This is a genomic window from Pseudomonas sp. Irchel s3b6, assembly GCF_900187415.1.
GTDB lineage: Bacteria > Pseudomonadota > Gammaproteobacteria > Pseudomonadales > Pseudomonadaceae > Aquipseudomonas.
On sequence record NZ_FYDM01000005.1, the window covers coordinates 107,857 to 221,122 of the forward strand.

Below are 113,266 nucleotides of genomic sequence, written 5' to 3' on the forward strand. Positions count from 1 at the left end.
AGCTGTATATAAATACAGTAGTCGTAAAAGACAACTAATGTGAAGGCATGTGAGGTGGTAAATGGCCGTCGAAGTGGTATACCGCAGCAGCCGAGATCTGGAGCGCTTGTTCATGGATAAAGCCGAAGCTGACCGTCATGACAAAATGCTCGAACTGGCCGAATTGCTGGCTGAAGTGTTGCAAAAAGCCGTTCCGTCCCTGACCGAACAGCAGGTCGAAGAAGCCGGGATCTACATGGCGAAAAACCGCGATGTGTTTGCCAAGGCGTTCAAGAGCCAGCCGGATGCACTGTCCGAGTTGCTGAGCATGCCGGCTGAAGTAGCTGAAGTAGCCGAAGCGACTGAAGCAGCGGAGCCGGTCAAGCCCGCGAAAGCCGCCAAGCCCGCCAAGTAAGCAACACCCGAATTGAATAGGCCCTGAGTCAAATGGCTCAGGGCCTTTTTCATGCCAACGACAACGCTCGCCTCTCAGGCCGTTAATTGGCGAGAGATGTCTGCTCTTTTGGACTTGTTCCCGGTTCTGTCCATAGCTTGGAGACTGTCGAGTAATGCAGCATGAATACCAACAGGCCCGTACCCCCGCATATCCACCATAAGGTAAAGCCACCATAGGCTCCGTATAACCATGCCCCCACACCAGGACCATAAAGCGAGTGACCTAACCATGCGGCGCTGAATATACCCAGGTATTTGCCGCGTTGACGCCCTTGAGAGCGGTTCATTACCGACAGTGTCCAGACAGGCGTCAACAGCAACTCGGCAGCGGTAATCACCAACATGGTCAATACCGCCCAGATGATATGGCTGCCCATATTCAGAATAAGGAAAGCCCCACCGAGTAGCAAAATACCCAGGCGTGAGGCGATGACGATTCCATGTCGTTCGATCCATCGGCTCACGGGCAACTGCAATACCACTACCAGCAGCGCATTCATGGAAAACAGATAGGCGATCCAATGAGGACCGGCATCAGCGTGCTCACGCAAGAAAATCCCGAATGTGCCATACATCTGATCGAATATGCCCAAGGCCAGCAATTGACCAAGAATGAAGACAAGAAAAAAACCGTCTCTCCAAGGCGAACCCACTGCAAAATCCCCTGTGTCTTTCTGCGTCGCCGCAATGCTCGCAAGCTGCCAGAGTCCTACGGCATGTTTCAGGGCATAGCCGAGCAATAAAAAGCTGCCAAATAAATTCAGCAATCCTTGAAACAGAAACACGTAGCCGTATCCAAAGCCGACCAGTGTTCCGGCCAGCAGACCTGCGAGGGCGACTCCCAGATTGAATACCACTCGATGCAAACCCTGCACGCGCGCTTGTAGCTCTTGCGGACTCCCCTCCATCACCAGGCGCAAGTTGGCTGGACGAAACGCACCGTCAAAAATGCCTACCAAGGGCACCACGATCAGTAACAGTGCAAAGGGTGGGGTCAATGCCAGCGTAACGGCAAAAACACCGCTCAACAGCAAAGAGATCCCGGTCGCCCATTGTGAGTCCAGACGCTCCGATAACGCGCCACCGACATAAGCCCCGAGGATACATCCGCCGCCATAAGCAGCCATGAGCCAAGCGATAGTAGAAAAGTCATACCCATATACCTCGAGGAAGTACAACGGCATAAACAATTTGACGATACCCCCAGCGCTATTCAGCAGCGTCGCCAACAGTTGGAGTTGTACCGATCGAGGCAAAGTTCGAATCATCTTTTTCAATCAGTTAATTAGAGAATAGAGTAGCAATATGTACGGTGTCTTCATGCCTGCTTTTGGACAATCGTACTTTTGCCGTTCTGGCCAGTGACACGGCCAACATCATGGCTTGCTCTGCCGACTCATGAGAGACGATGATCGAACCGATGACCCCTTGATTAGACGCTGCCGGCTCGTACCACTTATTGATTTCGCCAAGAACCTGAACACTCTCCACCCTTGGGCGGCTTCTCATTTCATGTTCATTTTCAAGCCCTAGAAAAAAGCCAGCCTCAGGCATCGTCACACGATGGATCGCAACGCCTCTGTTGACAGAAGGATTCCATTCGATGGATTTGCCTTGAGCCAGCTCAACGATCGCATGAGCCGGGTTTTCACCCGTGGCGAGCTCAATCATGTGGCTCCCCATCTGATCGCCTACCAAACGAGGATTAACTTCCAGAATCTTGACCTCCCCACCAACAATTTTGCAGTCGACGTTAACAGCGCCGACAGCAAAGCCCAGCTGTTTCAAAACCGGAGATATATGCCGAAACAACAACATCGTTTCATCGTCAGAGGATGGGAAACTGGCGCCTATTTTTATAAAGTTTGTTCCATCACCCTTGGTAATTATTTTCCTGAAAGCGCCCATCACAATGAACTTTTTATTGAGCGGCTTCAGGAGATCAAGACAAAACTCCTCTCCACCGACCAAGGCTTCCAGCAACGTACCGTTTTCGAAATCCTGCCCTGAGGCATCTCGCCCCCAGCCTTGACGAGCCTGCAGATAGCTGTCGAGGTCCGCTTGCCCATTGATTTTTTTCACATATAAACTGTCATTGCCATTGACCGGTTTTGCAATAAAAGGGAAACCAACTTCTTGAGCAAATTCCTGAGCCTCTTCCAAGCGACTCACCAGGCGATAGGCGGGATTAAGTGACGGTGCGATACGATTGATGGCTTCGCGCATCTGGAATTTGTTTCTGAATCGCCGCACAACCGAGGGCTCATTGGTCGGCACCCCATAGCGCATGGCCAGTTCTGCAGTTTGTACAACGAAAAAATCGCTAGTCGTAATAATTGCTCTTATTTTCGATTGTTCCGTCAACGCACCAACCGCTTCGACCATTAAGGCAAGGTCGGACGTATCCACCTTCACAATGGCCTGACAATGTTGAGAGATGGCCTGCGGGTAGGCATCCGGTTCGCGGCACAGCAAAATAACGTCATAACCTTGCTGCCGAGCATAACGGCACGCGACTTCACCCGCGCCGGTTTGACTTGCTTCGACAAATATCACACTTCCTGTCATTGCAATCTCCAAACTACTTGGTAGCTAAAAACGTATTGAGAATGGCATCCCAATAACGTTTTGATACGAGCTCACGCAATAGTACACCCAAGGCAAACAACCGGGCGACGTCGGCGCCTTTATCCCTTATTTCAGAAAGCATGATGTTATCAAGCCAACCTTCCGCGTGTTTGACGTCAAGCTCCGAATGATCATAATGATAAGCCAATACATGCTCAGACAAACCCAGTCGCGCGCCACCCTTGGCAATGCTGGAGAACCGTTTTGGCGTCAACGCTTCCAGAAAGCCAAGGTAGCCGGCACAGTAATGGTACAGGCTTCTGAAATGTGCCAGGTACAACATATAGTTACCGCACGCCACGGCTTGCCAAGCAATAGTGCTCTGACGAACTGTGTTGATTTCCAAGGCAGACACCAAACGACCAAACATAGTCAAATGAAACTTGCCAGGATCGCTGCTTCCCAACTCATCCTGGAAATTATCGAAAAACTCAAGTTTCGGGCTGCCTCGAACGCCGACTTGTGCAAGTGCGATAACATCGTCGAAGGAGACATGCACCCCGGCTTCAGTCTGGATAAAGCTTCGGTACTCGGCCAATGACGCATCATGTTCAATATATTCAAACAGTGGGTGAGGAGAATGTTTGTATTGTGCGCATTTTACTTGAAACCACTCTTTGAATTCTCCCTCCGTCGCGGGTAGCTTTTCATCACACAGCGACGCCAGATCACTCTGTAGCTGTGTCTGCATGATACGTTGCTGTATTTTAAACATCAGCGGCGACATCTCGAGCCCATCATCGAGCAAAAGATAACGCCGACGAAGTAACTCGTTAGCCAAAAAATGGACCGAGGCTAAACTTTCCTCGTGCTTTTCGACGAATGCTGAAGTCAACTCACCCTCCAGCAAATCCAACAAGACTTTTTCATCACTTTCAATAGCCGAAGCATCACCGGCCACATACGTTGCCAAGCGTTGCTGTAAATCATCCAGCAGTTTGTTGTTATAACCCCCAGAAAAACCAGCAACCCGGTTAGCCGTTAACTCAACGCTTTCAAAAACTGACATATCCCTGTCTCCAGATAAGGCTCAAATCACTTGGCTATCAAAATCGCTCAAGTAATCGCTCAAGGTGATCACTACCGTACTCACCAGCTTCTGCATTTGTTGAGTACTTTCCTCACCGATGGAAAAACGCAGGAACGGAGGCATATTGTCTGCCATCGCAGCTGCGGCTGACACCCGAGTAATGGCAAATCCAAAACTGACGCCCTTGGTTATAGGGATATGGTTTTCTCGACAACGTTGCAGTAACAGACCAATAAAACCATCAAGACAAGCTCGATTATTTAGACCGGGGGCCTTCATCGAAATGGCAACTACACCTCCTCCATGTTGCCAACCCAGTTCACGCCAGCGCCATGGGTATGCCAGATCAATTCGAGCCATAAGATAGTCGTTATCTTGCAGGCCTTGAGTAAATATCTGAGCGTTTCGGCTCAATAACCGCATTCTGCTCAAATACATCTGTCGGTCATACTCTGGAAATTTCGTCACCGCAGACTGGTACATCACTCCACCGGTATTTCTGCGATGAGTCGCCAAACTGGCGATATGCTTCTTGGTACTGACCACAACGCCCGCCATCTGCATGTCCAGACCGAACTGTAGATATTTGCTGCCACTCTCGTAATAGAGAACGGCCGGGTGGTTTTCGGCAGAAAACATGTCGAAGATTTCAATACCGCCAGAGACCATCGTACCGTCTATCACTAGCCATTTATGCCGCCAGTCGTGTACCGCCATTTTGTTGGCCAGGGCTTTCAAATCCAGGATGTTCATGTCTCCAAGATTGGCCAATGGATCGAGGAATATAACGCTGGCATCCGAGCTGCCGACCAGTTCCACCAGCGCATCAAGCTCCCATGAACTGGAGCGAATCAATTCTATGTGCTGCAGACGCTCCAGCTGCTCCAATGCCTCGAAGTAGATGTAGGGAGAGGTAACTACCTTGGCGCCCGGCTGAAAAACGCTTCCTAACAGAAAGCTTTCAATCACCGTATAGGCGGCCTGACCTGAGGACACCAACAACAAGTCGTTTTTATTACTGTTGAATCCCAGGCTCTGCAAAAGATTGATTTCTACTTCTCGCAGAAGCATGGAGCCGTACCGATCATAGTTTACCGCCGAGCCACTGTTTTCCTGTGGATCGAAGAACATGACGCAACCGCTTTGATCGTTACTGGCGCTGCACCACGCCAGGCTGTTTCGCAAAAAGGAGTACTCTTGAATCATCAGGCGATAGCGATGGCTGGCCGAGGATTGGGATAACCCCTGACCCTTGACTTCATTTAAACGGGCCAACGTAGTGTGGGAACGGCCCAACACATAGTTGATACTGTCCTGCTCAAGTGAAAGCCCCTCGATCATCGCAAATTCTTGATGTCGTTCAACATCGGTAATCAGCCTTTCGAACTTGATCGTCAACTGATTGAGCAAATCGAACCAAAAGTCCTTGCTCTCTGTAACGAGCGCCTCCCGTACAACCTCATAATGTATTGGCAGATTCCTCTGAGTCTCGGCGATCAATTTGGCGGACTGGTGGCCAAGCAACGTGGCAGACGCGCCATCTTTTTCATGGGTTGCCACACACTTCATCAGCGCGGAAGTTGATATATTGCCTCCACTGATGATCACCAACGTGTTGCCTTTAACGACTTGACCTTGCGGATCAGCAAGCAGCGGCGCCAAAGAGATGGCACCGGCGCCCTCGGACAAAACACCTTCATTGTGCAGCAACGCCACAATGGCCCGTTCAATATCCTGCTCCGCAACCGCGATATTCAAAGAAATCAAAGGCAAAATAAAGTCTCGCAATGCAATATCATCTTCACAGTGCTGCACAGCCAAGCCATCAGCGATTGTCGGATAGACTCCTTTCTTCAAGGCGTCTACCGATACGTTGTCCAAGTCCCGGTTGAATATCTTTGGATGCACGGTCAATACACGTGTATGCGGACTTCGGGCTTTGAATACCGCACCTACCCCTGCCAGGAGTCCGCCACCACCGAGAGGAATAATAACGTTATCGAACTCGATAACTGCCTCTTCCAATATCTCGACTCCCAGGCTCCCCTGCCCCTTTATTACATCAGCATTCGAAAATGGAGATATAAATGCACCTCCTTGTTTCTCCGCCTGCTTCCTGGAGATCTCGGAAGCCTCGAACAGATCTTTTCCCGCGGCCTCGACGTGCGCCCCGCTATCAACCAGTCTTCTCAGTTTCAACTCTGATGCGTTGACGGGAACATAGACCGTACAAGCCCGTCCCAAATGCTGGGCCACATAGGAAACTGCCAACCCATGATTGCCGGCAGACGCGGTAAACAGAGGAATATTTGGAGATAACTTCCTGATGGCGTTGTAAGTACCGCGTATCTTGAATGAGTTGGTCAGCTGATTACATTCAAGTTTTGCCCAAACAACACGCGTCGCAGTACTGAGCCAAGAAAGCCTTATCAACGGAGTATGTAAAGCGAGCTCTCTTATAAAAAGTGCATCCTGCTCTACTTCATTGGAGAACTGTTGATATTTATCGCTCGACCGCGCACATATCAGATCATCCATAGCTCATTTCCTTGCAAAGATACACTTAGATACGCCTACTTACTGTCGACTAAAAAACAGTCTCATACAAAACCCGTACGGGACAATACATTTCTACCGCTCACCATTCAGGAATGGTCTTGGACTACGGCAAATATGGCATATTCTTACAGTCTCGACCTACTGTGCAGACTCGATTAATGCAGCGCTAGCGAGTGAAAGTATCGCGATATCAAACAGTGATGATTATTGAGAACCAGCCATATCCCAGACCATTAGCCGCACTACTTTAAACATTATGCAAGGGACAGCATTGATCCTGGGAGACAAACCCGCAAACACGTCTACATTAAAAAGCCACTACCCAAAGCGCAGGGATTCGCTTATCCTTTCGCTGTATATAAATACAGTAGTCGTAAAAGACAACTAATGTGAAGGCATGTGAGGTGGTAAATGGCCGTCGAAGTGGTATACCGCAGCAGCCGAGATCTGGAGCGCTTGTTCATGGATAAAGCCGAAGCTGACCGTCATGACAAAATGCTCGAACTGGCCGAATTGCTGGCTGAAGTATTGCAAAAAGCCGTTCCGTCCCTGACCGAACAGCAGGTCGAAGAAGCCGGGATCTACATGGCGAAAAACCGCGATGTGTTTGCCAAGGCGTTCAAGAGCCAGCCGGATGCCCTGTCCGAATTGCTGAACGTGCCCGCTCCGGCAGTGGAATCGGTTGAGCCTGCCGAACCTGTCGAACCGCCCGCCAAACCGGCCAAGGCCGCCAAAGCCGCGAAGTAAGCAACATCCGAATTGAAAAGGCCCTGGATCACAAGATTCAGGGCCTTTTTCATGCCCGTTTTTGCAGGGCACCGGGGGCAATGGTTAAAACACGAAACTGGTTTCCGGCATTGCCATCAAGGAGTCCGCGCCCGCCAGAATGGCCTCGCGGTGCGCACTGGCCCGGGGTAGAACCCGATCCGTATAGAACGAGGCACTGTGCAGCTTGGCCTGGTAGAACCCGGCCTCGTCAGTGCCCGAAGCCAAGGCCGCCTCGGCCCGGGCCGCCGCCTGCAGCCAGAACCCGGCAATCAGCACATAGGCCGAATACTGCAGGAAGTCCACGGAGCAGGCTCCGATCTCCTGCACATTGCGATTGCTCGCCTCCAGGACATGGGTCGTCAGTTCCCGCCACTCCTGCAGGCGAGCCTGCAGCGGTATCACCAACTGACTCAACCGGCCCTCAAGCGACTGGCGGGTGCACCACTGGCTCAGTTCGTCTTGCAGGAGGCCGAGTTCCTTGCCGCCATCACCCAGCAGTTTTCGGCGAATGAAATCCAGTGCCTGGATGCCGTTAGTCCCTTCATAAATCTGCGTGATGCGGCTGTCGCGCATCAACTGCTCCATGCCCCATTCACGGATAAACCCGTGACCGCCGTAAATCTGCACACCGAGGCTGGCGACTTCCTGGCCCATGTCGGTAAAGAACGACTTCACGATCGGGATCAGTAATGCCGCGCGCTTACTCGCGCTCCCGCGAGCCTCCTGATCCGGGTGAGCATGTTCCAGATCCAGTTGTTGCGCCGTGTAGGCCGACACCATCCGGCAGCCTTCGATCAAAGTTTTCTGGGTCAGCAACATCCGTCGAACATCGGGGTGAACGATGATCGGGTCTGCGGCCTTTTCCGGCGCGGCAGCCCCCTGCAACGCCCGGGATTGCAGCCGTTCTCGGGCATAGCGCACAGAACCCTGGAATGAACATTCGGCAACGCCCAGCCCTTGCAGGCCGACTTGATAGCGCGCGTCGTTCATCATCGTGAACATACAGGCCAATCCCTGGTTCGCCGAGCCGATGATCCAGCCCGTGGCGCCATCAAAGTTCATCACACAGGTCGAGGCGCCCTTGATCCCCATTTTGTGTTCGATGGCACCGCAGCTCAGGCTGTTTTTTCGCCCAGGACGGCCATCGGCATCGGCGATGAATTTGGGCACCAGCAGCAGGCTGATCCCTTTGACGCCGGGCGGGGCATCCGGCAGGCGGGCCAACACCAGGTGCACAATATTCTCGGAAAGGTCCTGCTCACCCCCGCTGATGAAAATCTTGCTGCCGGTGACGGCATAACTACCGTCCGCTTGCGCGATGGCGCGGGTACGCAACAGTGAAAGGTCAGTGCCGGCCTGGGGCTCTGTCAGGCACATGGTCCCGGTCCAGGTGCCGTGCACCATTTTTTCCAGGTAGCTGTTTTTCAGCACCTCATCACCGTGTTTGTACAGCGCCAGCACAGCGCCTTCCGTCAGCCCCGAATACACCCGGAACGACAAGCTGGCGGCCATCAGCATCTCGTGGAAGCTGGCCGACACCATTTGCGGGAATGCCTGGCCACCGTACTCGGCAGGCCCGGTCATGCTGGCCCAGCCGTTATCGACATATTGTTGGTAGGCTTGCGCAAACCCCTTGGGGGTTGTGACCTGCCCATTGACGAGGGTCACGCCTTCTTCGTCGCTATTACGGTTCAGCGGCGCGACCACTTCTGCGGCATAGCGAGCCGCTTCGTCCAGGACGCCGTCAATCAATGAGCGATCAAGACCGTGCCCCAGCAGCTCACAATGGGCACTGACATCAAACAGTTCATGGAGCACGAAACGCATGTCACGCAAAGGTGCTTGGAAGCTCATACACGGCCCTTCTACATCGGCAAGGATTGGTTTCTCCCACCTTGCCGATGAAGTTGCGGACCACCGCAAGCCAAGCCTGACAAAAAATGCTCACTTGATCTGCCATGCAGAAAAAAGACCCCACCTACAGCCTGGGCGCTTAGCGATACAGCAAGCGCTCCGCCAACTCGTCCGCCACCCGTGCCGGTGAGCGTTTTTCCGCCTGGGCGTGGGCAAAGACTTCCGTGAGGCGCGAGCTGATTTTCGAGAGGTGGGCGGTGATCGTCGGCAACTCCTCGCCCTGGTGTTTCAGTGCGACATAAATCAGCCCACCGGAATTGATCACGTAGTCCGGCGCATACAGGATGCCGCGATTCTCCAGTTGGTCCGCCACCTGCAAATTGGTCAGTTGGTTATTGGCCGATCCCGCCACCGCCGCACAGCGCAACTGCGCCACGCTGTGGCTGTTGAGCACTCCGCCCAAGCCGCACGGTGCGAGGATGTCACAAGGCGTGCTGAGCAAGGCATCGTTGGCAATCGGATGGGCCCCCAACAGCTCCATTGCCAGCTGGACTTTTCCCGCATCGATGTCGCTCACCAGCAGTTCGGCGCCCGCCGCGTGCAGCTGCTCGGCAAGGGCAAAGCCGACATTGCCCAGCCCCTGGATCGCCACCCGCAGGCCCTCCAGATTGTCGCTGCCCAGTCGGGCCATGGCGGTGGCACGAATACCGGTGAACACCCCCATGGCCGAATGCGGCGAGGGGTCGCCCGAGGCCGTGGTGCTAGTGACATGCTGGGTTTGCTGGGCAATGCAGTCCATGTCGGCCACCGAGGTGCCGCTGTCGATGGCGGTGATGTAGCGGCCGTCGAGCTGTTCGACGCAACGGCCGAAGGCCTCGAACAGGGCCGCACGGTTCTCGACATGGGGTTGGCGCATGATCACCGCCACACCGCCCCCCAGCGGCAACCCGGCCAGGGCGGCCTTGTAACTCATGCCTTGCGCCAGGCGCACGGCATCGATCACGGCGCTTTCATCGTCGGGATAGGCAAGATAGCGGCAACCGCCCAGAGCGGGCCCCAAACGGCTGCAATGAATGGCGATCACGGCCTTTAACCCAGTGGCCGGGTCAACGCTCAGGTGCAGCGATTCAAGGCGAGTGCTTTGCATGAGAGCGAACATCGTAGGGCTCCCGAATCACTTCCAGTAGTCGCCAGTATAGGCTTGCGGCTAAAAATTGCTGAAGCGCACCGGAATAAGCAGGGTGAGCCATAGAGGCTTTGGGACATATCCCGCGACACCCTGTGCAAGGCACTGGACGAATGCCCGCGACGGGGCTAAAACGAGGCATTCGCCGGAGATTTCGATGAAACCGCGCCAAGCTTTTTTCGCCTGTCTGCAACGCTCGCCACCGGCGCTTTTTGAAGCGGCGCTGTGGATCGCGGCCGAACATGATCCCGAGGTGAAACCCGAGTGGCTGCTGGAGCAGTTCAAGGACGTCGAGCAACGGGTCAGCGCCGGTTTACCAATGTTGCCGGTCAGCGAACTGGGCCAGCCGTTGTTACGGCGGCTCAACGACATGGGCTATCAACAGGACGAATCCTCCCCGCTGCGCCCACAGGCGGCATTGCTGAACAAAGTGCTGGAGCGGCGGCGTGGGCAACCACTGGCGTTGGGCTTGGTTGCCCTGGAGCTGGCTCGGCGGCTGGAGATCCCGATGGTTGGCGTCAACTTCCCCGGGCATTTTCTGTTGCGAGTGCCTGGCGCCGACCATCTGCTTGATCCATGCGGTGGTAGACGCCTGTACCCCAACGATTGCCGCGAGCTACTACAACGTCAGTTCGGCCCGAACATGCCGCTCAACGCCGAGCATCTGCTGACCTGCGAACCGGTACAGATGCTCCAGCGCCTGTCACGCAACCTGCGTCAGTTGCACTTGAGCAATGACGACAACCTTAACGCCCTGATCGACGCCGAGCGGGTGCTGGAACTGGGTAATGCCAGTGCCAGCGACTACCTGGCCCGCGCCAGCCTGTATCAACGTCTGGACTGCCCCAACGCCGAACGCTATGACCTGGAGCACGCCCTGCTGCTGTGCGAAGACCCGATCCAGCGCATTCGCCTGACCGAGCGGCTGGGGCATCTGCCGCCCAACGCTATCGTGCACTGATGCCCGCGATCCTGGCACCCCAGTGTTACTGACAGAGCGCGTTATCGTTCATCGTGAGCAAGCTCGCCCCCAATAGGACTCGGAGCTGTATCCACGGGTGAACGCACCTGAATGATCAACAGCGCGGCAATCACTGCCGGAATCGCACAGAAGAAGAAAATCTGCTCCACGGGAACATGCATCGCCAGCAACATGCTGCCAAACAGCGGGCCAAGAATCGACCCGAAACGCCCGACGCCCAATGCCCAACCGGTGCCAGTGGCTCGAACGTGTGCCGGATAGAAGTTACTGGCAAAGGCATTGAGGGTCAGTTGACCACCAATGATGCAGAAACCCGCCGCGAACACGAAAGCCACCAGGTAGCGTGGATTGTCATGGTTCAGGCCCAGCAGGATGGTGCACACCGCGGCTGCCGCCAGCACACCCGACAACAGACGCACTTTGCGCTTGAGACGGTCGGCGATCCAGGCCATGCAGATTGCACCGACCGTGCCGGCGAACAGGAACATCGACGTCACCAGATTAGCGTCCTTGAGCGTCAGGCCGCTTTCCAGCAGCAATGACGGCAACCAGCTGATCATGAAATACAGCAGGATCAAGCTGACAAAGAATGTCGACCAGATCAGCAACGTAGGCCGTGCGTAACCGTTGCGAAAGAGCTCCACCACTGTCAGTTTGCTGCCCTGCTCCTGCTCATTCTGTTGCACCGAAGCCGCCGGAGGCTGCCAGTTCGGCAGCATGCGGGCGGTGACTTTGCGCAGTCGCGCATAAGGCGGCTGATCACGCAGCAAGCGCGGCAGGGATTCAGGGAGAAACCAGAACAGGAAAGGGAACAGCAGCAAAGGCGCGACACCTCCCGCCAGGAACACCGCCTGCCAACCGAAACTGTCGATGAAACCGGCCGCCACAAAGCCACCCGCAGCGCCGCCAAACGAAAAGCCGCATGCTGCAAGCGTGACCATCAGCGTGCGCAGGCGGGGGGGTGAGTACTCGGACATCAGCGCCATGGCACTGGGCATCGCCCCGCCCATGCCTATGCCGCAAATGAACCGTGCAACCATCAAGGTGTTCAAAGAGTCGACGAAGACCATCAACACCGTGAGGCTGGCGTAGATCAACACACAGCACAGCAGAATTCGCCGCACACCGAAGCGGTCAGCCAAGGGGGTGACCGCCAGCGAGCCCAGGGTAAGACCCAGCAGGTTGGCACTGAACACCGGGCCGAACGCCGCTTTTTCCAGCCCCCAATCCTGCGCGAGCGCAGGCACTACATAACCCAGGACCTGTGCGTCGTAGCCGTCAGTCACCAGCAACAACGCGAGAAGCAACAAGAGCAACCACTGATAACGCGACACCGGACGGGCGTCGAGCGCCGACCGAAAGCTGGCAATCTGATTATGCATCGCAAGGTACCTTTATTATTTTTTGGTTATGCCGGGGGGGATTCCACATCTCTTGCAGGAGCGGGCTTGCCCGCGATGAATGATGAAGTGGTGCAAGCAACACACCGCGCTGTTCCTGTGGGGACGAACTGGGCACCGCCCGGCCCGCCCCCACAGGGCTGGCATTACGCCGGGGTATCGGGTTGATTCGCCGGATGAGCCTTGATGAAGGCCGGGTGTTGCGCCGCCAGGGCCGCCACTCGACGAATCCGGGGGAAAGCCTCAAGGGCGATGTTGAAACGCTCCGCCGCATACAGCTGTGGAATCAGGTAGACATCCGCCACCCCCGGTGCACTGCTGAAACAGTAACCCTCATCGCCGATCAACTGCTCGACCACCGCCAGTCCCTGAGTGATCCAGTGACCGATCCACTGCACCACCTGCGGCTCGTCATGCCCCAGCTGGCGCAGTTGATTGAGCACACTGACGTTGTGCAGCGGATGAATATCGCAACCGATCAACGCCGCCACCGAGCGTTCGTGCGCGCGCTTGGCCAGGTCGCTGGACAGCAGCGGCACCTGGGGGTAACGCTCCTCCAGGTACTCGATGATCGCCGGTGACTGGATCAGCAATTCGCCTTCGTCCGTGCGCAAGGCCGGCACCCGGCCTTGCGGGTTGATCTGCAAGTAGGCCGGCTGCCGGTGTTCGCCCCCTTGCGGCGCGATCAGGTTGACCGGCAGTGCCTGGTAATCCAGCCCTTTGAGCGCCAGGGCAATGCGCACCCGAAAGGATGAGGTCGAACGGTAGTAAGTAAAGAGTTCCATGGCCTGAACCTCTTAGCGTGCCGGCAGGATCTTGCCACGGCATTCGCCGAAGCCGATGGACGCGAAACCGTCACGGCTGCAACGGGCGCGCAGGATGATTTCGTCGCCGTCTTCAAGGAACTTGCGCACCTCGCCGGACGCCAGCTCGATCGGTTTTTTACCACCCTCGGTGATTTCCAGCAGGCTGCCGAACTGACCGTTTTCCGGGCCCGACAAGGTACCCGAGCCGAACAGGTCGCCGGCCTGCAACTGGCAGCCGTTGACGCTGTGGTGCGCAACCATTTGGGCGACGGTCCAGTACATGTGCTGGGTGTTGCTCAAGGTCAGGCGATGGGCCGGCAGATGCTGTTCACGCATGGTTTCGGTGAGCAGCAGCACTTCCAGCTCGATATCAAAGCCCCCTGCGGCCTGATCGCGCTTGTCGAACAGGTACGGCAGTGGCTGCGGATCACCTTCCGGGCGCGCCGGCTGGGCACAGCGGAATGGCTCCAGCGCTTCGGCGGTCACCACCCACGGCGAGATGCTGGTGATGAAGCTTTTCGACAGGAACGGGCCCAATGGCTGGTATTCCCAGGCCTGGATATCCCGGGCCGACCAGTCATTGAGCAGGCAGAAGCCGGCGATGTGTTCGGCGGCGTCACCGATGGCAATCGAATCACCCATCTCGTTACCCTGGCCGATCCAGATCCCCAGCTCCAGTTCGTAGTCCAGGCGTGCGCACGGGCCGAAAGTCGGCTCGGTCTGGCCGGCGGGCAGGGTCTGCCCTTTCGGGCGACGGACGTCGGTGCCGGAAGGACGGATGGTCGAGGCGCGGCCGTGATAACCGATCGGCACATACTTGTAGTTCGGCAGCAGCGGGTTGTCCGGACGGAACAGTTTACCAACGTTCTGTGCGTGCTCGATGCCGACATAAAAGTCGGTGTAGTCATTGATTTTCGCCGGCAGGTGCATCTGGCAATCGGCCGCCAGTGGCAGCAGTTTCGCGCCCTGGGCTTCGATCTTGCCGTGCAGGGTGCTGCCTTCGGCAAACAGTTCCAGCAGGCGCTCACGCAGGGCAACCCGCGCACCGCGACCGAGGTCGAAGAATGCGTTCAACTGGCCGCCACGGGTGGCTTCGACGGCCGTGCGTGCAGCACCGTCAAACAGGCCCGCCTCGAGTGCCGCTTCCAGGTCAAAAATGTGCTCACCGATGGCCACGCCGCTGCGCGGCGCCGAACCCTGAGTGCTGAACACGCCCAGTGGCAGGTTCTGCAACGGGAAATCAGCGTGGCCATTGGCGGAGGCAACCCAGCTACGAGTGGGGGTGGTCTGGGTCATGGGTTATCTCCGATTCGGGTTGAAAGTGACGGGCAGCGAAGCCCAGCAAGCATCATAGGTGTTTTGCAGTTGCGGGCAGTCGAGTGCGAAACGGCTTGGACGCAATACCTGGCTGGTCTCGAACATGAACGCCATGGTGTTGTCGATCTTGCTCGGTGTCAGATCGACATTGATCGCCTTGGTGCAGGTCTCGCCATCCGGTCCGTGAGCGCTCATGCAACTGTGCAACGACGCGCCGCCAGGCAGAAAGCCTTCAGCCTTGGCGTCGTAGGCCCCCTGGATCAGGCCCATGAATTCGTTCATCAGGTTGCGATGGAACCAAGGCGGACGGAAGGTGTTCTCGGCGACCATCCAGCGTGGCGGGAAGATCACGAAGTCGAGGTTGGCCAGGCCATGAACGCTGGTGGGCGACGTCAGAACGGTGAAGATCGATGGGTCCGGATGGTCGAAGCTCACGGTGCCGATGGTGTTGAAACGACGCAGGTCGTATTTGTACGGGACGTTGTTACCGTGCCAGGCCACGACGTTGAGCGGCGAATGGTCCAGCTCGCACCCCCACAGTTCACCGAGGAATTTCTGTACCAGGGTGGTCGGCTGCCTGAGATCTTCGTAGTGCGCGACCGGGGTCAGGAAGTCCCGAGGGTTGGCCAGGCCGTTGCTGCCAATCGGCCCCAGGTCCGGCAGACGCAGCGGCGCGCCATGGTTCTCGGCCAGGTAGCCACGTGCTTGCGGGTCGAGCAGTTCGATACGGAATTTCAGGCCACGCGGCAGTACCGCTATTTCCAGCGGCTCCAGTTCCAGCACGCCCAGCTCGGTGACAATACGCAAACGGCCCAGCTCCGGCACCAGCAACCATTCGCCATCGGCATTGAAGAACACCCGCTCCATGGAGCGATTGGCGCGGTAATGGTAAATGCTGATGCCAGACGGCTTTTCCGAACCCGAGTTGGCGGCCATGCTCACCAGGCCGTCGATGAAATCAGTCGGCTCGGTGGGGATGTCCAACGGGTTCCAGCGCAGGCGGTTGGGCGTCACTTCGCCCAGCGGACCACCGGCCAGTTGCCGCTCCAGCTTGACGAACGCCGGGTGGTTGGCCGACGGCTGAATACGGTACATCCAAGTGCGCCGCGCTTCGCTGCGAACCATGGTGAATGCGGTGCCGGAGAACAGTTCGGTGTAGAGGCCGTAAGGGGCTTTTTGCGGAGAGTTCTGGCCGACAGGCAATGCGCCTGGCAGCGCTTCACTGCTGAATTCGTTGCCGAAGCCTGACTGATAAGCCAGCGCCGGCGCCGTTGAATCGAGGTTCATGGAGCCTCCTGAACAGGGAGTAGGCCGTGGCCATGGCTCCTTCTCAGAGTCTCGGCACGCCCAGGTTATTTTTATCGTAATTCGATTACGCATAACGTAATTTGATTGGTATTGACCGTCAAGCTATAAAGACGCCCATTCATCTCCAGATATGACTGAACCATGGAAAAGCCGCGCGCAACCAGCGACAGCAACGGTAAACAGAAAGTCCGCTCGGCCGAGGTCGGCACCGATATCCTCAAGGCATTGGCCGAGTTGTCGCCGTCGACGTCGTTGTCGCGCCTGGCCGAACATGTGCAGATGCCGGCAAGCAAGGTTCACCGCTATCTGCAGGCGCTGATCGCCAGCGGTTTTGCCGAGCAGAACACGACGACCAACCACTACGGTCTGGGCCGAGAAGCCTTGCGCGTTGGCCTGGCGGCCCTGAACAGTATGGACGTGCTGAAAGTCGCCGCCCTGCCTCTCAGCGAGTTACGCGACGAGCTGAATGAAACCTGTTTCCTGGCGGTGTGGGGCAATCAGGGGGCAACCGTGGTGCACATCGAGCCTGCGGTGCGTGCAGTGACGGTGGTGACCCAGTTGGGCTCGGTGTTGCCGCTGCTCAGTTCGTCCACCGGCCTGGTGTTCGGCGCGTACTTGCCGCATCGGGAAACCGCCGAGTTGCGAGAGCAGGAAGTCCAGGCCGCAGAGGCTCACCCCTTGGCCGATGAACAGGCCTACCGCACCTTGTGCGAACAAATTCGCCAACGCGGCCTGCACCATGTGCATGGTTTGCTGATGCCAGGCGTCGATGCGCTCTCGGCACCGGTGTTCAATGCAGTTGGGCAGATTGCCGCCGTGCTGACCATCGTCGGCCCGACGTCCTTGTTCCACGCCGACGAAAACGGTCCGGCGGCGCAGCGCCTGTTGGCGGCAACCCGGGCCGTGAGCTGGCGCATGGGGCATGAACCAGCCACTGCCTGGACCTGAGCACTGCACTGCGGGGAAAAAACATCGACTTGGCCTTGGCCGCCGCCTGGGTTCGACGTTCAGCCGTACGCTTTCCGAGAATGAGCCCCCTTGAGAGACAGGGACTTTGCGCCAGCCACGGACGGGCTGGATGACGGGGTATCAGCCACGCTCACGATACAAGCGAACCAGGGTCAAGATCGTGACTGTTGCCAAAGACGTAACAGTGCATGTCCCGAATAGCTATTTTTCCGATGCGAAGATAAACTTATTATTGTCTGGCTTTCACGACAAACACCCTGACTATGCAAAGGCACTCAAGTGTGGATCGTCCACTTGCCCTGCCAAAAAGTTCAGATGAGTTGAAACCTCCCCTTCAATTCATCGCCCGCTGTTCACTGACGTAGATTTGTAGCTCCTTGATCTAACGTCTTACCTTGGCCGCTGCGCTTGCAGCGGCCTTTTTTATGTGTCAGGTTTTTACTCGCTACGAACTTGCACTACAAAACCAACGATACAAAGCCAGACAACACTGGCGCCCTCTCCTACACGAGCATCAGATAAGCGCCACACAACTACCAACACCTCGCTGATAGGCTGATTTTAACTGGCGGTAAACGCCAACCAAAATACGTCTATCGCAGAGTTATCAATCATGTTCCCCATCAATACCCAATACCGTTCAACCAAAGGTTACAACAGTCGAATTCGCTTTCTGATTCTTCACTACACTGCCGGTAACTTCTCAAGTTCGATCGCAGCACTGACCGGTCCCAACGTCAGCGCTCATTACCTGATCCCCGACGTGACCGACCCCTCCTACGCCAAGGCCGGGTTCACGGATCAGCGGGTTTTCAGTCTTGTCGATGAACAGCAACGGGCATGGCACGCCGGAGTCAGCCAGTGGGACAATCGCAGCAATCTCAATGACACCTCGATCGCTATCGAGGTGGTCAACCTGGCGAGTGACAACCAGGGACGATTCGACTTTCCGCCTTACCACCCTCTGCAAGTCGCCGCGATTGAGCAACTGGCACTGGACATACTCAAGCGCTACCCGGACATCAGTGCGCGTAATGTCCTGGGCCACTCTGACATCTCCATTGGCCGCAAGAGCGACCCTGGCCCGGCTTTTCCATGGCATGCGCTGTACTTGAAGGGTATTGGTGCCTGGTTTGACAATGGCTGCCGCGATAGCTATCTACGGCAATACAAGGAATCGGGCGTGCCGGATCGAGCAGCGCTGCTCAAACTGTTCAAGACCTACGGCTATGACACCTCGGGGGCTTCGAGTGAGTCCGGATACAGGCAACTGGTGCGGGCGTTTCAGCTGCACTTTCGTCCCGAGAGTTACGACGGGGTAATGGATGTGCAGACGGCGGCGAATTTGGCGGCACTGGTAAATAAATACGTCCCTTAAAGACCGTACGCTACACCTTGTATATTTTATCTTCCTATTCAGCCGCTGCATTTACAGCGGCTTTTTTATGCTTCGCTCTCAGACTCCAGAAAAAAAGCCGGAAACTTCCTATGTGCAACAGGGAGAACACACCACCAAAAACCAGATACTTGCTAACAACAGAATACCTACAGCATTCAACTTAAAATAATAGAGAATTTTCGCACACATTTCTCGGCTCCAGCCCCTCCAATACTCCGTTAGCATTCCAAACAAACCAGAGCGTTGAACTTAGAAAAAACGCCATCTTACGATAACCGTGCTTCAGCCTCGCCCGATACAAACACCAAGAGAGAATTACAAATATGAGTTATCAACAAGGACAAGTAACTCTGCCTGCAATTTATGTCGGTCGACAACCTTCCGCCGGGAAAGATGAAATCGGTGGAGGTTTTGGCAACAATCTCGGCAAAGGTTTTTCACCAGCACCCGGTGCTATGGAGCCTATTTTCCAACACCTGACACAGCAGACTGTCACCAAACTGGATACCACAGTCGAAGCATTAAACAATGAATACTGGGTAAACATCCAGACACTGCCGCAAGCGATTGAAGATGAACTCGCCGCCGTACGTGCTGAAGGGGCGAACCATCCCTTACCGCCAGTGGAGGCTATTCAACGGGAGTTGCACGTTCGTAACACCCTGCTCTTGCGTAAGACTGCCGAGTTTCATATCCAGACCGCTCTCGCTAACGCTTTTTATGGTGCGGATCCGATCAACCGAAGCACTATGGATTTCTTCGCCAGAGCGAGAAGATTCGCCCCCGTACAAACTCCCGATGGAAAAGCTGTCGAGCAATGGACTCGCTCCTATAAAGCCGCGTGGTCCGCACGACTTCTGAACGAAAAAATCCAGCTTTTGAATCAACAGCATGCTGGGGTACAAAACTTTCTTGCTGCCGTGCAAAACGACGAACACACACGTCAGGTTGCGCAACAAGAAGCTCAGCGTGTGGCTGCAGAATTAGCGCGTCTGGCAGCAGAAGCAGAAGCTCGCCGAATTGTTGCCGAACAAGAACGCATTGCTGCATTGGCACAGGAGCAACGCCTGGCCAACGAACAAGCACAGCTTGCCGCCTTGGCAGAAGCTCAGCGATTGGCCAATGAGCAAGCCAAGGCTGCTGCCGAAGCTGCAGCGCAGCATGCCGCTGCCGAGCAGGCTCGCCTTGAGGCACTGGCTGAAGTTCAACGTCAAGCTGAGCAGCAGCGTCTTGAAAGGGAACAACAAGAGGCGCAAAAGCGCGCACAAGAAAAAGCCAACAGACAGCCCCCCACGCTCACCCACTCCGGTTCAATGGCTGCAATCGGTCCGGTTTTTACCGCGACGGCCGGAAGCGTCGTCACCAATCCCGCCACATCGTTAGCCCTGAAGAACACACTGCGCACGGCGGTATCCGCCGCTATCGCAGCCCTAGCCACCTCGGCAACCCCGATCGTCGTTGGGTTCGCGGCACTGCTTACGCCTTCGAAGCTGAACAACGGTGACCTTTATACAGTGAGTGTTCCACTGTCGGAACTCGCCCCGGAAATGCCCGACAATCTATACGAGCTCGCAGCCGTTCAGGGAGAAGTCAATCTGAAGGTGACGCTGGCTTCGCGCGCGGCTGGCAATCAAACACAGGTCGTTGTCGCCACCACAGACGGTGTTTCGGTACCAGCCACCGTACCTGTCCGGCTCGCACGGTTTGACTCACAAAGGAACGTCTACGTTTCCACCAGTGCAGGTCCGCACACCATCACGACGACCTGGACGCCAGTAGTCGAACTCCCCCCTATATTGACCGAACTTCCAGTCAGCGAAATAGCTGTGCCGATTTATGCGGGCGCTACCGTCACGCCTGGTGAAGGACGAATCGATGCATTTCCACAACTGGATCAGTATAGCTTTGGTGGGTTCATCACTGTCTTCCCGATCGACTCCGGGATCCCTCCGATCTACACGATGTTCAGGGACAGACGGGACGAACCTGGCGTTGCCAGCGGATACGGACAAGCGGTTTCAGGGGCATGGCTAGGGGCAGCATCACAAGGAGAAGGAGCGGCGATCCCGCCACAGATTGCGGATAAACTGCGAGGACGGGAGTTTTCAAACTTTAACGCGTTTAGAAAAGCTTTTTGGAAGACAGTGGCTGCGGATCAACAACTGAGTGCAGAGCTCAGCCATATTAGTAAAATTGAGACATTACAGGGTCTAGCTGCGAGAGCGCCACAAGCAGGTCATGTCGGTAAGCGCCAAAAATTTGAGCTCCACCATGTGATACCCATCAATGAAGGAGGCGCCGTCTTCGATGCAGATAATCTTCGTATTTTGACACCAAAACAACATATTGAGACTCACTCTTACAAAGGAGAAAAGTAAAAATGATCCTAAAAAATAAATTAGAAGAATACACAGAGTCCGAGTATACGAGTCTCATATGTCGCTTATTTGATGGAAGTTACTCCACCGAAGAAGAGCTAGATTCAATTGTTGACAACATTGTAATCACGTCTGAACATCCAAACGGCTCCGACATTTTGTATTACCCAGCAGAAGGTGTTGAAGATAGCCCTGCTGGTGTACTGAAAACCATCAAAACCTGGCGAGCAGCCAATGGCAAACCTGGCTTCAAGGCCGAGGATTAATCAGCAACATCGAGCGTAAGCAACTGTTCTTACGCTCAACTCCTTCTCGCCTTTCATGGCTAGGGGCAGCATCACAAGGAGAAGGAGTGGCGATCCCGTCACAGATTGCGGATAAACTGCGAGGACGGGAGTTTTCAAGCTTCAATGCGTTTAGAAGAGCTTTTTGGGAGGCGATGGGCAACGATGCCTCTTTGAGTAGTCAATTTACAAAAATTAGGCAAATGGACATGAAGCGCAAACTTTCACCCATGACGCCGCCAGAAGACCAAGTAGGCCTGCGAAAGAAATATGAAATTCATCATATCAAGCCCATCAGCGAAGGAGGCGGGGTTTACAGTTTAGATAACCTTAGGGTAATGACACCAAAACTACACATCAAATCCCACTCCAAAAATAAGGGAGGAGTAAAATGAATCTTCGAAATGAGTTTTCAGAATACACTGAGAAAGAATACCTAAACCTTATTAAGAGATTATTCGAAGGACACTACTCATCTGAATATGAACATGATGCGATTGTAGAAAATATTGTCCTTACCTCAGAGCACCCCGACGGAACAGGTGTCCTGTATGACCCTCGGGAAGGTATAGAGGACAGCCCCTCTGGCGTGTTGAACGCTATAAAAACCTGGCGAGCTGCCAACGGTAAACCCGGCTTCAAAGTCAAAAACTAGTCAGTAAAATCGAGCGCAGCCGTCATCCTTGCGCTCGATTCCTCTTCCCCCTTACAGCGAATATTTCTGCAAATTCCCCATCATTTCCTTCAACGCTTCAATGTTGTCCTTCGGATGCACCGCGCCTTCGAAGTCGCAGATCTGCTGCCAATGCGCCGCTACCTCCTCTGGCGAGAAACCCTCGCGCGGGTCAAACCCGGCACCGAGGCTGCGCTCCCAGCGCACTTTGCCCATCCAGCCGCCACCCACCTCGAACAGGCCGGAGGTTTCCTGGCAGTTTTCACTGGCCAGGTACACCACCAGCGGGCTGACCAGTTCCGGTTTCAGCTGCTCGAATACGTGTGGCGGGATCAGGCCTTCGGTCATGCGCGTGCCACCGGTCGGGGCGATGGCATTGACCAGAATGTTGTTTTTGCGGCCCTCGATGGCCAGGGTGCGGGTCAGGCCATAGAGGCCGAGCTTGGCCATGCCGTAGTTGGACTGGCCGAAGTTGCCGTAGATGCCCGACGTCGACGCGGTGAAGATCACCCGACCGTAGTTTTGCTCGCGCATGTGCGGCCAGGCGGCACGGGTGACTTTGTAGGCACCCTCGACGTGGACGCGGTAAACCAGGTCCCAGTCGCTATCGTCCAGTTTATGGAACGTCTTGTCCCGCAGGATCCCGGCATTGTTCACCACCACATCGATCCGGCCAAAGGTGTCGAGTGCGTGCTGAACGATTCTCTCGCCGTCGGTCACCGAGTCATGGTTGGCGATTGCGGTGCCGCCGGCCTCGCGAATCTCGGCTACCACGCGGTCAGCCGCGCTGGCGTTGGCCCCCTCGCCTTGCGCCGAGCCGCCAAGATCGTTGACCAGCACGTTGGCCCCCTGCCTGGCGAACAGCAACGCATGGGCCCGTCCCAGGCCGCCGCCCGCCCCCGTCACGATCACGACTTTATCTTCGAAGCGCACAGACTCATTCATTACCCAACTCCAGCAGGCCCAAGGACAGTGAGCCCGAGTGTCAGCCACACGGCATGCACTCACAATCAAGTGGGCTGGAGCTGAATGGTGGACGATAAGGCAGGGGGATGATCGAACGGTGTGCCAGGCGATCAGGGGATCAGGAACAGGCGACTTTCAACGCCAGGGAATTCAGATGCTCACGAAAGGCCAGGTAGTGCTTGAGCACCTGCACCGGCGCTTCAATCTGCGGGTAATGACCAATGCCTTGCAGCAACACGGTGTCCGGATTGGCAATCAGCGCCCGGTAGCGTTCGACCATGTGTCCGCCCGACACCGGGTCGGCTTCACCGTCAATCACCCGTAGCGCAACCTCTCCCGTCTGCATGGCGCGTACCCAGCGATTGCGCAGTGCACGGCGTTGCGGCACATAGGCGATCAGCTTATGCAGGATACGCGGCCCATTGTTGCTGTTGATCAAACTCCAGAAATCGTCCAGCTCGCTTTCACTGAGGCGGGACCGGGGACCGAAGATCTGCCGAAAACTCTTGACCAGGGTATCTCGCGTAAAGGCCCGCCCGATCATCCAGCCCAAGGGGCTGAGCAACAATTTCTGCATGAGCACCGGCCGATGAGTCTCGGGAAACAGCCCGCCGTTGAGGAACACGCAACTGGCAATCTCAGCTCGATCCTCTTCGTGCCGGGCCAGTAACTCCTGCGCCACGCTGTCCCCATAATCGTGGGCCAGTAGATGCACGGGTTGATCGATGCCTAAATGAATCAGTAGTGCCTGCTGCAGGTCTGTCTGCTCCAGCAGACAGTATTCATGGCCGAGGGGTTTCGCCGAGTCGCCAAAACCGAGCATGTCACAAGCAATCACCCGATAGCGCTGGGCCAAGGGCTGCCACAGGTAGTGCCAATCCCAACTGGCGGTGGGAAAGCCGTGGATCAGCAGCAAGGGTTCACCCTGTCCGGCCACCCAATAGCGGATGGTCTGGCCACGGAACACAAAGCTCTGGCTACGTTTGCGCCAGACGCATAACGGGATTTCGGCGAGAGACATTTAGAGTCTGTAGCCCGGGTATTGTTGATCGAGTTTGCGCAGCAACGCAGGCCAGGCCAGCGCGCCGCCCATTCCTTGAGCACTTTTGGTCACGCCGGCAATCATCGCGCGGGCGCCGGCGAGAATCTGCGGTTCGATGGCAATCAACTCGGCCCCGCCATTCTGCGCAAGCACCTGGATATCGCAGGCACGCTGAAAGGTGAACATCATCAAAAACGTATCGGCGATCGTGCTGCCACAGGTCAGCAGGCCGTGGTTGTGCAGCATCAGGAAATGGTTTTGTCCAAGGTCCGCTTGCAGTCGCGTCTTCTCCTCATGGTTGAGCGCGACACCTTCATAGGCGTGATACGCCAGGCTGGAGAGGACAAACAACGATTGCTGACTGATCGGCAGCACGCCTTGCTTTTGCGCAGAAACCGCTACGCCTGCCGCGGTGTGGGTATGCAGCACGCACGCCACGTCGTGACGCACTTCGTGCACCGCGCTATGGATGGTGTAGCCGGCGGGGTTGATCTCGTACGGACTGTCCATCTGCTTGTTGCCGGCCTGATCGACCTTGACCAGGCTCGAAGCGGTGATTTCGTGGAACATCATCCCGAACGGATTGATCAGGAAATCTTCGGTGCCCGGTACCTTGGCCGAAATGTGGGTGAAGATCAGATCATCCCAGCCATGCAGGGCCACTAGCCGATAACAGGCGGCCAGATCCACTCGCGTCTGCCACTCGGTGGCGCTGACCTGATCTTTGACATTCGGGGTTGATGCTGCGGGGGCTGCGCTCACGGCAAGACCTCAGTTCTTATTATTCTCAACATGTGAAAACAGTCTAGTCAGCTATCGGCATTCGGGTAGTTGCATTGGCAGCCAGCTTAATGACCTAACGAGTCAGTACATTTTCCAGTCGACTGGGTCGTGATCCATGTCACGACACCCACTTGAGCAGGGCCCCCGGCGAACGGCGTCTGGTCGCGCTGCCCTGCATAGTCGCGCGAGCGTCCGGTCAACCGCGCAGTGCGCTGATCAGCTCACTCAGCCAAGGTTCGGCATCCGTTTCGGGGGTCACACTTTCACTGGCGTCCAGGCGCAACATGGGCAGCACTTCACGCCCCCCGAGTTCGCCGAACAGCTCGCGCATCTGTTCACCGCCACCGCAGAAGGTATCACCGTAACTGGCATCGCCCAGACCGATCACCGCGCCCGGCAAACCGCGCCAGGCCGCTGGCAACGTATCGCGAATCATCGAGTACAAAGGTTGCAGGTTGTCTGGCAGCTCGCCCATGCCGGTGGTCGAGGTCACCGCCAGAAACGCTTCAGGACCAAATGCCTGAATATCCGCCAAGGTCGCGCGCGGGTTATGCCAGGTCTCGAACCCCGCCGCATTGAGTAGCTTGGCCGCATGTCGGGCGACTTCTTCAGCCGTGCCGTACACCGAGCCGGAAAGGATGGCGACTTTCATCAATCTGATCCTGAATCTGAGTGAAAACCGGAATACTAACAGCTGACACAAAAAAACTACGATTGACTCTCAATCAGCGATGATAGCCAGTGGACAGTTTCCCAGCCTGTCATAGAATGCAACGCACACTCAACGCAGAAAGGACTCTTCGATGATCAATGCTCAATTGCTGCAATTGGTGATCAACGCTTCAAACGATGGAATCGTGATTGCCGAAAGGGAAGGCGAAGACAACATCCTGATCTACGTGAATCCGGCCTTCGAAAAGCTTACCGGTTACAGCGCTGAAGAAATCCTCTATCAGGACTGTCGTTTTCTCCAGTCTGGAGATCGCGATCAGTGCGCCTTGGGCAGTATCCGTGAAACGCTGAAAAACGGCGGCTCCTGTCGCGAGGTCCTGCGCAACTACCGCAAGGATGGCACACCGTTCTGGAATGAACTGTCGCTTTCAACGGTGTACAACGAAAGCGACAAGCAGACATATTTCGTCGGTGTACAAAAAAACGTCACGACCCAAGTCAAGGCCCAACTGCGGGTCGAACAACTGGAAGCCGAGTTGAGCACATTGAAAGCCCAATTGCGGGCGCTCAATACGACCAACGGTCAAAACAAGTGAACGAATCAATGGTCACTAACTACAATCACCAATGACTTTGTAATTATATCTTTCGAGTAAACCATGCACCGCGATGCCCTTCTGACTCAGGATGAACTCGATTTCATCCAGATGATGCAACACAACCCGCAGCTCAACGTGCGTGATGCGACGTCGAGCCTGCTGGTGAATGGGGGCGCCCAAATTCGCGACCTGCTGACTCGCCTGGCAGCGCACGAGCAAGTGACCATCCAGGCACAGTTTGAAAACCAGCAGATGACCTTCCCCCTGCACTTGGTCGAAGACGAGTTTCATGCGCTGCATTTGCGCCTGGGCGTACCGAGTATCTATGAGGACGGCCCCATGGTTCGCCCGTGGCGCCTGGTGCTTGAAGAGCCGGTTGCGCTGGAAAACGCCAAAGGCCAGCCGGGCGCGCTGTGGGTGCATGAAGTGTCGTTCAAGGGGATCTTGCTGGAAGTGCGCAACCGCACCAAGCCACCAAAAAGCTTCGCGCTGTGGTTCAGCCCTTCAGGTTATGAGCGTATCGCCCTGCGCGGCACCTTCGAGCGGGAAACCGAACACGGTTACTACGCCTATCGGCTCAACCAGGGCGACAAGGACGAAACCGAACGGTTGCGTCAGTACATCCTTCAGCAACACCGCCTGACCCACCCTGCCCTGCACACCTGAGCATCAGGTATCGAGCGTTCCCACCAGGAACCGCTGCAGACGCTGTTGCATCAGCCCGCCTTCGCTACCCAGGCAACCAATGGACGACCCGGCCAGGCTGTCCTGTGCCAGGTCCGACGCATCGCCGGCCAATAGCAGACGGCAATCCAGGCTCATTGCCAGGCGATTCAGACGACGAGCAAAGTCCGGTGTCGGCGCCCGATTGGAAACCAGCACCAGTGCCTGGGGCTGGATTTTTTCACAGACCAGGGTCAGTTCATCGAAGGGTTTGCCCAACGCCAGCACCCTGACGCCCATGCGCTCGCAGCTCAGGTACAACGCTGCCAACAGCAACTCAACCTCATGGCAATGCCCTTCGATTGCAGCCACAGCAACCCGCACCGGCCGCGAACCGCGCAACATAACCAGACGCTGGAGCAGCCTGGAGCGCAGGAACTCGTCGAGCATCACCCACTCGCTGGTTTGTCCGAAGACGTCTTTCTGTTGCAGTGACTGCCTCCAGAGAGGCATGAAGATGTCCTGAAACACCACAATCAGTGAGTAGGTGGAAAAGACCTGACCGTAGATACGCCCCAGTTCGACATCATCGAAATGACTCAGCGCAGCCTTGATCTGGGTTTGCCACTGGGCATAATCGGCCTGGACCAGTTCATCCGGGATGAACTTCGACACAACCCGGGTTGCACGATTTTGGGTCAGAATCCGCCCTACCTTGCTGACCGCCACACCCCGGCCGATCCAGCCAAGAATGCTGCGAATCTGCTCGATATCGGTCATTGAGTACAGTCGATGCCCGCTTTCGGTGCGAGTCGGCTGAATCAAGCCATAGCGCCGCTCCCAGGCACGCAGGGTTACCGGGTTGACACCTGTCAGGCGCGCCACTTCACGAATAGGGAACAATTGCTCCTGACTGACGGCAAGAGCAGCCAATAAAGGCTCGGGAGGCTCTGTATCTACCATGGGCGCGCAGACATCCTTGTCAAGTTGAGTCTTACCTTATCTCTCAGTGCCCTCGACATTCAAGCCTGTGGCATTCGACGACTATCGTTGGTGTTTTCCGCACAATCAGGAATAATTCTTGCACATTTGTAAGCGCAGCCCTCTACCCCCGGTGCTGCGTTTTGCACACCTCCTACCCGGAGTCGCGTGCGCGTCATTATGGAGATACAAAATGTCTACCTCACCGGTCACCCTGATGGTGGCGCGTCGCGTTGCCAATGGGCGCTATCAGGACCTGATCGCCTGGTTGCGCGAAGGCGAACAACTGGCCACCGACTTCCCCGGCTATCTGGGCTCTGGCGTGCTCGCTCCGCCGCCCGACGATGACGAATTCCAGATCATCTTCCGCTTTGCCGACGAGAAAACCCTGCACGCCTGGGAACATTCCGTCTCGCGCACCACGTGGCTGGGGCGCGGCAGCGACCTGTTTGCCCACCCATCCGAGCATCGCGTCAGTGGCATCGACGGTTGGTTCGGTGCCATCGGGCAACGTCCCCCGCGCTGGAAACAGGCCGTGGCGATCTGGCTGGCGTTTTTCCCGGTCTCGCTGCTGTTCAACGTTGTCCTCGGCCCATTGCTCAACGACATGAGCATGCTGCCCCGCGTGCTCGTCAGCACCCTGGCCCTGACTCCGCTGATGGTCTACCTCTTCATTCCATTGTCGACCCGCCTGCTGGCCGGCTGGTTGAACAGCACGCCTGTGCGGTCGTTGCCCACCGAGCCCTCCACGCAGAATCGCTGATCCCCCACCGATGCGCTTGGCATAGGTTTGCAAGGCTCGTCGCTGGTATAGTTTTGCCATACCCGCCATGCGAGCCGCCCATGCCCCCCTCCCTTGCCCCGATCCTCATCACCGGCGCCAGCCAGCGTGTCGGGCTGCATTGCGCCAAACGGCTGCTCGAAGACGGTCAACCGGTGATCGTCAGCTACCGCAGTGAACGCCCCGGCGTGCAAACCCTGCGCGACCTGGGGGCGATCACGCTGTTCGCGGACTTCTCCAGCGAATCCGGGATCCTGGCCTTTATCAGCGAACTGAAACAGCACACCCACTGTTTGCGCGCCATCGTGCATAACGCCTCCGCCTGGCTGGCGGAAACGCCTGACACCGAAGCGAGCGCATTTACCCGGATGTTCAGCGTGCACATGCTGGCGCCTTATCTGATCAACCTGCACTGTGCCGACTTGCTGGAGCGTTCCACCCCGGCGGACATCGTGCACATCAGCGACGATGTCACGCGCAAGGGCAGCAGCAAGCACATCGCCTACTGCGCCAGCAAAGCGGGGCTCGACAGCCTGACCCTTTCGTTCGCGGCAAAATACGCCCCGAAGATCAAGGTCAACGGCATCGCCCCCGCCCTGCTAATGTTCAACCCCGACGACGATGCTGCCTACCGCGCCAAGGCACTGGCCAAGTCCGCGCTGGGCATCGAGCCCGGTGCCGAAGTGATCTACCAGAGCCTGCGCTATTTGCTGGACAACCCTTATGTCACCGGCACGACCCTGACCGTCAACGGCGGACGGCACGTCAAGTAAGCCGCCCCGCGAGGATGTTCCATGACGTTATTGCCCCAGCACTACCGTGAGATCCTGATCGGCCTGGGTGAAGACCCCGACCGTGAAGGCCTGCTCGACACCCCGCTGCGCGCGGCCAAGGCCATGCAATACCTGTGTCACGGTTATGCGCAAAGTGTCGAAGAGATCGTCAACGGTGCGCTGTTCGCCTCTGACAATGATGAAATGATCATCGTCGACAACATCGAGCTCTACTCACTCTGCGAACATCACCTGCTGCCCTTCATCGGCAAGGCCCATGTCGCTTATATTCCTACCGGCAAAGTGCTGGGCCTGTCGAAGATCGCGCGCATCGTCGACATGTTCGCCCGGCGCTTGCAGATCCAGGAAAACCTCACCCGGGAAATCGCCGAGGCGGTGCAGCGTGTGACCGGCGCCGCCGGTGTTGCGGTGGTGATCGAGGCCCAGCACATGTGCATGATGATGCGCGGCGTCGAGAAACAGAATTCGATCATGAATACCTCGGTGATGCTCGGCGCCTTTCGCGAGTCGAGCACCACCCGCCAAGAATTCCTGCAATTGATTGGACGGAGCAAGTAGCAATGCCACAACTTCAACCAGGAATGGCCCGCATCCGGGTCAAGGACCTGTGTCTGCGGACCTTCATCGGGATCAATGAGGATGAAATCCTCAACAAGCAGGACATCCTGATCAACCTGACGATCCTGTATGCCGCCCAAGACGCGGTACGCGATAACGACATCGATCACGCGCTCAACTACCGCACCATCACCAAAGCGATCATCGCCCACGTGGAAGGTAACCGGTTTGCGCTGCTCGAACGCCTGACCCAGGAGTTGCTGGACCTGGTCATGGCCAACCAGAGCGTGCTCTACGCCGAGGTCGAAGTCGACAAACCCCACGCCCTGCGCTTTGCCGAGTCGGTGTCGATCACCCTCGCGGCAAGCCGCTGAGCTTTGAGCTACAAGCCGTAAGCTTTAAGCTAGAAGCCAACGTAATCCATATCTTGCAGCTTGAAGCTTGCCGCTTGAAGCTGTCTCAGAGAGACCTATGACCGACCAACAACGCCTGGAACTTGAAGCCGCCGCTTTCCGCCGGCTGGTTGCCCACCTGGACAGCCGCAAGGACGTGCAGAACATCGACCTGATGAACCTCTCGGGATTCTGCCGCAACTGCCTGTCCAAGTGGTACAAGGCCGCCGCTGACGAACGCCAGATCGAGGTCAGCCTCGACGATGCCCGTGAAGTGGTCTACGGCATGCCCTATGCCGAGTGGAAAGCCCAATACCAGCAAGAAGCCAGCGCCGAGCAACAAGCGGCGTTCGCCAAAGGAAAAACCCATGACTGACCTGAACACCCTGCGCGCCAGCCTGAACAGCGGCGAACACGCTTTCGCCGATACCCTGGCGTTCATTGCCGAAGGCTACGACTACCAGCCACAGGCCTTCAACAACGGTGGCGTGGAAAACGCCGCCGGGCAGAACGAAGGTTCGTGCAAGACCCTGGGCCTGGCCCTGCTGGAAGGCTTGAGCGATAAAGAGGCACTGCTGGCATTTGGCGAACACTACCGCTCGGTGGTGGCGACGCCTGAAGGCAGTGATCACGGCAACATCCGGGCACTGATTGCCCATGGCCTGGCGGGTGTGAAGTTCACGCAGCAGCCACTGGCGCGCCGCTGATTCTCCCTATGGAAGCGGGCTTTCCCGCTCCCATAGCAAGCGCTTCATTGCCCGTGCAATCGCGGGCATGAAAAAACCGGCCTTGGCCGGTTTTTTTCATTTCAACGCTCGCGCAATCAAGCGTTCTGCAGATCGTCCAGGTAACGCTCTGCGTCCAGTGCAGCCATGCAGCCGGCGCCCGCCGAGGTGATCGCCTGACGGTAAACGTGGTCAGCCACGTCGCCGGCGGCGAAGATACCTTCGAGACTGGTAGCAGTCGCATTGCCTTCACGACCGCCCTGCACCACCAGATAACCGTCCTTGAGGGTCAACTGGCCTTCGAACAGCGATGTGTTCGGGGTATGGCCGATGGCGATGAACACACCGTCGACTTTCACTTCGTCGAAGCTGCCGTCGTTGTTTTTCAGGCGGGCACCGGTCACGCCCATGTTGTCGCCCAGCACTTCGTCCAGGGTCGCGTTCAGCTTCAGCTCGATCTTGCCTTCGGCAACCCGGGCATTGAGCTTGTCGATCAGGATCTTCTCGGCGCGGAAGGTTTCGCGGCGGTGGATCAGGGTCACCTTGCTGGCGATGTTGGCCAGGTACAGGGCTTCTTCAACAGCGGTGTTGCCGCCGCCGACCACGACCACTGGCTTGTTGCGGTAGAAGAAACCGTCGCAGGTCGCGCAGGCCGAAACGCCTTTGCCCATGAAGGTCTCTTCCGACGGCAGGCCCAGGTAGCGAGCGCTGGCGCCGGTGGCGATGATCAGGGCGTCACAGGTGTAAGTAGCGCTGTCGCCGGTCAGGGTGTACGGCTTGGCAGCAAAGTCGACGGCATTGATGTGATCGAAAACGATTTCGGTCTCAAAACGCTCGGCGTGCTCTTTCATCCGCTCCATCAGCGCCGGGCCGGTCAGGCCGTGAACGTCGCCCGGCCAGTTGTCGACTTCGGTGGTGGTGGTCAACTGACCACCCGCCTGCATGCCAGTGATCAGCAACGGCTTGAGGTTAGCGCGGGCAGCATAGACCGCAGCGCTGTAACCGGCAGGGCCGGAACCGAGAATAATCACTCGCGAATGACGTACATCAGACATGACTCACTCCTATCGACCGGCCGGTACTACCTGGCGCGGATGCCGGATTGCCGGCTGGAATAAAAAAGGACCGTGCCGACGCTTGGGGAAGCGCCATAGTGGGACAGCCCTGAAAAATAATGGGTGCAGCGTATCGAGGAGGCGAAGATTAAGGAAATACGGTTTAACAATCCAGCTCATAGGCGGTCTCTATATGCTGGAGCTGCATCTATAGGCGCCTTTGTTACAGTTAATGTCGATACCGTTACCGTGCTTTCGCCTGCCGGGCAAAGCCGGTAAGGTCGGCGCGTTTCTCATTGCTCGGAGCACACTATGCCCGCCCCCGTTCTGTCCGGCCCGCAATACCTGCGCGAAGGCCTCAAGCTGATCCTGAGTCCTGGCCTGCGCTTGTTTGTGCTGTTGCCACTGGCCATCAACCTGGTGCTGTTCGTCGGATTGATCTACCTGGCCAGCCATCAGTTCAGTCTGTGGGTCGACACCTTGATGCCCTCCCTGCCCGACTGGCTGAGCTTTCTCAGTTATGTGCTCTGGCCACTGTTCGTGGTGCTGGTGGTGTTGATGGTGTTTTTCAGCTTCACCATGCTGGCCAACGTGATCGCTGCCCCCTTCAACGGATTTCTCGCGGAGAAGGTTGAAGTGGTAGTGCGTGGTACCGACGATTTCCCGGCCTTCAGCTGGGGCGAACTGGTCGCCATGATCCCGCGTACCCTCGCCCGCGAGATGCGCAAACTAGGCTACTTCCTGCCTCGGGCGCTGGCGCTGTTCATTCTGTCGTTCATCCCGGTGCTCAACCTGATTGCCGCACCGCTGTGGCTGATCTTCGGCGTGTGGATGATGGCGATCCAGTACATCGACTACCCGGCGGACAACCACAAGCTGGGCTGGAACGAGATGCTCGCCTGGCTGCGCGAGAAACGCTGGCAGAGCATGGGCTTTGGCGGCAGCGTTTACCTGGTGCTGCTGATTCCCGTGGTCAATATCCTGATGATGCCCGCGGCCGTAGCCGGGGCGACGCTGTTCTGGGTGCGCGAGCGCGGCGCGGAAAACCTGGTGGCCAAACAAGGCTGACCCTTCATGAATTCGTCATCGCGCTGACACAATGACGACACGGCCTCAGCCGACACTGAGGCCATGACGACAGCCCTGCACATCACCCTGATCACCGAAACCTTTCCACCCGAAATCAACGGTGTGGCCAATACCCTTGGCCGCTTGTGCGATGGATTGCGCGCGCGTGGGCACCAGATCGAACTGGTGCGACCGCGCCAGGCTGACGATCAGGCCCGAGCCAGTGATGACGAGCTGTTGCTCTGCCGAGGCTGGCCGCTGCCCGGATACCCGGGGCTGCAATGGGGCCAATCGTCGATGCACAAACTGCTCAGGCGCTGGAAGCGTCAGCGCCCGGACGTGCTCTACATTGCCACCGAGGGGCCATTGGGCTTGTCTGCCTTGCGGGCAGCACGGCGATTGGGCATTGCCGCGGTCAGCGGTTTCCACACCAATTTCCAGCAGTACTCCAGCCAGTACGGCCTCGGGCTGTTGACCCGGCTGCTGACGCACTACCTGCGCTGGTTCCATAACCGCTCCCAACTGACGCTGGTGCCCAGCGCCAGCCAGCGACTGGAACTGGAGCGTCGGCACTTCGAGCGCCTGGCGCTGTTGTCCCGGGGAGTCGACAGCCAGTTGTTCCACCCGACCAAACGCCTGGGCTCTCTACGGGAAAGCTGGGGGCTGGCCAATGACGATATCGCGGTGATTCACGTGGGCCGGTTGGCCCCGGAAAAAAACCTGGGGTTGCTCAAACGCTGCTACCAACACCTGCAATCAACTTATCCACAGCGCCGGATGAAATTGATCGTGGTCGGTGACGGACCACAGCGCGCCGCACTGGAAAAGGATATGCCTGAAGCGATCTTCTGCGGCTCACAACGCGGTGAAGCCTTGGCCTGCCACTATGCATCCGGGGACATTTTCGTGTTCCCGAGCCTGACCGAAACCTTCGGCAATGTCGTACTGGAAGCGCTGGCCTCCGGCCTTGGGGTGGTGGCCTACGATCAGGCCGCCGCGGCCCAGCACATTCGCCATGGCTACAACGGTGTCGTGGCGATGCCGGGGGATGAAGACGCTTTTTGCGATGCCGCTGGCTGGCTGTTGGAGGAAGCGGAGGCCCTGCGCTGCATACGCCTGAATGCACGTCAGCACGCGAGCCGCCAAGGGTGGACGACGATCATCGAGCAGTTTGAAAGTCAGTTGCGCGGTGCGTGTGCGGGGGAGTTGGTGGTACCGAATGCACCGACCTTGCCGTAAGGCCATGGCGAGCCTGCTCCCACATTGGACCTTGTCATCCTGCAGGAGCGGGCTGGCCCGTGATGGTGTGAGCGGGCCGCCGCTTAAACCAGCGTCATCAACGCTTCGCGACTGAACGGCAGGATGTCCTCTTCACGGCCATCACGTACTTTCCGCGCCCAGTCCGGATCGACCAGCAAGGCGCGGCCCACGGCCACCAGATCGAACTCATCGTTGTTCAGACGCTCCAGCAGTTTCTCCAGGCTGGCAGGCTGCGCGACTTTGTCGGTGTTGACCATGAACTGCAGGAACTCGCCGTCCAGGCCAACGCTGCCAACCGTGATGGTCGGCTTGCCGGTCAGCTTGCGGGTCCAGCCGGCCAGGTTCAGTTCAGAGCCATCGAACTCCGGCTCCCAGAAACGCCGAGTCGAGCAGTGGAAAATATCCACGCCGGCATCCGACAACGGCTGCAGGAATTCACCCAGCGCCTCAGGGGTGTGCACCAACCGCGCGGTGTAATCCTGCTGCTTCCACTGGGAAAAGCGGAAGATGATCGGGAAGCCTTCGCCGACCGCGGCACGCACGGCCTGGACCAGTTCGATGGCGAAACGCGAACGGTTGGCCAAGCTGCCACCGTATTCGTCGGTGCGCTGGTTGCTGCCTTCCCAGAAGAACTGGTCGACCAGGTAGCCGTGGGCACCATGAATTTCCACGCCGTCCATGCCGATGCCCTGTGCATCCCTGGCAGCCTGGGCAAATGCCGCGATCACGTCCTGAATGTCCTGTCGGGTCATGCCATGCACCACGACCTGACCTTCCTTGATTTTTTCCGACGGACCGTAGCCCGGCACACTGGCGTCCGGCTCGGTGCCGATGCGCCGCACACTGCCCACATGCCAGAGTTGCGGAACGATCTTGCCGCCTTCAGCGTGCACGGCATCGACCACTTTCTTCCAGCCGGCCAGCGCGGCCTGGCCATAGAAATGTGGAACGTTGGGGTAGCCGTTGGATGCCTTGTGACCCACCGTGGTGCCCTCGGTGATGATCAGGCCCACACCGGCCGCCGCGCGACGGCGGTAGTACTCGATCACTTTTGAGTTCGGCACACCGCCTGGGGAGAACGAACGGGTCATCGGTGCCATGACCACGCGGGTCGGCAGTTCCAGCGCGCCGAGGTTGAACGGTTTGAACAAGGCTTTGACGGGCATGCGGCACTCCACAGGGACGCGATATTTATGACGGCGATAATATGGAGACCACTAGGTGCTGAACAGCACTATTGATTGCAGTGATTAAGCTAAAAAGACAGAACGGATTGGCAGGAGCTAGAGGGCCGAAGCGGCCCCTGGTGTCTTGCGGCGATCAACAACACGTGATCGCAGGCAAGTCAGCTCCTGCAAAAAGGGATCAAGCGAGGGCTTTTTCGATGGCCTGGATGACCGTCGGATCATCCGGCGCGGTGCGTGGCGAGAAACGCGCCAGCACGCGACCGTCCTTGCCCATCAGGAATTTTTCGAAATTCCAGGTGATATCACCGGGAAATTCGGCCCCCTCGCCCGCCAGCAGGCGATACAACTGATGACGCTCATGGCCGTTGACTTCCAGCTTGCTGGACAACGGAAAGCTCACGCCGTAGTTGAGGCTGCAGAACGTCTTGATCTCGTCTTCCGTGCCCGGCTCCTGCCCGGCAAACTGGTTGCACGGCAAGCCCAGTACGCTGAAACCTTTGGCCTTGTACTGCTGATAAAGGTTTTCCAGCGCAGCGTACTGTGGCGTCAGACCACACTTGGAGGCGACGTTGACCACCAGCACGACGTGCCCCTTGAAGGGCGCCAGAGGCAACGCCTGGCCATCCAACGCTTTTAATGTAAGGTCGTGAAAAGCACTCATGACGTACTCCAGATATCCCGTGTTTTTCTCGAAACAGGCCAGCAACCGCGCAAACACCGATGACCGGTAACGGCCACCGACTAAAAAGGCGCCCTCGGGCGCCTCTCCAGTTATCTGAGCTTAGCGCAGAAATCAGTGGTGATGACCACCTTCGCCATGGATGTGACCATGGGCGATTTCTTCCTGGCTGGCGTCACGGATGTCGATGATCTTGACCTGGAAGTTCAGGCGCTGGCCGGCCAACGGGTGGTTGCCGTCAACGGTCACGTCGTCGCCGTCCAGATCACGGATGGTGACGATCTGCATTTGGCCGTCTGGCGCGGAAGCGTGGAACTGCATGCCCACTTCCAGTTCGTCAACGCCTTCGAACATGCTGCGGCTCAGGGTGCTGACCAGTTCGGCCGCGTATTCGCCGTAGGCATCTTCCGGTTCTACGGCAACAGTCAGTTCGTCACCGACCGCTTTGCCTTCCAGGGCTTTTTCCAGGCCTGGAATGATGTTGCCTGCGCCTTGCAGGTAAACCAGCGGTGCGCCGCCGGCAGAGCTGTCGATGACCTCACCAGCGTCGTTGGTCAGGGTATAGTCGATGGAGACAGCCTTATTGGCGGCGATCAGCATGGGGCGAGACCTTTTGCATAAGAATAAAGAATGGGTAAGTTTAGCGAAGCAAACGCCCGAAAGCGAACAGATCCCGGATAAACGGCCCGCTTCGAGTTCATCGACGATTACCGGTTTCCATCAGGACGAGGACGGACACTGGGTAGCCGAGCTGTCTTGTGGGCACACCCAGCACCTGCGCCATCAACCCCCCTGGCAAACCAGGGCCTGGGTGCTCGACCCCGTGCAACGTATTGAAAAAATAGGTCAGCCCTTTGCCTGCGGTTGGTGCGTTCAAGGCCCGGTTAGCGATAACCTTGGCGTTTGATTCAGGCAGATCGTCAGGCATGAATGATCGCCATTGCCATGCACCTTCAGAGAATCCGCATGCAAACTTTTTTTATCGCACCCACCGATTTTGGCGTGGGCCTGACCTCCATCAGCCTCGGACTGGTGCGTACCCTCGAGCGAGCGGGGCTGAAAGTCGGCTTCTTCAAGCCGATTGCCCAGCCCCACCCCGGCGACACCGGACCGGAACGCTCCACCGAACTGGTGGCCCGCACCCACGGCCTCAAGCCACCCCAACCGCTGGGCTTGGCCCACGTCGAGCGGATGCTCGGCGACGGTCAGCTCGATGAGCTGCTGGAAGAAATCATCACCCTGTACCAGCAAGCCGCTGTCGGCAAGGACGTCCTGATCGTCGAGGGCATGGTACCGACCCGCAGTGCCAGCTATGCCGCCCGGGTCAACCTGCATTTGGCCAAGAGTCTGGATGCCGAGGTGATACTGGTGTCGGCGCCGGAAAACGAAGTGCTCACCGAGCTGTCCGGCCGGGTCGAGTTGCAGGCGCAATTGTTCGGTGGCCCGAAAGACCCGAAAGTCCTGGGCGTGATCCTCAACAAGGTCAAAACCGACGAAAGCATGGAGGCCTTCGCCGCGCGCCTGAAAGAACACTCGCCATTGTTGCGCAGTGGCGATTTCCGCTTGCTCGGCTGCATTCCATTCCAGCCGGAGCTCAACGCGCCACGCACTCGCGACGTCGCCGACCTGATGGGCGCCCAGGTGCTCAACGCCGGCGACTACGAAACCCGGCGCATGACCAAAATCATCATTTGCGCGCGCACCATGCGCAATACGGTGGAACTGCTCAAGCCCGGCGTACTGGTGGTGACGCCCGGCGACCGTGACGACATCATCCTGGCCGTCAGCCTGGCCGCCATCAACGGCGTGCCGCTGGCCGGCTTGCTGCTGACCAGTGACACCCTGCCCGACCCTCGGATCATGGACCTGTGCCGCGGCGCCTTGCAGGCAGGCTTGCCCGTACTGTCGGTCAGCACCGGCTCCTACGACACCGCCAATCAGTTGAACGGCCTGAACAAGGAAATCCCGATCGACGACCGCGAGCGCGCGGAGATCATCACCGATTTCGTCGCCAGCCACCTGGACGCTGACTGGCTGCACCAACGCTGTGGCACCCCGCGGGAAATGCGCCTGTCGCCCGCGGTGTTCCGCTATCAATTGATCCAGCGCGCCCAGGCCGCCAACAAGCGCATCGTCCTGCCCGAAGGCAGCGAGCCGTTGACCGTGCAGGCGGCAGCCATTTGCCAGGCGCGCGGTATCGCCCGCTGCGTCTTGCTGGCCAAGCCTGAAGATGTGCAAGCCGTCGCCCGCGCCCAGGGCATCGAGTTGCCTGAAGGCCTGGAGATTCTCGATCCGGACCTGATCCGCCAGCACTACGTCGAGCCGATGGTCGCACTGCGCAAGACCAAGAGCCTCAACGCGCCCATGGCCGAGCAGCAACTGGAAGACACCGTGGTGATCGGCACCATGATGCTGGCGCTCGATGAAGTCGACGGGCTGGTGTCCGGGGTCATTCACTCCACCGCCAATACCATTCGCCCGGCCCTGCAGCTGATTAAAACGGCGCCGGGCTGCACCCTGGTGTCGTCGGTGTTTTTCATGCTGTTCCCGGAGGAAGTACTGGTCTACGGCGACTGCATCATGAACCCCCATCCGAGCGCCAGCGAACTGGCCGAGATCGCCCTGCAAAGCGCCGACTCCGCCGCCGCCTTCGGCATCACGCCACGGGTGGCCATGCTCAGCTATTCCAGCGGTGAGTCGGCCAGCGGCGAAGAAGTGGAAAAAGTCCGTGAAGCCACCTTGCTGGCCCATGAAGCGCAGAACTCGCTGTTGATCGACGGGCCCCTGCAATACGACGCTGCGGCCAACGAAACAGTGGCGCGGCAATTGGCGCCGAACAGCCAGGTGGCAGGCCGGGCAACGGTGTTCATTTTCCCGGACCTGAACACCGGCAACACCACCCACAAGGCCGTGCAACGTAGCGCTGACTGCGTCAGCCTTGGCCCCATGCTGCAAGGCCTGCGCAAACCGGTGAATGACTTGCCGCGCGGCGCCCAGGTCGACGACATCGTCTACACCATCGCCCTGACGGCGATTCAAGCCGCCAACCGACCTATGGATCTTTGAATGCTGGATTTTCTACCCGCAGCCGTACGGGGCGTGATCGCCTCGTTGCTACTGGCGCTGAACACCCTGTTGTTGTGCTCGTTTCTGTTCGGCGTCGCGCTCTTCAAGGTGTTGCCATTCGCCCTCACCCAACGCTTCAGCCACTGGCTGATGAACCATACCCACGAGGCCTGGATCAGCAACAACAAAGCCTGGATGAACCTGATCGGCCATACCCGCTGGCATCTCAGCGGCCTTGAGGGCCTGGACTATCAGCACTCCTACCTGGTCACCAGCAACCACCAGAGCTGGGTCGACATTCTGGTGCTGCAGTACGTACTCAACCGCCGCATTCGTCCGCTGAAATTCTTCCTCAAGCAGGAACTGATCTGGGTACCCGTGATTGGCGTAGCCTGGTGGGCGCTGGACTTCCCGTTCATGAAGCGTTATTCCAAGGCCTACCTGGACAAGCACCCGGAAAAGAAAGGCAAAGACCTGGAAACCACCCGCAAGACCTGCGCGAAGTTTCGCAACAACCCGGTGGGTATTTTCAACTTCGCCGAAGGCACGCGCTTTACCCCGGGCAAGCACGCACAGCAGCAGTCACCGTTTCGCTACCTGCTCAAGCCAAAGGCCGGCGGCATTGCGTTTGTACTGGACGCCATGGGCGAACAGCTGGAGTCCATCATCAACGTGACCATTCACTACCCGGCCGGACGCCCGGGCTTCTGGGACCTGTTATGCGGCAACGTGAAAGACGTGGTGGTGCACTTTCAGGAACTGCAGATCCCGGCGTCATTCATCGGCAAGAACTACGAGCAGGATGGTGAGTACCGCCTGCAGTTCCAGGGTTGGATCAACCAGCTGTGGCAAGACAAGGATGCGTTGCTGGAACAGATGCACCGCGAGTATCCCGCCAAGTAATACCCTGTCTGTGCCTGCTCACGACGAAGCTCAACCAGACGCAAAAAAACCCGCAGACGATCACTCGCCTGCGGGCTTTTACTTGCCGCTTGAAGCTGAAAGCTTATCGCGGCTCCTGCCTCAGATCGCGCCACACTTGCGCAGCAGATCCAGCACCTGCTTGACGCTTTCTTCCAGCGACAGCGACTGGGTGTCGACCACAAGGTCGGCGTCCAGCGGCACGTCATACGGGAAAGAGTCGCCCGGAATGTTGTCGCCAGCGGCGGCATACAGACCTTGTGGATCGCGTTCGGCACAAACGGTCGGCGAAGCCTGTACATACACCGTCAGTAAACGATCACTGCCGATCAATGCCCTGGCCTGCTCGCGCCCTTCAGCATCGGGCGCAACGAACGCTGCCAGGGTCAGCAAACCAGCCTCGTTGAACTGACGCGCGACGTGAGCCGCTCGACGCCAGTTCTCGGTGCGTCCGGCGCGGTCCTGTGGCAGGCCTTTGTTCAGGTCATGGCGCAGGTTCTGGCCATCGAGCACAAACACTGCGCGCCCCATGTCGAACAGCTTGCGTTCAACTGCATAGGCCAAGGTACTTTTGCCGGCTCCCGACAAGCCGCTGAACAGGACGGTGGCCGGTTGTTGGCCGAAGCGCTGGGCACGCTCTTCGGTCGCTACATGAGCCAACTTGCCATGGTGCGTGCTACTGCCGTGAGCCAGAGGCTGGGCGACGATCATGCCGGCGCCCACCGTGCCATTGGTCAAGCGGTCGATGATGATGAACGCGCCGGTCGTGCGGTTGCTCTCGTAACCGTCGAGGGCAATCGGCGCGTCGAGCGCGATCTTGACCTTGCCGATTTCGTTCAGCTGCAACGCGCTGGCCGGACCTTCTTCCAGGGTGTTCACGTCGACCTTGTTGACGATGCTGGCAATGGAACCTGGCACATAACTGGTGGCGCGCTTGATGTCGTACTTCTTGCCCGGCAGCATCGGCTCTTCAGCCATCCACACCAGCATCGCTTCGAAGTGGTCGGTGACCGGAGGCACACTGTCGGCATGCACCAACAGGTCACCACGGGAGATATCGATCTCGTCTTCCATGGTCAGGGTGACGGCCTGACCGGGACCGGCGTGCTCCAGCTCACCTTCGAAGGTGACGATGGATTTCACGCGGCTGCTCTTGCCCGAAGGCAGCACCACGACTTCGTCGCCCTTCTTGACGATGCCGCTGGCCAGGGTGCCGGCAAAACCACGGAAGTTCAGGTTCGGACGGTTGACGTACTGCACCGGGAAACGCAGGTCGGTGAAGTTACGATCACCCGCCACTTCCACGGTCTCGAGGATCTCCATCAGCGACTGGCCGGTGTACCACGGCGAGCGCTCGGACTTGTTCACCACGTTGTCGCCCTTGAGGGCCGACATCGGCACGAAGTGCATGCTGGTGGGCTTCATCTTCAGGCCTTCGGCAAACGCCAGGTAATCGGCCTTGATCGACTCGAACACACCCTGGTCGAAGTCCTTGAGGTCCATCTTGTTGATGGCCACGACGATGTGCTTGATGCCCAGCAGGGAGGCGATGAAGCTGTGGCGACGGGTCTGGGTCTGCACGCCATAACGGGCATCGACCAGGATGATCGCCAGGTCACAGGTGGAAGCACCGGTCGCCATGTTACGGGTGTACTGCTCATGGCCGGGGGTGTCGGCGATGATGAATTTGCGTTTGGCGGTGGAGAAATAGCGGTAGGCAACATCGATGGTGATGCCTTGCTCGCGCTCGGCCTGCAGGCCGTCGACCAGCAATGCCAGGTCGATATCATCGCCCGTAGTACCGACTTTTTTCGAGTCGCGGGTAATGGCTTCCAGATGGTCTTCGTAGATCATCTTGGAGTCGTGCAGCAGGCGCCCGATCAGGGTGCTCTTGCCGTCGTCGACGTTGCCGCAGGTCAGAAAGCGCAGCAGTTCTTTGCGCTCGTGCTGGCCCAGGTAGGCGAGGATGTCCTCGCTGATCAAATCAGATTGATGGCTCATTGGGTTTAAGCTCCAAGCTGTAAGCTTCAAGCGGCAAGCTTGTCGGCGTACAGCTAGTCAGAAATTCTATTGATCAACCCGTTCAGCATTTTTGAAAGCTCACGGGTTTCTATAATCCAAACTGCTGCCAGAGGCTCAGCGACATACGCGATCTCACTGCCGATCATCAGCTGGGTTCGCAGCTCCCCACAGGAGGCCTTGGCGATCCTCAGAAAACGACATTTATCTCTAGCAGTGAAATGCTCCATACCTTCAGCAATATTGCTCGGGATAGAGAGCGCAGAGCGCGTAATCTGACTTTTGAATACAAGGTCAGGGCATGTAGCCATTTCCTTGTACACACTCACCGTCAACACTTTTGCTCTTTGCCAAACCAAGAGTTTCTCGAAATCCATTTCGATCACCTGCTTTTGATTTGCTTGCAGCTTCTAACTTGCCGCTTGCAGCTTAAAAGTATCCTTGCCGTTTTTTGTCTTCCATGGAGCCGGCGCCATCGTGATCGATGACCCGGCCCTGGCGCTCGGAAGTTCGCGTCAGGAGCATTTCCTGAATGATGTCCGTAAGGCTTTCGGCCTCGGACTCCACCGCGCCCGTCAACGGGTAGCAACCAAGGGTACGGAAACGCACTTTCTTCTTGACGATGCGGGCTTTGTCTTCGTCGCTCAGGTGCTCGAGGATGCGCTCGTCGTCGATCATGATCAGCGTACCGTTCTTCTCGATGACGTTACGCTCGGCGGCAAAGTACAGCGGGACGATCGGGATGCCTTCCAGGTAGATGTATTGCCAGATGTCCAGTTCAGTCCAGTTCGACAGCGGGAATACGCGGATCGACTCGCCTTTGTTGACCTTGCCGTTGTAGACGTTCCAGAGCTCCGGACGCTGGTTTTTCGGGTCCCAGCGGTGCTTGCTGTCGCGGAACGAGTACACGCGCTCTTTGGCGCGGGATTTCTCCTCATCGCGACGGGCGCCGCCGAAGGCTGCGTCGAAACCATGCTTGTCCAGGGCCTGCTTCAGGCCTTCGGTCTTCATGATATCGGTGTGCTTGGCACTGCCGTGGGTGAAGGGGTTGATGCCTTGCGCCACGCCTTCGGGGTTGACGTGGGTAATCAGGTCCAGGCCCAGCTCTTCGACCATCTTGTCGCGAAAGCTGTACATCTCCTGGAACTTCCATTGGGTGTCGACGTGCATCACCGGAAACGGCAGCTTGCCCGGGAAGAATGCCTTGCGTGCCAGGTGCAGCATCACGGCGGAGTCTTTACCGATGGAGTACAGCATCACCGGGTTGTCGAACTCGGCGGCCACCTCGCGGATGATGTGGATGCTTTCCGCCTCCAGCTGTTTCAGATGCGTCAGTTTGTCGACCATGGCTACTCACGAAAGCTTTCTTATGAACGGCCAGCGGGCCGTGTTCGAGCGAGGATCCTAGCACAGCGTCATCGTCTAATCAGGACGCCAACTAGATCGAAAGGGCATATGAATATGCCTGCGCGTTCTGGCGTCCGAGGCTCGCCCTCATCGTTGAATCGTGGTGTTCAGTGAAGCGCTGAACACCCTCAAATCGGATTCGGGCAATCAATGAAGATATGCTCCAGGGCGAACCGCCGCGCCAGGTATTCCCCCAGTGCCTGCACGCCATAGCGCTCGGTGGCGTGATGGCCGGCCGCGATAAAGCTGATGCCATTCTCGCGAGCGCTGTGGAAGGTTTGCTCGGACGCCTCGCCACTGAGGTACAAATCGACGCCGGCTTGCACCGCCTGGTCGATGTAGCCCTGGCCGCCGCCGGTGCACCAGCCCACACGCCGAATCATCTCGCGACCTTCGATCAGCAAGGGTTCACGGCCCATGACGTCCCGCACATGACGGGCGAAGTCGCGCGCGGTCATGGGTTCGGCCAGCGAGCCCACCAACCCGACCACCTTGAGGTTATCCGGGTCCAGCGGACCTTCCACGGTGATATCCAGTTGGCGAGCCAGTTGCACGTTGTTGCCCACATCCGGGTGCAAATCCAGCGGCAAGTGATAGGCCAACAGGCTGATATCGTGCTTGAGCAGGGTCTTGAGCCGGCGCTGCTTCATGCCGGTGATGCAGGGGTTCTCGCCCTTCCAGAAATAACCGTGGTGGACCAGCACCAGGTCGGCCTTGGCCTCGACTGCGGCATCGAGCAAGGCCTGGCTGGCCGTGACGCCGCTGACGATGCGCATGACCTGCGGCCGACCTTCGACTTGCAGGCCGTTGGGGCAATAATCGGAAATCTTCGAACTGCTGAGGTAGCGATCCGCTTCTTCTACCAGGGTGCTCAGGGCAACGGCCATAAAAGACTCCTAAATATCCCGTTCAGAGGCGCGCGCGGCCTCGTATAATGCGCAACATTATGGGCCGTGGTTGGCCCGTCGTAACCTCCCAGGATTTGTTCAATGCTCAAGGGTCTGCGTTTTTTTGGCTGGCCGCTGTTGGCCGGCGTGCTGATTGCGTTGCTGATTATCCAGCGTTACCCGCAATGGGTCGGGCTACCGAGCCAGGATGTGAATCTTCAGCAGGCCCCGCAAACGACTCTGAACCAACATGGACAGGTGTCCTACGCCGATGCGGTGGTCATCGCGGCACCCGCGGTGGTCAACCTCTACACCACCAAAGTGGTCAACAAGACCACTCACCCTCTGTTTGAAGACCCACAGTTCCGACGCTTCTTCGGTGACAACGCGCCCAAACAGAAACGCATGGAGTCGAGCCTCGGTTCCGGCGTGATCATGAGCCCGGAAGGCTATTTGCTGACCAACAACCACGTCACCTCCGGCGCCGACCAGATCGTGGTCGCACTCAAGGATGGTCGTGAAACCCTGGCTCGCGTCATCGGCAGCGATCCGGAAACCGACCTCGCGGTGCTGAAAATCGACTTGAAGCACCTGCCATCGATCACGGTCGGCCGCTCGGAAAGCATCCGGGTCGGCGACGTTGCGCTGGCCATCGGCAACCCGTTCGGCGTCGGCCAGACCGTGACCATGGGCATCATCAGCGCCACCGGGCGCAATCAGTTGGGCCTGAACAACTACGAAGACTTCATCCAGACCGATGCCGCGATCAACCCGGGCAACTCCGGCGGCGCGCTGGTGGATGCCAACGGCAACCTGACCGGCATCAACACGGCGATTTTCTCCAAGTCCGGCGGCTCACAAGGTATCGGCTTTGCGATTCCGATCAAGCTGGCCATGGAAGTGATGAAGTCGATCATCGAGCACGGCCAGGTGATTCGCGGCTGGCTGGGCATTGAAGTGCAACCCCTGAGCCAGGAATTGGCGGAGTCGTTTGGCCTGTCGGGGCGACCGGGCATTGTCGTTGCCGGGATTTTCCGTGATGGCCCGGCACAAAAAGCCGGCCTGCAATTGGGCGACGTGATCCTCAGCATCGATGGCGAACCCGCCGGTGATGGCCGTCGTTCGATGAACCAGGTGGCACGGATCAAGCCGACCGACAAGGTCAGTATCCAGGTCATCCGCAATGGCAAGGAACTTGAGCTGACTGCGGAAATCGGCCTGCGGCCCCCCCCAGCCCCGATCGCCAAAGAAGAGTAAGCATTGACCCGGCCATGCCGGGTTAAAGCATGCACTCTCATCAGCAATGTTATATTGTTCCAATATCACTATTGGAACGATCTCATGCCGTCTCGAAAAACCGCTTCCCTGGCAGGCCTTGCACTCGGCCTGCTGGGGAATCCGGCACTTGCCGAAGAACCCCGCCCTCTGGAACTGGACGCCATCAGCGTCAGCTCCGAGTACGAGTCCGCCACAGGACCGGTCAAGGGCTATCGCGCGACTCGCTCTGCCAGTGCGACCAAAACCGACACGGCCATTCGTGATATCCCCCAGTCCATCAGCGTGATCCCCGCCAGCGTCCTCCAGGACCTGGGCAGCAACGACATCGAGCGGGCGCTGGAGTTTGCCGGCGGCGTCTCGAAACAGAACGATTTCGGCGGCCTGACGCTTTATGAGTACAGTGTGCGCGGCTTCACCACCTCGGAGTTCTACAAGGACGGTTTCGCCGCCAACCGCGGCTACCCAAGCACTCCAGATGCCGCCAATGTCGAACGCATCGAGGTACTCAAGGGGCCTGCCGCCAGCCTTTACGGGCGCGGCGATCCCGGCGGCACGGTCAACATCGTCACCAAGAAACCCCAGCCAGAAGCCTTCAGCACCTTGCAGACCCGCGCCGGCAGCTGGGATCGCTATCGCACTGCTCTGGACGTCAATACCCCCCTCGACCCTCAGGGCGAGGTGCTGTCGCGGATCAACCTGGCCGTCGAGGACAACCACAGCTTCCGCGATCACGTGGATAGCCAGCGTGTGTTCCTCGCGCCTTCGCTCAGTTGGCAACTCAATCCCGACACCAACCTGCTGCTGGAAAGCGAAATCGTCCGCCACAGTTCAACCTTCGACCGCGGCATCGTGGCGCCGAACAACCGTTGGAGCGGGGTCAAGCGTTCGACCTTCCTCGGCGAACCCAATGACGGCAACATCGACAACCACAACAACCTGCTGCAGGCGACCCTCGACCATCACCTCAACGACACCTGGAAGCTACGCCTGGCCAGCCACTACAAAGACGGCAAGCTCTGGGGACATGCCTCGGAAACACGCCCCCTGAACGCCGACCTGCACACCGTCAACCGCCGCTACCGTGAGCGCGATACCCGGTGGCACGACAGCATCACCCAGCTCGAATTGCGGGGTCTGTTCGACATCGGCAGTTGGCAGCACGAACTGTTGATCGGCAGCGAATACGAGAACCTGCGCAAGAACGAACGAGTGACCACCCTCGCTGGCGGCCCCTATGCGATCGACATCTACAACCCGGTTTATGGTCAGCCAAAACCAGACGGCAAACGCACGGGTCCGGACTTCTTCGAGCAGGTCGAAAGCCGAGCCCTCAACCTTCAGGACCAGATCGTATTCAGCGAACGCCTGCGCGGCATTCTGGGGGTGCGCCTGGAGCATTTCGAGCAAACCATCGACGATCAGGTACTCGGCAACCGCAGCCGGCAAGACCACGACGCCCTGACCCAACGCGCCGGCCTGCTCTATCAGCTGACACCACAGCACGGCCTGTTCGCCAACGCCTCGACCTCGTTCAAGCCGAACAACGGCCTGGACGCCGCGGGCAAGTCCTTTGCTCCGCAGGAAGGCGTCGGCTACGAGGTCGGCCTCAAGAGTGAGCTGTTCGAGGATCGCCTGAGCAGCACCCTCGCCGCCTTCCACATCGAAAAAGAAAACGTCCTGGCCCTCGATCCGGCCACCGATACCTACCGGGCAATGGGCAAGGCCCGCAGCCAGGGTTTCGATCTGCAGGTGAGCGGACAACTCTCGGAGGCCATACGACTGATCGGTGCCCTGGCGTACATCGATGCCGAGGTGACCCAAGGCGATCCGGTCATTCCCACTGGCAGCCGGATTCTCGGGGTGGCCAAGCGCAGCGGTAGCCTGTTGGCTGTCTACCAGTTTCAAGACGGCGCATTGCGTGGCTCGGACATCGGTGCCGCCTACACCTATGTCGGTGATCGCTCGGGCGAAGCCGGTAGCGACTTCGAACTGCCGGCTTACCAGACCGTCGACCTGCTGGCCCATTACCAGGCCAGCGACCGCGTCACGTTGGGGCTGAACCTGAACAACCTCTTTGATGAACGGTACTACGAGCGCTCTTACAGCAACTACTGGGTCAACCCCGGCGAGCCGCGCAACTTCACCGTCAGCCTGACACTCAATCTGTAAAAGGAAATCACCATGCAACACGCTAAATCACTGGTCCTGCTGGGGCTGATCGGCGCACTGCTCAGCGCTCAGGTCTCGGCTCATGGCCTGTGGACCGAACAACGCCGTGGCAACATCGAAGTCATCTACGGCCACGGTGCCGAGGACAATGCTTTCAAGGCCCGGAAAGTCAGCGGCGCCTGGGCGTATGACATCACCGGCAAAATGATTCCCGTCACCGTACAGCGCCTGGTGGATCACGCCCGCCTGCAGCCGCTCAAACCGCCGGCGGTGTTGGCCGTGGCGCTGGACAACGGCATGTGGTCGCAGACGGCGGACAAAAAGTGGGTCAACGAAGGACGCAGCAACGTGCCGGGGGCCGTCGAGTCGACCCAGACGTTCAAGTACAGCCTGGCGATCTATCAGCCGGGGGCGAAGTTGCCCGCGCTTGATCAACTGAAGCTGCTGATCTTGCCAGAGGTTGATCCGCTGACGGTGGGGCCTGGCCAATCATTGCCAGTGCGCGTGCTACTGGACGGCAAACCGGCCGCTGGGGTGAAGCTGATCGGCGACTACCGCAACGCGCCGAACACCTTGAGTACCGAAACCGACAAGGATGGCCGGGCACAGCTAGTGGTGCGAAATGAAGGGCTGAATGTGATAGCGGCGCAGGTGGAGGTCCAGCTCAAAGACAATCCGGATGTGGCGACGCGCGGCTTGTTCAGCTCACTGACGTTCCTGGGCGAACCGCATCACGAGTAGCACACCCGCCCTTGCTCGCGATGAGGTCACTCATGATTGTTCCACGCCCTGCGTGGGAATGCCGCCATGGACGCTGCGCGCCCATTGTGACGTGGAGCGTCACGGGAAGCTCCCACGCAAGCGCGCGGGAACGATCCGTCATAGCGATCTACAGGTCGCCAAGCGCGTCGATCAACGCCTGGTTCTGCTCTGGCGTGCCGATGGTAATGCGCAGGAACTGGGCGATCCGCTCTTGCTTGAAGTGACGAACGATCACGCCCTGCTCGCGCAACTTCGCCGCCAGGCCAGCAGCGTCGTGCCGAGGATGGCGGGCGAAAATGAAGTTCGCCGCCGACGGCAGCACGTCAAAGCCCTTCTCCTGCAGTTGCGCAACCACCTGCTCGCGACTGTCGATCACCCGTCGACAGGTCTTGTCGAAGTACTCGCGATCATCAAAGGCAGCGGCCGCGCCGACGATAGCCAGGCGATCCAGCGGATACGAGTTGAAGCTGTTCTTGATCCGCTCCAGCGCCTCGATCAGGTCCGGATGCCCCACCGCCAGGCCCACACGCAAACCCGCCAGCGAGCGTGATTTGGACAGGGTCTGGGTCACCAGCAGGTTCGGGTAGCGATCGACCAGACTGATCGCGGTTTCACCGCCGAAGTCGATGTAGGCTTCATCGACCACGACCACCGAATCAGGGCTGGCCTTGAGGATCTGCTCCACGGCGTCCAGCGCCAGCAGGCAACCGGTCGGTGCATTCGGGTTGGGGAAGATGATCCCGCCGTTGGGCCTGGCGTAGTCCGCCGGATTGATCTGGAACTGCTCGTCCAACGGCACCGCGTCGAATTTGATGCCGTACAACCCACAGTAGACCGGGTAGAAGCTGTAGCTGATGTCCGGGAACAGCAGCGGCTGATCGTGTTGCAGCAACCCGTGGAAGATGTGCGCCAGGACTTCATCGGAACCGTTGCCGAGGAATACCTGATTGCCCTGCACGCCGTAGTACCTGGCCACGGCCTGCTTGAGCAGGTCGCTGTTGGGGTCCGGATACAGACGCAGATTGTCGTTGAGCTCGGTCTGCATCGCCGCCAGTGCCTTGGGGGATGGACCGTAGGGGTTTTCGTTGGTGTTGAGCTTGACCAGTTTCGCCAGCTTCGGCTGTTCGCCCGGCACATAGGGCACCAGATCCTTGACGAACGAACTCCAGAATTTACTCATATTCAGTTTCCTTCTTTGTCGTCAACGATGCGGTATTCGGCGCTGCGGGCGTGGGCCGTCAGCGATTCGCCACGGGCCAGCACGGAAGCCGTCTTGCCCAGTTCCGAAGCGCCTGCCTCGGAGCAGAAGATGATCGACGAACGCTTCTGGAAGTCATACACCCCCAGCGGCGAAGAGAAACGCGCGGTGCCAGAGGTCGGCAACACGTGGTTGGGGCCGGCGCAGTAGTCGCCCAAGGCTTCGCTGGTGTGGCGCCCCATGAAGATCGCCCCGGCGTGGCGAATCTGCGGCAGCCAGGCTTGAGGATCGGCGACCGACAGTTCGAGGTGCTCCGGCGCAATGCGATTGGCCACCTCGATGGCTTGCTGCATGTCACGCACCTGGATCAGCGCACCACGGCCATTGATCGAGGTTTCGATGATCTGGGCACGTTCCATGGTCGGCAACAGCCTGGCGATGCTCGCCGCCACCTGGTCGAGGAACCCGGCATCGGGGCTGACCAGAATCGCCTGGGCGTCTTCGTCGTGCTCGGCCTGGGAGAACAGGTCCATCGCAATCCAGTCAGGATCGGTCTGGCCGTCGCATACCACGAGGATTTCAGACGGACCGGCGATCATGTCGATGCCCACCTGGCCAAACACATGACGCTTGGCAGTGGCCACATAGATGTTGCCAGGGCCGACGACCTTGTCGACCTTCGGCACGCTTTCGGTGCCGTAGGCCAGCGCCGCCACGGCTTGCGCGCCGCCAATGGTGAACACCCGGTCGACGCCCGCGATGCACGCCGCCGCCAGCACCAGTTCGTTGACCTCACCACGCGGGGTCGGCACCACCATGACCACTTCGGTCACGCCGGCCACCTTGGCCGGAATCGCGTTCATCAACACCGAGGACGGATAGGACGCCTTGCCGCCAGGCACGTACAAGCCGGCGCGGTCCAGTGGCGTGACCTTCTGGCCCAGTACCGTGCCGTCGGCTTCGGTGTAGGTCCAGGAGTCCTGCTTTTGTTTTTCGTGGTAGCTGCGCACCCGGGCGGCTGCTTTTTCCAGGGCTTCGCGCTGGGGCACGGTAATGCGGGTCAGTGCCAGCTCCAGACGTTCGCGTGGCAGGATCAGGTCCGCCATCGAGGCAACCTGCAGGCCATCGAACTTCTGGGTGAACTCAACCAGCGCGGCATCGCCACGCTCACGCACCGCCTTGATGATGTCCAGCACTCGCTGATTGACCGAGTCGTCAGACACACTTTCCCAGCTCAGCAGATGATCCAGATGATGCGCGAAATCCGGGTCAGCAGCGTTGAGTCGGCGAATTGCAGTCGGTGCGGTCATAGCGAGAGCCTCATAGGATTGGCAAAAACTCAGGCGCCCTAACTTAGCCGTCGTTTCCGCTTGGGCACCTGAGAATTCTGGCTATGAGGCGGATAGACGGGCGCAACTTAACGTCGCGCAGGTGAATCAGCCGCGGTGTCGAGACTCCACTGCCTTGCGCAGGGTGTCGATCAACGCCTGGATTCGGGCGTGCTGCATTTTCATCGAAGCTTTGTTGACGATCAGCCGGGAGCTGATGGCCGCAATGAAATCCTGTGGCTCCAGGCCATTGGCCCGCAGCGTGTTACCGGTATCGACCACGTCGATGATCTTGTCCGCCAGACCAATCAACGGCGCCAGCTCCATCGAGCCGTAAAGCTTGATGATGTCGACCTGACGGCCCTGCTCGGCATAGTAACGCTTGGCAACATTGACGAATTTGGTGGCAATACGCAGACGGCCCTTGGGCTCGATCGCGCCAACTTTACCGGCAGTCATCAACTTGCACTGGGCGATCTGCAGGTCCAGTGGCTCGTACAGGCCCTGGCCGCCGTATTCCATCAGCACATCTTTACCGGCGACGCCCAGGTCAGCGGCACCATGCTCGACGTAGGTCGGCACATCGGTGGCACGCACGATCAACAAGCGCACGTCGGCCTGGGTCGTGGGGATGATCAGCTTGCGGCTCTTGTCCGGATTCTCGGTCGGCACGATGCCCGCTTCAGCCAGAAGCGGCAGGGTGTCGTCGAGGATGCGGCCCTTGGACAGTGCGATGGTCAACATGGGAAACGTCAGTCCTTATCAGGCAACGATGCCCGGTCGCAAACGGCGCCGGACACAGGCCGAGCCTGAAACAGGCTCGACTTCAATCAATCTGTGGGCACTTCCCTGTGCCCTTGACGCAGGGACTAGCCCGGTACGCGGCGGATCTTCGCGCCCAGCATCTGCAACTTCTCTTCGATGCACTCGTAGCCACGGTCAATATGGTAGATGCGATCGATCAGGGTGTCGCCTTCGGCGATCAGTGCCGAAATCACCAGGCTGGCCGAAGCCCGCAGGTCGGTAGCCATTACTGGCGCGCCCTTGAGTTTTTCGATACCGGTGACAATGGCGGTGTTGCCTTCGACCTGGATGTGAGCACCCATGCGATGCAGTTCGTAGACGTGCATGAAGCGGTTTTCGAAGATCGTCTCGATCACCGCGCCAGTGCCTTCGGCAATCGCGTTGAGGGAGATGAACTGCGCCTGCATGTCAGTCGGGAATGCCGGGTAGGGAGCCGTACGCACGTTAACAGCTTTTGGCCGCTTGCCGTGCATGTTCAGCTCGATCCAGTCTTCGCCGGTGGTGACTTCAGCACCCGACTCACGAAGCTTTTCCAGAACGGCTTCCAGAATGGTCGGATCCGTGTCCTTGACCTTCACGCGACCGCCAGTCACGGCAGCGGCGACCAGGTACGTACCGGTTTCAATACGGTCCGGCATGACTTTGTAGACCGCCGAGTGCAAGCGCGGTACGCCGTCGATGGTGATGGTGTCGGTGCCGGCACCCTGGACCTTGGCGCCCATGGCGTTGAGGAAGTTCGCCAGGTCGACGACTTCAGGCTCGCGAGCGGCGTTTGCCAGAACGCTGCGACCGTTGGCCAGAGCGGCCGCCATCATGATGTTCTCGGTACCGGTCACGCTGACGGTATCGAAGAAGAAGTGTGCACCACGCAAGCCGCCTTCCGGTGCCTTGGCCTTGATGTAGCCGCCTTCGACGTCGATGGTCGCGCCCATGGCTTCAAGGCCACGGATGTGCAGGTCGACCGGACGCGAACCGATGGCGCAACCGCCAGGCAGGGCAACTTCGGCTTCACCGAAACGCGCAACCATAGGGCCCAGCACCAGGATCGAGGCACGCATGGTTTTCACCAGTTCGTACGGTGCGATCAGGGTCTTGATGGTGCGCGGGTCGATTTCGACGCTGAGCTTCTCGTCGATCACAGGCTCAATGCCCATGCGACCGAACAGTTCGATCATGGTGGTGATGTCGTGCAGGTGCGGCAGGTTGGCGACCGTCACCGGGCCGTCACACAGCAGCGTTGCCGCCAGAATCGGCAGGGCAGAGTTCTTTGCCCCGGAGATGCGGATTTCGCCATCAAGACGAACGCCGCCGGTAATAATCAATTTATCCATAAGAATCTCGACGCCCTTGGGCTCAGGTGCGCTCGGCCCAGGCCGCGCTGCTGAAAAATTTCATAGTGACCGCGTGGATGCTGCCATCAGCGATCCATGGGTTCAAATGGGCATAGATGCTCTGTTGACGCTTGACCGGGCTCAAAGCCACCAGTTCATCGCTAATCACGTTCAGCTGAAAGTTGCAGCCTTCGCCCTCAACTTCTACCTGTACGGATAAAAGAGTCTCGGACAGCTTTCCCTCAAGGAAGCTCTTCACTTCGTTGGCCTGCATGCTCAACCTCAATCGGCGCCCTGTGCGCACGGGTCGGACATCATACAAAAAAGCCCCGCGCCTGCGAACCCCGCATGGCAGGACTCTGACGGGGGGCCTTTTTATAGATGTTAGTTAAGGGTGCGCCAAAATCCCGGTCAAACCAGAGACCTGAGCGATTTCACGCATGTCATCCGGCAATGCACGGACACTCACTGCCTTGCCACCGGCTGCCGCGTCGCGCATGAAAGCCATCAGCAACGACAAACCGACGCTGCTGGACTTCTCCACGCCCGAGCAATCCAGCACCACGGCTGGCGAGGTACTGGACTTGATCAAGGCCTGGCCCTGCTTGCGCAGTTCCGGGCCGGTGCGGTAATCGAGTACGCCACTGAGCATCAGCTCACCGGCGTCCCCCATACGGACGGCCGACTCACTCATTGCGCTTGCTTCTCGGCGGTCTGTTCAGTGTTTGCCTTGGCTTTGGCGACTTCACCGGCCCAACCATTGATGGTCTTGTCCAGGTCGTTGCCATTGCGCTGCATCGCGTCGGCGAACTGGTCACGGAACAGTTTGCCAATATTGATGCCGTTGATGATCACGTTGCGCAGCTTCCACTCGCCATTGATCTTCTCGAGTGTGTAGGACACAGGATAGATCGAGCCATTGCTACCCTTGACGGTCATGCCAACGCTGGTGCGGTTACCCGACTCATCCTTGGCTGGCTCGACGACGATGCCCTGGTTGTTGTACTCGAGCAAAGCGTTGCCATAGAACTGGAACAGGCCGGTCTTGAAGTTCTCTTCAAAGGTCTTCATCTGCGCAGGCGTGGCCTTGCGCGAGTACTTGACCGTCATGATGCTCTTGGAAATGCCCTCGGCATCCACCACGGGCCCGACAATGCTGTTCAACGCAGCATAAAAGTCCTTCGGATCCTGCCTGTACTTCTCTTTGTTGGTCGCAAGGTCTGCGAGCAACCGGTTGGTCGTATCCTGTACCAGCTCGTGCGCCGAAGGCGCAGCCACGGCGTTAGCCATCAGCGGCAAGGCCGCGAGCAAGACAAACAGGCTACGTCGCAAAGTAGAGATCATGGAAAAACTCCTCATTTGGCGTCTTTACTAACGGTATTGAGCAAGAATTTACCGATCAGGTCCTCGAGCACCAGCGCCGACTGCGTGTCATGGATGGTCTGGCCATCCTTGAGCAGACTCTCTTCACCGCCAACGCTGATACCGATGTACTTCTCGCCCAGCAAACCGGCGGTGAGGATGGATGCCGTGGAGTCAGACGGCAGATTATCTACACGTTTCTCCAGCTCCAACGTCACTCGACCGGTGAAGCTGTCGCGGTCCAGATCGATTGCCGTGACCTTGCCGATGGTCACACCGGCCATGGTCACTTTGGATCTGACCGTCAAACCGGCGATATTGTCGAAATAGGCATAAAGTTTATAGCTGTCGGTGCTCGAAACAGGGGACAGTCCACTGACCCGCAGGGCAAGCAGCAGTAAAGCCAGGATGCCAGCCAGCAAGAAAAGGCCGACACCGATTTCCAGGGTGCGGTTTTGCATCAGAAATCTCCAAACATCAAGGCGGTCAAAATAAAGTCCAGGCCGAGGATAGCCAATGAGGCATACACCACGGTCTTGGTGGTGGCACGACTGATCCCTTCCGAGGTGGGGTCACAGTCATAGCCTTGGAATACGGCGATCCAGGTCACGACAAAGGCAAAGACCATGCTTTTGATAATGCCGTTGAGCACGTCACCATTGAACGTCACGCTGTTTTGCATGTTCGACCAGTAGGAGCCTTCATACACACCCAGCCAGTCTACCGCCACCCAGGAGCCGCCCCAGATTCCGACCACGCTGAAAATCATCGCCAGCAGTGGCAGGGAGATGAAGCCCGCCCACAGGCGGGGGGCAATGATGTACTTGAGCGGATCGACACCGATCATTTCCAGGCTGGACAGTTGCTCGGTGGACTTCATGTTGCCGATTTCCGCGGTCAACGCGGAGCCCGCGCGCCCAGCGAACAGCAATGCCGTGACCACCGGCCCCAACTCGCGCAGCAGGGTCAGCGCCACCATCTGCCCGACCGCCTGCTCCGAGCCGTAGCTGGACAGAATGTTGAAGCCCTGCAGCGCCAGCACCATGCCGATGAAAATCCCGGAGACCACGATGATCACCAGGGACATGACGCCGACCGAATGCAACTGCTTGACCAACAGGCTGAAACCGCTGCCCACGCTGCCGCGCCCGAGCAATGCGTGAAACAGGAACAGCGATGAACGACCCAGGACCGCGACGCTGTCGATGCCGGCCTGGCCGAATCGACGAACTCTTTCTATTAGTGAAATCTTGCGCATCAGCGCTTCCCCAGAAGATCTGCGCGGTAATCCGTCGCTGGAAAGTGGAACGGTACCGGCCCGTCCGGATCACCTTTCATAAATTGGCGAATTCTCGGATTATCGGAATCCATCAGCTCGGCGGGAGTGCCCTGCCCCAGCACTTGCCCATCACCGACGACATACAGATAGTCGGCAATGCTCGCGGTTTCGGCCAGGTCATGGGAAACCACGATGCTGGTAATACCCAGGGCGTCGTTGAGCAGACGGATCAGGCGTACCAGTACGCCCATGGCGATAGGGTCCTGGCCGACAAACGGTTCGTCGTACATGAGAATGCGCGGATCCAGGGCAATGGCGCGGGCGAGCGCCACACGACGCTTCATGCCACCGGACAGCTCATCGGGCATCAACTCGATTGCGCCACGCAAGCCCACTGCCTCCAGCTTCATCAATACGATGTCGCGGATCATTTCTTCCGGCAGTTGGGTATGAATACGCAACGGGAATGCGACGTTCTCGAACACATCAAGGTCGGTGAACAGCGCACCGCTCTGGAACAGCACGCCCATGTGCTTGCGCGCATCGAACAGATCGCTGCGCGACAGCTGGGGCAAATTCTGCCCGTTGACCCACACTTCGCCACCGGAAGGACGCAACTGCGCGCCCATCAGGCGCAACAGCGTGGTTTTCCCGCAGCCGGAAGGTCCCATGATGCCGGTAACCTTGCCGCGTGGAATGCGAATATCGACATTGTTGAAAATGCTACGCGCGCCGCGCTTGAAGGACACTCCCTTCAGCTCGACCGCGTAGGCGTTATCGGCACTCATCTAAACTCCTTGCGATGCAAGCCTCTCACTCGGACGCTGCGATCTCTGGCGAGAGCACATACTGCCTGGGCAGGCCGAACTGGCGACGAACTATATCACTGCCCGCCCTTGGCGCCCAAGGACGAAGACCGCTGCATTCAGCTTCAATTAAGGTTGATAGCCGCTAATCGGAGAGTTCCCGTGACACAGACCGCAGAAAGCATGACGAACTAACGTGAGCGAATGGCCCATTACCGCTATAATCGCCACCTTTTCACTCAGCTAAACGAATTCAGACATGAGCCAGTCCAGCGACCTGATTCAATCGGCACAACGTACCATCCGCCTCGAGCTCGAAGCCGTAAAAGGCTTGCTGCCCCATATCGACGCTGATTTCGTACGCGCGTGCGAGTTGATTCTGGCCGGCAAGGGTCGCGTGGTAGTGGTCGGCATGGGTAAATCCGGGCATATCGGCAGTAAAATTGCCGCGACCCTGGCCAGCACCGGCACCACGGCATTCTTCGTACACCCGGCCGAAGCCAGTCACGGCGACATGGGCATGATCACGCGCGACGACATCATTCTCGCGCTGTCGAACTCCGGCTCCACCAACGAAATCATCACGCTGCTGCCACTGATCAAGCGCCTGGGCATACAGCTGATCAGCCTGACCGGCAATCCTGACTCGCCATTGGCCAAGGCCGCCGAGGTCAACCTCAATGTCCACGTCGAACATGAGGCCTGCCCGCTGAACCTGGCGCCAACCTCATCGACGACTGCCGCCCTGGTCATGGGCGACGCGCTGGCGGTTGCCCTGCTGGAAGCCCGCGGCTTTACGGCGGAAGACTTCGCTTTTTCGCACCCCGGTGGCGCACTGGGTCGCCGCCTGCTGCTCAAGGTGGAAAGTGTCATGCACGCCGGGGACGAGTTGCCCTGCGTCGTGCGCGGCACCCCGCTCAAAGACGCATTGATGGAAATGACCCGCAAGGGCCTGGGCATGACCGCGGTACTGGAAGATGACGGAAAACTGGCCGGGATATTCACCGACGGCGACCTGCGCCGCACCCTGGATCGCAACATCGACATCCACAACACCACCATCGACGCCGTCATGACCCCTCACGGCAAGACTGCCCGCGCCGACATGCTGGCCGCCCAAGCCCTGAAAATCATGGAAGACAACAGAATCAACGCACTGGTCGTGGTGGACAAGGAGGATCGCCCCGTCGGCGCCTTCAACCTGTCCGACCTGCTGCGCGCGGGAGTCATGTAATGAACAACGACCTGCTGCAACGCGGCAAAAACATCAAACTGGCCGTGTTCGACGTCGATGGTGTCCTGACCGATGGCCGCCTGTACTTCCTCGAAGACGGCAGCGAATTCAAGTCGTTCAATACCCTCGACGGCCAGGGCATCAAAATGTTGATGGCCACGGGTGTAACAACGGCCATAATCAGTGGTCGTAAGACCCCGGTCGTCGAGAAGCGCGCAAAAAACCTCGGGATTCCCCACCTGTTTCAAGGCCGCGAGGACAAACTGGTCGTACTCGACAGCCTTCTCGCGCAGCTGGGCCTAAGCTATGAGCAAGTTGCCTATCTGGGTGACGACCTGCCGGACCTGCCGGTGATTCGCCGTGTTGGCCTGGGCATGGCCGTCGCCAACGCTGCAAGTTTCGTTCGTGAGCACGCCCACGGCACTACCCTTGCCCGCGGAGGCGAAGGTGCAGCACGCGAATTTTGCGAATTGATTCTACGCGCCCAAGGCAACCTTGAAGCCGCCAACGCCGCGTACCTGTGAGCCACTTATGCTGAGCAAAAAGTTTCGCAACATATTGTTTTTTGGAGCCATTGCCGCGCTGCTCGCGGCTGTCGGCTATTGGAACATCAGTCCAGAACGTTTTCTCGACAAGCCCGTGACGGTGGTCAACGAGAGCGAGATCGACTTCTATGCAACCAACGCCCATAGCGTGCAGTACCTGCCCGACGGCAAGTTGCAGTACGAAATGACCTCCGACAAGGTTGAGCACGTCAAGGCCAGCGATGTGACCCTGGTAACCAAGCCGGACCTGCAGCTGTATCGCGGCACCGAGTTCCCCTGGCACGTCCAGAGTGAGCGTGGCGAGGTCAACCCTGGCGGCACCGAAGTCGAACTGATCGACTCGGTACGCATTGCGCGCACCGACGAAAAGGACCGCGCGATGATCATTACCAGCAGCCGCATGACCGTATTCCCGCAGCAGCAATATGCGCAGACCCAGCAAGCCGTTAGAATCGACGGTGCTGGCGGTGTATCGACGGGGACCGGCATGAAAGCGTATTTGAAAGAAAGCAGGATACACCTGCTATCGAACGTAAGAGGACAGTATGAGGCTCGTTAAAACCCTCCCTATTTTGCTCAGTCTGGGCGCAGCACTGGGAAGCGTGAGCGCCTGGGCTCTGCCGAACGATAGAGATCAACCTATCCGCATTCAGGCCGACGACGCACAGCTGGACGACAAGAACGGCATCGCCACCTACAAAGGTGACGTGATCATCACCCAGGGCACGATGAAGGTCACCGGCAACACCGTGACTATCACTCGCACACCGGCTGGCGATATCGACGTCGTAACCTCGGTGGGCAACCTGGCCTACTTCGAGCAGATGCAAACGGCTGGCGACACCAAGCCTGTCCAAGGCTATGGGGTGACTATCCAGTACCACGCTTCGCAAGACCGCGTAGTACTGATCGATCGCGCCAAAGTCGTCGATAAGGATGGCAACATCACCCAAGGCGAGAAAATCGTCTACGACACCAACAAAAAGCTCGCCAGCGCCGGTCGCGCGACGGGTAGCAAGGTCACCGAACAACGCCCGCGCATCGACATGGTGATTCAGCCTAAAAAGAAAACCGACGAGCAAAAGGCCCCTTAAATGGCAACTCTGAAAGCCCAGCATCTGGCCAAGAGCTACAAGAGCCGCCAGGTCGTGCGTGACGTCAGCCTGTCCATCGACAGCGGCCAGATTGTCGGCTTGCTAGGCCCGAACGGCGCTGGCAAGACCACCTGTTTCTACATGATCGTGGGCCTGGTCCAGGCCGACCAGGGACGCGTGCTGATCGATGATCTGGACGTCAGCCACCAACCCATGCACGGTCGTGCACGGGCGGGTATCGGCTATCTTCCGCAAGAAGCGTCGATCTTCCGCAAACTGTCGGTCGCCGACAACATCATGGCCATTCTCGAAACCCGCAAGGAACTCGACAAGGCCGGTCGCCGCAAAGAGCTGGAAAGCCTGCTTCAGGAATTCCACATCAACCATATCCGTGAAAACCTGGGCATGAGCCTTTCCGGCGGTGAACGTCGCCGCGTGGAAATCGCGCGCGCGCTGGCCACGGCACCGAAATTCATCCTGCTCGACGAACCCTTCGCCGGCGTGGACCCGATCTCGGTAGGTGACATCAAGCAGATCATCCACCACCTCAAGGCCAAGGGCATTGGTGTACTGATCACGGACCACAACGTCCGCGAAACCCTGGACATCTGCGAAACCGCCTACATCGTCAACGACGGCCAACTGATCGCCGAAGGCGACGCCGAAACCATCCTGGCCAACGAATTGGTCAAGGAAGTTTATCTGGGCCATGAGTTCCGCCTCTAAGCGCTGAGGCGCCTGAGAGTTGCCGGGGCGTAATGTCAATGCGGCCGTGAATGTTTTTATTGTCTCGACACTCTAGGCAAACACTTCAGTTTCAGGCATATAATTTGCTTATGTTTGGCGCTTCGGCGCCCTGTAGTGGATGGCGCATGTGCGCCGGCGAATAAGGTGTTAAGCCCCTGCCATGAAACCATCGCTAGTCTTGAGAATGGGCCAGCAGCTGACGATGACACCGCAGCTGCAACAGGCCATCCGCCTGCTCCAATTGTCGACCCTGGACCTGCAACAGGAAATCCAGGAAGCATTGGAATCCAATCCAATGCTCGAACGTCAGGAAGACGGCGACGACTTCGATAACGCCGACCCAATGGCGGACAACATCGAGCAGAAACCCAACACCGAGATCCAGGAACCCTCCTACCAGGAAACCGCCCCCACGGTGGACAACCTTGAAGAGGGTGAATGGAACGAACGCATTCCCAACGAACTCCCCGTCGACACCGCCTGGGAAGACGTTTACCAGACCAGCGCCAGCAGCCTGCCCAGCAACGATGACGACGAGTGGGACTTCACCACCCGTACATCGGCTGGCGAGAGCCTGCAGAGCCACCTGCTCTGGCAGTTGAACCTGGCACCGATGTCCGACACCGATCGTCTGATCGCCGTCACGCTGATCGACTGCATCAACAATCAGGGCTACCTGGACGAAAGCCTCGAAGAGATTCTCGAGGCCTTCGACCCGGAGCTGGACATCGAACTGGACGAAATCGAAGCCGTCCTGCACCGCATCCAGCAATTCGAGCCTGCCGGCATCGGCGCCCGCAACCTGGGCGAATGCCTGCTGCTGCAATTGCGCCAGTTGCCGGCCAAGACCCCTTGGCTGGCCGAAGCCAAACGCCTGGTTACCGACTACATCGACTTGCTCGGCAGCCGCGACTACAGCCAGCTGATGCGCCGCATGAAGCTCAAGGAAGACGAACTGCGCCAGGTCATCGAACTGGTACAGAGCCTCAATCCGCGCCCGGGCTCGCAAATCGAGTCCAGCGAAGCCGAGTACGTGGTGCCCGACGTCATCGTACGCAAGGACAACGAACGCTGGCTGGTGGAGCTCAACCAGGAATCGGTGCCGCGCCTGCGCGTCAACCCACAGTACGCCGGCTTCGTCCGCCGTGCCGACACCAGCGCCGACAACACCTTCATGCGCAACCAGTTGCAGGAGGCCCGCTGGTTCATCAAGAGCCTGCAAAGCCGCAACGAAACCCTGATGAAAGTTGCCACCCAGATCGTCGAGCACCAGCGCGGTTTTCTCGAGTATGGCGACGAGGCGATGAAGCCGCTGGTCCTGCACGACATCGCGGAAGCCGTCGGCATGCACGAGTCGACCATTTCACGGGTGACCACGCAAAAATTCATGCATACCCCACGCGGTATTTATGAACTGAAATACTTTTTCTCCAGTCACGTCAGCACCTCCGAAGGCGGTGAATGCTCGTCCACAGCGATTCGCGCGATCATCAAAAAACTGGTTGCCGCGGAAAATCAGAAAAAGCCGTTGAGTGACAGCAAGATCGCTGGTTTACTGGAGGCACAAGGCATTCAGGTAGCCCGCCGCACCGTCGCCAAGTACCGCGAGTCCCTCGGGATCGCGCCTTCGAGCGAACGCAAGCGATTGATGTAACGGGCCACGCCACCGCGTTCCAGGGTGTATTCGATTTTTCGGAAACATCCTAGTGGCAGGCAACTCAGCCTGCCGCCTTATGCACTGGCAACGAAGGAGAAGCTGTATGCAAGTCAACATCAGTGGACACCAACTGGAAGTGACCGAACCTCTGCGCACCTACATCGGCGAAAAACTCGACCGATTGGAGCGGCATTTCGACAAGATCACCAACGTGCAGGTCACGATGAATGTCGAGAAGCTGTTGCAGAAAATCGAAGCCACGCTGCATATTCCCGGCGGAGAAGTGGTTGCCAATGCCGAGCACACGGACATGTATGCCGCCATCGACCTGCTGACCGACAAGCTGGATCGCCAACTCAAAAAGCATAAGGAAAAGACCCAGAGCCTCCTTCAGGGCGCGACCGGTCGTTAACACCCCAAACCCATGATCCGACTTGAAAGCATCCTGACCCCCGGCCGTTCCCTGGTGAACGTGCCGGGCGGCAGTAAAAAACGCGCCCTTGAACAGATTGCCAACCTGATCGCCCGGGAAGTCCCGGAGCTGGAGATGCAGGATGTCTTCGAGAGCCTGATTGCCCGTGAAAAACTCGGCTCGACCGGTTTTGGCAACGGCATCGCTATTCCCCACTGCCGTCTCAAAGGTTGCGAGTCGCCCATCAGCGCCTTGATGCACCTGGACGCGCCTATTGATTTCGACGCTATCGACGGCGCACCGGTCGACCTGCTGTTTGTCCTGCTGGTCCCCCAGGCAGCTACCGATGCGCACCTGGAACTGCTACGCCAGATCGCCAGCATGCTCGACCGCAAGGAAGTCCGCGACCGTTTGCGCAGCGCCACCAGCAGCGAAGCCTTGTATCAGGTTGTCCTGGACGAGCAGAACGGTCACTAACCATGCGCCTGATCATCGTCAGCGGCCGCTCCGGCTCCGGTAAAAGCACAGCCCTCGATGTACTGGAGGACAACGGCTATTACTGCATTGACAACCTGCCAGCCGGCCTGCTGCCGGAACTGGCCGAACGTGCCCTGATCCACAACGAATTGACCCAGCCACTGGTGGCGGTGTCCATCGACGCGCGTAACTTGCCCAGCCACTTGACGCGCTTCCCCGAGCTGTTGGAAGAAGTCCGCGCCCGGCACATAAAATGCGACGTACTGTATCTGGACGCCGACGAAGAGACCCTGCTCAAGCGCTTCTCGGAAACCCGCCGTCGCCATCCGCTGAGCAGCGCCAATCGCTCGCTGGCCGAAGCCATTCAGGATGAGACCACCCTGCTGGGGCCGATAGCCGATCTGGCGGACCTCAAGGTCAATACGACCAACCTGAACCTCTACCAGCTTCGTGACACCATCAAGCTGCGCCTGCTGAACCAGCCCGAGCCAGGCACCGCCTTCCTGGTGGAGTCTTTCGGGTTCAAGCGTGGCATGCCGGTCGATGCCGACCTGGTATTCGATGTGCGCTGCCTGCCCAACCCTTACTGGAAACCAGAACTGCGCGAACAATCCGGGCTGGATCAGCCGGTCGCCGAATACCTGGCTGCCCAGCCGGATGTTGAGGAAATGTTCCAGGACATTTCCAGCTACCTGCTCAAATGGCTACCCCGCTTTGCGGCAAGTAATCGCGCCTACGTCACTATTGGCATTGGCTGTACCGGTGGGCATCACCGCTCCGTCTACCTGACCGAGCGCCTGGGTCAACTCCTGCAAAAAACCTTGAAGAACGTCCAGGTTCGCCACCGCGACCTTAGCTAAAGGATTCACACCGCGATGCCTGCTCTGGAAATTGAAATCATCAACAAACTGGGTCTGCATGCCCGCGCTTCCGCTAAATTCGTGGGTGTTGCAGGTCAGTATCCCTGCCAGATCAGGGCCGGTCGCAGCCCCGAAAGCATGGTCGACGGTAAAAGCATCATGGCGATGATGATGCTGGCGGCTGGCAAAGGCACCAGAATCCATCTGAAAACCGAAGGTGAGCAAGAGCAGGAAGCACTGGACGCGCTGGTGGCATTGATCAACAACTTCTTCGACGAAGGCGAGTAAGCGCACGCCTTTTTGACGAACAAGCTTGCTCCCTCGCCACACCTCAACCCAACGCCGTATCCATCACCATCATCAGGCAGAACCCTACCAGCAACCCAAGGCTGGCCAGTTTGTCGTGACCATTACGACGCGATTCAGGGATGACTTCGTGAGTCACCACCAACAGCATTGCGCCGGCCGCCAGCGCCAGGCCCAGCGGCAAGATGACCTCGGCCAAGCTCACCAACCAGGCACACAGCAACGCAAAAACCGGCTCGACCAGGCCTGATACGGCGCCGATCAGAAATGACCTGGCCCGTGACATCCCGGCCCCGGCCAACACCAAGGCAATCACCAGCCCTTCCGGCACGTCCTGCAGCGCGATGCCCATGGTGAGGCTGTCGGCATCCGGCATACCGCCACCGGCCGAGACACCCACCGCCATGCCTTCAGGGATGTTATGAGCAATGATTGCAAACACGAACAGCCAGATACGCGGAGGGACGACCGGGTGCTCCAGGGTACCGACCAGCATCTGCGGTGTTGCACCGGACACCTTGCGATCCACCACAAACAGTCCGAACGCCCCCAGCATGATGCCGAGACAAATCAAGCCGCTGGACGCCCAGGGTGTCAGCCCCAGGCTTTCAGCCGCCGCGATACCGGGCACGATCAGCGAAAACGCCGTGGCGGCCAGCATGACCCCGGCGCCAAAACCCAGCAAAGTATCACTGAGCGCCACCGGCATCCGGCGGATGACCAGTACCGGCACCGCACCCAAGGCCGTACCCAGCGCACAGATAGCCCCGCCTTGCAGCGCCCGCATCAACTTTGGCTCAAGACTCAGCCACGCCAGGCCGTGGGCAACCAGCAAGGTAGAGCCCGCCAACAACAAGAGCGCCCCCACTGCATAACGAAACATTCGCCCACTGCTGATCGCCAGTATTTCAGTGCCCATAGTCGGCCTTATTTCTTTTTATTGTGAGGACTCAAACCAGCGCTGCCTGGTAGCGCCGGGCAACCTCCGGCCAATGGATCACGTTATAGAACGCATTGATGTATTCAGGGCGACGGTTCTGATAACACAAGTAATAGGCGTGCTCCCAGACGTCCAGGCCGAGGATCGGCGTATTACCGCTCATCAACGGACTGTCCTGGTTACCACTGCTTTCCACCACCAGGGTCTTGTGCGGGGTGACACTCAACCACGCCCAACCGCTACCGAACCGCGTCAACGCTGCCTTGGTGAACGCGTCCTTGAAGCTGTCGAAACCACCCAGTTGCTTGTCGATGGCCTTGGCCAGTTCGCCTTCTGGCTTGCCGCCGCCATTGGGTACCATGACCGCCCAGAACAGAGAATGGTTAGCGTGCCCGCCGCCTTGATTGATCACGGCAGCCCGAAGGTTTTCCGGCAACTGTGCAACGCCGGCCACCAGGCGCTCCACCGGCCACTCGGCAAATTCAGTGCCTTCAACGGCTGCATTGAGGTTGTTGATGTAGGTCTGATGGTGCTTGGAGTAATGGATTTCCATGGTTTGCGCATCGATATGCGGTTCCAGTGCATCGTAGGCGTATGGCAGGGCCGGCAAGGTAAAAGCCATTTCAATGAACTCCATGATGAGCGCGTGCCCTGGTTGGCTGCGCTGCGGTATCGATATGCAGCAAACGGTGGGTGCGCGGGTATTCGCCGTGCTCGCTAATGAAATTGAGCAACTCGACGTAGGTCTTGCTGCTTTGGCGTAGCGCAGCTTCGCGCAGGGCGGGCACCAGGCGCGAGTCCTGCATGGTCTGTAACAGCCGTTGATGGATGGCGCACAAGTATTCGGCGCTCTCCTCCGGCTGGTTCAGACGTAAATGCAGGTCGGCGAGGTTGTGATGGGAAATCACGCAGGCAGCGACCGCTTCGTCGGCATCCGGCCACCGCTCGTACAACACCTGGGCCAGCGCCAGTGCCTGCAGATAGTGCTCGCGGGCATCCACCAACTCGCCCAGCATGAAGCAGCGGTTGGCCCTTTCGATCGTGCGTTTCCAATGCTCCATGGTGAATCTCCAAAGCGATAGCGGTGATTACACGCCGCCTGCGGTGAGCTTCTCGGGATTGAGCAACTCTTCCAGTTGGCGGAGCGTGAGATCGGTGTGCTCTAGCGCCACATCGATCACCGGGCGACCTTGCTGGTAGGCGGTCTTGGCAATTTCCGCGGCCTTCTGATAGCCAATGATCGGATTGAGCGCCGTGACCAGGATCGGATTGCGTGACAGCGCTTCCTTGAGCTTTGCCTCGTTGACCTTGAAACTGGCAATGGCCTTGTCAGCGAGCAGGCGACTGGAATTGGCCAGCAGTTCAATGCTGCTCAACAGGTTCTGGGCAATGATCGGCAGCATGACGTTCAGCTCGAAGTTTCCCGACTGGCCCGCCACCGTGATGACCGTGTCATTGCCGATCACTTGGGCGGCGACCATCGCCGTCGCCTCCGGAATCACCGGATTGACCTTGCCCGGCATGATCGACGATCCCGGCTGCAAGCCTTCAAGTTCGATTTCACCCAGGCCTGCCAAGGGGCCAGAGTTCATCCAGCGCAGGTCATTGGCGATTTTCATCAGTGACACGGCCGTGGTCTTGAGTTGGCCCGAAACCGCAACCGCCGTGTCCTGGGAGCCGATCAGCGCGAACAGATCCTTGCCCGGCGTGAACTGCACCTGGGTCAGCGCGCTCAACTGCTGACTGAACAGCGCTGCAAACTGCGGGTGAGCGTTGATCCCGGTACCGACTGCCGTGCCACCCTGAGCCAGGGATTGCAGGGCGGGCATCAGACTCTGCAAATGGCCGATGTTGGCCTTGAGTTGTTGTGCCCAACCGTTGAGCACCTGACTCATGCGCACCGGCATGGCGTCCATCAAATGCGTACGGCCAGTCTTGATGAAGGGGTGAACCTGTTCAGCCTTGCGCTCGATCACCTGGACCAGATGCACCAGTGCAGGCAGTAATTGCTCGTGAAGCGAAAGCGCCGCGCTGACGTGAATGGTGGTCGGGATGATGTCGTTGCTGCTCTGGCCGCAATTGACATGATCGTTCGGATTGACCGGTTCGCCGAGCAGTCGGCTGGCCAGGGTGGCAATCACCTCGTTGGCATTCATGTTGGAGCTGGTGCCGGAGCCGGTCTGGAAGATATCCACCGGGAAGTGTGGCATGTAGTCGCCTTCGAGCAGGCCTTGGGCGGCATCGACAATAGCCTTGCCCTGAGCTTCGCTCAGCTGCTTGAGCTCGACGTTGGCTTTGGCGGCGGCGGCCTTGGCGAGGATCAGGGCACGAATGAACTGGGCCGGCATCCGCTGCCCACTGACGGGAAAGTTATTCACGGCGCGCTGGGTCTGGGCACCATACAAGGCGTCTGCCGGGACTTGCAGTTCGCCCATGCTGTCACGTTCGATACGAGTGTTACTCATCAGGAAATCCTTGCACCAGTTCAGTCAGAGAAATCGAGGGCTGCAACTCGCAGGTCGCCAGTTGCCAGGTGTAGCGCTGCCAGCGTTTGAGCCGGCAGTTGCACAACGAGAGGCGCTCCAGATCACGCAATGGGCGCCAGGCCTGGTCCAGGCACAGGTTGCGCCAGTGCCAGGGCAGCGCCGTGTCGGCCGCCGTGTCGAGCAGCAAGCGAAATGAGGTTTCAGCAATGGTCCAGGGCGATGTCGCTGTGCAACAGCCCAGATAGCGGCCTTCGGCCAGGTAGTGTTCGATCAGGCGTGGTTCGTCAGCATCCAGTGCGCAACGGATCTGGCGGCTCATCCAGCGCCAGCTTTCGAGGTAGGGCTGCTCGTGCAAGGCGGAACTCATGATCCGGGCTCATTCGATAATGAGATTCATTATTATATGATAATAAAACCCAACACAAGAGCGCCCATGCAAGCTCCCACAGCGGACCCGCCTAGCGCCCATAAAAAAGGCGCATTACCCAATGGGTAACGCGCCCTTGTGTGTAACGGTAAGGAGTTAACTGCCCGCCACTGTCATCCGCTCGATCAACACCGAACCGGTGCGAATGTTGCTGCGCAGTTCCAGGTCATTACCCACCGCCAGGATTTGCTTGAACATGTCGCGCATGTTGCCGGCGATGGTCACTTCCTGGACGGCGAACTGGATCTCACCATTTTCCACCCAGAAGCCCGCTGCACCGCGCGAGTAATCGCCAGTCACCATGTTCAGGCCCTGACCCATCAGTTCGGTCACCAGCAAGCCGCGTCCCATGCGTCGCAGCAGGGCCGCCTGGTCTTCGTCGCCATGGGTGACGAACAGGTTGTGCACGCCACCGGAGTTGGCCGTGCTCGGCATGCCGAGTTTGCGCCCGGAATAGGTGCCCAGCACATAGGACACCAACTCACCGTTCTCGACGAACGGCTTGGCATAGGTCGCCAGGCCATCACCGTCGAACGCCGAGCTGCCCATGGCACGCATCAGGTGTGGCCGCTCATCAATGGTCAGCCACTCCGGGAACAGCTTCTGCCCCAAGGCACCTTCGAGGAACGACGACTTGCGGTACAGATTGCCGCCGGAAATCGCCCCCAGGAAACTGCCGAACAAACCACCCGCCAGCTCTGCGGAAAACAGCACCGGCACTTCGCAGGTCGGTACCGGGCGCGCGCCGAGACGGCTGGCCGCCCGTTGCGCCGCGCGCTGGCCGATGCTCACCGGATCGGCCAGCAAATGGCCCAGGCGATTGACGTCGTACCAGTAATCACGCTGCATCTGGCCGTCAGCTTCGGCGATCATCACGCAACTCAAACTGTGGCGCGTCGAGGCATAACCACCGATAAAGCCGTGGCTGTTGCCGTAGACACGGCAGCCCTGATGGGTGCTCAGGGTGGTGCCATCGGCGTTCTTGATCCGGCTGTCGGTGGCGAATGCTGCGGCTTCGCAGGCCAGCGCCTTCTCGATCGCCTGCTCAGGCGTAATATCCCATTCGTGGAACAGATCGAAGTCCGGCAAGTCCCTGGCCATCAGGGCGGCATCGGCCAGGCCCGAGTGTTCGTCTTCGGAAGTGTGCTTGGCGATGGCCAGCGCCGCGGCGACGGTTTCGCGAATCGCCTCGGGGCCACTGGCCGAGGTGCTGGCCGAGCCTTTGCGCTGACCGGCATACAAGGTGATGCCAAAGCCCTGGTCACGGTTGAACTCGACCGTTTCGACTTCGCGCTGACGCACTGAAGTCGACAGGCCCTGCTCCAGAGACACAGCTACTTCGCAGGCACTGGCGCCCTGGCGCCTGGCTTCGGCGATGATCTGCTCGACTTGCTCTTGCAGTGCCGGTAACGCTTGTGGGCCGACGCTTTCAACTGCACTCATGCTGTTCTCCACTCAAATTCTGCTTTCGGTTAAGGCCATCGAGCGACCGGGCCGGACAAGCGGCCCCCGACTGGTTATCATGGCGGCGTTTCTTTGCGGACTGCCACCATGGTTGATTCTTACGACGACTCCCTCGACGGGGGAGAAAAAAGCAAAACCCAGGTCAAACGCGAGCTGCATGCTCTGGTTGACCTCGGCGAGCGCCTTACAACACTCAAGCCTGACTTGCTGGCAAAACTGCCCCTGACCGACGCTCTGCGCCGGGCCCTGGCTGATGCGCCCAAGCACACCGCGAACATCGCGCGTAAACGGCACCTGCAGTTCATCGGCAAACTGATGCGCGATCAGGACACTGACGCCATTCTGGTCTTGCTCGATCAACTCGATGCCTCCACTCGCCAGTACAACGAACGCTTCCATAACCTGGAGCGCTGGCGCGATCGCCTGATCGCTGGCGACGATGCCGTTCTGGAAAAGTTCGTCGTCGACTACCCGGACGCGGACCGCCAGCAATTGCGCTCCCTGATCCGTCAGGCCCAGCATGAGGTTGCGCAAAGCAAGCCTCCTGCCTCCAGCCGAAAAATCTTCAAGTACATCCGTGAGCTGGACGAGACGCAACGCGGTCTGCGTTAAACCTCGTCCCGGGTGGGTTGCCTGGCAATCCACCCGAAGCTCCATCCCTTACGCGCCCGTGCCACCCACGGTGATCGCGTCGATTTTCAAGGTTGGCTGACCGACACCCACCGGCACCGACTGACCATCCTTGCCGCACGTCCCCACACCGCTGTCCAGCGACAGGTCGTTACCGACCATCGACACTCGACTCATGGCTTCCGGCCCGTTACCGATCAGGGTGGCGCCTTTGACCGGCGCGGTAATCTTGCCGTCCTCGATCAGGTACGCTTCGCTGGTGGAGAACACGAACTTGCCACTGGTGATGTCGACCTGACCGCCGCCCAGGTTGGCGCAGTAGATCCCCTTCTTCACCGACGCGATGATTTCCGCCGGATCGCTTTCGCCACCCAGCATGTAGGTGTTGGTCATGCGCGGCATCGGCAGGTGTGCGTAAGACTCGCGACGACCGTTGCCGGTACGCGCCACGCCCATCAGGCGGGCGTTGAGCTTGTCCTGCATGTAGCCCTTGAGCACGCCGTTTTCGATCAGCGTGGTGCACTCGGTCGGGGTGCCCTCGTCATCGATGCTCAGCGAGCCTCGGCGACCGGCTAGCGTGCCGTCATCGACAATGGTGCAGAGTTTCGAGGCGACCATCTCGCCCATGCGCCCGCTATAGGCGGAACTGCCCTTGCGGTTGAAATCGCCTTCCAGGCCGTGACCCACCGCCTCGTGCAGCAAGACCCCGGACCAACCAGAACCCAACACCACCGGCAAGGTGCCCGCCGGCGCCGGAATCGCTTCCAGGTTCACCAACGCCTGGCGCAACGCCTCGCAGGCATAGCCCATGGCACGATCTTCCGCGAGGAAGTAGCGGTAGTCGGTACGCCCGCCACCGCCATGACCACCGCGTTCTCGGCGACCGTTCTGCTCGACAATCACGCTGACATTGAAGCGCACCAAGGGGCGCACATCCGCCGCCAGGCCGCCGTCGGTGGAGGCCACCAGAATGCGCTCCCAGACCCCGGCCATGCTCACGGTCACTTGCTGGATACGCGGATCCAGAGCGCGAGTCGCCACGTCGATACGCTTGAGCAGCTCGACTTTTTCAGCACGTGTCATCACTTCCAGCGGATTATCGGGCGCGTACAGCTGGGCGACATCCTGGGTGGTAAATGCCTGCACCGTACCGTTTTGCCCGGCACGGGAGATCGAACGGGCCGCACGCGCCGCCAGCCCCAAGGCTTCAAGGGTGATGGCATTGCTGTAGGCAAAACCGGTTTTTTCACCCGATTGCGCCCGCACGCCCACACCTTGGTCCAGGTTGAAGCTGCCTTCCTTGACGATTCCGTCTTCCAGCGCCCACGACTCGGAAATCTGCCCCTGGAAATACAGGTCGGCGGCATCGATCCCCGGCCCGGCCAGATCTCCCAGCACGCTTTGCAGGTTCTCGATCGTCACGCCGCCCGGCGCTAGCAGATGTTCACTGACTGAGGACAACAACTCGCTCATGGTTTTACGCCTTAATTCAACGTTCTGAGGCAGGTCGCTGGGCGCCCTGCGAGAAAAAGCGCCGGTGACTGGACACCGGCATCCGCGCCCTGATGGACGCCTGTTCATTGCTGTCGCGGTCGGCCAGCAGCACGGCCTCGCCTTGGTCCTGCTGCGCCAGCACGCGGCCCCAGGGGTCGACAATGGCCGCATGGCCAAAGGTCTCGCGTGGCCCCGGGTGTATGCCGCCCTGAGCCGCCGCCAGCACATAACACTGGGTCTCGATGGCCCGCGCACGGATCAGTACATCCCAATGGGCGGCACCGGTCACGGCCGTAAACGCCGAGGGCGCGGTAATCAGTTCGGCCCCCGCTTGCCGCAACTCGCTGTAGAGTTCGGGGAAGCGCAAGTCATAACACACGGTAAGACCAACCCGGCCCACCGGTGTGTCGGCCACCACGACCTGATTGCCATGAGCATAGTCATCGGACTCACGGTAGCGTCCGCGATTGTCCGCGACATCGACATCAAACAAATGCAGCTTGTCATAACGCGCTACGGTCTCGCCGTGTTCATCGACCAGCAATGAGCAGGCATTGGATTTGGCCCGGGGTTGATCGACCGGCGGTAGCGGCAGAGTGCCGGCCACTATCCATAACTTGAGGTCGCGAGCCGTCTGTTTCAACCAGGGAAGAATCGGGCCTGTGCCCTCGGCCTCGGCGCGGCCGATATCCGCGACGTCACCACGGCCCATGGCCGCAAAGTTTTCCGGCAACACCGCCAGCCGTGCGCCGCCCGCGGCCGCCTGTGCAAGCAAGCGCCGAGCCTGGGCCAGATTGGCCAGCACGTCGCTCTGGCTGACCATTTGAATCACCGCAAGAGACATGACGCACTCCGTTTCGGGTATGCGCTCATGCTACTCCATCGACCTTGAGAACGGCGTCTCAAAAAGGTTTTTCAAAAGTGATTTTCGGCTCTTTCCATGGACCCTTGACGGTGTATTTGACGCTGGCGAAACGCGCCACGCGATCACCGATCAGTTTGTCGATCAGGAACAAGGCGCCGCCTACGGCCGGGGCACCGACGAGCAGGGCGGCAATCGGCAGGTTGTTGGTCAGCGGCAAGGTCAGCAGCAACTTGGCATCGATCCTGTCATTCATCATGTCCAGGGTACCGTTGAGCTCCAGGTTGCTCGACGGGCCGGTCAAGGTGATCGGCTCACGCGTGACATAGACGCCATTGCTGGCCACCAGCAACCCTTTGACCCGGTCGTAACTCAAGCCCTTGTCGAACAGATCGGAGAAGTCCAGCTGCAAGCGTCGGCCAATCGAGTTGAAGTTGAGCAGGCCAAACACGCGCAATGCCTGGGCGCCGCCCTCGACTTGCGCAAACTGCCCTTTGTGCAGCGATGCATCAAGGCTGCCGGAGTATCGTTTGACGCCAACCCAGGCCGGCGATCCTGGCCAGCGCCCGTCGACATCCAGGTGAAATTTTTCGCTGGTCACGGTAGGCGCAAAGCCCCAGCCCTTGAGCACATCCGCCAGGTTCTTGCCCTCGATACGCCCTTTGAACCAGCTGCTGGTGGCGCCCGGCACACCTTCCCAGCCGCCCGCCCCTTGCAGTTGCATGCCTTTGAGCCCCAGGCTCAGGCTGTTGAAAGCCAGCCCCTTGGCAATCGGCCGCACTTTCAGCGACCAGGCACCGACCAGGTCCTGACCTTGAAACAGCTGGGCAATGGCGATATCCAGTGCCGGGACCTTGGTCGGGTCGACGGACGCCAGCGGGTCAGGCGCATTTTCGTCAGCCTGCACCGCAGGATCGGCCGCCGGCAGGCGCACGTATTGCAGGTTGACCGCAATGGGCGCGGCCTTGGCGTCGGGAAGTCCCACCGTGCCTTTGGCCTGCTGGCTATCGAGTTGCAAAGCCCAGGCAGCCGGTTTGCGATCGAGTTGCACGCGAGCCTGATCCAGGGTGGTGCCAAAACCGGTGAGCTTGCCCACTCTGAAGTCGGCGCCACTGAGCAATTGCTTGGCGCTGCCGCTCGGGTCTTTCCCGGCATAGCGATCGACCAGGACCTTCCACGGTTCGACATCCAGTTCCGAAAGCACGCCGCGAATGCGCAAGCCCTTGTTTCCTGGCAACACTGCGTTGCCGCTGCCCAGGAACAACTCGCCCCGGCCGTCGGCGAAGTTGGCGCTTGGCGCGGCGAAGGTGAAGTCCGCCAGGTCGCCGTAGTCGAACCAGTAACGTCGTTCAGACCCTTGCAGGGTCATGCGGAACACCGTGTCGCGACCTTGTTCGGCGGGCATGCCGAACGGCGCTGGCAAGTCGACCGCCACGCCCTTGAGGTTGGAGCTGACCATCAACTGGCTGTCGGGGCCGTCAAGGCTCAGTTGCAACTGGTACGGAATATCCCCCGAGACCGGCAACGGCTGAGTGACTTTCAGCCACTCGGTGAGCTTCTTCACCGTGACCTTCCCGTCGGCGGTGACCCGGGTATTGAGCTTACCCGGGCTCCCTTCGGCAACTATCCGCGCACTGACCGGCCGATCGAAGGCGCGCGCGGTAATCCCCTGCCCGCTCAGCCCCTTGGCACTGTCAAAACGGAAATCGCCTTTGAGCTGAGACAGCTCAAGCTCGGGCTCGCTGAGTTTGAGGCGTGCCTTGGCGGTCTTGAAATCCACCTGGATCTTCGGTTCTTCCCCCTTGTCCAGAGGGATATCGAGCTTCAACTTGCCCTGCAGATCACCCTCGCCCTGCCAGCCGGCAAAGGTCGATCCCGTGCCGATCGGCGCCTCCTGAAGGATCTTCAGGCCATCGCCCAGCCCACCGGCGAAGGCGCCGTCGATGAACATATGGGTGTTCTGCCCGGCGGGCACATGGGGAATATTGACGGTGACATCCCGCACCTGGGTATCGAGCAACTGGCCCTGGCTGGCCAGAATCCGCACGCCGCTGTCCTCGACGAACACATCGCCACTGATCTTGCTCAGGTGCGGCCAACCTGGCTGAAAGGCCAGCTCGGCATCGTGGACCTTGAAGAACAGGCTGATGCTGCGCGCCGTGTCGGTAGCTTCATGACTCAACGACCCTTGGTACTGGAAGAATCCTTCGTCCACCGCGCCCTTGAGAATCGCCGTGCGCAACCACTCGTCCAGTGCCGGGCTCAAGACCTTCGGCAGGTACTTGCCGGTATAGCGCCCGTCCCCCTCCAGCAGTCCGACCCGCAAGTCCATATAGTCTTCCCGGGCGGGATCGAAATACAGCCGGATCAGGAAGTCGCCGGCAATCTTGCCCTCCTCGCCCAGCACCTTCAGGTACGGAGCGATCAGGGTGAAGCCTTGCTTGTCGAGTTTCCAGGTCAGCCGCGCATTGGCCTGTATGTACTGCCACGGCTTGGCGAAGATCGGGTCCAGGTGCAGGGAAAAGTCCTTGCTGTCCATGCGCAGCTCGCCCTGACCGAGGTCGCCACTGATACTCCCGGAAACGTTGCGGGCCGCCGGAGCCCCGTAGTAGGCATCAAAACCAACGCGCTCCAGGTTAGCCGCGAAGCTGAACTTACTGTCATCGGTCGCCTCGGGCCGCACGTCGATCAATACATTACGCAAGGCGCCGGTGAATTTGAGCCGTTCGACCGCCGTTGCAACACCCTCGGGCAATGGGCCCAAGGCATTGAGCAGCGGGGTGAGCGGTGTCAGGTCAAGGCGATCAGCCTCCAGGTGCCAGAGCTCCCGAATCTGTTCCGTCGGCCTCGTCTGTCGCACCTGCAAGCGGGTTTCCCAGCGGGTCTCGCCCAGGCTCATGGCCAGAGAATCCAGGGTGATCTGCGCCCCTTCGGCACTGCGCTGGTAATACCCATTGAGTGCCAGGTTGTTAATCTGGATCGGCTTGCGCTCGGCGTAAGCACCTTTGAGTTGCGGGGCATTGAGACGCACCGCTGCGCTTTGCAGCACCCCTTGGCCCCAGTTCACCCAGAACTCGCCACCGGCTTTGATCTCGGAAAAATTCCATTGCTGGGTCACCCGCTCCGGCAACCACTTCGACCAATCGCTTTGCGGCAGGCTCAGGTAGGCATCGATTTGCGCGTCTTTCCACTCACTGGCGCGAATCCGGCTGCGCAGGCTCATGGCCAGTGGCTGGCCATCGGGCAAGGTCAACCGTGCGTCGAGACGCTGGCGGCTGACACCGGTTTTAAGTGTCAGGCCAACATACGTCAGGGTCAGCGGCTTGTGGTCGAGCGGTTGCAAGGTGACCTGGCTGTCGAGCACCGACAGTCGGGACACCATTTGCATCTGGTTGAGCAGTCGCTCGGGGTCCAGGGGCTGGTTCTGCTGCACCGGAAGGCCTTCCAGCGCCCATTGACCGTCCGCGCCTTCCTTGAGGCTGAGCTTCAGGCCATTGAGTTCCAGGTGTTCGATCCGCACCGCGCGCGACAACAGGCTGGTCCAGACATCCGGCACGACCCGGACCTGATCCAGGTACAAGGCGTTGGCACCCTCGCCGACCACCACGTCATGGGCCATCAGGACCGGCCCCATGCCACTCCAGCCGCCCTCGAGGCTGCCAACGCGCAACGGCAGGCCCAGCGCGTCACGGGCTTTGCTTTCGACCTCGGCGCGATACTCGGCGACCAGCGGAACCAGCTCGCGACCGAGGTTGACGTAGAGTGCGACCAGCACCAGCAGCAACGCACTGAGCCCCAGGCCCCAGCGAGTCAGCGCGCCTAAAATGCGGATCAGACGCTCCATGTCAGTGGGCTCCCATAGCGAACGCGTGCGGCGAGCGCAGGCCAGCCGTCATTAGTGATACACCCCGACTCAGAGCAACACCACGTCGTATTGTTCCTGGGAGTACATGGTTTCCACTTGAAAACGAATGGTTCGACCAATGAAGCTTTCAAGTTCGGCCACGTTACCCGACTCTTCATCCAGGAGCCGGTCCACCACTTTCTGGTTGGCCAGTACACGGTAGCCTTCGGCCTGATAGGCGCGCGCCTCGCGCAGGATCTCTCGGAAGATCTCATAGCACACGGTTTCCGGGGTCTTGAGCTTGCCCCGCCCCTGGCAACTGTTGCAGGGCTCGCACAACACCTGTTCCAGGCTTTCGCGCGTGCGCTTGCGGGTCATCTGCACCAGGCCCAGCTCGGTAATCCCTATGATGTTGGTCTTGGCGTGATCACGCTCCAGTTGCTTCTCCAGAGTGCGCAGTACCTGGCGCTGGTGTTCTTCATCTTCCATGTCGATGAAGTCGATGATGATGATCCCGCCCAGGTTGCGCAGGCGCAGTTGCCGGGCGATGGCCGTCGCTGCTTCCAGATTAGTCTTGAAGATAGTCTCTTCGAGGTTCCGGTGCCCGACGAACGCACCGGTGTTGACGTCAATGGTACTCATCGCCTCGGCCGGATCGACCACCAGATAACCGCCGGACTTGAGTGGAACCTTGCGCTCCAGCGCCTTTTGAATCTCGTCTTCGACGCCATACAGGTCAAAAATCGGTCGCTCGCCCGGATAGTGTTCCAGGCGATCGGCGATTTCCGGCATCAGTTCGGCGACAAACTGCGTCGTTCTCTGAAAGGTTTCCCTGGAGTCGATGCGAATCTTCTCGATCTTCGGGCTGACGAGGTCGCGCAAGGTGCGCAGGGCCAGGCCGAGGTCTTCGTAGATCACGCTGGGGGCACCCACCGTCTTGATCTGTGCCCCGATCTGGTCCCAGAGACGGCGCAGGTAGCGGATGTCCATCAGGATTTCATCGGCACCCGCCCCTTCGGCCGCGGTGCGCAGAATGAAGCCGCCCGCTTCCTTGATGCCTTCTTTGGCTACGCAATCGGTGACCACCTGCTTGAGGCGCTCGCGCTCGGCTTCGTCTTCGATCTTCAGCGAAATACCGACGTGCGCCGTGCGCGGCATGTACACCAGGTAGCGTGAAGGAATCGACAACTGGGTAGTCAGACGGGCGCCCTTGGAGCCGATCGGATCCTTGGTGACCTGCACCACCAGGCTCTGGCCTTCGTGGACCAGGGCACTGATGCTTTCGACCGCCGGGCCTTCGCGCAGGGAGATCTCCGAAGCGTGGATGAACGCGGCGCGGTCCAGGCCGATATCGACGAACGCCGCCTGCATGCCCGGCAACACCCGCACGACCTTGCCTTTGTAGATATTACCGACGATCCCGCGCTTTTGTGTGCGCTCGACATGCACTTCTTGCAGGACACCGTTTTCGACCACCGCCACACGCGATTCCATCGGCGTGATGTTGATCAGAATCTCTTCACTCATGGCAAGGTCTCGTTCAGGCATGTTCACGATTATGGCCGCATCAGATCAGTACGGCGCAGAGCGCGCGATAAGGTTTTGCCAACAGGGTATGCCGAAATGGCCAAGCAATTCTGCGGTTTCGCATAGAGGCAGGCCGACCACGGCGGAGTAACTGCCGTCGAGCCCAGCCACAAACACGGCGCCAAGCCCCTGAATACCGTAGCCACCGGCCTTGTCCTGCGGCTCGCCGCTGGCCCAATAGGCCCCAGCTTCGTCACTGTCGATGGCGCGAAAACGCACCAGGCTGCGCACCACTCGTGACTCGCAACGCCGGGCATCAAGCACGGCAATCGCCGTCAGGACTTCATGCTCACGCCCCGCAAGGCTCATCAACATGGCCCGCGCGCCTGCTTCGTCCTGCGGCTTGCCAAGAATCTGCCCATCCAGCACGACAGCCGTGTCGGCGCCCAGGACGCACGCAGCGGTGCCAGGCTCGACAGCGGCCAGCGACTGGAACCCGGCCAGTGCCTTGCCGCGCGCCAGGCGCTCGACATAGGCCGCAGGGGATTCATCTGTCAGAGGAGTTTCATCGATATCCGCGCTGATGGCGGTGAACGGCACGCCGATCTGCGTGAGCAGTTCACGCCGGCGTGGCGAACCTGAGGCGAGGTAAAGCGGATTCATCAAGACATCTCCCTGTCGAGGTGCGGGCTAATGCCTGACCGAATGATTAATTGATTTTGTAGCGGCGACTCAACCCACGCAATCCAAAGCTGACCCAGGGCCAGAGCAACGCGCTGATCAGCGCAGGCAAGAGCACCGCCAGCGTTTGACGATTGCCGGTCAGGGCACTGAGCCACAGTTGCAACAGCTGGGCGAGCCCCAGTACCACCATGATCACCAGGCTTTGCTGCCACATGGGGAACATCCGCAAACGCTGTTGCAGCGACAGGATCAGAAAGGTGATCAGGGTCAGGATCAGCGCGTTGTGCCCCAGCAGAGTGCCGAACAGCACGTCTTGTGCAAGCCCCAGGCAAAAGGCACTGGCCATCCCGACTTTCTGCGGCAGTTCCAGTGCCCAGTACGCCAAGGGCAGTGCCAGGAACATCGGACGCAAGATTTCGACATGGGGAAAGGGCACGACGCTGAGCAGCAAGCCGATCGCGAACGTCAGCCAGATGATCCAGCCATTACGGGAACGGGTGCTGGCCATTATTCTCTTCCCCGGGTGATAGCTTCAGGCGTCGTGACAGGCGGCTTGGTGGCCGGTGGCTTGACGACAGGCGCAGGTGCTGCGGGAGGCTTGGCCGGGGTCACGGGCTTGGGTGCGACCGCGGGCACCGCGACTGGCACAGTGGCCGCCGGCGCTGCCGCAGGACCTGGTGCAGGCGCAGTAGTGGCAGCAGGATTGGTCGCGGTTGCAGGCACTGTCACGGCACTACCGGCGTGCTGGTCCTGTGCATCCTGGGCTTGAGCGGCTGCATTCGCGCGCTCTTCCGGGGTGCGGCTGTCACTGAACACCAGCAACATGTAGCGACTGCGATTGAGCGCTGCGGTCGGAACCGCACGGACGATCGCGAACGGCTGGCCCGAGTCATGGATCACTTCCTTGACGGTGGCCACCGGGTAGCCTGCCGGAAAACGCTGACCGAGGCCGGAGCTGACCAACAGATCGCCTTCCTTAATGTCCGCCGTATCCGCGACATGACGCAACTCCAGGCGCTCCGGGTTACCCGTGCCGCTGGCAATCGCCCGCAGGCCATTGCGGTTCACTTGCACCGGAATGCTGTGGGTGGAGTCCGTCAGCAGCAACACCCGCGAGGTGTACGGCATCAACTCGACCACCTGGCCCATCAGCCCACGGGCATCGAGCACCGGCTGGCCGAGCACCACGCCGTCGCGCTCACCCTTGTTGATGATGATGCGGTGCGTGAAGGGGTTGGGGTCGACGCCAATCAGCTCGGCCACTTCGACCTTTTCGTTCACCAGCGCCGACGAGTTGAGCAACTCGCGCAGCCGAACGTTCTGCTCGGTGAGGGCCGCCAGCTTTTGCATGCGCCCCTGCAGCAGCAGGTTTTCAGTCTTGAGTTTTTCGTTTTCGGCGACAAGCTCGGTGCGGCTGCCAAACTGGCTGCTCACACCCTGCCACAACCGTTCAGGCAGGTCGGTCACCCAATAGGCGTCCATCAAGACCCGTGACATCTGACTGCGCGCCGGTTTGAGCACTTCAAAGCGGGCATCAACCACCATCAGTGCGACCGATAGCGCGGCCAGCACCAGAAAGCGCACGCCCAATGAGGGGCCTTTAGTGAAAAGCGGTTTAATAAGCCGCTCCTCCCAGGCAAATGTTCTGTTTATTCATACGGCATCAAACCGGCCTGGATGCAGACTGACAGAAGATAAACGCAGGCAGGCAGCACTGCAAAGTGCTGCCTGTGCGCGAACAGCATAGTTGCCACCCAACGACTTATTCGCTGGAGAGCAGGTCCATGGTGTGCTTATCCATCATTTCCAATGCACGGCCACCGCCGCGAGCCACACAGGTCAACGGATCTTCGGCAACAATAACCGGCAGGCCGGTTTCCTGGGCCAGCAACTTGTCGAGGTCACGCAGCAAGGCGCCACCACCGGTCAGGACCAGGCCACGCTCGGCGATATCCGACGCCAGTTCCGGCGGCGATTGCTCCAGCGCGCTTTTTACCGCCTGAACGATGGTTGCCAGCGACTCTTGCAGCGCTTCCAGCACTTCATTGGAGTTCAGGGTAAAGGCACGTGGAACGCCTTCGGCCAGGTTACGGCCGCGAACATCCACTTCGCGAACTTCACCGCCCGGGTAGGCCGTACCGATTTCCTGCTTGATGCGCTCGGCCGTGGACTCGCCGATCAGGCTGCCATAGTTGCGACGCACATAGGTGATGATCGCTTCGTCGAAGCGGTCGCCGCCAACCCGTACGGATTCGGCGTAAACCACGCCATTGAGGGAGATCAGCGCGATTTCAGTGGTACCACCACCGATATCCACAACCATCGAGCCGCGCGCCTCTTCAACCGGCAGGCCGGCACCGATCGCGGCCGCCATTGGCTCTTCGATCAGGAACACTTCGCGGGCACCGGCCCCCAGGGCCGACTCACGGATCGCACGACGCTCGACCTGGGTGGATTTGCAGGGAACGCAGATCAACACACGAGGGCTAGGCTGCAGAAAGCTGTTTTCGTGAACTTTGTTGATAAAATACTGCAGCATCTTTTCGCAAACGCTGAAGTCGGCGATGACACCGTCCTTCATCGGACGAATGGCAGCAATGTTGCCCGGCGTACGACCGAGCATGCGCTTGGCCTCGGTGCCGACAGCAACGACACTTTTCTGGTTACCGTGCGTCCGAATGGCCACAACCGATGGTTCATTCAGGACGATACCGCGCTCGCGCACGTAAATAAGGGTGTTGGCAGTGCCCAGGTCAATGGAAAGATCGCTGGAAAACATGCCACGCAGTTTCTTGAACATGGGAAAGGGACCCTAGGCAACGCGTGGGTAAAAAAGTGCGGCAAACTCTAACAACGACAGGGATTTTGGGCAAGGCGCCAATATGTTAAATTGGACGCTTTTCTGTGCACCAACCCCCACAATCGCGGCCTTATGACCGTAGAAATGCGGTAGTGTTCCGACAATCTAACACACGGACGACGTCCGTTTTGTTTTCCACTGGAGAATCCCATGGCGCTTGAACGCTCCGACGTGGAAAAAATCGCTCATCTGGCCTCTCTGGGCCTCAATGATGCCGATCTTCCACACATCACTTCGGCCCTGAACAGCATTCTCGGTCTGGTCGACGAAATGCAGGCGGTCAATACCGACGGCATCGAACCCCTGGCCCACCCACTGGAAGCCAGCCAGCGCCTGCGCGCAGACGTTGTGACCGAGTCCAATCACCGCGAGGCCTATCAGTCCATCGCACCAGCGGTCGAAAACGGCCTGTATCTGGTTCCGAAAGTCATCGACTAAAGGGAAAGAGCCTGCAATGCATCAATTGACTCTGGCCGAGATCGCCCGCGGACTCGCCGACAAGAAGTTTTCCTCCGAAGAGCTGACCAAGGTTCTGCTGGCGCGTATCGCCCAGCTCGACCCACAGCTCAACAGTTTCATCAGCCTCACCGAAGACCTGGCGCTTCAGCAGGCAAAAGCCGCTGACGCACGCCGTGCCAAGGGTGAGAGCGGCGCCCTGCTCGGCGCGCCGATCGCCCACAAGGACCTGTTCTGCACCCAGGGCATTCGCACCAGCTGCGGCTCGAAGATGCTCGACAACTTCAAGGCACCGTATGACGCCACCGTGGTCGCCAAGCTGGCCGAGGCCGGCGCCGTGACCCTGGGCAAGACCAACATGGACGAATTCGCCATGGGGTCGGCCAACGAGTCGAGCTACTACGGCGCCGTGAAGAACCCGTGGAACCTGGAACACGTACCCGGAGGTTCGTCCGGTGGTTCGGCCGCGGCCGTGGCCGCGCGCCTGTTGCCCGCCGCCACCGCCACCGACACCGGCGGCTCCATTCGCCAACCGGCCGCGTTCACCAACCTCACCGGCTTGAAGCCGACGTACGGTCGTGTTTCGCGCTGGGGCATGATCGCCTACGCCTCCAGCCTCGACCAGGGTGGCCCGCTGGCACGCACCGCCGAAGACTGCGCCATCTTGTTGCAAGGCATGGCCGGTTTCGACCCGAAGGACTCCACCAGCATCGACGAGCCCGTGCCGGACTACAGCGCCAGCCTCAATGGCTCGCTGCAAGGCCTGCGCATCGGCGTGCCGAAGGAATACTTCAGCGCCGGCCTGGACCCGCGTATCGCCGAGCTGATCCATAACAGCGTCAAGGAGCTGGAAAAGCTCGGTGCCGTGGTCAAGGAAATCAGCCTGCCGAACATGCAGCACGCGATCCCTGCGTACTACGTGATCGCGCCCGCCGAAGCCTCTTCCAACCTGTCGCGGTTCGACGGCGTGCGCTTTGGCTATCGCTGTGAAGACCCCAAAGACCTGACCGACCTGTACAAGCGTTCGCGCGGTGAAGGTTTCGGTCCGGAAGTGCAGCGCCGGATCATGGTCGGTGCCTATGCCCTGTCGGCCGGTTACTACGACGCCTACTACCTCAAGGCGCAAAAGATCCGCCGCCTGGTCAAGAACGACTTCATGGCCGCCTTTAATGAGGTCGACATCATCCTCGGCCCAACCACGCCGAACCCGGCCTGGAAGCTCGGCGCCAAGAACAGCGACCCTGTCGCAGCCTACCTGGAAGACGTCTACACCATCACCGCCAACCTCGCGGGCCTGCCAGGCCTGTCGATGCCAGCCGGTTTTGTCGATGGCTTGCCGGTCGGCGTGCAACTGCTCGCCCCGTATTTCCAGGAAGGCCGCCTGTTGAACGTCGCCCACCAGTATCAGCTCAACACTGACTGGCACACCCGCACCCCGACAGGCTTCTGAGGAGAAACACATGCAATGGGAAGTCGTGATCGGGCTGGAGATTCATACCCAGCTCGCCACCCAATCGAAGATTTTCTCCGGTAGCGCCACCACGTTCGGTTCCGAACCGAACACCCAGGCCAGCCTGATCGACCTGGGCATGCCCGGCGTCCTGCCAGTGCTGAACCAGGAAGCGGTGCGCATGGCGGTGATGTTCGGCCTGGCGATTGACGCCGAAATCGGCCAGCACAACGTGTTCGCCCGCAAGAACTACTTCTACCCCGACCTGCCCAAGGGCTACCAGATCAGCCAGATGGAATTGCCGATCGTCGGCAAGGGCCACCTGGATATCCCCCTGGAGGACGGCACGGTCAAGCGCGTGGGCATCACCCGTGCGCACCTGGAAGAAGACGCCGGCAAGAGCCTGCACGAAGAATTCAGCGGCGCCACCGGCATCGACCTGAACCGTGCCGGCACCCCGCTGCTGGAAATCGTCTCCGAGCCGGACATGCGCAGCGCCAAGGAAGCCGTGGCCTACGTCAAGTCGATCCACGCCCTGGTACGCTACCTGGGGATCTGCGACGGCAACATGGCCGAAGGCTCCCTGCGTTGCGACTGCAACGTCTCGGTCCGCCCCAAGGGCCAGGTTGAGTACGGTACGCGCTGCGAGATCAAGAACGTCAACTCGTTCCGTTTCATCGAGAAGGCGATCAACACCGAAGTGCGTCGCCAGATCGAACTGATCGAGGACGGCGGCAAGGTGATCCAGCAGACACGCCTGTACGATCCGAACAAAGACGAAACCCGCGCCATGCGCAGCAAAGAGGAAGCCAACGACTACCGTTACTTCCCGGACCCGGACCTGTTGCCGGTGGTCATCGAGGATTCGTTCCTCAATGACATCCGCGGCACCCTGCCGGAATTGCCACCGCAAAAACGCGAGCGCTTCCAGGAGCAGTTCGGCCTGTCGGTCTACGATGCCAGCGTCTTGGCGTCGAGCCGTGAACAAGCCGACTACTTCGAAAAAGTCGTGAGCATTGCCGGCGACGCCAAGCTGGCGGCCAACTGGGTCATGGTCGAACTGGGCAGCCTGCTGAACAAGCAAGGCCTGGAAATCGACGAAGCCCCAGTCTCGGCCGAGCAGTTGGGCGGCATGCTGCTGCGCATCAAGGACAACACCATCTCCGGCAAAATCGCCAAGACGGTGTTCGAGGCCATGGCCAGCGGCGAAGGCAGCGCTGACGAGATCATCGACAAGCGCGGTCTCAAGCAAGTCACCGACACCGGTGCGATCTCGGCCGTTCTCGATGAAATGCTGGCAGCCAACGCCGAACAGGTTGAACAGTACCGCGCGGCCGATGAAGCCAAGCGCGGCAAGATGTTCGGCTTCTTCGTCGGCCAGGCGATGAAGGCTTCCAAGGGCAAAGCCAACCCGCAGCAAGTGAACGAATTGCTCAAAAGCAAGCTCGAAGGCTAACGGAGTGGAGCCAGCGTTGAAAACTGGCCCCATTCCCCGTGGCGAGGGAGCTTGTTCCCGCTGGTCTGCAAAGCAGGCCCAGATCGGCCAATGCATTCTTTCAGAAGGAATGCATCAGCCGATTTTGCGACCACTACGCGGTCGAGCGGGAGCAAGCTCCCTCGCCACATTCGCTTTTGGGAGCCTTTGAATGAAACGCCTGCTTGGCGCTTGCGCCCTCTTCTCTCTACTGGCCGGTTGCGCCAGTTACGACGTCGATCCCCGCGGTTATGACAAAACCGGAGTCGCCTCCTATTACGGCGCCAAACACCATGGCAAACGCACCGCCAGCGGCGAACCGTTTGACCAGTACGCAATGACCGCCGCCCACCGGCAACTGCCGTTCGGTACCCGGGTCAAGGTCACCAACCTGAAAAACGACAAGACCGTCGTGGTCCGCATCAATGATCGTGGCCCGCACACCCGTGGCCGCTTGATTGACTTGTCACGCGCGGCGGCCGACAAGTTGGGTATGCTGCGCAGCGGCACTGCGCGTGTTCGCGTGCAAGCCTTGAACGACTGACCGGGAGTTGTCACCATTTTCGCACTAACCGACTTGCCACTGCTCAGTGTGCTGCAACTGCTCGGTGGGCTGGTATTGCTGATCGCCGGCGCCGAGTTGCTGGTACGCGCCGCCGTACGCCTGGTCGCACACCTGAAGGTCCGTCCGCTGATCTTCGGCCTGACCATCGTGGCCTTCGGCAGCAGCGCGCCGCAGATGACCGTGAGCCTGCAAGCGACCCTCGCCAACAATGCCGACATCGCCGTCGGCAGCGTGATCGGCAGCAGTATCTTCAACATCCTTGTCACCCTGGGCCTGTCGGCACTGATCATTCCACTGCGGGTGTCCCGGCAACTGGTGCGCCTGGACATCCCGCTGATGATCGGGGCCAGCCTGCTGGTGTTTGCCCTGGCCTGGGATGAAACGCTGACGCCGCTCGACGGCGCCGTGCTACTGGCCGCACTGGTGCTGTATCTCGCGTTGCTGCTACGCCAGTCGCGGCACAGCGCTCGCCCCCATGGCGCCACGGTACACAGCCATCATCCACGCGCCCCCTGGGTCAGCAGTGCGCTGCTCATGTTGGCGGGCCTGACGTTGCTGATATTCGCCGGCCACCTGTTACTCGATGCGGTGGTTGAGGTCGCCAGCGAACTCGGCCTGTCGGAGCGAATCATCGGCCTGACCATCGTGGCCGTCAGCACTTCGCTGCCGCAACTGGCCACTTCGCTGCTCGCCGCCATGCGTGGCCAGCGCGACATCGCCGTGGGCAACGTGATCGGCAGTAACCTGTTCAACCTGCTGGGCGTCCTCGGGTTCACCGCGCTCGTGGCGCCTTCTGCGCTCTCGGTGTCGCCCAACGCCCTGGCCTTCGACCTGCCGGTGCTGCTCGGCGTAACCGCCCTGTGCCTGCCGGTGTTCTATTCCGGCTACCGGATTACCCGCGCCGAGGGCTTGCTGTTCCTGGCCTTGTACCTGGCCTACGGGCTGCACGTGGTGTCGTTTACCACGGGCATGCCACTGGCTGGCAAGCTTGAGCAGCTGATGCTGGTGTTCGTCCTGCCGGTGCTGCTGGCCTTCTTGCTGTTCACATCACTGCGCGCCTGGCGCCGCCAACACAATAAAAAGGAATTGCCATGACCGACACGCCCTCCCCCCGTAAACCGACCGGCATCGAAGTACGTCGCCAGGTCATGGGCGACGCTTTCGTCGACCGCTCCATGGGCAATGCCACCGAACTGACCCGGCCGTTTCAGGAGTTCGTCAATGAACATGCCTGGGGCGCCGTCTGGAACCGCGGCGGCCTTGAACTGAAGACCCGCAGCCTGATCACCCTCGCCGCCCTCACGTCGCTCAAGTGCCCGCAGGAACTCAAAGGCCACGTGCGCGGTGCGCTGAACAACGGTTGCACAGTGGACGAGATCCGCGAAACCCTGATGCACTGCGCGGTGTACGCCGGTGTACCCGCTGCAATGGAAGCGTTTCGCGCGGCGCAGGAAGTGATCGACAGCTATCAGCAAGCGCAATAGTGGCATACAGCGGAAAAGTCCCGACTCAATTTAGCCTGCCACGGGGAGCCACTGGTGGCCTCCCCGCCAGCGCTTGCTGACAGGCGACTGCCCCGACTCGTACACATATTTCGATAATAAATGGCACCCCGCCCCCTCCTCACACCCCCATTCTTTTAAGACAGACTGCGCGGCCACACACTCACAAGAGGTGATGGTCGCTGAAGGGTACTGCCCTCGTTAATCGCACCATCGCTGCCTGACAAGGAGGTTTTCATGGTGCGACCCAAGGGTGCTGTCAGCCTGTCAAAACTGGTGCTCTTTGGTCTGTTCATCAATGGCACGGCACACGCCTCGGCCCAGGCCTGTTTCGAAGCCAACGGTCAGGATTTCAGCGAGGTTCTGGCCTGCTACAAAAAAGCCGAAGCCGCCAAGCCATTGGTCTACACCGCCAAAGGAACACAAACCTTTCCCGGTGTGGAAAAACGCAGCTTTGACCTGGTTTCCGGGCAATGGTCGCCAGAAGGCCTGGTCAGCCCTGAACATTGGCGGCACGACGTCGATATTTACATCCCGGACAATGCCCTGCAGGGTCGCGCCTTGCTGGTGGCCAACAATGGCACTCTTATCGCCCGAGAGGGCAAGGAACCAAGTGGCCCCACTGATTTCACGCAAGCCATGGCTCTCGAAGTGGCCCACCAGACCCGCACCATCGTGATCTCTGTCAGCAACATCCCCAATCAGCACTTGACCTATGCCGACGACGGCATTGCACGCCACGAAGATGCAAGCGTCGCCCACAGCTGGAAGCTATTTCTCGACGATCCACACAAGCGTCCGTTCATGTCACTGCGCCTGCCGATGGTGGTGTCGCTGGTCAAGGCCATGGATCTGGCACAGCAGGAGTTACAGCCCTGGCAAATCAACCAGTTCATCGCCAGCGGAGCCTCAAAACGCGGCTGGACTGCCTGGCTGGCAACCATCGCCGATGAACGGATCAATGGGGTCGTGCCCTTCGTCATCGACATCCTAGGCATGGACAAGGTGCTCGAACACACCTATCAAAGCTATGGCAAGAATTGGCCCTTGGCGTTTTATGACTATCATCACGAAGGCATTACCCGACAAATCAAGACGGAAAACTTTGCCCGACTCCAGAAAATCGAGGACCCACTGAGCTACCTGAATACGCCATACGCTGCACGCCTGTCGATTCCCAAATATATCGTCAACGCCAGCAGCGACGACTTCTTCCTACCGGACAATACGGATTACTTTTACGACTCGCTGCCCGGCCCGAAAGCCTTACGAGTCACACCCAACGCCAGCCACTACGGCGTGAAGGCATTCGTCGAAAACTCGCTGATTTCAGTCATCAACCGCTGGCAGCAAGACCGCGCCCTGCCCGTCATTTCAACTCGTTCGTATCTGGAGGGATCCCGGGAAACGCTGGGGCTGGACTTTTCCGAAGCCCCGGTCCGGATCACACAGTGGACCGCAGTCAACCCGCAGGCTCGAGACTTTCGTCATCCCTGTGGCATTCGCTACGAATCTAGCGAGATCACCCCCTCGGCCCCGCTCAATGCGCAGGTGCTGATCGATACACCGGATAAAGGGTGGAAGGCAACCTTTGTCGAGGCCGTCTTTGCCGACGGCTTCGTTACCACGACACCGGTGCAAGTGACACCCAGAGACTATCCGAACGCTGCGCCCCCGATCATCGAACCGACCTGCAAAACCCTGAGCGATGAAGAGCAGCGCTAGATCCACCCGCTCCATTGCAACAAAAAGATCCCGATGTTGGTGGTGACCGCCGCCATCACTGTGGTGATGACGATGATCGCTGCCGCCAGCTCATGATTGCCATTGGCCGCCCGGGCCATGACAAAACTGGCCGCGGCGGTCGGGCTGCCGAAGTACAGGAACAGAATCCCCAGTTCCGCCCCACGAAAGCCCCAGAGCCAGGCACCGAGGGTTGCCAGGATCGGCAGGCCGATCATCTTTACCAGGCTCGAACTCAAGGCCATGCCGCCGCTCTTGCGCAATGCCGCCAGCGATAACGTACCGCCGATACAGATCAACGCCAACGGCAAGGTCATCTGCGCCAGGTAGCCGCCGGACGTCTCCAGCCAGCCAGGCAAACCAATCTGGAAATAAGCAAAAGGCGCCGCCGCGACCACGCTGATGATCAACGGGTTGCGGAGCACGCTCTTGCAGATACTCCACGGATCGGACTTGATCACCGGGCTGTACACCGCCAGCACGATGGTCGACAGCGTGTTGTAGAGCAGAATCACCAGGCCCGCGAGAATCGCCCCGAGGGAAATTCCGTAGTCGCCGTACATGCTCGCCGCCAACGCCAGGCCAATCACGCCGTTATTGCCACGAAACGCGCCCTGGGTGTAGACCCCCCGGTCTTCGCGCGGACAACGAACAATCGCCCAGACCCAGGCAATGGCGAAACACACCAGGGTCGCGATGGAAAAATAGATCAGCAGTGACGGCTTCAGCGCGGCATGCAGGTCGGCGTGGAAAATCCCGAGAAACAACAAGGCCGGCATGGTGACGTTGAACACCAGGGACGATGCGCTGTGGATAAAGTTATCGTCGATCCAGTTGATGCGCTTGAGCAGCACGCCCAGAAACAGCATGGCAAAGACTGGCGCCGTGATGTTCAGGGTTTCGAGAAAGATTGCCAGCATGCCGGGAGAGCCTTGAGGGACGTCGTTAGGGGGCTAATGATAAGCCAGTCATCGCCCAACCTGAAAAGTAACGGTCACGGCACTTCCTCCGCTTGCGGATAATCAGACCAAGAAAATTACTTCCTTGACGTAGGAAACTTCCCTGCTACGCTCGACAACTACTGTATATCCATACAGCAAACAAAGAAACAACCTACGGCATATCAAGGAGCAAGAAATGTCAGGTCTACACAGTCAATCCCAAGAAAACCTTAAACATGATGGTCGAATCATTGCCGACCTGGATCAGCTGTTCTCCGAACGCGGGATTGCCATCGCCGCCAACGGTGATCACCTCACGCTGGTCAGCGACAGGTCCCACAACCGCAAACACCCTACGCCCGGCATGCTGCCCCCCGCACCTGAAAACCCACGCCAGGCCCAGCCTGCGCTGAGGTTCGAGGGCGGCGAACACACCGCCATTGGGGACTCCGCGTTGCTGCGCTTCACCAAGGACGCACCCGCCGTTCCCGCCTGGCAAGTGCAATTGCACCTGCCCAATGGCCTGGCACTGACCTATGGGCAGATCGTTTCATTGGGGGGGGATTTCTACGGGATTCCCGACCAGCCCATCTGCGACGGCGCAACTCCGGCCGATCGCCTTCAGCGCTTTATCAATGCCTTCAACTCGCTGGCCGCACTGCCAGCGTCCAAGGCAGAAGCCATGTTGATTCTCGGCGTCATGCAAAAGGAAGTCAGTGCAGCCAACCAAGCGATCAGAGACGGCAAACAACCTCACGAAGTCTACGATGCCCTTGGTGATACGCTGTCTGAAGAGTGGAACAAAATCACGGGCGGCGGCAGCTTCGTCTCGGCGTTGTTTCCTCTAGGCCGCTACCTGAAGCTGGCCGCGAACAACACCGACCACTTTGGCGAGTGGGCACTGCTGGCGTACATCGCCGGACACACTGCCGCCCTCCAACAGGCGGTTATCGCACGCACCAGCGGCGACGAAAAACAGCTGGAACTGGCCTACGCAATGAACGCGTTTGCCGATCACTACCTGACCGACCTGTTTTCCGCGGGGCATTTGCGCATCCCACGCAAGCAGTTGGCAGCCGTGGTCACCCCCAGCGATCTGGGGTCGTTGGTTACCCGATTCATGCATGATGAAGACAGCAAATACGGCCTCAACGTGAGCAATGCCAACGGTGATCAGTGGCATATCTACGGCGACAAACGCTATTTCGACTCAGTCGACAGTGCGAACCGCAAACAGGTCAAACTCGCGGTCCAGCGCTCGATCGACGAAGTCTTCGACACGTTCCAAAGCGGCGTTGTCCCCGCCCCTTCCAGCTACCTGGCTTTGAAACACGTACCAGACCTGAACGCGGTGAAAAAACCGGAGGGCAATTTTTCCGGACTCTTTGTGCTGGACGGCAACCAGGTGCTGCGCCGCAGCGACGTCAACAATCTCAATGACACGCAGCGGATCGACAACTGGTGGGGCTGGAGCACTTACCTGCTGCTCAAGGACTACACACCCAACAAGCCGGCTGGTTATCTCGAGCCCCCCACTGCCGCCCCGACGCTTCAGGCCGATGGATGGCAGAGCCAGACACCCAGCGAGCCCAACTGGTTGCCGGGCAACGCCGTGCGTTACGCCTTCAGCTACACCAGCGGCTTGAATGAATCCTATATCGGGCCCTGGTCGACTTACACCGAACTGAGCGAATGGTTCCAGCCAACACTGAACGTGCCGGGCAACGGCAGCACTCGCAACATCTTCCGCCAGTTCCGTGGCGGATCACCGGAGCTGATCGACTCGATCAACGCCCAGGCCACCACCTTCATTGACCGTAACGCGTGATAAGGAAATCACTGATGACTATCAAACTGACACTCGAACTGGCCTCAGGGCAATCCCTCAAAAGTGCACCGCTGGAACTGTTGGCCGACGGTGTACCGATTGCTCGGGCAATTGTGGATAACCAGGGGCAAGCCGTATTCGACGCCAACCCCAAAGCCGCGCAACTGTCGGTCAGGGTAGATCGCTCGATCCTCAAAACCTGTTAAGCCCCCACCACTCCCGCGCACCGCGTGGGAGTGTTCAAACAACTCTCGTAGTTACCCCCTGGCGGTTGTCGACGACCGCCGGGAGGGGCGATCATTGAACCTTCACCCGCGCTGCGCCTGCGCCTTCTTGTGGGCGCAGCGCAGCCGTTCGCGGCTGTTTCAAGTGCAGGGAAATGACGTTCAGGCAGTCACGGTCTGCTCCATCAGATGACCGTTGTCGATCCGCACATGTCGTGGGTGGAAGCGTTTCAGGCTGCTGCGATGGCCGACGCTGACAATGCTCAACCCCGGCAGTTGATCGATCAACGCCTGATAGAGCGACGCCTCGTCTTCCTCATCCATCGCCGAGGTGGCTTCGTCCATGTACAGCCATTGCGGTGCATACAGCAGCGCCCGCGCAAACGCCAAGCGTTGCTGCTCGCCCGGTGACAACAGGCGCTGCCAGTGATTGGCTTCGTCGAGACGGCTGACCAGATGGGGCAAGCGGCAGGCTTCCAGCACCTGCACATAGCGGTCATGGGAATAGATGTCGCCAGATTGTGGATAACTCAGGGCGTCACGCAGCGTGCCAATGGGCAGATAAGGCTTTTGTGGCAGGAACAGATAACGCGCGGCTGGCAGGCGGATCGCGCCATGGCCCGCCGGCCAGAGGCCACCCATTGCCCGCAACAAGGTACTTTTGCCACTGCCGGAGCGACCACTGAGCATCAATCGGTCACCCTGCTCCACCGTCATATCGGCGCTGGTCAGCAGATGACGACCATCCGCCAGGTCCAGGCCCACATGCTGCACCTTCAGGTCATCGCCCTGCTGCTGTACATCGATGGCTGGCAGGCGGTCTTCGTTGTCGCTCATGGCCTGGCGGAAACTCAGCAGTCGGTCGCAGGTGGCACGCCACGAGGCCAGGTCCGAATACGCGCTGATGAACCAGCTGAAGTTCTCCTGGACGTTGCCGAATGCCGAGTTGATTTGCATCAGCTCGCCCAGTTCGATCTTGCCGGCGAAGTAGCGCGGTGCGGCAACGATGAATGGAAAGATAATCGCGATCTGGCCATAACCGGCTGTGAAGAAAGTCAGGCGCTTGGACACCTTCATGATCTCCCAGAAGTTGTGCCAGACCATGCTGAAGCGGGAACTCAGGCGCTGATTCTCACTCTGTTCGCCGTTGTACAAGGCAATACTTTCGGCATTCTCGCGGACCCTGACCATGGAGAAACGCAAGTCTGCTTCAAAGCGCTGTTGCTGGTTGTTCAGGCCGATCAGGCGCCGACCGATCAGGTGCGTGATCCAGCTGCCGACCAGTGCGTAAACCAGCGCACACCAGAACATGTAACCGGGGATGGTGTAACCGAACACCTCGATACTGCCGGACACGCCCCACAAAATGATCGAGAACGACACCAGGCTGACCACGGTGCGAATCAGCCCCAGGCCCAGACTCAAGGTGTTGTTGGTGAAGTTGTTGAGGTCTTCGGAAATCCGCTGGTCCGGGTTATCGGTGTATCCGCCCTGCTCCAGCTGGTAGTAGTTCTTGTGCCCGAGCCAGCGGGCAAAGTGTTTCTCGGTGAGCCACGCCCGCCAGCGGATGGTCAGCATCTGGGTCAGGTACAACCGATACACCGCTCCCAGAATCGCTATGGCGGCAATCCCGCAGAAATACAGGATCAGGCTCCAGAATGCCGCGTCATCTTTCTTTTGCAGGGCGTTGTAGAAGTCCTTGTACCAACTGTTGATCCACACCGAAATCGCTACGCTGAACAGCGACAAGCCGATCACCGCAATCAGCAGCAACCAGGCCTTGCCCTTCTCTTCACTGCGCCAATAGGGCGTGATCATCTGCCAGACACGGCGGAAAAACTGCCCGCGCACCGCATCGTTGACCGCGGAATATTCAGCGTTCTGAGTCATGGTTAAGGCTCGATAAAGAAAGAAACAGACACGAACCGATCATAAATGATCGGTCCGGATTGTTGCGAGGGTCGGCGATGATCGTTCAGCGCTGGGTCAGCGACGAACAGGCCGCTTCTGCAACTTGCGCTGCAGGGTGCGCCGGTGCATGCCCAGGGCACGGGCAGTGGCGGAGATGTTGCCTTCGTGCTCGGTGAGTACGCGCTGGATATGCTCCCACTGCAGGCGGTCGACCGACATCGGGTTTTCCGGCACCAGGCTGTCCAGATCGGCGTGCTCGGACAGCAAGGCCGCCAGCACATCGTCGGCGTCGGCCGGTTTGCACAGGTAGTTGCAGGCGCCACGCTTGATCGCTTCGACCGCGGTGGCGATGCTCGAATAACCGGTCAGGATCACGACGCGCATTTCCGGATCGAGTTCGAGCAGCTTGGGCAACAGCACCAGCCCCGAATCGCCGTCCATTTTCAGGTCCAGGGCCGCGTAGTCCGGCAGGTCCTGCTGAGCGATGACCAGGCCCTCTTCGGCGGAGCCTGCGGTGCTGACGCGAAAGCCGCGTCGGCTCATGGCGCGGGCCATGACGCGGGTGAAGGTAGCGTCATCGTCTACCAGCAATAGATGCGGCAGGTCTTCGCCTTCGACTTGGATCTCGTCACTCATGTTCGTCTCCTCGTGCGGCACGGGGCAGGCGCAGCTCGGTGAGCGTGCCGCCTTCCTCATGACTATAGAGTTTCACTGAGCCGCCAGCGCGTGTCACGCTGGCCTTGCTCAAAAACAGGCCCAGGCCGAAACCTTTGCCCTTGGTGGTAAAAAATGGCTTGCCGATCTGTTCGGCAATCGCCAGCGGCACGCCGGCACCGTGGTCGCGAATACTGATGGTCAGCTCCTCGGCATCCCAGTCCAGTGTCACTTCCAGCCCTTCCGGGCAGGCATCGGCGGCGTTGTTGAGTAAATTGAGCAAGGCCTGGGTCAGGTCCGGCGGCGGCGCCAGGCGCGGCTCCGGACCCGTCCCCAAACGTTGCAGACGATAGGTCGCTTCAGGGCGCATCAGGTGCCAGCGGTCGAGGGCTTCGTTGAGCCAGGCGCTGACGTCCTGCATTTCCACCGCCAGACGACGATTGGCCTCGGCGGCGCGCACCAGTTGCTGCAAGGTCTGCTTGCACAGCTTCACCTGGTCCTGCAGCACGCTCAAGTCTTCGCGCAGCATCGGATCAGGGTGGTCTTGCTGCATCTCGTTGAGCAGCACGCTCATGGTCGCCAGAGGCGTGCCCAGTTCATGGGCAGCGCCCGCCGCCTGGGTCGCCACGGCCAGCAGTTGCTGATCGCGCAGGCCCTCTTCGCGACGGATCGCGCGCAGTTCTTCCTGGCGGCGCAACTCTTCAGCCATGCGCGCCGCAAAGAAGGTGATCACCGCCGCGGCCAGGGCGAAGCTCAGCCACATGCCGTAGATCTGCATTTTTTCCCGGTACATCGGGAAGGTTTCCAGCGGATAAAATTGCGCCAGCAGCATGGTGTACAGCGCCAGCGCAATACCCGACAGGATCACCGAGTAGCGCCACGGCAGCGTGACAGCGGCGATGGTCAGTGGCACCAGATAATAGGAAACGAACGGGTTGGTCGAGCCGCCCGAGAAATACAGCAGTGCACTGTGGATAAACAGGTCACAAGCCAACTGCACCGCGTATTCAAGCTCGGTCACCGGCCATGACGTGCGCAACCGGACGGCGGTGAACACACACAGCAGCATCGAGCAGCCAAGGGTCATCGCCAGCTCGACCCAGGGCAGTGGCAACAGATCGAACCAGTAGGCAAGCCCCACCGAACCGGCCTGGGCGGCCAGCACCAGGGTGCGGATGAATGTCAGTCGCCACAGGTTCTGGCGAGTGGCGGAAAGCAGTTGTACGGGGGCGAGCATGAGCTCTCCTGATGAGCGCTCCAGGCGGATCGCGCCAAGTATAACCAGGCGGGGGCCCTGACAGGCAAAAGTGCGGCAAAGCGTCACATAGAAGCGGTTGCAAGTTTCAAGCGGCAAGCTACAAGTAAAAGCTTGAAGCGCGCCGTTTAAAACTTGCAGCTTACAGCTTGAAACTTGCAGCTGCTCCATTGAGTCTGATGGTTTCACGCAGGTTCGCATTTTTATCCCTGCGCACCACCCAAGGAGCTTTCATGACTACATTGCGCCGCAGTGCCGCCCTTCTCGCCCTCAGTGCCGGCACCCTCGCCAGCCTCCCGGCCCTGGCCGCGGACGAGCTGCATTACAACCAGATTTCCCTGCGCGCCGAAGTCAGCCAGGAAGTGGCTCGCGACCTGATGATCGTGACCCTTTACACCGAAGCGCAGAACACCGACCCGGCCAAACTCGCCGCCGAGGTCAGCACCACCATGAACAAGGCACTGGGCCAGGCCAAACAGGTCAAGGACATTTCCCTGCGTCAAGGCAGCCGCAACAGCTACCCGATCTACGACGCCAAGGGCCAGAAGATCACCGGCTGGCGTGAACGCGCCGAACTGCGCCTGGAAAGCTCGGACTTTGCGGCGCTGTCCAAACTCACCGGCGAACTGCTGACCGACCTGAAAATGGGCGGTATGGATTTCGCCATCGCCACGCCGACCCGCAAGGCCAGCGAAGACGCACTGCTCAAGGAAGCCGTGAACGCCTTCAAGGCCCGCGCTCAACTGACCACCGAGGCGCTGGGTGGCAAGGGCTACAAGATCGTCAACCTGAACCTCCATACCAGTGGCTATCCACAGCCTTACCTGCGTGCGCCGATGATGATGAAAGCTGCCGCCATGGATGCCGCTCCGGTCACCCCGGACGTCGAGGCCGGTACCAGCCAGGTCGGCATGACCGCCGATGGCTCGATCGAAGTGCTGATGCCGTAACCCGCCCCATGATCCTTCCCGCGCCCGGGAAGGATCCCCCCATCAGCCTGTAAGGCTGGCGCGGTAAAAAACCGCTTCACACCCTTCGATACACTTCCCCGCTACCGAGCCGAAACCCGTCTAGGCTGAGGTCTGGATAAGTAACAACATGCTCCGGCGAGGTGCGAAAAACCCGCCTTGCGCACCGATTCAGGGCGCCATTTGCACCGAAAACACCCCGCGCAAACGGTCAAATGCGTCAGGACTTACACAAATGCGACATTAAGGTACGTTCGTGCCACTGTTTAAGGCTTGTAGCCGCTCTGGATCTTGCATTGGGTACAGGCCCTGCATAAGTATCCGCAGGTCGACTCACGAGGTCGTCCTCTAATTCCAAAAATGACAACAAATCATGAGGCCACCATGCTTAAACACGCGGTCATTCCGTTTTTAGTCGGCGCAAGCCTGTTGGCTAGCGCACCTTTCGCCTCCGCTGCGACTAACCTGGTGTTTTGCTCCGAAGGGAGTCCGGCCGGTTTCGACCCTGGTCAGTACACCACCGGAACCGACTTCGACGCCTCAGCAGAAACCATGTTCAACCGCTTGAGTCAGTTCGAACGTGGCGGCACCGCCGTTATTCCAGGCCTGGCCACCAGCTGGGACGTTTCCCCGGATGGCCTGACTTACACCTTCCATCTGCGCGAAGGGGTGAAGTTCCATACCACGCCGTATTTCAAGCCGACTCGTGAGTTCAACGCCGACGACGTGCTGTTCACCTTCAACCGCATGATCGACAAGGACATGCCGTTCCGCAAAGCCTACCCCACCGAGTTCCCGTACTTCACGGACATGGGGATGGACACCAACATCAAGAACATCGAAAAGATCGACGACCATACCGTCAAGTTCACGCTGGGCACGGTCGACGCCGCGTTCATCCAGAACATGGCCATGAGCTTCGCCTCCATCCAGTCCGCCGAATACGCCGACAAACTGTTGAAGGAAGGCAAGCCGGGCGACATCAACCAGAAGCCGATCGGCACCGGTCCGTTCGTGTTCAAGAGCTACCAGAAAGACTCCAACATCCGTTACACGGGTAACAAGGAGTACTGGAAGCCGGAAGACGTGAAGATCGACAACCTGATCTTCGCCATCACCACCGACCCGTCGGTACGTATCCAGAAGCTGAAGAAAAACGAATGCCAGGTCACCCTCTTCCCGCGTCCGGCCGATCTCAAGGCCCTGGGTGAAGACAAAAACCTGAAACTGCCAAGCCAGGCCGGCTTCAACCTGGGCTACATCGCCTATAACGTCATGCCGGTCCTCAAGGGCCGCACCGACGCCAACCCACTGGCCAAGCTCGAAGTACGCCAGGCGCTGGACATGGCGGTGAACAAGCAGCAGATCATCGACTCGGTGTACCAGGGTGCCGGCCAGCTGGCGGTCAACGCCATGCCACCGACCCAGTGGTCCTACGACGACACCATCAAGGATGCCAAGTACGATCCGGAGAAGGCCAAGGAGCTGCTCAAGAAAGCCGACATCAAGCCAGGCACCGAGATCACCCTGTGGGCCATGCCGGTTCAACGTCCGTACAACCCGAACGCCAAGTTGATGGCTGAAATGCTGCAGTCGGACTGGGCGAAGATCGGCTTGAAGGTCAACATCGTCAGCTACGAATGGGGCGAGTACATCAAGCGCTCCAAAGGTGGCGAGAACCAGGCCATGATCATTGGCTGGAGCGGTGACAACGGTGACCCGGACAACTGGTTGAACGTACTGTTCGGCTGCGACTCCCTGAGCGGCAACAACTTCTCGAAATGGTGCGACAAGCCTTACGACGCCATCATCAAGCAAGCCAAGGCCACCACCGACGTCGCCGAACGCACCAAGCTGTACAAGCAGGCGCAACACCTCCTCAAAGATGCAGTCCCGATGACACCTATCGCGCACTCGACGGTGTATCAACCCATGCGCAACTCCGTACAGGACTACAAGATCAGCCCGTTTGGGTTGAACTCCTTCTACGGCGTCAGCGTCAGCAAATAAGGTTTTGTCGTGGCGACGTCCCTGACGTCGCCACGGCTCAATCTGCCAAGACAGCGGAAATCGCCTACATCCCAAACCACTGTGGACTACCGCTGCAGGTTTAGGACCCGTCGCATTTTCCTACCTGTTTTTCAGACCTTATGCATTTACTGCCTGGTCTTCGACTCCTACCGTCGGAGTCCGACCGTATTGCACCTGCTGAATCCATGGCTTTGGACCAGTGATACCTGCACATCCCCGGACGGGACGACGGCTCACTGCTTAACATCTAAAAAAAAGAGGGAGCGTCATGCGCCATACCTTGGTTTTATCCGCATTGCTGGGCACCGGCCTGCTGGCTGCCACATCCATCAGCCACGCCGCCAGCAACAGCCTGGTGTTTTGCTCCGAAGGCAGCCCGGCGGGCTTCGACACGGCGCAATACACCACCGCTACCGACAACGATGCCGCCGAGCCGCTGTACAACCGGCTGGCCGAGTTTGAAAAGGGTGCCACCACTGTCGTACCCGGCCTGGCTACCCGCTGGGATGTTTCCGAAGATGGCCTCACGTACACTTTCCACCTGCGCGAAGGGGTGAAATTCCACACCACCAAGTACTTCACACCGAGCCGGGATTTCAATGCCGATGACGTGCTGTTCACCTTCAACCGCATGCTCAACCCCGAGCACCCCTTCCGTAAGGCTTACCCGACCGAGTTCCCATACTTCAACGGGATGAGCCTGAACAAGAACATCGCCAAGGTCGAAAAGACCGGGCCGCTGACCGTGGTCATGACCCTGAACTCGGTCGACGCCGCGTTCATCCAGAACATCGCCATGAGCTTCGCCTCGATCCTCTCCGCCGAATACGCCGACCAGTTGCTCGCCGCCGGCAAGCCCAGCGAGATCAACCAGAAGCCGGTCGGCACCGGTCCGTTCGTGTTCCAGCGCTACCAGAAAGACTCGCAGATCCGCTACGCGGGCAACAAACAGTACTGGGACCCGAGCCGCGTCAAGCTCGACCAGCTGATTTTCGCCATCAACACCGACGCCTCGGTACGTGTGCAGAAGCTCAAGGCTGGCGAATGCCAGATCACCCTGCACCCTCGCCCGGCCGATGTCGACGCGCTGAAAAAAGACCCCAAGCTGCAACTGATCGAGAAGCCGGGCTTCAACCTCGGCTACATCGCCTACAACGTGCGGCATAAACCCTTCGACCAGCTCGAAGTGCGTCAGGCGCTGGACATGGCGGTGAACAAGCAAGGCATCCTCAACGCCGTGTACCAGGGCGCCGGGCAACTGGCCGTCAACGCCATGCCACCGACCCAGTGGTCCTACGACGAGACGATCAAGGACGCCGCCTACAACCCGGAAAAAGCCAAGGAGTTGCTCAAGGCCGCCGGGGTCAAGGAAGGCACCGAAATTACCTTGTGGGCCATGCCGGTACAGCGTCCCTACAACCCGAATGCCAAGCTGATGGCTGAAATGCTCCAGGCGGACTGGGCGAAAATCGGCCTGAACGTGAAGATCGTCAGCTACGAATGGGGCGAGTACATCAAGCGCACCAAGAATGGCGAGCACGACATCAGCCTGATCGGCTGGACCGGTGACAACGGGGACCCGGACAACTGGCTGGGCACCCTGTACAGCTGCGATGCGATTGGCGGCAACAACTACTCCATGTGGTGTGACCCGCAATACGACAAGCTGATCAAGCAGGCCAAGATTGTCACCGACCGTGACCAGCGCACGGTGCTCTACAAACAGGCTCAGCAATTGCTCAAGCAGCAAGTGCCGATCACGCCAGTGGCCCACTCGACGGTCAACCAGCCGTTGAACGCCAAAGTCGAAGGTTTCAAGGTCAGCCCCTTCGGCCGTAACGTGTTCTCGGGCGTCAGCATCGACCAATAACTGATTAGCCGGAACCCTGAGGGCGATTTTCGCCCTCACGCAAAGCTGTTGCCTGAATTCGGCGATCACATCACAAGCAAACGTTTGCGATGCCTTGAATGAGTTCGAAACCAAATAGCCGGATCACCAAAAAAGACCGGCATTAAAAAAAGAAAGAAAGGAGCTTTACCGATGAAACTGAGCAGCACAGCACTGTTGGCATTGGCCATCAGCAGCATTACGGCTACCGCTTATGCCGAACCGCAGAGCCAGGCGTTCAACCCGGTTACCGTGAACACCAACAATGCGCAGTCCGAGGCCACCGGCTTCATCGAAGGCCAGAAGATCGATGGCAGTACCCGTAACTGGTACGCCAACGAACAGCTCAAGCGTGGGGGCAAATTCAAGTACAAGAAAGACGGCCAGTCGGTCGACACTGATCGTCGTATCAACTGGGTGCAGGGCACCATCATCAAGTACAACTCGGGCTTCACCGAGGGGCCCGTCGGTTTCAGCACTGAGCTGGCGGCCTACAACGCCGTCGCGCTGGAACGCGACCGCGAGAACCTGGCGTCCAACAACGGTGGCGCACCGGGTACTCGTCCAGGCGCGGGCAACAACCGTACGCTGACCAAGGAAGGCGGCGACGCCCAGGGCCAGTGGAGCAAGCTGGGCCTGGCCAACGTCAAGGCACGTCTCTCCAACACCACCCTGACCGCCGGCCGCATGAACTTCAGCAGCCCGCAAGTCGACGTCATCGGCAACCGTGCCCTGCCGTCCAGCTTCCAGGGTGTGGCCCTGCACAGCGAAGAACTGAACAACCTGGCCTTCGACGTGGCCACCTTCGACCGCAACTCACCGCGTACCGAAGAAAGCCTGAGCAAATTCCGCTCCGAGTACGGTGACATCAATGCCGAAGCCGATCACGTCCACACCGCCGGTATCAGCTACTCGCCATTCGCCAGCCTGACCACCAGCTTCTGGGGCACCCAGGCTGAAGATCTCTGGAACCAGTACTACTTCGGCGCCACCCACGTGCTGGGCGACAGCTCGGTGCTGAGCCTGACCACCGGCCTGAACTACTACAAGACCCAGGATGAAGGCCAGGCCAAGCTCGGCAACATCGACAACGACACCTACTCGCTGTCGTTCGGCCTGACCCACCAGGCCCACACCCTGACCCTGTCCTATCAGGAGATCAACGGTAACGAGTACTTCGACTACCTGCATGAAACCAACGGCATCTACCTGGCCAACTCCCTGCTCTCGGACTTCAACGGCCCGAACGAGAAATCCTTCCAGGTGGCCTACGGCCTGAACATGGCTGAATACGGCGTGCCAGGCCTGAAGTTCAACATCTACCAGGCTCGCGGCTGGGGCATCGACGGCACCCACTACACCGGCGGCGGTTACGACGGCGTGCAGTCGATGGATGGCGAACACCACTATGAATACGGCATCGGCTCCACCTACGCCATTCAAAGCGGTCCTCTGAAAGCCACCACCGTGCGTGCGACCTACACCGCGCACCGTGCGAGCGAAAACCAGGCTGACGGCAGCATCAACGAGTTCCGTCTGGTCACCACCATTCCATTCAACATTCTCTAAGCACCCGTCGAACGGCTGACTCAATGACGAGCGGCCGTTCTGCGACGTTGATCCAACTGATTGCAGAGGGGTTATTGATGAACAAGCTTCCTTTACGAGCGGCCATCGCCGCCGCGCTGCTGAGTGTCGCTGTCGGCGCCTCGGCCAAGCCCTTGGTGGTCTGTACCGAAGCCAGCCCGGAAGGCTTCGATATGGTCCAGTACACGACTGCAGTCACAGGCGATGCGGTGTCCGAAACCATCTTCAATCGTCTGGTGGGCTTCAAGCCCGGCACCACCGAACTCATTCCAGTACTGGCAGACTCCTGGGACATCAGTGAAGACGGCCAAACCTACACGTTCCACCTGCGCCAAGGCGTCAAGTTCCACACCACCGATTACTTCAAGCCGACCCGTGATTTCAACGCCGACGACGTGGTCTGGAGTTTCCAGCGTCAGCTGGACCCGAATCATCCATGGCACAAGAAGTCGAGCGTGGGCTTCCCGTACTTTGAAAGCATGGGCTTCAAGGAACTACTGAAAAACGTAGAAAAAGTCGACGACAACACCGTCAAGTTCACCCTGACCCGCCGCGAAGCGCCGTTCCTGGCCGATATCGCGATGGCATTCTCCTCGATCTACTCCGCCGAATACGCCGACCAGTTGCTCAAGGCCGACAAGGCCGGCGACCTGAACAACAAGCCGATCGGCACCGGCCCGTTCATCTTTCAGCGTTATGCGAAAGACGCTCAGGTGCGCTTCAAGGCCAACCCGGAATACTTCCGTGGCAAGCCGCCGGCCGAAGCCTTGATCCTGGCGATCGCTACCGACAACAACGTGCGCCTGCAGAAGCTCAAGGCCAACGAGTGCCAGATCGCGCTGTATCCCAAGCCCGATGACATTCCGAGCGTCAAGAGCGACCCCAACCTGAAAGTCGCCGAGCTGGACGCGATGACCGTGTCCTACATGGCCATGAACACCCAGCACAAATACATGAGCGACGTGCGGGTGCGTAAAGCGATCGACATCGCCTTCGACAAAGAAGCCTACGTCAACGCGCTGTTCGGCAAGGGCAATGCGACCGTGGCGGTCAACCCGTACCCGCCGACCCTGCTGGGCTACAACCACGACCTGAACAACCCGCCACGCGACCTCGACAAGGCCCGCGCCCTGCTCAAGGAAGCCGGGGTTCCGGAAGGCACCGTGTTTACCCTGTTTACCCGTAACGGCGGCGGCCCGACGAACCCCAACCCCATGCTCGGTGCCCAGATGATGCAGGCCGACCTTGCGAAAGTCGGGATCCAGATCGACATCCGCGTGATGGAATGGGGCGAAATGCTTAAACGCGCCAAGAACGGCGAGCACGACATCGTGTCTGCCGGATGGGCGGGCGACAACGGCGACCCGGATAACTTCCTGACGCCTATGCTCAGTTGTGAAGCGGCCAAGAACGGCGAAAACTACGCACGCTGGTGTAACGAGAAATTCCAGGCACTGCTGGATGAAGCACGGGCTAAAGTAGATCCGGCCGAGCGCATCGCGCTCTACGAACAGGCACTGGTGCTGTTTAATCAGGACCAACCGTGGATCAGCATGGCCCACACCCGGATGTTTACTGCAATGCGCAACAACGTAGAGGGCTATCACATCAGCCCTCTCACCACTAATAACTTTGCCACTACTCAGGTGAAGTAGATAAGAAACTCCCAGCTTCCCTGACCCCAGGGAAGCCGGGAACGCCGAACCGGCTGATGAGGTACACCAGAAGATGTTTAGTTTTATTGCCCGCCGATTGGGGCTGTTGATCCCCACGTTCTTCGGCATCACCCTGCTGACATTCGCATTGATTCGCATGATTCCCGGCGACCCCGTGGAAGTGATGATGGGCGAACGTCGGGTCGATCCCGAAATGCATGCTCAGGCAATGGAACGCCTTGGTCTGAACAAACCGCTGTATGCCCAGTACCTGGACTACATCGGTAAGCTGGCCCAGGGTGACCTGGGTGAATCCCTGCGTACCCGTGAAAGTGTATGGAGCGAGTTCACCTCACTGTTCCCGGCAACACTGGAATTGTCCATGGCTGCGCTGCTGTTCGCCGGCATCCTGGGGCTCCTGGCGGGCGTCATCGCGGCACTCAAGCGAGGATCGCTGTTCGACCACGGGGTCATGGGTATTTCCCTGGCCGGGTATTCGATGCCGATCTTCTGGTGGGGCCTGATCCTGATCATGTTCTTCTCGGTGTCCCTGGGCTGGACTCCGGTTTCCGGGCGGATCGACCTGCTTTACGACATTGAGCCACGCACCGGCTTCATGCTCATCGACACCTTGCTGGCCGATGACACCGGGGCGTTCTTCGATGCCCTGCACCACCTGATTCTGCCGGCCATCGTGCTGGGCACCATCCCGCTGGCGGTGATCGCCCGGATGACCCGCTCCTCGATGCTCGAAGTACTGCGTGAAGACTACATCCGTACCGCACGGGCCAAAGGCCTGTCGCCGGCACGCGTGGTCTTCGTGCATGGCCTGCGCAACGCCCTGATCCCGGTACTGACCGTGGTCGGCCTGCAGGTCGGCACATTGCTGGCCGGTGCGGTACTGACCGAAACCATCTTCTCCTGGCCCGGCATCGGCAAATGGCTGATCGAAGCCATCGGCGCCCGGGACTACCCGGTGGTGCAAAACGGCATTCTGTTAATCGCCTGCCTGGTGATTCTGGTCAACTTTGTAGTGGATATTCTTTATGGCTTCGCAAACCCACGCATCCGCCACCAGCGCTGAGACCCTACGAATGAGTACTCCAACACCCTCCGTAGCAGTCGACACCAGCCTGCTCTATCCGTCCCCGTACAAAGAATTCTGGCAAGCGTTCTCCAAGAACAAGGGCGCCGTTGCCGGCCTGATGTTCATGCTGCTGGTGATCTTCTGCGCGATCTTCGCCCCCTGGGTTGCCCCTCATAACCCGAGCGAGCAATACCGCGATTTCCTGCTGACTCCTCCGGCCTGGCTGGAAGGCGGGCAAATGCAGTTCCTGCTCGGTACCGACGAGCTGGGTCGCGACCTGTTGTCGCGCCTGATCGCGGGCTCGCGCCTGTCGCTGCTGATCGGCCTGTCATCGGTGGTCATGTCGCTGATTCCAGGGATCCTGCTGGGTCTGTTCGCCGGGTTCTTCCCGCGCATGCTTGGCCCGACCATCATGCGCCTGATGGACATCATGCTGGCCCTGCCCTCCTTGCTGCTGGCCGTGGCGATCGTCGCCATCCTCGGCCCAGGCCTGATCAACACCGTCATCGCCATCGCCATCGTGTCCCTGCCGTCCTACGTCCGCCTGACCCGCGCCGCGGTGATGGGCGAGCTGAACCGCGACTACGTGACCGCCGCGCGCCTGGCCGGTGCCGGCCTGCCACGCCTGATGTTCATCACCGTGCTGCCCAACTGCATGGCGCCGCTGATCGTCCAGGCGACCCTGAGCTTCTCCTCGGCGATTCTCGATGCCGCCGCACTGGGCTTCCTCGGCCTCGGCGTACAACCGCCAACCCCCGAGTGGGGCACCATGCTGGCTTCGGCTCGCGACTACATCGAACGCGCCTGGTGGGTCGTCAGCCTGCCTGGCTTGACCATTTTGCTCAGCGTGCTGGCAATCAACCTGATGGGCGACGGCCTGCGCGATGCGCTGGACCCGAAACTCAAGAACGCCGCCTGAGGGGATTCACATGTCATTGTTGGAAATCAAGAATCTCAACGTTCGCTTCGGCGACAAGAACGCCGTTCCCGTGGTCGATGGCCTGGACCTGACCGTGGACAAGGGCGAAGTGCTGGCCATCGTGGGCGAGTCGGGGTCCGGCAAGTCCGTGACCATGATGGCGCTGATGGGCCTGATCGAACATCCCGGCATCGTTACCGCTGACGCCCTCAGCTTCGACGGCAAGGACATGCTCAAGCTGAGCAATCGCCAGCGCCGGCAGATCGTCGGCAAAGACCTGGCGATGGTCTTCCAGGACCCGATGACCGCGCTGAACCCGAGCTACACCGTGGGCTTCCAGATTGAAGAAGTGCTGCGCCTGCACCTGAAAATGTCCGGCAAGGCCGCCCGCAAGCGCGCCATCGAACTGCTGGAAAAAGTGGAAATCCCGGGCGCCGCGAGCCGTATGGACGCCTACCCGCACCAACTCTCCGGCGGGATGAGCCAGCGCGTGGCAATCGCCATGGCCATTGCCGGCGAACCCAAGCTGTTGATCGCGGACGAGCCGACCACGGCCCTGGACGTGACCATTCAGGCGCAGATCATGGACCTGCTGCTGGCCCTGCAAAAAGAGCAGAACATGGGCCTGGTGCTGATCACCCACGACCTCGCGGTCGTGGCCGAAACCGCCCAGCGCGTGTGCGTGATGTACGCAGGCCAGGCAGTGGAAGTCGGTCAAGTGCCACAACTGTTCGACATTCCAGCTCACCCGTACACTGAAGCGCTGCTCAAGGCGATTCCCGAACACAGCCTGGGCTCTTCCCGCCTGGCCACGCTGCCGGGTATCGTTCCTGGCCGCTATGACCGTCCGCAGGGCTGCCTGCTGTCGCCACGCTGCCCCTACGTGCAGGACAACTGCCGTCAACAACGTCCAACCCTGGACCCGAAAAGCAACAGCCTCGCCCGCTGCTTCTATCCTTTGAATCAGGAGGTGGCGTAATGGCCGTCGTTCTCACCGCCCGTGACCTGACCCGTCACTACGAAGTTTCCCGCGGCCTGTTCAAAGGCCATGCGACGGTTCGCGCACTGAACGGCGTATCGTTCGAGCTGGAAGCCGGCAAGACCCTGGCCGTCGTGGGCGAATCCGGTTGCGGCAAATCCACCCTGGCCCGTGCCCTGACGCTGATCGAAGAGCCGTCCTCCGGCTCCTTGCAAATCGCCGGGCAGGAAGTGGCCGGCGCCAACAAGGCCCAGCGCAAGCAACTGCGCAAAGACGTGCAGATGGTGTTCCAGAGCCCTTACGCGTCACTCAACCCACGGCAGAAGATCGGCGACCAACTGGCCGAGCCGTTGTTGATCAACACCAACCTCTCGGCCAGCGAACGTCGCGAAAAAGTCCAGGCGATGATGAAGCAGGTCGGCTTGCGTCCCGAGCACTACCAGCGTTATCCGCACATGTTCTCCGGCGGCCAGCGCCAGCGGATCGCCCTGGCCCGCGCCATGATGCTGCAACCCAAGGTGCTGGTGGCGGACGAACCGACCTCGGCGCTGGACGTGTCGATCCAGGCCCAGGTGCTGAACCTGTTCATGGACCTGCAGCAAGAGTTCAACACCGCCTACGTGTTCATCTCCCACAACCTGGCCGTGGTGCGTCACGTCGCCGATCACGTGATGGTGATGTACCTCGGCCGGCCGGTGGAAATGGGCCCGAAGGAAGACATCTACACCCGTCCGCTGCACCCGTACACCCAGGCCCTGCTGTCGGCGACACCCACCATCCACCCGGATCCGAACAAGCCGAAGATCAAGATCGTCGGCGAACTGCCCAACCCGCTGAACCCGCCGTCCGGCTGCGCTTTCCACAAGCGCTGCCCGTACGCGACCGAACGTTGCAGCAAAGAAGAGCCGGCCTTGCGCCCGCTCGACAACCGTCAGGTGGCCTGCCATTACGCCGAGCAATTCATCGTAATAAGCCGGGCATGAACAAGCGCCCTATCGGGGCAATGCCAGTCAGTTAGGTGAACGCAGACCTTTGTAGGAGCGAGCAGGCTCGCGATGGACGTTAACGATAACGCGTGTTTTCTGATTGAACGCGTTGTTCTTGAGTTCATCGCGAGCCCGCTCGCTCCTACACATTCGACCTCATCTCCTTAACTGATCGGCATTACCCTATCGGGGCGCTTCCTGAACCGCGTTAACCAAACCCCTCCTCCAGGACTGCGCATCAGTCCGCCGGGAGGGGTTTTCTTTTGCCCGCGATCTACGTCTGGCTATCACCTTCATCGGTGTCCGGCTCTTCAGTGGTCGAGTCGTCATCCCCCTTGCTGCCACCCTGATCCTGGTCACCAGGCTCGGATTCGGACTTGGCGAGCATCAGCTCACCCTGTGCCCCATGCCCACTCGACACCTGCTCACCATGATCCGGGCACTCGGCCCACGCCATCGAGGTCCCCAGGGACCAGATCACCAGCACCTTCAATAGCAACACCATGCGTAGAAACTTGCTCATCGTCGATTCCATCCTTTTTTTGTGTGAAGCAGGAGTGCCCGTCTGGCGCTGAGTGAAATCTAGTTCCGATTGAGTCGGTTCTCCAGATAGGACGCTAATGAATGGGCGGAAATACCATTGATCAACAGACTGGTTTTGCATAACCGCCATAGCGAATGGTTATTTCAGACTTGATAAGGGCTCCTGTGAAAGAGAGTCGGGCGACGCTCCCACCGTGGATTTTCGGCAGCCCATAGGATTTTCGGCAGCCCATAAAAAACCCCGCGGCTTTCGCGGCGGGGCTTGGGATGTGACGTGTCAGCGCTTAATGATGCTCACGGGTCGCGCGGAACTTCACATCTGGCCAGCGCTCTTCCATCAGCGCCAGGTTGACCCGGGTCGGGGCCAGGTAGGTCAGGTGACCGCCGCCATCCAGGGCGAGGTTTTCCACCGCCTTGATGCTGAACTCTTCGAGCTTCTTCTTATCGCTGCAATCGATCCAGCGCGCGGACCACACGGTGATCGGCTCGTAGGCGCACTCAACCTTGTATTCCTCTTTAAGGCGGCTGGCGACCACATCGAACTGCAGCACACCGACGGCGCCGAGGATGATGTCGTTGCTGCGTTCCGGGAAGAACACCTGGGTGGCGCCCTCTTCGGCCAGCTGCTGCAAGCCCTGGCGCAGTTGCTTGGATTTCAGCGGGTCCTTCAGGCGTACGCGACGGAACAGTTCCGGGGCGAAGTGCGGGATGCCGGTGAAGCCCAGGGTTTCGCCTTCGCTGAAGGTGTCGCCGATCTGGATGGTGCCGTGGTTGTGCAGGCCGATGATGTCGCCGGCAAAAGCTTCTTCCAGTTGCTCACGCTCGGACGAGAAGAAGGTCAGCGCATCGCCGATCCGCACGTCCTTGCCCGTACGCACGTGGCGCATCTTCATGCCTTTTTCGTACTTGCCGGAGCAGATACGCATGAAGGCGATACGGTCGCGGTGCTTGGGGTCCATGTTCGCCTGGATCTTGAACACGAAGCCGGTGAACTTCTCTTCCACCGGTTCCACGGTGCGCTCGTTGGCAACCCGGGCCAATGGCTTCGGTGCCCAGTTGACCACGGCGTCGAGCACGTGATCGACCCCAAAGTTACCCAGTGCGGTACCGAAGAACACCGGCGTCAGCTGGCCGTCCATGAACTCCTGCTGGTTGAACTCGTGGCAGGCGCCCTGCACCAGTTCCAGCTGCTCGATGAAGCGTTCGTACTCATCGCCCAGGTGGGCGCGGGCTTCATCGGAGTCGAGCTTCTCGATGATCTTCACCTCGGTCCGCTCGTGGCCGTGGCCGGCGGTGTAGACGATGATGTAGTCGTCGGCGAGGTGGTAGACACCCTTGAAGTCACGGTAGCAACCGATCGGCCAGGTGATCGGCGCGGCCTTGATCTTCAGGACTGCTTCGATTTCGTCGAGCAGTTCGATCGGGTCGCGAATGTCACGGTCGAGTTTGTTGATGAAGCTGACAATCGGCGTATCGCGCAGACGGCAGACGTCCATCAGGGCAATGGTCCGTGGCTCTACACCCTTACCGCCATCGAGGACCATCAGTGCCGAGTCGACCGCCGTCAGGGTGCGGTAGGTGTCTTCGGAGAAGTCTTCGTGGCCCGGGGTGTCGAGCAGGTTGATCATGTGATCGCGATACGGGAACTGCATGACCGACGTGGTAATGGAGATACCCCGCTGCTTTTCCATTTCCATCCAGTCGGAGGTGGCATGGCGGTCGGATTTGCGAGATTTCACCGTGCCGGCAACCGCAATCGCCTTGCCCATCAGCAAGAGCTTCTCGGTGATGGTGGTTTTACCCGCATCGGGGTGGGAAATAATGGCGAAAGTGCGGCGTTTCGCGACTTCGGCGGCCTGTTTGGTCATGGGAAATCGCCTGGCAGGTGATTCAAAAAAGGGCGGCGATTATAGCCCAAGTTGATCCCAGAACCGAACCGTTGAGCACATTAGGGGTGGCCAAATGCTGCCTGAGATGGGAACCTTTGAGGCCGTGGAGGCGTCCACTCCCCTGTTACGACCCATCGTCAGGGGCTGAAATACCTGCAAGTCAGCCTGACGAGGCTGTGCTCATGGCTCGATTTCACGCCGCATTTGCCGGCATCGATAGAGCTGCTTTTCGCGAACGCTCCTCCCGGCAGCCAGGTATGGCATGCCACACGGGAAAGCGTGCGCCGACTAAAAAAATAGGAGTCCGCCTGTGGCTATCCGCTATGGCAAAGGGCTGACAGGAGGTGCGGTTGTCATCGCGCTTCTGGCCCTGCTGATTCACTGGATCGGCATCAACACGATCGAACTGTACCGCGACGATTTGTTGTTTTACCTGCAAGCTCACCTGATTCTCGTCCTCGCTTCCATGCTGGCCGCCCTTGTCGTGGGCATCCCCGCCGGTATCCTGCTCAGCCGCCCGACCCTGATCGGACGTGCCGAACGCTTCATGCAACTCTTCAACATCGGCAACACCGTCCCGCCTCTTGCTGTACTGGCCATCGCCCTGGGGATCCTCGGCATCGGCAGCGGCCCTGCAATCTTCGCCCTGTTCCTCGCCTCCCTGCTGCCCATCGTGCGCAACACCTACGAAGGCCTGAAAAACGTTCAGGGTTCACTCAAGGAAGCCGCCGTCGGTATCGGCATGACCCCACGCCAGGTGCTGTGGCGGGTCGAGCTACCCAATGCCATACCGATCATCATCGGTGGCGTGCGCGTAGCCCTGGCGATCAACGTCGGCACCGCACCGCTGGCATTCCTGATCGGCGCCAACAGCCTGGGCAGCCTGATTTTTCCCGGCATTGCCTTGAACAATCAGCCGCAACTGATCCTCGGCGCAGCCTGCACCGCCCTGCTGGCCTTGTTGCTCGACGGCCTGGTGACCCTGGCCAGCCGCCTCTGGCTGGAACGCGGCCTCCGCCCGTCTTAAGCCCCGGTAAAGGAAGACTCATGAAAACCATTCGCTTTTTACTAGGCTGCGTCCTGCTGTGCGCAGGAATTGCCCACGCCGCGGAAAAACCGCTGATTCGCATTGGCGCGCGCGTATTCACCGAACAAACCCTACTGGCCGAAATCACCGCTCAATACTTGCGCACCCAGGGCTATGACGCTCAGGTTACTGGCGGCCTGGGCAGCAACCTGGCCCGCAGCGCCCAGGAAACCGGACAACTGGATCTGGTCTGGGAATACACCGGTGTGTCACTGGTGTCCTACAACCATGTCACGGAAAAACTCGACAGCCAGCAGTCACTGGCACGGGTCACTGAGCTGGACGCGAAGAAGGGCCTGACCTGGCTTTCACCGTCGAAATTCAGCAACACCTACGCCTTGGCGTTGCCGGAAAACGTCGCCGCCCGCTACCCGCAGATCAATACGATCAGTGAGCTCGACACCGCGTTGCGCAATGCGGCCAACGACCAACCGCTGGTGGCGCTGGACACCGAGTTTGCCAACCGTTCCGACGGCCTGGCCGGCATGCTCAAGCGCTACGACATGGACCTGACCCGGCGCAACATCCGCCAGATGGATGCCGGCCTGGTCTACACCGCGCTGCGCAATGGCCAGGTGTTTGCCGGGTTGGTCTACACCACGGACGGCCGCCTCAACGCCTTCAAACTCAAGTTGCTGGCAGACGACAAACACTACTTCCCCGACTACACCGCCGCCCCCGTGGTACGCCAGGCCTACCTCGACACCCACCCGCAACTGGCCGCGCAGCTCAAACCGCTGGCCGATCTGTTCGACGACGAAACCATGCGCCAGCTCAACGCCCGGGTCGACGTCAACCATGAAAGCCCGTCGGCCGTGGCCGCTGATTTCCTGCGCCAGCACCCACTGCTTTCTGTTAATTGAACCGGAGGAAAAGCCATGGAGTTTTTCAACGCCTTTTCCCACCTGGACTGGCCGCTCGTCCTGCACTTGACCTGGCAACACATCACCCTGGTCGGGATTGCCGTCACCCTGGCGATCCTGGTCGGCGTGCCACTGGGTATTCTGATGACGCGCTTCCCGTCACTCGCCGGCCCCCTGCAAGCCAGCGCCACGGTGCTGCTGACCATTCCGTCGATTGCCCTGTTCGGCTTGCTGCTGCCGGTGTACTCGACATTCGGCCAGGGCCTGGGACCGATGCCGGCGATTACCGCGGTGTTCCTGTACTCCCTGCTGCCGATCATGCGTAACACCTACCTGGCACTGACCAGTGTGGAACCCGGCATTCGCGAAGCCGCACGCGGCATCGGCATGACCTTCGGCCAGCGCTTGCGCATGGTCGAGTTGCCGATTGCGGTGCCGGTGATCCTCGCTGGCGTGCGCACCGCCGTGGTCATGAACATCGGGGTGATGACCATCGCCGCCACCATCGGTGCCGGTGGCCTGGGTGTGCTCATTCTCGCTTCCATCAGCCGCAGCGACATGTCGATGCTGATCGTCGGCGCGGTGCTGGTCAGCTTGCTGGCCATCTTCGCCGACCTGCTTCTGCAGTGGCTGCAACGCTCGCTGACTCCAAAAGGACTGCTTAAATGATCGAACTTCAAAACCTGACCAAGACCTTTCAAAGCAACGGCAAAGACGTAAAGGCCGTGGACTCGGTGAGCCTGACCGTCAACGAAGGCGAGATTTGCGTATTCCTCGGGCCGTCGGGCTGCGGCAAGAGCACCACGCTGAAGATGATCAACCGCCTGATCAAGCCGACCTCGGGCAAGATCCTGATCAACGGCGAAGACACCACCGACCTCGACGCAGTCACCCTGCGTCGCAACATCGGTTATGTGATCCAGCAGATCGGCCTGTTCCCCAACATGACCATCGAGGAAAACATTGTGGTGGTGCCGCGCCTGCTGGGCTGGGACAAGCAGAAATGCCACGACCGCGCTCGCGAGTTGATGAGCATGATCAAGCTCGAACCCAAGCACTACCTGCATCGCTACCCGCGTGAGTTGTCCGGGGGCCAGCAACAACGGATCGGCGTGATCCGCGCCCTGGCCGCCGATGCCCCGTTGCTGCTGATGGACGAGCCGTTCGGTGCGGTCGATCCGATCAACCGCGAGATGATCCAGAACGAGTTCTTCGAGATGCAGCGGGCGCTGAACAAGACCGTGATCATGGTCAGCCACGACATCGACGAGGCCATCAAGCTCGGCGACAAGATCGCCATCTTCCGCGCCGGCAAGCTGTTGCAGATCGACCATCCTGACACCCTGCTGGCCCACCCTACCGATGAATTCGTCAGCAACTTCGTCGGTCAGGACAGCACCCTCAAGCGCCTGCTCCTGGTGAAAGCCGAAGAC

At 59.2% G+C, this 113,266-nt stretch carries 109 protein-coding genes and 2 pseudogenes (1 of these 111 cut by a window edge); 58 read left to right on the forward strand and 53 right to left on the reverse strand.

Annotated elements, in window-relative coordinates; translation table 11 throughout:
- Window positions 1–61: 61 nt before the first annotated feature.
- Window positions 62–301, forward strand: a pseudogene (locus CKW07_RS11085) (YebG family protein); the annotation flags it as partial.
- A gap of 175 nt (window positions 302–476) precedes the next feature.
- Here CKW07_RS11085 and CKW07_RS11090 read toward each other — a convergent pair.
- Genes CKW07_RS11090 through CKW07_RS11105 form a run of 4 tightly spaced genes read right to left on the reverse strand, consistent with a single transcriptional unit; the run spans window position 477 to window position 6,631 of the window.
- Window positions 477–1,703, reverse strand: coding sequence for an MFS transporter (locus CKW07_RS11090; protein ID WP_095144940.1), 1,227 nt, complete (start codon window positions 1,701–1,703; stop codon window positions 477–479).
- 13 nt (window positions 1,704–1,716) lie between these two features.
- The gene (locus CKW07_RS11095; protein ID WP_095144941.1) at window positions 1,717–3,003 is read right to left on the reverse strand and encodes an ATP-grasp domain-containing protein; all 1,287 of its coding nucleotides are present in this window, start codon (window positions 3,001–3,003) and stop codon (window positions 1,717–1,719) included.
- A gap of 13 nt (window positions 3,004–3,016) precedes the next feature.
- Entirely contained in the window at window positions 3,017–4,072 is a 1,056-nt protein-coding gene (locus CKW07_RS11100) for an iron-containing redox enzyme family protein (protein WP_095144942.1), read from the reverse strand.
- Window positions 4,073–4,093: 21 nt separating this feature from the next.
- Window positions 4,094–6,631: a pyridoxal-phosphate dependent enzyme gene (locus tag CKW07_RS11105; RefSeq protein WP_095144943.1), complete on the reverse strand. Its 2,538-nt coding sequence runs from the start codon at window positions 6,629–6,631 to the stop codon at window positions 4,094–4,096.
- Window positions 6,632–7,063: 432 nt separating this feature from the next.
- Here CKW07_RS11105 and CKW07_RS11110 point away from each other — a divergent pair.
- Window positions 7,064–7,303, forward strand: a pseudogene (locus CKW07_RS11110) (YebG family protein); the annotation flags it as partial.
- A gap of 180 nt (window positions 7,304–7,483) precedes the next feature.
- Here the strand turns inward: CKW07_RS11110 and CKW07_RS11115 are convergent.
- On the reverse strand, window positions 7,484–9,274 hold the full coding sequence (locus CKW07_RS11115) for an acyl-CoA dehydrogenase C-terminal domain-containing protein (RefSeq protein ID WP_095144945.1): 1,791 nt from the start codon (window positions 9,272–9,274) through the stop codon (window positions 7,484–7,486).
- 139 nt (window positions 9,275–9,413) lie between these two features.
- Complete coding sequence (locus tag CKW07_RS11120; RefSeq protein WP_095077742.1) at window positions 9,414–10,433, reverse strand: Glu/Leu/Phe/Val dehydrogenase dimerization domain-containing protein; 1,020 nt, start codon at window positions 10,431–10,433, stop codon at window positions 9,414–9,416.
- Window positions 10,434–10,617: 184 nt separating this feature from the next.
- Here CKW07_RS11120 and CKW07_RS11125 point away from each other — a divergent pair, with 184 nt between their 5' ends.
- Window positions 10,618–11,421, forward strand: coding sequence for a SirB1 family protein (locus CKW07_RS11125; protein ID WP_095144946.1), 804 nt, complete (start codon window positions 10,618–10,620; stop codon window positions 11,419–11,421).
- Between the two features lie 41 nt (window positions 11,422–11,462).
- On the opposite strand, the gene CKW07_RS11130 is transcribed toward CKW07_RS11125, so the two are convergent.
- From CKW07_RS11130 to hmgA, 4 genes are all read right to left on the reverse strand, one after another.
- On the reverse strand, window positions 11,463–12,824 hold the full coding sequence (locus CKW07_RS11130) for an aromatic acid/H+ symport family MFS transporter (protein ID WP_095144947.1): 1,362 nt from the start codon (window positions 12,822–12,824) through the stop codon (window positions 11,463–11,465).
- A gap of 164 nt (window positions 12,825–12,988) precedes the next feature.
- Entirely contained in the window at window positions 12,989–13,627 is a 639-nt protein-coding gene (gene maiA / locus CKW07_RS11135; RefSeq protein ID WP_095144948.1) for a maleylacetoacetate isomerase, read from the reverse strand.
- A gap of 12 nt (window positions 13,628–13,639) precedes the next feature.
- Window positions 13,640–14,944 carry a fumarylacetoacetase gene (gene fahA / locus CKW07_RS11140; protein ID WP_095144949.1) on the reverse strand — a complete coding sequence of 435 codons (1,305 nt, stop codon included), beginning with the start codon at window positions 14,942–14,944 and terminating at the stop codon, window positions 13,640–13,642.
- Window positions 14,945–14,947: 3 nt separating this feature from the next.
- Window positions 14,948–16,252 (reverse strand): homogentisate 1,2-dioxygenase, encoded by a 1,305-nt coding sequence (gene hmgA, locus CKW07_RS11145; protein ID WP_095144950.1) that lies wholly within the window; start codon window positions 16,250–16,252, stop codon window positions 14,948–14,950.
- A 162-nt stretch (window positions 16,253–16,414) separates the two neighbouring features.
- Here hmgA and CKW07_RS11150 point away from each other — a divergent pair, with 162 nt between their 5' ends.
- From CKW07_RS11150 to CKW07_RS11175, 6 genes are all read left to right on the forward strand, one after another.
- Window positions 16,415–17,221 carry an IclR family transcriptional regulator gene (locus tag CKW07_RS11150; protein ID WP_095144951.1) on the forward strand — a complete coding sequence of 269 codons (807 nt, stop codon included), beginning with the start codon at window positions 16,415–16,417 and terminating at the stop codon, window positions 17,219–17,221.
- Window positions 17,222–17,855: 634 nt separating this feature from the next.
- On the forward strand, window positions 17,856–18,620 hold the full coding sequence (locus CKW07_RS11155; protein WP_095144952.1) for an N-acetylmuramoyl-L-alanine amidase: 765 nt from the start codon (window positions 17,856–17,858) through the stop codon (window positions 18,618–18,620).
- 344 nt (window positions 18,621–18,964) lie between these two features.
- Window positions 18,965–21,019 carry an S-type pyocin domain-containing protein gene (locus CKW07_RS11160; RefSeq protein ID WP_256577043.1) on the forward strand — a complete coding sequence of 685 codons (2,055 nt, stop codon included), beginning with the start codon at window positions 18,965–18,967 and terminating at the stop codon, window positions 21,017–21,019.
- Between the two features lie 2 nt (window positions 21,020–21,021).
- Window positions 21,022–21,285, forward strand: a complete 264-nt coding sequence (locus CKW07_RS11165; RefSeq protein ID WP_095144954.1) for a bacteriocin immunity protein — start codon at window positions 21,022–21,024, stop codon at window positions 21,283–21,285.
- A gap of 86 nt (window positions 21,286–21,371) precedes the next feature.
- Window positions 21,372–21,698 (forward strand): HNH endonuclease signature motif containing protein, encoded by a 327-nt coding sequence (locus CKW07_RS11170; protein WP_095144955.1) that lies wholly within the window; start codon window positions 21,372–21,374, stop codon window positions 21,696–21,698.
- Window positions 21,695–21,958: a bacteriocin immunity protein gene (locus CKW07_RS11175; protein WP_095144956.1), complete on the forward strand. Its 264-nt coding sequence runs from the start codon at window positions 21,695–21,697 to the stop codon at window positions 21,956–21,958. Before CKW07_RS11170 ends, CKW07_RS11175 begins: the two co-directional genes overlap by 4 nt.
- A gap of 51 nt (window positions 21,959–22,009) precedes the next feature.
- Here CKW07_RS11175 and CKW07_RS11180 read toward each other — a convergent pair whose 3' ends face one another.
- From CKW07_RS11180 to CKW07_RS11195, 4 genes are all read right to left on the reverse strand, one after another.
- Window positions 22,010–22,921 (reverse strand): SDR family oxidoreductase, encoded by a 912-nt coding sequence (locus tag CKW07_RS11180; RefSeq protein WP_095144957.1) that lies wholly within the window; start codon window positions 22,919–22,921, stop codon window positions 22,010–22,012.
- A gap of 139 nt (window positions 22,922–23,060) precedes the next feature.
- A complete protein-coding gene (locus CKW07_RS11185; RefSeq protein ID WP_095144958.1) occupies window positions 23,061–23,963 on the reverse strand; it encodes an alpha/beta fold hydrolase in 903 nt (300 codons plus the stop codon).
- On the reverse strand, window positions 23,964–24,746 hold the full coding sequence (locus CKW07_RS11190; RefSeq protein WP_095144959.1) for a class II aldolase/adducin family protein: 783 nt from the start codon (window positions 24,744–24,746) through the stop codon (window positions 23,964–23,966).
- A gap of 217 nt (window positions 24,747–24,963) precedes the next feature.
- Entirely contained in the window at window positions 24,964–25,419 is a 456-nt protein-coding gene (locus CKW07_RS11195; protein ID WP_095144960.1) for a flavodoxin, read from the reverse strand.
- Window positions 25,420–25,570: 151 nt separating this feature from the next.
- Between CKW07_RS11195 and CKW07_RS11200 the strand changes: the two genes are divergently transcribed.
- Window positions 25,571–26,035 (forward strand): PAS domain-containing protein, encoded by a 465-nt coding sequence (locus CKW07_RS11200; RefSeq protein ID WP_095144961.1) that lies wholly within the window; start codon window positions 25,571–25,573, stop codon window positions 26,033–26,035.
- 63 nt (window positions 26,036–26,098) lie between these two features.
- Complete coding sequence (locus tag CKW07_RS11205; RefSeq protein WP_095144962.1) at window positions 26,099–26,704, forward strand: hypothetical protein; 606 nt, start codon at window positions 26,099–26,101, stop codon at window positions 26,702–26,704.
- 3 nt (window positions 26,705–26,707) lie between these two features.
- Here the strand turns inward: CKW07_RS11205 and CKW07_RS11210 are convergent, their stop codons facing one another.
- Window positions 26,708–27,664 (reverse strand): MerR family transcriptional regulator, encoded by a 957-nt coding sequence (locus CKW07_RS11210; RefSeq protein ID WP_095144963.1) that lies wholly within the window; start codon window positions 27,662–27,664, stop codon window positions 26,708–26,710.
- Window positions 27,665–27,875: 211 nt separating this feature from the next.
- Between CKW07_RS11210 and CKW07_RS11215 the strand changes: the two genes are divergently transcribed.
- The 6 genes from CKW07_RS11215 to CKW07_RS11240 all read left to right on the forward strand — a co-directional run bounded on the left by CKW07_RS11215 (window position 27,876) and on the right by CKW07_RS11240 (window position 30,914).
- Window positions 27,876–28,445, forward strand: a complete 570-nt coding sequence (locus CKW07_RS11215) for an antibiotic biosynthesis monooxygenase (protein WP_095144964.1) — start codon at window positions 27,876–27,878, stop codon at window positions 28,443–28,445.
- 80 nt (window positions 28,446–28,525) lie between these two features.
- On the forward strand, window positions 28,526–29,236 hold the full coding sequence (gene folM, locus CKW07_RS11220) for a dihydromonapterin reductase (RefSeq protein WP_095144965.1): 711 nt from the start codon (window positions 28,526–28,528) through the stop codon (window positions 29,234–29,236).
- Between the two features lie 21 nt (window positions 29,237–29,257).
- Window positions 29,258–29,815: a GTP cyclohydrolase I FolE gene (gene folE, locus CKW07_RS11225; RefSeq protein ID WP_095144966.1), complete on the forward strand. Its 558-nt coding sequence runs from the start codon at window positions 29,258–29,260 to the stop codon at window positions 29,813–29,815.
- Between the two features lie 2 nt (window positions 29,816–29,817).
- Complete coding sequence (gene folX, locus CKW07_RS11230; RefSeq protein WP_095077796.1) at window positions 29,818–30,189, forward strand: dihydroneopterin triphosphate 2'-epimerase; 372 nt, start codon at window positions 29,818–29,820, stop codon at window positions 30,187–30,189.
- 97 nt (window positions 30,190–30,286) lie between these two features.
- Window positions 30,287–30,583: a DUF1244 domain-containing protein gene (locus tag CKW07_RS11235; RefSeq protein WP_095077800.1), complete on the forward strand. Its 297-nt coding sequence runs from the start codon at window positions 30,287–30,289 to the stop codon at window positions 30,581–30,583.
- Window positions 30,576–30,914 (forward strand): HopJ type III effector protein, encoded by a 339-nt coding sequence (locus CKW07_RS11240; protein WP_095144967.1) that lies wholly within the window; start codon window positions 30,576–30,578, stop codon window positions 30,912–30,914. Before CKW07_RS11235 ends, CKW07_RS11240 begins: the two co-directional genes overlap by 8 nt.
- A 116-nt stretch (window positions 30,915–31,030) precedes the next feature.
- Here the strand turns inward: CKW07_RS11240 and trxB are convergent, their stop codons facing one another.
- The gene (trxB, locus tag CKW07_RS11245) at window positions 31,031–31,987 is read right to left on the reverse strand and encodes a thioredoxin-disulfide reductase (RefSeq protein ID WP_095144968.1); all 957 of its coding nucleotides are present in this window, start codon (window positions 31,985–31,987) and stop codon (window positions 31,031–31,033) included.
- Between the two features lie 312 nt (window positions 31,988–32,299).
- On the opposite strand from trxB, the gene cysZ reads away from it, so the two are divergent.
- A complete protein-coding gene (gene cysZ / locus CKW07_RS11250; protein WP_095144969.1) occupies window positions 32,300–33,055 on the forward strand; it encodes a sulfate transporter CysZ in 756 nt (251 codons plus the stop codon).
- 63 nt (window positions 33,056–33,118) lie between these two features.
- A complete protein-coding gene (locus tag CKW07_RS11255; RefSeq protein WP_095144970.1) occupies window positions 33,119–34,294 on the forward strand; it encodes a glycosyltransferase family 1 protein in 1,176 nt (391 codons plus the stop codon).
- Between the two features lie 83 nt (window positions 34,295–34,377).
- On the opposite strand, the gene CKW07_RS11260 is transcribed toward CKW07_RS11255, so the two are convergent.
- From CKW07_RS11260 to CKW07_RS11270, 3 genes are all read right to left on the reverse strand, one after another.
- The gene (locus CKW07_RS11260; RefSeq protein ID WP_095144971.1) at window positions 34,378–35,481 is read right to left on the reverse strand and encodes an NADH:flavin oxidoreductase; all 1,104 of its coding nucleotides are present in this window, start codon (window positions 35,479–35,481) and stop codon (window positions 34,378–34,380) included.
- Window positions 35,482–35,680: 199 nt separating this feature from the next.
- On the reverse strand, window positions 35,681–36,163 hold the full coding sequence (locus tag CKW07_RS11265) for a glutathione peroxidase (RefSeq protein ID WP_095144972.1): 483 nt from the start codon (window positions 36,161–36,163) through the stop codon (window positions 35,681–35,683).
- A 132-nt stretch (window positions 36,164–36,295) separates the two neighbouring features.
- Complete coding sequence (locus CKW07_RS11270; RefSeq protein WP_095077829.1) at window positions 36,296–36,781, reverse strand: peptidylprolyl isomerase; 486 nt, start codon at window positions 36,779–36,781, stop codon at window positions 36,296–36,298.
- On the opposite strand from CKW07_RS11270, the gene CKW07_RS11275 reads away from it, so the two are divergent.
- Genes CKW07_RS11275 through CKW07_RS11285 form a run of 3 tightly spaced genes read left to right on the forward strand, consistent with a single transcriptional unit; the run spans window position 36,750 to window position 40,150 of the window.
- A complete protein-coding gene (locus CKW07_RS11275; RefSeq protein WP_095145128.1) occupies window positions 36,750–37,088 on the forward strand; it encodes a DUF3565 domain-containing protein in 339 nt (112 codons plus the stop codon). The two genes, CKW07_RS11270 and CKW07_RS11275, sit on opposite strands and share 32 nt — an antisense overlap.
- A 59-nt stretch (window positions 37,089–37,147) precedes the next feature.
- On the forward strand, window positions 37,148–39,247 hold the full coding sequence (gene pta, locus CKW07_RS11280; RefSeq protein ID WP_095145129.1) for a phosphate acetyltransferase: 2,100 nt from the start codon (window positions 37,148–37,150) through the stop codon (window positions 39,245–39,247).
- On the forward strand, window positions 39,248–40,150 hold the full coding sequence (locus CKW07_RS11285) for an acyltransferase (protein WP_095144973.1): 903 nt from the start codon (window positions 39,248–39,250) through the stop codon (window positions 40,148–40,150). It begins immediately after the preceding gene.
- 120 nt (window positions 40,151–40,270) lie between these two features.
- Here CKW07_RS11285 and cysN read toward each other — a convergent pair whose 3' ends face one another.
- The 4 genes from cysN to CKW07_RS11305 form a co-directional block, all read right to left on the reverse strand.
- Entirely contained in the window at window positions 40,271–42,169 is a 1,899-nt protein-coding gene (cysN, locus tag CKW07_RS11290) for a sulfate adenylyltransferase subunit CysN (protein ID WP_095144974.1), read from the reverse strand.
- A 53-nt stretch (window positions 42,170–42,222) separates the two neighbouring features.
- Window positions 42,223–42,564, reverse strand: a complete 342-nt coding sequence (locus tag CKW07_RS11295) for a four helix bundle protein (protein WP_095144975.1) — start codon at window positions 42,562–42,564, stop codon at window positions 42,223–42,225.
- Between the two features lie 52 nt (window positions 42,565–42,616).
- Entirely contained in the window at window positions 42,617–43,534 is a 918-nt protein-coding gene (cysD, locus tag CKW07_RS11300) for a sulfate adenylyltransferase subunit CysD (RefSeq protein WP_095144976.1), read from the reverse strand.
- A gap of 188 nt (window positions 43,535–43,722) precedes the next feature.
- A complete protein-coding gene (locus CKW07_RS11305; protein ID WP_095144977.1) occupies window positions 43,723–44,481 on the reverse strand; it encodes a Nif3-like dinuclear metal center hexameric protein in 759 nt (252 codons plus the stop codon).
- Window positions 44,482–44,583: 102 nt separating this feature from the next.
- Here CKW07_RS11305 and algW point away from each other — a divergent pair, with 102 nt between their 5' ends.
- The 3 genes from algW (at window position 44,584) to CKW07_RS11320 (ending at window position 48,669) form a co-directional block, all read left to right on the forward strand.
- Window positions 44,584–45,738: a Do family serine endopeptidase AlgW gene (gene algW / locus CKW07_RS11310; RefSeq protein ID WP_095144978.1), complete on the forward strand. Its 1,155-nt coding sequence runs from the start codon at window positions 44,584–44,586 to the stop codon at window positions 45,736–45,738.
- An 84-nt stretch (window positions 45,739–45,822) separates the two neighbouring features.
- Window positions 45,823–47,928: a TonB-dependent siderophore receptor gene (locus CKW07_RS11315; RefSeq protein ID WP_095144979.1), complete on the forward strand. Its 2,106-nt coding sequence runs from the start codon at window positions 45,823–45,825 to the stop codon at window positions 47,926–47,928.
- Between the two features lie 12 nt (window positions 47,929–47,940).
- The gene (locus CKW07_RS11320) at window positions 47,941–48,669 is read left to right on the forward strand and encodes a DUF4198 domain-containing protein (RefSeq protein ID WP_095144980.1); all 729 of its coding nucleotides are present in this window, start codon (window positions 47,941–47,943) and stop codon (window positions 48,667–48,669) included.
- Between the two features lie 148 nt (window positions 48,670–48,817).
- Here the strand turns inward: CKW07_RS11320 and hisC are convergent, their stop codons facing one another.
- From hisC to CKW07_RS11370, 10 genes are all read right to left on the reverse strand, one after another.
- Complete coding sequence (hisC, locus tag CKW07_RS11325; protein WP_095144981.1) at window positions 48,818–49,870, reverse strand: histidinol-phosphate transaminase; 1,053 nt, start codon at window positions 49,868–49,870, stop codon at window positions 48,818–48,820.
- A gap of 2 nt (window positions 49,871–49,872) precedes the next feature.
- Window positions 49,873–51,198, reverse strand: coding sequence for a histidinol dehydrogenase (hisD, locus tag CKW07_RS11330; RefSeq protein ID WP_095144982.1), 1,326 nt, complete (start codon window positions 51,196–51,198; stop codon window positions 49,873–49,875).
- Between the two features lie 126 nt (window positions 51,199–51,324).
- Window positions 51,325–51,960, reverse strand: a complete 636-nt coding sequence (gene hisG / locus CKW07_RS11335; protein WP_095144983.1) for an ATP phosphoribosyltransferase — start codon at window positions 51,958–51,960, stop codon at window positions 51,325–51,327.
- 125 nt (window positions 51,961–52,085) lie between these two features.
- Complete coding sequence (murA, locus tag CKW07_RS11340; RefSeq protein ID WP_095144984.1) at window positions 52,086–53,351, reverse strand: UDP-N-acetylglucosamine 1-carboxyvinyltransferase; 1,266 nt, start codon at window positions 53,349–53,351, stop codon at window positions 52,086–52,088.
- A 22-nt stretch (window positions 53,352–53,373) separates the two neighbouring features.
- A complete protein-coding gene (locus CKW07_RS11345) occupies window positions 53,374–53,625 on the reverse strand; it encodes a BolA family protein (RefSeq protein ID WP_095077854.1) in 252 nt (83 codons plus the stop codon).
- Between the two features lie 114 nt (window positions 53,626–53,739).
- A complete protein-coding gene (locus CKW07_RS11350; RefSeq protein ID WP_095144985.1) occupies window positions 53,740–54,045 on the reverse strand; it encodes a lipid asymmetry maintenance protein MlaB in 306 nt (101 codons plus the stop codon).
- Window positions 54,042–54,695, reverse strand: a complete 654-nt coding sequence (locus CKW07_RS11355) for a phospholipid-binding protein MlaC (RefSeq protein WP_095144986.1) — start codon at window positions 54,693–54,695, stop codon at window positions 54,042–54,044. The genes CKW07_RS11350 and CKW07_RS11355 overlap by 4 nt, the downstream gene beginning before the upstream one ends.
- Window positions 54,696–54,706: 11 nt before the next feature.
- Complete coding sequence (mlaD, locus tag CKW07_RS11360) at window positions 54,707–55,174, reverse strand: outer membrane lipid asymmetry maintenance protein MlaD (protein WP_095144987.1); 468 nt, start codon at window positions 55,172–55,174, stop codon at window positions 54,707–54,709.
- Window positions 55,174–55,971: a lipid asymmetry maintenance ABC transporter permease subunit MlaE gene (gene mlaE / locus CKW07_RS11365; RefSeq protein WP_095144988.1), complete on the reverse strand. Its 798-nt coding sequence runs from the start codon at window positions 55,969–55,971 to the stop codon at window positions 55,174–55,176. Before mlaE ends, mlaD begins: the two co-directional genes overlap by 1 nt.
- Complete coding sequence (locus CKW07_RS11370; RefSeq protein ID WP_095144989.1) at window positions 55,971–56,780, reverse strand: ATP-binding cassette domain-containing protein; 810 nt, start codon at window positions 56,778–56,780, stop codon at window positions 55,971–55,973. The genes mlaE and CKW07_RS11370 overlap by 1 nt, the downstream gene beginning before the upstream one ends.
- Window positions 56,781–57,057: 277 nt before the next feature.
- On the opposite strand from CKW07_RS11370, the gene CKW07_RS11375 reads away from it, so the two are divergent.
- The 10 genes from CKW07_RS11375 to CKW07_RS11420 all read left to right on the forward strand — a co-directional run bounded on the left by CKW07_RS11375 (window position 57,058) and on the right by CKW07_RS11420 (window position 64,112).
- Window positions 57,058–58,032, forward strand: coding sequence for a KpsF/GutQ family sugar-phosphate isomerase (locus tag CKW07_RS11375; protein ID WP_095144990.1), 975 nt, complete (start codon window positions 57,058–57,060; stop codon window positions 58,030–58,032).
- Window positions 58,032–58,556, forward strand: coding sequence for an HAD family hydrolase (locus tag CKW07_RS11380; RefSeq protein WP_095144991.1), 525 nt, complete (start codon window positions 58,032–58,034; stop codon window positions 58,554–58,556). Before CKW07_RS11375 ends, CKW07_RS11380 begins: the two co-directional genes overlap by 1 nt.
- A 7-nt stretch (window positions 58,557–58,563) precedes the next feature.
- Window positions 58,564–59,136: an LPS export ABC transporter periplasmic protein LptC gene (gene lptC, locus CKW07_RS11385; protein WP_095144992.1), complete on the forward strand. Its 573-nt coding sequence runs from the start codon at window positions 58,564–58,566 to the stop codon at window positions 59,134–59,136.
- Complete coding sequence (lptA, locus tag CKW07_RS11390; protein WP_095144993.1) at window positions 59,123–59,671, forward strand: lipopolysaccharide transport periplasmic protein LptA; 549 nt, start codon at window positions 59,123–59,125, stop codon at window positions 59,669–59,671. The genes lptC and lptA overlap by 14 nt, the downstream gene beginning before the upstream one ends.
- The gene (gene lptB / locus CKW07_RS11395) at window positions 59,672–60,397 is read left to right on the forward strand and encodes an LPS export ABC transporter ATP-binding protein (protein WP_095144994.1); all 726 of its coding nucleotides are present in this window, start codon (window positions 59,672–59,674) and stop codon (window positions 60,395–60,397) included. It abuts the gene before it with no gap.
- 181 nt (window positions 60,398–60,578) lie between these two features.
- Window positions 60,579–62,072 (forward strand): RNA polymerase factor sigma-54, encoded by a 1,494-nt coding sequence (locus CKW07_RS11400; protein WP_095144995.1) that lies wholly within the window; start codon window positions 60,579–60,581, stop codon window positions 62,070–62,072.
- Between the two features lie 106 nt (window positions 62,073–62,178).
- Window positions 62,179–62,487 carry a ribosome hibernation-promoting factor, HPF/YfiA family gene (gene hpf, locus CKW07_RS11405; protein WP_003178005.1) on the forward strand — a complete coding sequence of 103 codons (309 nt, stop codon included), beginning with the start codon at window positions 62,179–62,181 and terminating at the stop codon, window positions 62,485–62,487.
- Window positions 62,488–62,499: 12 nt separating this feature from the next.
- Complete coding sequence (gene ptsN, locus CKW07_RS11410) at window positions 62,500–62,964, forward strand: PTS IIA-like nitrogen regulatory protein PtsN (RefSeq protein WP_095077879.1); 465 nt, start codon at window positions 62,500–62,502, stop codon at window positions 62,962–62,964.
- A gap of 2 nt (window positions 62,965–62,966) precedes the next feature.
- Window positions 62,967–63,824, forward strand: a complete 858-nt coding sequence (gene rapZ / locus CKW07_RS11415) for an RNase adapter RapZ (protein ID WP_095144996.1) — start codon at window positions 62,967–62,969, stop codon at window positions 63,822–63,824.
- A gap of 15 nt (window positions 63,825–63,839) precedes the next feature.
- A complete protein-coding gene (locus tag CKW07_RS11420; protein ID WP_095144997.1) occupies window positions 63,840–64,112 on the forward strand; it encodes an HPr family phosphocarrier protein in 273 nt (90 codons plus the stop codon).
- Window positions 64,113–64,155: 43 nt separating this feature from the next.
- Here CKW07_RS11420 and CKW07_RS11425 read toward each other — a convergent pair whose 3' ends face one another.
- From CKW07_RS11425 to pmbA, 6 genes are all read right to left on the reverse strand, one after another.
- Window positions 64,156–65,049, reverse strand: a complete 894-nt coding sequence (locus CKW07_RS11425) for a ZIP family metal transporter (RefSeq protein ID WP_095144998.1) — start codon at window positions 65,047–65,049, stop codon at window positions 64,156–64,158.
- A 31-nt stretch (window positions 65,050–65,080) separates the two neighbouring features.
- On the reverse strand, window positions 65,081–65,692 hold the full coding sequence (locus CKW07_RS11430) for a superoxide dismutase (RefSeq protein WP_095144999.1): 612 nt from the start codon (window positions 65,690–65,692) through the stop codon (window positions 65,081–65,083).
- Window position 65,693: 1 nt separating this feature from the next.
- On the reverse strand, window positions 65,694–66,131 hold the full coding sequence (locus tag CKW07_RS11435) for a hypothetical protein (protein WP_095145000.1): 438 nt from the start codon (window positions 66,129–66,131) through the stop codon (window positions 65,694–65,696).
- A gap of 27 nt (window positions 66,132–66,158) precedes the next feature.
- Complete coding sequence (locus CKW07_RS11440) at window positions 66,159–67,535, reverse strand: aspartate ammonia-lyase (protein WP_095145001.1); 1,377 nt, start codon at window positions 67,533–67,535, stop codon at window positions 66,159–66,161.
- Window positions 67,528–67,923, reverse strand: a complete 396-nt coding sequence (locus CKW07_RS11445) for a FagA protein (protein ID WP_095145002.1) — start codon at window positions 67,921–67,923, stop codon at window positions 67,528–67,530. The genes CKW07_RS11440 and CKW07_RS11445 overlap by 8 nt, the downstream gene beginning before the upstream one ends.
- A gap of 156 nt (window positions 67,924–68,079) precedes the next feature.
- Window positions 68,080–69,426, reverse strand: a complete 1,347-nt coding sequence (gene pmbA, locus CKW07_RS11450) for a metalloprotease PmbA (RefSeq protein WP_095145003.1) — start codon at window positions 69,424–69,426, stop codon at window positions 68,080–68,082.
- Between the two features lie 108 nt (window positions 69,427–69,534).
- On the opposite strand from pmbA, the gene yjgA reads away from it, so the two are divergent.
- The gene (gene yjgA / locus CKW07_RS11455; RefSeq protein ID WP_095145004.1) at window positions 69,535–70,059 is read left to right on the forward strand and encodes a ribosome biogenesis factor YjgA; all 525 of its coding nucleotides are present in this window, start codon (window positions 69,535–69,537) and stop codon (window positions 70,057–70,059) included.
- 48 nt (window positions 70,060–70,107) lie between these two features.
- Here yjgA and tldD read toward each other — a convergent pair whose 3' ends face one another.
- The 8 genes from tldD to mreB form a co-directional block, all read right to left on the reverse strand.
- On the reverse strand, window positions 70,108–71,550 hold the full coding sequence (gene tldD, locus CKW07_RS11460; protein WP_095145005.1) for a metalloprotease TldD: 1,443 nt from the start codon (window positions 71,548–71,550) through the stop codon (window positions 70,108–70,110).
- Between the two features lie 16 nt (window positions 71,551–71,566).
- A complete protein-coding gene (locus CKW07_RS11465; protein ID WP_095145006.1) occupies window positions 71,567–72,415 on the reverse strand; it encodes a carbon-nitrogen hydrolase family protein in 849 nt (282 codons plus the stop codon).
- A gap of 58 nt (window positions 72,416–72,473) precedes the next feature.
- On the reverse strand, window positions 72,474–76,277 hold the full coding sequence (locus CKW07_RS11470) for a YhdP family protein (protein WP_095145007.1): 3,804 nt from the start codon (window positions 76,275–76,277) through the stop codon (window positions 72,474–72,476).
- Between the two features lie 69 nt (window positions 76,278–76,346).
- The gene (rng, locus tag CKW07_RS11475; RefSeq protein WP_095145008.1) at window positions 76,347–77,804 is read right to left on the reverse strand and encodes a ribonuclease G; all 1,458 of its coding nucleotides are present in this window, start codon (window positions 77,802–77,804) and stop codon (window positions 76,347–76,349) included.
- Window positions 77,805–77,849: 45 nt separating this feature from the next.
- Window positions 77,850–78,467, reverse strand: a complete 618-nt coding sequence (locus CKW07_RS11480) for a nucleoside triphosphate pyrophosphatase (protein WP_095145009.1) — start codon at window positions 78,465–78,467, stop codon at window positions 77,850–77,852.
- A gap of 46 nt (window positions 78,468–78,513) precedes the next feature.
- Window positions 78,514–78,996: a rod shape-determining protein MreD gene (gene mreD / locus CKW07_RS11485; RefSeq protein ID WP_095077894.1), complete on the reverse strand. Its 483-nt coding sequence runs from the start codon at window positions 78,994–78,996 to the stop codon at window positions 78,514–78,516.
- Window positions 78,996–80,108 (reverse strand): rod shape-determining protein MreC, encoded by a 1,113-nt coding sequence (gene mreC, locus CKW07_RS11490; RefSeq protein ID WP_095145010.1) that lies wholly within the window; start codon window positions 80,106–80,108, stop codon window positions 78,996–78,998. Before mreC ends, mreD begins: the two co-directional genes overlap by 1 nt.
- Before the next feature lie 142 nt (window positions 80,109–80,250).
- On the reverse strand, window positions 80,251–81,288 hold the full coding sequence (gene mreB / locus CKW07_RS11495; protein WP_002555108.1) for a rod shape-determining protein MreB: 1,038 nt from the start codon (window positions 81,286–81,288) through the stop codon (window positions 80,251–80,253).
- Between the two features lie 210 nt (window positions 81,289–81,498).
- Between mreB and gatC the strand changes: the two genes are divergently transcribed.
- The 7 genes from gatC (at window position 81,499) to CKW07_RS11530 (ending at window position 88,520) form a co-directional block, all read left to right on the forward strand.
- The gene (gatC, locus tag CKW07_RS11500) at window positions 81,499–81,786 is read left to right on the forward strand and encodes an Asp-tRNA(Asn)/Glu-tRNA(Gln) amidotransferase subunit GatC (protein ID WP_019691880.1); all 288 of its coding nucleotides are present in this window, start codon (window positions 81,499–81,501) and stop codon (window positions 81,784–81,786) included.
- A 16-nt stretch (window positions 81,787–81,802) separates the two neighbouring features.
- Entirely contained in the window at window positions 81,803–83,254 is a 1,452-nt protein-coding gene (gene gatA / locus CKW07_RS11505) for an Asp-tRNA(Asn)/Glu-tRNA(Gln) amidotransferase subunit GatA (RefSeq protein WP_095145011.1), read from the forward strand.
- Window positions 83,255–83,264: 10 nt separating this feature from the next.
- A complete protein-coding gene (gene gatB / locus CKW07_RS11510) occupies window positions 83,265–84,710 on the forward strand; it encodes an Asp-tRNA(Asn)/Glu-tRNA(Gln) amidotransferase subunit GatB (RefSeq protein ID WP_095145012.1) in 1,446 nt (481 codons plus the stop codon).
- 190 nt (window positions 84,711–84,900) lie between these two features.
- The gene (locus CKW07_RS11515) at window positions 84,901–85,272 is read left to right on the forward strand and encodes a septal ring lytic transglycosylase RlpA family protein (RefSeq protein WP_095077899.1); all 372 of its coding nucleotides are present in this window, start codon (window positions 84,901–84,903) and stop codon (window positions 85,270–85,272) included.
- A gap of 48 nt (window positions 85,273–85,320) precedes the next feature.
- Window positions 85,321–86,388 carry a calcium/sodium antiporter gene (locus CKW07_RS11520; protein WP_095145130.1) on the forward strand — a complete coding sequence of 356 codons (1,068 nt, stop codon included), beginning with the start codon at window positions 85,321–85,323 and terminating at the stop codon, window positions 86,386–86,388.
- Window positions 86,385–86,777 (forward strand): carboxymuconolactone decarboxylase family protein, encoded by a 393-nt coding sequence (locus CKW07_RS11525; protein WP_095145013.1) that lies wholly within the window; start codon window positions 86,385–86,387, stop codon window positions 86,775–86,777. Before CKW07_RS11520 ends, CKW07_RS11525 begins: the two co-directional genes overlap by 4 nt.
- A gap of 255 nt (window positions 86,778–87,032) precedes the next feature.
- Complete coding sequence (locus CKW07_RS11530; protein ID WP_095145014.1) at window positions 87,033–88,520, forward strand: PhoPQ-activated pathogenicity-related family protein; 1,488 nt, start codon at window positions 87,033–87,035, stop codon at window positions 88,518–88,520.
- Here CKW07_RS11530 and CKW07_RS11535 read toward each other — a convergent pair.
- Window positions 88,517–89,458 (reverse strand): AEC family transporter, encoded by a 942-nt coding sequence (locus tag CKW07_RS11535; protein ID WP_095145015.1) that lies wholly within the window; start codon window positions 89,456–89,458, stop codon window positions 88,517–88,519. The two genes, CKW07_RS11530 and CKW07_RS11535, sit on opposite strands and share 4 nt — an antisense overlap.
- Window positions 89,459–89,675: 217 nt before the next feature.
- Between CKW07_RS11535 and CKW07_RS11540 the strand changes: the two genes are divergently transcribed.
- Window positions 89,676–91,307, forward strand: a complete 1,632-nt coding sequence (locus CKW07_RS11540) for a phospholipase (protein WP_095145016.1) — start codon at window positions 89,676–89,678, stop codon at window positions 91,305–91,307.
- A gap of 14 nt (window positions 91,308–91,321) precedes the next feature.
- The gene (locus tag CKW07_RS11545) at window positions 91,322–91,513 is read left to right on the forward strand and encodes a hypothetical protein (RefSeq protein ID WP_095145017.1); all 192 of its coding nucleotides are present in this window, start codon (window positions 91,322–91,324) and stop codon (window positions 91,511–91,513) included.
- Between the two features lie 180 nt (window positions 91,514–91,693).
- Here CKW07_RS11545 and CKW07_RS11550 read toward each other — a convergent pair whose 3' ends face one another.
- The 3 genes from CKW07_RS11550 to CKW07_RS11560 form a co-directional block, all read right to left on the reverse strand.
- Window positions 91,694–93,421 carry an ABC transporter ATP-binding protein/permease gene (locus CKW07_RS11550; protein WP_095145018.1) on the reverse strand — a complete coding sequence of 576 codons (1,728 nt, stop codon included), beginning with the start codon at window positions 93,419–93,421 and terminating at the stop codon, window positions 91,694–91,696.
- Between the two features lie 96 nt (window positions 93,422–93,517).
- Window positions 93,518–94,078: a response regulator transcription factor gene (locus tag CKW07_RS11555; RefSeq protein WP_095077905.1), complete on the reverse strand. Its 561-nt coding sequence runs from the start codon at window positions 94,076–94,078 to the stop codon at window positions 93,518–93,520.
- Complete coding sequence (locus tag CKW07_RS11560) at window positions 94,071–95,333, reverse strand: ATP-binding protein (protein ID WP_095145019.1); 1,263 nt, start codon at window positions 95,331–95,333, stop codon at window positions 94,071–94,073. Before CKW07_RS11560 ends, CKW07_RS11555 begins: the two co-directional genes overlap by 8 nt.
- A gap of 251 nt (window positions 95,334–95,584) precedes the next feature.
- Here CKW07_RS11560 and CKW07_RS11565 point away from each other — a divergent pair, with 251 nt between their 5' ends.
- The 9 genes from CKW07_RS11565 (at window position 95,585) to CKW07_RS11605 (ending at window position 107,448) form a co-directional block, all read left to right on the forward strand.
- Window positions 95,585–96,301: an SIMPL domain-containing protein gene (locus CKW07_RS11565; RefSeq protein ID WP_095145020.1), complete on the forward strand. Its 717-nt coding sequence runs from the start codon at window positions 95,585–95,587 to the stop codon at window positions 96,299–96,301.
- A gap of 402 nt (window positions 96,302–96,703) precedes the next feature.
- Window positions 96,704–98,329, forward strand: a complete 1,626-nt coding sequence (locus CKW07_RS11570; protein ID WP_095145021.1) for an ABC transporter substrate-binding protein — start codon at window positions 96,704–96,706, stop codon at window positions 98,327–98,329.
- A 289-nt stretch (window positions 98,330–98,618) separates the two neighbouring features.
- Window positions 98,619–100,220 carry an ABC transporter substrate-binding protein gene (locus CKW07_RS11575; protein ID WP_095145022.1) on the forward strand — a complete coding sequence of 534 codons (1,602 nt, stop codon included), beginning with the start codon at window positions 98,619–98,621 and terminating at the stop codon, window positions 100,218–100,220.
- 171 nt (window positions 100,221–100,391) lie between these two features.
- Entirely contained in the window at window positions 100,392–101,807 is a 1,416-nt protein-coding gene (locus CKW07_RS11580; protein WP_095145023.1) for an OprD family porin, read from the forward strand.
- Window positions 101,808–101,884: 77 nt separating this feature from the next.
- A complete protein-coding gene (locus CKW07_RS11585) occupies window positions 101,885–103,480 on the forward strand; it encodes an ABC transporter substrate-binding protein (RefSeq protein WP_095145024.1) in 1,596 nt (531 codons plus the stop codon).
- Between the two features lie 73 nt (window positions 103,481–103,553).
- Entirely contained in the window at window positions 103,554–104,564 is a 1,011-nt protein-coding gene (locus CKW07_RS11590; protein ID WP_095077912.1) for an ABC transporter permease subunit, read from the forward strand.
- 10 nt (window positions 104,565–104,574) lie between these two features.
- On the forward strand, window positions 104,575–105,486 hold the full coding sequence (locus CKW07_RS11595) for an ABC transporter permease subunit (protein WP_095145025.1): 912 nt from the start codon (window positions 104,575–104,577) through the stop codon (window positions 105,484–105,486).
- 10 nt (window positions 105,487–105,496) lie between these two features.
- The gene (locus CKW07_RS11600; RefSeq protein WP_095145026.1) at window positions 105,497–106,465 is read left to right on the forward strand and encodes an ABC transporter ATP-binding protein; all 969 of its coding nucleotides are present in this window, start codon (window positions 105,497–105,499) and stop codon (window positions 106,463–106,465) included.
- Complete coding sequence (locus tag CKW07_RS11605; RefSeq protein WP_095145027.1) at window positions 106,465–107,448, forward strand: peptide ABC transporter ATP-binding protein; 984 nt, start codon at window positions 106,465–106,467, stop codon at window positions 107,446–107,448. The genes CKW07_RS11600 and CKW07_RS11605 overlap by 1 nt, the downstream gene beginning before the upstream one ends.
- Window positions 107,449–107,725: 277 nt before the next feature.
- On the opposite strand, the gene CKW07_RS11610 is transcribed toward CKW07_RS11605, so the two are convergent.
- Window positions 107,726–107,974, reverse strand: a complete 249-nt coding sequence (locus tag CKW07_RS11610) for a hypothetical protein (RefSeq protein WP_095145028.1) — start codon at window positions 107,972–107,974, stop codon at window positions 107,726–107,728.
- Between the two features lie 304 nt (window positions 107,975–108,278).
- On the reverse strand, window positions 108,279–109,862 hold the full coding sequence (locus CKW07_RS11615; protein WP_095145029.1) for a peptide chain release factor 3: 1,584 nt from the start codon (window positions 109,860–109,862) through the stop codon (window positions 108,279–108,281).
- 331 nt (window positions 109,863–110,193) lie between these two features.
- On the opposite strand from CKW07_RS11615, the gene CKW07_RS11620 reads away from it, so the two are divergent.
- The 4 genes in view from CKW07_RS11620 to CKW07_RS11635 are tightly spaced (at most 20 nt apart) and all read left to right on the forward strand, a layout consistent with a single transcriptional unit that may run on beyond the window.
- The gene (locus CKW07_RS11620; RefSeq protein WP_095145030.1) at window positions 110,194–110,910 is read left to right on the forward strand and encodes an ABC transporter permease; all 717 of its coding nucleotides are present in this window, start codon (window positions 110,194–110,196) and stop codon (window positions 110,908–110,910) included.
- Window positions 110,911–110,930: 20 nt separating this feature from the next.
- Entirely contained in the window at window positions 110,931–111,833 is a 903-nt protein-coding gene (locus CKW07_RS11625) for a glycine betaine ABC transporter substrate-binding protein (protein WP_095145031.1), read from the forward strand.
- Window positions 111,834–111,848: 15 nt separating this feature from the next.
- A complete protein-coding gene (locus CKW07_RS11630; protein WP_095145032.1) occupies window positions 111,849–112,502 on the forward strand; it encodes an ABC transporter permease in 654 nt (217 codons plus the stop codon).
- Window positions 112,499–113,266 carry the 5' portion of a betaine/proline/choline family ABC transporter ATP-binding protein gene (locus tag CKW07_RS11635; RefSeq protein WP_095145033.1) on the forward strand. It continues 390 nt past the right edge of the window, so 768 of the gene's 1,158 nt are visible here — the first part of the coding sequence; it begins with the start codon at window positions 112,499–112,501; the stop codon falls past the right edge of the window. Before CKW07_RS11630 ends, CKW07_RS11635 begins: the two co-directional genes overlap by 4 nt.

Excerpts from the sequence above, each read along its gene's own strand:
- fahA (WP_095144949.1), bottom strand. The coding sequence starts at position 14,944 with ATGACCCAGACCACCCCCACTCGTAGCTGGGTTGCCTCCGCCAATGGC.
- CKW07_RS11375 (WP_095144990.1), top strand. The coding sequence starts at position 57,058 with ATGAGCCAGTCCAGCGACCTGATTCAATCGGCACAACGTACCATCCGC.
- CKW07_RS11200 (WP_095144961.1), top strand. The coding sequence starts at position 25,571 with ATGATCAATGCTCAATTGCTGCAATTGGTGATCAACGCTTCAAACGAT.
- CKW07_RS11100 (WP_095144942.1), bottom strand. The coding sequence starts at position 4,072 with ATGTCAGTTTTTGAAAGCGTTGAGTTAACGGCTAACCGGGTTGCTGGT.
- CKW07_RS11590 (WP_095077912.1), top strand. The coding sequence starts at position 103,554 with ATGTTTAGTTTTATTGCCCGCCGATTGGGGCTGTTGATCCCCACGTTC.
- maiA (WP_095144948.1), bottom strand. The coding sequence starts at position 13,627 with ATGGAACTCTTTACTTACTACCGTTCGACCTCATCCTTTCGGGTGCGC.
- CKW07_RS11425 (WP_095144998.1), bottom strand. The coding sequence starts at position 65,049 with ATGGGCACTGAAATACTGGCGATCAGCAGTGGGCGAATGTTTCGTTAT.
- CKW07_RS11105 (WP_095144943.1), bottom strand. The coding sequence starts at position 6,631 with ATGGATGATCTGATATGTGCGCGGTCGAGCGATAAATATCAACAGTTC.
- hpf (WP_003178005.1), top strand. The coding sequence starts at position 62,179 with ATGCAAGTCAACATCAGTGGACACCAACTGGAAGTGACCGAACCTCTG.
- hisG (WP_095144983.1), bottom strand. The coding sequence starts at position 51,960 with ATGTTGACCATCGCACTGTCCAAGGGCCGCATCCTCGACGACACCCTG.
- CKW07_RS11610 (WP_095145028.1), bottom strand. The coding sequence starts at position 107,974 with ATGAGCAAGTTTCTACGCATGGTGTTGCTATTGAAGGTGCTGGTGATC.
- ptsN (WP_095077879.1), top strand. The coding sequence starts at position 62,500 with ATGATCCGACTTGAAAGCATCCTGACCCCCGGCCGTTCCCTGGTGAAC.
- CKW07_RS11215 (WP_095144964.1), top strand. The coding sequence starts at position 27,876 with ATGTCTACCTCACCGGTCACCCTGATGGTGGCGCGTCGCGTTGCCAAT.
- CKW07_RS11320 (WP_095144980.1), top strand. The coding sequence starts at position 47,941 with ATGCAACACGCTAAATCACTGGTCCTGCTGGGGCTGATCGGCGCACTG.
- folE (WP_095144966.1), top strand. The coding sequence starts at position 29,258 with ATGACGTTATTGCCCCAGCACTACCGTGAGATCCTGATCGGCCTGGGT.
- CKW07_RS11560 (WP_095145019.1), bottom strand. The coding sequence starts at position 95,333 with ATGCTCGCCCCCGTACAACTGCTTTCCGCCACTCGCCAGAACCTGTGG.
- lptB (WP_095144994.1), top strand. The coding sequence starts at position 59,672 with ATGGCAACTCTGAAAGCCCAGCATCTGGCCAAGAGCTACAAGAGCCGC.
- CKW07_RS11575 (WP_095145022.1), top strand. The coding sequence starts at position 98,619 with ATGCGCCATACCTTGGTTTTATCCGCATTGCTGGGCACCGGCCTGCTG.
- CKW07_RS11470 (WP_095145007.1), bottom strand. The coding sequence starts at position 76,277 with ATGGAGCGTCTGATCCGCATTTTAGGCGCGCTGACTCGCTGGGGCCTG.
- CKW07_RS11155 (WP_095144952.1), top strand. The coding sequence starts at position 17,856 with ATGTTCCCCATCAATACCCAATACCGTTCAACCAAAGGTTACAACAGT.
- lptA (WP_095144993.1), top strand. The coding sequence starts at position 59,123 with ATGAGGCTCGTTAAAACCCTCCCTATTTTGCTCAGTCTGGGCGCAGCA.
- CKW07_RS11550 (WP_095145018.1), bottom strand. The coding sequence starts at position 93,421 with ATGACTCAGAACGCTGAATATTCCGCGGTCAACGATGCGGTGCGCGGG.
- CKW07_RS11090 (WP_095144940.1), bottom strand. The coding sequence starts at position 1,703 with ATGATTCGAACTTTGCCTCGATCGGTACAACTCCAACTGTTGGCGACG.
- mlaE (WP_095144988.1), bottom strand. The coding sequence starts at position 55,971 with ATGCGCAAGATTTCACTAATAGAAAGAGTTCGTCGATTCGGCCAGGCC.
- CKW07_RS11380 (WP_095144991.1), top strand. The coding sequence starts at position 58,032 with ATGAACAACGACCTGCTGCAACGCGGCAAAAACATCAAACTGGCCGTG.
- CKW07_RS11480 (WP_095145009.1), bottom strand. The coding sequence starts at position 78,467 with ATGAATCCGCTTTACCTCGCCTCAGGTTCGCCACGCCGGCGTGAACTG.
- CKW07_RS11130 (WP_095144947.1), bottom strand. The coding sequence starts at position 12,824 with ATGCATAATCAGATTGCCAGCTTTCGGTCGGCGCTCGACGCCCGTCCG.
- CKW07_RS11235 (WP_095077800.1), top strand. The coding sequence starts at position 30,287 with ATGACCGACCAACAACGCCTGGAACTTGAAGCCGCCGCTTTCCGCCGG.
- CKW07_RS11530 (WP_095145014.1), top strand. The coding sequence starts at position 87,033 with ATGGTGCGACCCAAGGGTGCTGTCAGCCTGTCAAAACTGGTGCTCTTT.
- cysD (WP_095144976.1), bottom strand. The coding sequence starts at position 43,534 with ATGGTCGACAAACTGACGCATCTGAAACAGCTGGAGGCGGAAAGCATC.
- CKW07_RS11630 (WP_095145032.1), top strand. The coding sequence starts at position 111,849 with ATGGAGTTTTTCAACGCCTTTTCCCACCTGGACTGGCCGCTCGTCCTG.
- hisC (WP_095144981.1), bottom strand. The coding sequence starts at position 49,870 with ATGAGTAAATTCTGGAGTTCGTTCGTCAAGGATCTGGTGCCCTATGTG.
- CKW07_RS11345 (WP_095077854.1), bottom strand. The coding sequence starts at position 53,625 with ATGCAGGCCAACGAAGTGAAGAGCTTCCTTGAGGGAAAGCTGTCCGAG.
- CKW07_RS11580 (WP_095145023.1), top strand. The coding sequence starts at position 100,392 with ATGAAACTGAGCAGCACAGCACTGTTGGCATTGGCCATCAGCAGCATT.
- mreD (WP_095077894.1), bottom strand. The coding sequence starts at position 78,996 with ATGGCCAGCACCCGTTCCCGTAATGGCTGGATCATCTGGCTGACGTTC.
- CKW07_RS11605 (WP_095145027.1), top strand. The coding sequence starts at position 106,465 with ATGGCCGTCGTTCTCACCGCCCGTGACCTGACCCGTCACTACGAAGTT.
- cysZ (WP_095144969.1), top strand. The coding sequence starts at position 32,300 with ATGCCCGCCCCCGTTCTGTCCGGCCCGCAATACCTGCGCGAAGGCCTC.
- mlaD (WP_095144987.1), bottom strand. The coding sequence starts at position 55,174 with ATGCAAAACCGCACCCTGGAAATCGGTGTCGGCCTTTTCTTGCTGGCT.
- CKW07_RS11240 (WP_095144967.1), top strand. The coding sequence starts at position 30,576 with ATGACTGACCTGAACACCCTGCGCGCCAGCCTGAACAGCGGCGAACAC.
- CKW07_RS11150 (WP_095144951.1), top strand. The coding sequence starts at position 16,415 with ATGGAAAAGCCGCGCGCAACCAGCGACAGCAACGGTAAACAGAAAGTC.
- CKW07_RS11435 (WP_095145000.1), bottom strand. The coding sequence starts at position 66,131 with ATGGAGCATTGGAAACGCACGATCGAAAGGGCCAACCGCTGCTTCATG.
- CKW07_RS11525 (WP_095145013.1), top strand. The coding sequence starts at position 86,385 with ATGACCGACACGCCCTCCCCCCGTAAACCGACCGGCATCGAAGTACGT.
- folM (WP_095144965.1), top strand. The coding sequence starts at position 28,526 with ATGCCCCCCTCCCTTGCCCCGATCCTCATCACCGGCGCCAGCCAGCGT.
- CKW07_RS11205 (WP_095144962.1), top strand. The coding sequence starts at position 26,099 with ATGCACCGCGATGCCCTTCTGACTCAGGATGAACTCGATTTCATCCAG.
- CKW07_RS11465 (WP_095145006.1), bottom strand. The coding sequence starts at position 72,415 with ATGTCTCTTGCGGTGATTCAAATGGTCAGCCAGAGCGACGTGCTGGCC.
- CKW07_RS11355 (WP_095144986.1), bottom strand. The coding sequence starts at position 54,695 with ATGATCTCTACTTTGCGACGTAGCCTGTTTGTCTTGCTCGCGGCCTTG.
- CKW07_RS11625 (WP_095145031.1), top strand. The coding sequence starts at position 110,931 with ATGAAAACCATTCGCTTTTTACTAGGCTGCGTCCTGCTGTGCGCAGGA.
- CKW07_RS11295 (WP_095144975.1), bottom strand. The coding sequence starts at position 42,564 with ATGGATTTCGAGAAACTCTTGGTTTGGCAAAGAGCAAAAGTGTTGACG.
- algW (WP_095144978.1), top strand. The coding sequence starts at position 44,584 with ATGCTCAAGGGTCTGCGTTTTTTTGGCTGGCCGCTGTTGGCCGGCGTG.
- yjgA (WP_095145004.1), top strand. The coding sequence starts at position 69,535 with ATGGTTGATTCTTACGACGACTCCCTCGACGGGGGAGAAAAAAGCAAA.
- CKW07_RS11585 (WP_095145024.1), top strand. The coding sequence starts at position 101,885 with ATGAACAAGCTTCCTTTACGAGCGGCCATCGCCGCCGCGCTGCTGAGT.
- CKW07_RS11350 (WP_095144985.1), bottom strand. The coding sequence starts at position 54,045 with ATGAGTGAGTCGGCCGTCCGTATGGGGGACGCCGGTGAGCTGATGCTC.
- murA (WP_095144984.1), bottom strand. The coding sequence starts at position 53,351 with ATGGATAAATTGATTATTACCGGCGGCGTTCGTCTTGATGGCGAAATC.
- CKW07_RS11430 (WP_095144999.1), bottom strand. The coding sequence starts at position 65,692 with ATGGCTTTTACCTTGCCGGCCCTGCCATACGCCTACGATGCACTGGAA.
- rapZ (WP_095144996.1), top strand. The coding sequence starts at position 62,967 with ATGCGCCTGATCATCGTCAGCGGCCGCTCCGGCTCCGGTAAAAGCACA.
- CKW07_RS11270 (WP_095077829.1), bottom strand. The coding sequence starts at position 36,781 with ATGCTGATCGCCGCCAATAAGGCTGTCTCCATCGACTATACCCTGACC.
- CKW07_RS11535 (WP_095145015.1), bottom strand. The coding sequence starts at position 89,458 with ATGCTGGCAATCTTTCTCGAAACCCTGAACATCACGGCGCCAGTCTTT.
- CKW07_RS11195 (WP_095144960.1), bottom strand. The coding sequence starts at position 25,419 with ATGAAAGTCGCCATCCTTTCCGGCTCGGTGTACGGCACGGCTGAAGAA.
- pta (WP_095145129.1), top strand. The coding sequence starts at position 37,148 with ATGCAAACTTTTTTTATCGCACCCACCGATTTTGGCGTGGGCCTGACC.
- CKW07_RS11570 (WP_095145021.1), top strand. The coding sequence starts at position 96,704 with ATGCTTAAACACGCGGTCATTCCGTTTTTAGTCGGCGCAAGCCTGTTG.
- CKW07_RS11185 (WP_095144958.1), bottom strand. The coding sequence starts at position 23,963 with ATGTCTCTCGCCGAAATCCCGTTATGCGTCTGGCGCAAACGTAGCCAG.
- hisD (WP_095144982.1), bottom strand. The coding sequence starts at position 51,198 with ATGACCGCACCGACTGCAATTCGCCGACTCAACGCTGCTGACCCGGAT.
- lptC (WP_095144992.1), top strand. The coding sequence starts at position 58,564 with ATGCTGAGCAAAAAGTTTCGCAACATATTGTTTTTTGGAGCCATTGCC.
- CKW07_RS11565 (WP_095145020.1), top strand. The coding sequence starts at position 95,585 with ATGACTACATTGCGCCGCAGTGCCGCCCTTCTCGCCCTCAGTGCCGGC.
- CKW07_RS11095 (WP_095144941.1), bottom strand. The coding sequence starts at position 3,003 with ATGACAGGAAGTGTGATATTTGTCGAAGCAAGTCAAACCGGCGCGGGT.
- hmgA (WP_095144950.1), bottom strand. The coding sequence starts at position 16,252 with ATGAACCTCGATTCAACGGCGCCGGCGCTGGCTTATCAGTCAGGCTTC.
- rng (WP_095145008.1), bottom strand. The coding sequence starts at position 77,804 with ATGAGTGAAGAGATTCTGATCAACATCACGCCGATGGAATCGCGTGTG.
- CKW07_RS11305 (WP_095144977.1), bottom strand. The coding sequence starts at position 44,481 with ATGGCCGTTGCCCTGAGCACCCTGGTAGAAGAAGCGGATCGCTACCTC.
- CKW07_RS11600 (WP_095145026.1), top strand. The coding sequence starts at position 105,497 with ATGTCATTGTTGGAAATCAAGAATCTCAACGTTCGCTTCGGCGACAAG.
- CKW07_RS11210 (WP_095144963.1), bottom strand. The coding sequence starts at position 27,664 with ATGGTAGATACAGAGCCTCCCGAGCCTTTATTGGCTGCTCTTGCCGTC.
- CKW07_RS11180 (WP_095144957.1), bottom strand. The coding sequence starts at position 22,921 with ATGAATGAGTCTGTGCGCTTCGAAGATAAAGTCGTGATCGTGACGGGG.
- CKW07_RS11615 (WP_095145029.1), bottom strand. The coding sequence starts at position 109,862 with ATGACCAAACAGGCCGCCGAAGTCGCGAAACGCCGCACTTTCGCCATT.
- CKW07_RS11255 (WP_095144970.1), top strand. The coding sequence starts at position 33,119 with ATGACGACAGCCCTGCACATCACCCTGATCACCGAAACCTTTCCACCC.
- trxB (WP_095144968.1), bottom strand. The coding sequence starts at position 31,987 with ATGTCTGATGTACGTCATTCGCGAGTGATTATTCTCGGTTCCGGCCCT.
- folX (WP_095077796.1), top strand. The coding sequence starts at position 29,818 with ATGCCACAACTTCAACCAGGAATGGCCCGCATCCGGGTCAAGGACCTG.
- CKW07_RS11540 (WP_095145016.1), top strand. The coding sequence starts at position 89,676 with ATGTCAGGTCTACACAGTCAATCCCAAGAAAACCTTAAACATGATGGT.
- gatB (WP_095145012.1), top strand. The coding sequence starts at position 83,265 with ATGCAATGGGAAGTCGTGATCGGGCTGGAGATTCATACCCAGCTCGCC.
- CKW07_RS11165 (WP_095144954.1), top strand. The coding sequence starts at position 21,022 with ATGATCCTAAAAAATAAATTAGAAGAATACACAGAGTCCGAGTATACG.
- tldD (WP_095145005.1), bottom strand. The coding sequence starts at position 71,550 with ATGAGCGAGTTGTTGTCCTCAGTCAGTGAACATCTGCTAGCGCCGGGC.
- CKW07_RS11445 (WP_095145002.1), bottom strand. The coding sequence starts at position 67,923 with ATGAGTTCCGCCTTGCACGAGCAGCCCTACCTCGAAAGCTGGCGCTGG.
- CKW07_RS11120 (WP_095077742.1), bottom strand. The coding sequence starts at position 10,433 with ATGTTCGCTCTCATGCAAAGCACTCGCCTTGAATCGCTGCACCTGAGC.
- CKW07_RS11260 (WP_095144971.1), bottom strand. The coding sequence starts at position 35,481 with ATGCCCGTCAAAGCCTTGTTCAAACCGTTCAACCTCGGCGCGCTGGAA.
- CKW07_RS11315 (WP_095144979.1), top strand. The coding sequence starts at position 45,823 with ATGCCGTCTCGAAAAACCGCTTCCCTGGCAGGCCTTGCACTCGGCCTG.
- CKW07_RS11440 (WP_095145001.1), bottom strand. The coding sequence starts at position 67,535 with ATGAGTAACACTCGTATCGAACGTGACAGCATGGGCGAACTGCAAGTC.
- CKW07_RS11555 (WP_095077905.1), bottom strand. The coding sequence starts at position 94,078 with ATGAGTGACGAGATCCAAGTCGAAGGCGAAGACCTGCCGCATCTATTG.
- CKW07_RS11595 (WP_095145025.1), top strand. The coding sequence starts at position 104,575 with ATGAGTACTCCAACACCCTCCGTAGCAGTCGACACCAGCCTGCTCTAT.
- mreB (WP_002555108.1), bottom strand. The coding sequence starts at position 81,288 with ATGTTCAAGAAACTGCGTGGCATGTTTTCCAGCGATCTTTCCATTGAC.
- CKW07_RS11175 (WP_095144956.1), top strand. The coding sequence starts at position 21,695 with ATGAATCTTCGAAATGAGTTTTCAGAATACACTGAGAAAGAATACCTA.
- CKW07_RS11125 (WP_095144946.1), top strand. The coding sequence starts at position 10,618 with ATGAAACCGCGCCAAGCTTTTTTCGCCTGTCTGCAACGCTCGCCACCG.
- gatC (WP_019691880.1), top strand. The coding sequence starts at position 81,499 with ATGGCGCTTGAACGCTCCGACGTGGAAAAAATCGCTCATCTGGCCTCT.
- CKW07_RS11420 (WP_095144997.1), top strand. The coding sequence starts at position 63,840 with ATGCCTGCTCTGGAAATTGAAATCATCAACAAACTGGGTCTGCATGCC.
- CKW07_RS11160 (WP_256577043.1), top strand. The coding sequence starts at position 18,965 with ATGAGTTATCAACAAGGACAAGTAACTCTGCCTGCAATTTATGTCGGT.
- CKW07_RS11545 (WP_095145017.1), top strand. The coding sequence starts at position 91,322 with ATGACTATCAAACTGACACTCGAACTGGCCTCAGGGCAATCCCTCAAA.
- gatA (WP_095145011.1), top strand. The coding sequence starts at position 81,803 with ATGCATCAATTGACTCTGGCCGAGATCGCCCGCGGACTCGCCGACAAG.
- CKW07_RS11115 (WP_095144945.1), bottom strand. The coding sequence starts at position 9,274 with ATGAGCTTCCAAGCACCTTTGCGTGACATGCGTTTCGTGCTCCATGAA.
- CKW07_RS11285 (WP_095144973.1), top strand. The coding sequence starts at position 39,248 with ATGCTGGATTTTCTACCCGCAGCCGTACGGGGCGTGATCGCCTCGTTG.
- CKW07_RS11370 (WP_095144989.1), bottom strand. The coding sequence starts at position 56,780 with ATGAGTGCCGATAACGCCTACGCGGTCGAGCTGAAGGGAGTGTCCTTC.
- pmbA (WP_095145003.1), bottom strand. The coding sequence starts at position 69,426 with ATGAGTGCAGTTGAAAGCGTCGGCCCACAAGCGTTACCGGCACTGCAA.
- cysN (WP_095144974.1), bottom strand. The coding sequence starts at position 42,169 with ATGAGCCATCAATCTGATTTGATCAGCGAGGACATCCTCGCCTACCTG.
- CKW07_RS11400 (WP_095144995.1), top strand. The coding sequence starts at position 60,579 with ATGAAACCATCGCTAGTCTTGAGAATGGGCCAGCAGCTGACGATGACA.
- CKW07_RS11515 (WP_095077899.1), top strand. The coding sequence starts at position 84,901 with ATGAAACGCCTGCTTGGCGCTTGCGCCCTCTTCTCTCTACTGGCCGGT.
- CKW07_RS11275 (WP_095145128.1), top strand. The coding sequence starts at position 36,750 with ATGGAGACAGCCTTATTGGCGGCGATCAGCATGGGGCGAGACCTTTTG.
- CKW07_RS11265 (WP_095144972.1), bottom strand. The coding sequence starts at position 36,163 with ATGAGTGCTTTTCACGACCTTACATTAAAAGCGTTGGATGGCCAGGCG.